This window comes from Vibrio clamense, assembly GCF_050337905.1.
Lineage (GTDB): Bacteria > Pseudomonadota > Gammaproteobacteria > Enterobacterales > Vibrionaceae > Vibrio > Vibrio cortegadensis.
Genome location: NZ_JAKJTJ010000024.1, coordinates 115,343 through 230,685 on the forward strand (window position 1 = coordinate 115,343; position 115,343 = coordinate 230,685).

Genomic DNA, 115,343 nt, shown 5'->3' on the forward strand with positions numbered 1-115,343 from the left:
TTCATATTTTCTTAGCGAATAGTATGAACTTTCTTATTCTCGTGCAACAAAGAAGGGAGGCAAAGCCTCCCTTTCTGTGCGATTGAGTCAATAATGACATAGTATTTACATAGAAATACTATATTGGACTCATTTCTAATATGGCTTAAGCGGCGAAAGCGGCTTGGATAGCATAGAAGAAGATAACCGCAAGCAAAGCCCCTGCTGGTAGCGTCACAATCCAAGATGCCACGATATTTCGTACCACACCTAAGTTAAGTGCTGCAATACCACGAGCAAAGCCTACACCCAACACCGCACCAACAAGTGTCTGTGTGGTTGAGATTGGAAGGCCAGTACCAGATGCCAAAACAACAGTACATGCAGTTGCTAGTTGAGCAGCAAAGCCACGGCTAGGTGTTAGTTCTGTAATACCAGTACCAACAGTCGCCATTACTTTATGACCCATGGTTGCAAGACCAACTACAATACCGATACCACCTAGAGGTAGAATCCACCAAGCAATGTTACTTTTAGCAGTAAGCTCGCCCATGTTTTCAACCGTAGAAACGACAGCAGATAGAGGACCGATTGCGTTTGCCACATCGTTAGAACCGTGAGCAAATGCCATAGCACATGCCGTGATAACCATTAACACGCTGAAAATACCTTCAACGCCCGAAAACCCGTGGTCTTCTTCGCGGTTAGCAAATTTGTGTTTGATGTATAAGAAACCACCAACCATGACTAGAGTGGAGAAAGCCGCAGCCCAAACCCACGCTTCAGTATTGCTTAGGTGAAGACCAACGTGTTTAAGACCTTTCTTAATCGTCACTAATGCAATCACCATCGTCGTGATGAACATGTATACAGGGACGAATCGTTTAGCATTAAACAGAGGGTTTTCAGTATCAAATATCAGTCGCTGGGCGCTGACAAAGATGACATAAGCGAAGAAACCGGAAATAACAGGAGTAATAATCCAACTTCCGACAATACCTTGAACTGAATCCCAGTCAACCGCTTCAGTACCCACTGAAACACATGCAAAACCAATGATTGCACCGATAATAGAGTGAGTCGTTGAAACAGGCCAGCCCATGTAAGAAGCGAGTAATAGCCATGTACCTGCAGCTAAAAGCGCAGACATCATGCCATAGACAAGCACATCAGGCTGATCAGCAAATAGAGATGTTTCGATAACACCTTTACGGATTGTGTCTGTAACTTCACCACCGGCAAGATAAGCGCCAGCAAATTCAAAGATCATTGCAATAATGATCGCTTGTTTAACGGTTAATGCTTTAGAGCCAACAGATGTACCCATCGCATTGGCAACATCGTTTGCACCAATACCAATAGCCATCAAGAAACCGAAAGCGGCTGCAACAATAATCAGGACAGTGCCGTAATTCGCAAGGATATCCATCGCGTAATACCTAGTTGTTTGATAACAAGCGGAACAAATTTAGACGCAAAAAAACACTCAGCGAGGAAATGACCATCGCATAAGTAAATTGGGTTAAAAAATGCTCTTCGTTATATGGTTAACTTATGATTTAAGATCGAGAAAGCATAACTTCAAGACGAGCGCCTACGCGCTGAGCTTGATCTGCAATGCCGCCGACCCATTCAAGAATTTTATACAGGAACATGATGTCGATAGGATTGTGGTCTGCTTCTATTGCCATTAATTGTTGGCGAAGAACAATCTGTATCGCGTCCGTATCATCTTCAATCACATCCAGTTGATTGATCATTTCAGCTACAAGTGTGACTTCGCGGCCTTTGAATCCTGTTTCCAATAACTCATCGAGCTCATTAATTACTTTCTGAGCTTGGTTTGCTGCGTCTAAGCAACGCTTGACGTAAGCAATGAAGTTTTCTTGCATCACTTCAGGAATGACAAGTTGACGGCCATATACACGACCAGAAATGTCTTTCGCGAGGTTGGCGAGTTTATCTTGCTGAGTTAATAGCTCCAACATATCGGTGCGATCAACGGGCATGAATAAACCACGAGGAAGTTTAAGACGAATTTCGCGCTTGAGTACGTCAGCTTCTTTCTCTAGGTGAGAAATTTGAGCGCGAATTTCTGCTGCTTTTTCCCAGTCACCTTTTGAACTGACTTCAAAAAAATTGACTAGGTGAGAGCAACATTCATTTACGCACACAACGTGGCGCTGCAAAGGCTTAAGAGGGGACTTTGCAAATAACCCCATAATTGTATTTACTGGCATGGTCATCCAACCTAATAAATAATAACCTTAAAAAAACATACACCATATTCAGGTGAAATGTTGAGCGATGGCTACAAAGTCGCGCATGTTAACCCAATCAATCACGCATTAAAACTGTTTTAGATCATCAATCGGTCGAAATTTCTGACTTGCCCACATTTCAAATAGGCAATATCCTATTCTTATCTTCATTGAAAGGCATCACTATGGAAACCGAGATAGAACTGAAGTTTTTTGTTTCTCCAGATTTTTCAGAGACTTTACAGCGTAAAATCTCTGATACCAAAGTACTTCAGCAAAGTTGTCGTAATTTAGGCAACACTTATTTTGATACTCCAGATAACTGGTTACGTAAGCATGATACGGGTTTGCGTATTCGACGTTTTGATGACGTTTTTGTGCAAACCGTAAAAACTGCGGGTCGCGTTGTTGCGGGTTTGCATCAGAGACCAGAGTATAATGCTGAGCACGATAGCAATACTCCGAAGCTCTCTCTTCACCCTCAAGATATCTGGCCAAAAGATAAAGATATCGACACATTACAATCTGAACTTTTCCCTCTCTTTTCGACCAACTTCACTCGTGAACAGTGGTTGGTGAGCATGCCTGATGGTAGCCAAGTGGAAGTGGCTTTTGATCAAGGGGAAGTCGTCGCAAACGAGAAGCAAGATCCCATTTGCGAAGTTGAACTAGAGCTTAAATCGGGGCAAACCGATGCACTCTTTACTTTAGCTCGCCTGTTTAGTGATGAAGGTGGCATGCGTTTGGGGAACTTGAGTAAAGCAGCCAAAGGCTACCGACTTGCACAAGGTTATGCAGGTGATGAAGTGAAAGCATTAACTTTGGTGAATACCGATCAAAATGACACGGTTGAATCCTGCTTTATTCAATCATTGGAACATGCCCTTTCACATTGGCATTATCACGAGCAGATTTACACTGAGCGTGAGTCTATAAAAGCACTGCATGAAATCAGCCATTCCATTAGCTTTATTCGTCAAACACTGACGATTTATGGTGGTATTGTTCCACGTAGAGCGAGTGCGATTATTCGTCAAGAGCTCAAGTGGCTTGAAGAAGAGCTGTCTTGGCTAAAAATGTACGATTATTTAGATGACTTGCTTGAAGATAAAGGGCATGTCTTACGGAAACTTGATGCTCGTAAATTTTTAGTCGCTGAACTGCAAGAGCAACAAGTTCAACTACCAGATAGAGAGAGCATACTGACGTTACTCAGTTCCGCTCGCTATACTGGTTTGTTGCTTGATCTTAGCCGTTGGATCTTAACTCGTGGCTGGCAGCCGTTTTTAGATGATAAAGCTCGTGAACAGATGTCGGGAAATATCAAGCCTTTCTCTGTACAGCAGCTTGACCGCACATGGGCTGAACTGATGGAAGCCTTTCCGCCAGAATGTACCTTAACCAGTCAAGACTATGTAGAGCAGCAATATCGTTTGATGCGTAATTTATACACAGGTGTCGGTTTTGCTAGCTTATATGATGTAGAAGAGCGCAATACCTTCCGATTACCGTGGGCTGATTTGATCCAAGGGATCGATGACCTGCTAATGCTTAAACCATTAGAGCAGTGTATTAACTTATTGCAAGATGATGAGAAAGAGCAGTTAGAGCGTTGGTTGGCAAGGCAAGAGGTTTCAATCTTGCATGCCATGGAGCAAACTCGCCAAATTAGTGTTGAAGTTGAGCCGTATTGGCAAGACTGATAAAAACCAAATTGCTTTTTTTTGCCATCCACAAAAATAGAAATAAGGAACTCCGGTTCCTTATTTTTTTTCGTCTGAATCTTTCTGCTCTATCTTTTCAAGCCGCTGCAAAATTTGTTGCTGTTGAGCAACTATTTGTTCAAGTAGCTTCTCTTTATTTTCAGAACGTTGATTTTGAGTATGGCTTGGAGAGGTGATAAGCGAAGTAATCAAACCAGAAATCATACCAAAAATCCCCACACCACAGATGATGATCCCAGAGGCTAATAACTTTCCTTCTAGCGTGATCGGGTAGTGATCGCCATATCCAACGGTTGAGATGGTAACAAAAGCCCACCACAAGGCATCACTTGCCGTTTGAATGTTTGAGTCTGGATTCTGTCCCTCTATCGCTAACATTATTCCAGAGCCAACGGTGAGCAGAATCACAAGCAAAAGGATTATTGAGGCGAGAGTGGTTTCTCTTTTATTTGCTAATAGCTGCTTGAGAACGGTTCTTCCGGAGCGAATCACTAAGATTATGCGCAAAATATGGAATAAGCGGGCGAATCGTAAAGGCTCAATCATTGGAATACTCGCGATAAAATCAATCCAGTGGTGCTTAAGATATAGCTTTCGATTATTTGAGCGGATGAGATCAATGGTGAGCTGCAAAATAAAAACACTGCAAATTATAAAATCTAAACCGATAAATATATGTCGAGTCTCGCTCTCGATTGGCATAAACAATAAGGCTGAGATCACAAATAACGCTAAGAAAGATAAAATTAGTGACAATAAGCTCATAGGCTTGGTGTCGTCTTTGGTACTATATGTTTTCATACGAAGCTCGAAATAAATCGTAAATAGATGATTAAAAATCTTTTTAACGAAAATAAATATTCAGCACATAACATTAAACTTAGCGGAGAACTGATAATGGAAAAACCGACATTCAAGCCTTGGGAAAGGTTAATTTCAGATGTTCGCTTAGTTCCTAAAATGATGATGCTAATGGTATTTAGTACTATTTTAATCATCACCAAACAGTTATGGGATGCTTCTAGTTTCTATAATGCTCTTATTGCGGCGACCAACGACATTCAAGTTGCCCAGAAACATTATGATGCCTACTTAATTGAGGTAGTGTGGCAGACAGGGATCATGATTGCTGTTTTTGTGGCTCTGCTTATGGCGGCTGCACGAGTCATGTTACGCCAAACTGAATATTTAAGCGAATCGATTAAACTGATGGCAAGTAAAGACCTGTCGGTGCCTATCGTCATGGATTGTAAAGATGAATATGGTGATGTTGCGCGAGAATTAGAGAAAACTCGTAGGCAGCTTCATGATGTGATTAAAACTCAAATCAATGCTTCAGATGAACTATTCACTTTGACCGAAGTGATGACAATTAGTATGTCTGAAACGAAAGAGTCCTCACAAGAAGAGTTTGCTGAAATTGATTTACTGGCAACCGCAATGAGTGAAATGACATCAACGGTACAAACCGTAGCAGACCACGCTCAAAACGCATCAGCATTAACGGAAGAGACGTCTGGCCAGGCTCAAACCGGGCGAGATTTTGTTCGAGATACCGTGGCTAAAATGAGTGAACTCTCTTCAGATATTGCTGCGTCTGCGGGAGCCGTTAATCAGGTAGAAGAACGAGTTGGTTCGATTGGTAGCGTAGTAGGAACCATTCAAGGCATTTCAGAGCAAACCAATCTATTGGCACTGAACGCAGCAATTGAAGCGGCGCGAGCGGGTGAAGCTGGGCGCGGATTCGCCGTTGTTGCTGATGAAGTTCGTAACCTTGCACAACGCACTCAACAAGCAACGGTTGAAATTCAAGAGATGATTTCACAACTACAAAGCAGTGCTAACTCTGCCGTTGAATTGATGGAGAAAAGTGTTGTTGAAGCGGCGGATGGCGTTGAACTGGTTGCCAATGCGGGTTCTGAGCTTGACGGCATTGTTGAGCAGGTGAATCAGATTAACGACATGAACTTCCAAATCGCAACCGCTGCGGGTCAACAAAGTAGCGTGGCGGATGAGATGAATCAGAACTTAACGAATGTGAGAGAGCTTGTCGAAGCTTCCGTTGTCGTGGTGAGTGAGTTGCTAGAGACCTCTGAAATGATGGAGAGCAATGCTCAAGACTTAGATTCGAAGATTAAGTCATTTAAAGTGTAAATGCATCGCTCGTCATTAGACGAAATCAAACGCCTATTTACCTGTCTTAACAAAACAGAGTATGTAGGCGTTTTTTATTGCGTTAAGTTTGATATAAATAGAGAACAGTTCTCGAATTGAATGAGTGCCGAGTGAACTTATACCGATGAAACTCAGCTTAAAACGGACTTTACTCGTTCGCCATATGTCGTCAAATACCATTAAATATCGCAAGGAAGATCTATGCTACTGCCTGATAGCCTTACCTCTGATTCATTATCAGCCTATTCACAATTATTAGAACAGCAAGCGGATGGATTAAGCCATTGGAGTGATGAGTCTATTGAGTCATTAAAATATGTCTTAGGTTTAAGTCAATTTGTAGCAGAAAATTTTCAACGAGATACTCAACTTTGCACTGATTTTCCAAGTATGTTGCAGTGCTCATCTCGTTCTGATTCTTATCGTCAGCGCCTCGCTGAAATGTTAGCGACATGCGATAGCGAAATGAGTGGTCATCGAATTCTGCGTCAATTCCGTAATCGTGAAATGACCTATATCGCTTGGCGAGATTTTACCTCTTCTTGGCGTTTGGAAGAGAGCTTGGCTCACCTGTCAGAACTAGCCGAAGCGATGATCTTTGAAACCTACCAATGGCAATACGATCTCTGTTGTCAGGAGTGGGGCACGCCATGCGATGAGTCTGGGGTTGCACAGCCGATGTTGATCATTGGAATGGGTAAACTCGGTGGGGGAGAACTGAACTTTTCATCAGATATCGATCTCATCTTTACCTATCCTGAAAACGGTGAAACCCAGGGAGCTAGGCGCAGTATCGCGAATGCGCAGTTCTTTACTCGTCTTGGGCAAAGGATCATTAAGGCGCTTGATCAACAAACTTTCGATGGTTTTTGTTATCGCGTCGATATGCGGCTACGTCCGTTTGGAGAGAGTGGCCCATTAGTGATGAGTTACGCCGCATTGGAAGATTACTATCAAGAGCAAGGGCGAGACTGGGAACGCTATGCCATGATCAAAGCGAGAGTCATGGGGAGTGAAATGTATCCACAATACCAAGAGCTTCGTCAAATGCTCCGCCCATTTGTGTTCCGTCGCTACATTGATTTCAGTGCCATTCAATCATTGCGCCGAATGAAATCAATGATCAGCAGTGAAGTTCGACGCCGAGGATTGAGCAATAACATTAAATTAGGCGCGGGTGGCATTCGTGAAATTGAGTTTATCGCTCAGGTTTTCCAACTGGTTAGAGGTGGCCGAGAGCCGAGCTTACGAGGTCGCGGTTTACTTGAAACATTGACAGCCGTTCAAGAGTTGGGGCTATTAGAAACTCGTGAAATAGAAGACTTACGTAGTGCATACCTTTACTTAAGATGTTTAGAGAACTTACTGCAAGCAATGGCAGACAAGCAGACTCAAACGCTACCTGAAAAAGAGAGCGATCAATTAAAATTGGCGGTTGCTATGCAGCATGCTGGTTGGGACGAATTGATGGAGCAAACTCAGCAACATATGCAGAGTGTTCATGCGGTATTCGAGAACTTGATTGGGGGGGAAGAGGAAGAAACCCTCAGCGTCGACAAGCATTTTCATGAGCTATGGGATATGGCACATAAGCCGGATGTGATTGAACATATCTTAGTGAATGATGTTGCGGTGGCTGAACCATCTGAAATGGCATCGACTATCATTCAATTTAAAGCGGACTTAGCGAAAAAAACGCTCGGCCCGCGTGGACGAGAAGTGCTCAACCGCTTGATGCCGAAAATATTTCAAGCGATTTACCATCATAAAGATGCGCAGTTTGGCTTACCACGAGTACTACACCTGCTGCACAAAATTGTCACTAGAACCACCTATTTAGAATTGTTGGATGAGCACCCTGCAGCACTGACTCAGTTAGTTCGCCTATGTACGGCGAGCCCTATGATTTCGGAGCAGTTAGGTCGCTATCCGATCTTATTGGATGAATTGATAGACCCACAACAGCTATATAACCCGATCCCTTTGTCTGCTTATAAGACAGAGCTGCGGGACTTTCTTGCCAGAATTCCAGAAGATGATATGGAGCAACAGCTAGAGGGATTACGCCAATTTAAGCAGATTTGTATTTTACGGATTGCAGCGGCTGATATTGCAGAAGTGCTGCCAGTGATGAAAGTGAGTGATCATTTAACTTACTTAGCTGAAGCGATTGTAGAAGCAGGAGTGAATCAAGCCTGGTTACAAGTGGTGGCTAAGTTTGGTGAGCCGACCCATCTCAAAGATCGAGAAGGGAAGGGATTTGGTGTTGTGGGGTATGGCAAGGTCGGAGGGTGGGAGCTTGGCTATAACTCCGATCTCGATATGGTGTTTATGCATGATTGCCCTGTAAATGTGTATACCGATGGTAAAAAAGAGATTGATGGTCGTCAGTTCTACTTGCGGTTAGCGCAGCGAATCATTCATATTTTCTCAATTAGAACGGCATCGGGGATCCTCTATGAAGTGGACATGCGATTGAGACCGTCGGGCGCATCAGGGCTATTAGTGTCACCGACCGATGCTTTTGAAGAGTACCAGTTAAAAGATGCGTGGACATGGGAGCATCAAGCATTAGTACGCGCACGTATGATTTATGGCGATGACGCCCTACAAGAAGCATTTGTTCGAACTCGACACAAAGTACTTTGTCTTGAGCGTAATGAGGACGATTTGAAAAAATCAGTCTCCGAGATGCGAGTGAAAATGCGTGATCACTTAGGCGGAAAGAAATCGGGTCGATTTATGCTTAAACAAGATCCCGGAGGGATCACTGATGTCGAGTTTTTAGCGCAGTACTTGGTGCTACGCTTTAGCCACGAAAAGCCTAAGCTAACGCGCTGGTGCGATAATGTACGCGTGTTTGAATCTATGTTGCAGCAAGGCATTATGAGCGAAGAGCAGGCTCAAGCGCTAACACACGCCTACACGAGGATCCGTGACGAGGTGCATCACCGTAATCTGTTAAACCTTGATGCGGATGTTGACGAGGGTAAATTTGCAGGGGACAGGGCACAAGTTGTCAAATTATGGGATCTGTGGCTTGACTAAGGTGGTGGCTGAATCATATTTTTGTAGACGACTGTTGTAGAAGCGTTTTGGTAGTTTAGTCGCCATAAGTGCTGTGCTAAACTCCGCTTAGATAAGAATTTTGGAGATCCATAATGAAACCTATTCTACCTGACTACAGCCAATCTGGCGTGTTGATCATTGGTGATGTGATGCTTGACCGCTACTGGTATGGGCCTACGGGGCGAATCTCACCAGAAGCGCCAGTTCCAGTAGTAAAAGTAGAAAAGAATGAAGAGCGCCCAGGTGGAGCGGCTAACGTTGCAATGAATATTGCGTCACTTGGCGGTCATGCTCATATTATTGGTTTAACAGGTAAAGATGAACCTGCTCAAGTGCTTACTGATACCTTAAATTCGTTGAAAGTAAAATGTGACTTCGTTGAATTAGCGGATTATCCGACAATTACAAAACTGCGTGTCATGAGCCGTGGCCAGCAGCTTATTCGTTTAGATTTTGAAGAAAAATTTGAAAATACCGATCCTGAACCTGTGCTCTTACGCATGGAGAAAGTGCTACCAACAGTAAAAACCGTTATTTTATCGGATTATGCGAAGGGCGCTTTAGAGCACGTACAGCAATTTATTCAAAAGGCACGCGCAGCCAATGTGTCAGTCTTTATTGATCCAAAAGGGGCGGATTTTGAACGCTACCGTGGAGCAACATTGTTAACCCCTAATATGGCTGAATTTGAACTGGTTGCAGGCAAAGTCAAATCAGAAGAAGACCTGATTGAGAAAGGTTTATCATTGATCGAAGAGTTCGACTTTGAAGCATTACTTGTGACTCGTAGTGAGCACGGAATGACACTACTACGTAAAGGCCAAGAGCCGCTTCAATTGCCAACGCTTGCAAAAGAAGTGTATGACGTGACAGGGGCCGGCGATACAGTAATCTCTGTACTTGCGGCATCTGTGGCTGCGGGCAAACCACTTGATGAAGCTTGTGCATTAGCCAATGCTGCCGCTGGTGTGGTCGTGGGTAAACTGGGTACATCAACGCTATCTATTATTGAGTTAGCGGAAGCTATTCATGGTAGCCAAGATACAGACTATGGTGTGATCACTGAATCTGCACTTGTCGAAGCGGTAAAACGCGCGCGTGCAAAAGGTGAGAAGGTTGTCATGACGAATGGTTGTTTTGATATTCTTCATGCAGGACATGTTTCTTATATGAATCATGCCGCAGAGCTTGGTGATCGTTTGATCGTTGCAGTGAATACTGATGAATCCGTGAAACGCTTAAAAGGCCCAAGTCGCCCTATCAACCCAACGGATCGCCGCATGGCGGTTTTAGCTGGGTTAGGTGCCGTTGATTGGGTGGTTCCATTCTCTGAAGATACCCCGCAACGTCTTATCTCTGAAGTGCTACCAAGTATTTTAGTGAAAGGTGGTGACTACAAACCAGAAGATATTGCTGGTGGTGAAGAGGTGATTGCCGCTGGTGGCGAAGTTAAAGTACTTAACTTTGAAGACGGCTGTTCCACCACTGAAATTATCAATGCGATTCAAGGCGGAAAAGCTTAACTCCTTTAGGCTCAAGCACTGTTTGAACAAAAGCCGATAGCGATGAATAGCTATCGGCTTTTTAGCAATTGTCATTGTGATTTTTTGGCAATTACTTTTTTAAATATAGGCTTTCTAACAATAAAAAAGCCGACATTATTATGTCGGCTTCATTTTTTACACTCTATTTTTAGCCCTGTACTGTTTTCAGTCCAGCGTTCACATCGATAATATCTTGTTCACTCAATGTACCAACAGCTTGACGAAGTTGCAGAACACTGATGATGTAATCATAGCGAGCATTAGCGAGGTTACGGTTCGCATCATACAGACGGCGAGTCGAATCTAGTACATCAACAATCGTACGAGTACCTACATCGAAACCGGCTTCAGTTGCTTCTAAAGCGGATTGAGCTGAGACAACAGACTGTTCGTAGGCGCGTAAAGCACCAATAGAAGCGCTGATGTTATTGTTAAAGGCACGAACATCTTTAACAACGCTGCGGTAAGTCGCTTCTAAATCTTCACTTGCTGCAACGTAATTGTATTCAGCTTGTTTCGTTTTAGAAGTAATGTTGCCACCAGTGTAAAGAGGCACCACTAGGTTTAGACCAACATTAAAATCGTTGTAATCACCTTTAGACGTACTATTGCTATTGCTTTCATCACCGTAGTTATACCCACCATCCAAAGTCAGTGAAGGTAGGTGCCCAGAACTCTCTAAAGAGATGTTGTCTTTTGCGATGTCTTGAGAAATGCGAGATGCAAGTAAGCTAAGGTTTTTCTGTTGGGCTTCTTCAATAAGAGCGACGGCAGAAGCCTGAGTTTTGCTTGCTGAGAAAGTTTCGGTATCTAGAATGCTAAGGTTAGTATGCTCGTTACCTGTGATTTCACGCAGCGCTTCATAGCTATTTACTAAGCTATTTTCTGCTAATACTTCATTCGCTAGTACCGTATCGTATTGAGCTTGAGCATCATGTACATCGGTAATTGCAGATAGACCCACTTCGAAACGTTGGTTCGTTTGCTCAAGTTGACGAGCTACCGCTGCTTTTTCTGCACGAACGAATTCAAGTTTATCTTGTGCGCGAAGCACTTCGAAGTAGGCTTGAGCAACGCGTAAAATAAGACCTTGTTGAACGGCCGCGAAAGAAGAGTCCGCTTGTCGTGCAGTTTTTTCTGCCGTATCTAAGGTGATCCAGCTAGAGCGTTTGTATAGCTCTTGAGATACGCTCACACCAGCCGTCAATTTATCACTTTCACGTTGGTCAATGTCACTACGGTTGATGTTGTAACCCGCTGTAAGGTTGATTTGTGGCAGTAATGCACTTCTGCTCGATGTAATCGCTTCAAATGCTGCATCGCGTTGAGCCGCTGAACGTAGCAATTGAGGATCATTTTGCTTTGCTTGATCGTATATTTCAGTCAGGGTATCGGCCCATGCTGTGGTACTCAGGCTACCTATTGCAGCACTGATAAAAAGAGGAAGCAGTTTTTTCATTTTTCCATTCCGCCTAAATCGAAAGAGGGTACTTATCAAGAGTTTAACTTAAATTGGTGGTAATTCACTCGAAACTTTGCACTTTTTTACACTTAATTGTCCGGCTGTGCAATATAAATATTGTTTTATGTAAATATAAATGCAATTTTTATAATAAAAGTTGAGCCATGCCTTGGCAGTTGTTGTCTACAATGAGTAGACTATAAGATTCACATGCGAGGTGACTAATGCAAGAGTCTGACAATCAACCACATGATTTTACTCCCCAGGATGTAAAAATTATTTCAAAAGAGCCTCTTTTTAGCGGTTTTTTTAAAATGGTGAAATACCGTTTTACTCACCGATTGTTTGAAGGTGGGTGGAGCGAACCTGTCGAACGGGAAATGTTTGAACGAGGTCATGCTGCGGCATTATTACCTTACGATCCTGTTCGTGATGAAGTGGTTATTATTGAACAGATTCGTGTCGGGGCATTGGAACATCCTAATCCATGGCAACTTGAAATCGTTGCTGGGATCATTGATACCGATGAAAGTGCAGAGGATGTCGTTCGTCGAGAGGCAATGGAAGAGGCTGGGATTGAAGTTAATCGAGTCTCGCCGATTACCTCATTTTACCCATCATCAGGTGGCTGTTCAGAAAAATTAGACGTGTTCATCGGTGAGGTGGATGCTTCTACCGCTCAAGGTGTGCATGGTTTAGAGTATGAAAATGAGGACATTCGGGTTCAAGTAATGAGTCGAAAACAGGCTTACCAGCTTGTTAAAAGTGGAAAAATCGAGAATGGTGCCTCAATTTTAGCGTTGCAATGGTTAGAGCTAAACCACTTAGAGTTAAAGTCACAATGGTTGAAAAGCTAGATGACACATGTAGCCATTGGTAAGCCGTACCATGTTGATCTTGCAGAACTTATGCGAGTGTATGAGACTAATTACGCAAAATTAAATGCTCTACTTCCATTTCAAGCCGAGGTGGGGGATGTTCGCTGCTATCAAGTGGTTAATATGACCTACCAATTGAAGGTGAATGAGGTCACAAAATACACCACTTTAATCGACATATGTCAGAGTGATGAACAACCAGTATTTCCTTTGCCTAAAATGTCTGTCAGGCTATATCACGATGCTCGAGTAGCAGAAGTATGTGCGAGCGAACAGATATCACGCGTGAAAGCTCGTTATGATTACCCAAACAAAAAAATGATGCAGAAAGATGAAAAATCCCAGTTGAATAAATTTCTTGGTGATTGGCTCACTTTTTGTTTAAAAAATGGCATTAGCCGAACGCCAATGGCATTTGAATAACAATATTGAATTATTAAAGAGAAAGTATTTAGGTTTTCCATTTTGAAATTATCATCCAGTTCAGAATCTGCTTTAGGCAGCATTAAGCTTTTACAGATCACAGATACGCATCTGTTTGCTCCGGCAGATGGAAGTTTGCTGAGCGTGAATACTTTTGATAGCTTCCAAGCGGTAGTCCGTGACATTCAAGCAAAAGCATTTAAATTTGATGCAATTTTGGCAACAGGTGATATCTCACAAGACCACAGCCAAGAGTCTTATCAGAAGTTTGAATCCGGCATTGAGTGCTTACAGAAACCTTGTTTTTGGCTGCCAGGTAATCATGACTACAAGCCTAATATGAGTAGCGTACTACCTTCGCCTCAAATTCAGTGTGTTGAGCATGTTTTGCTAGGAGAGAGATGGCAAATGATCATGCTTGATTCACAAGTTGTCGGTGTACCACACGGACGACTGAGCGATCAACAACTTGCCCTGCTTGATGAGCAATTAACACTTCATTCCGACCGCCATACATTGGTTTTACTGCATCATCATCCAATATTGGTGGGCAGTGAATGGCTTGATCAACACACCTTGAAAGACGCTGAACAGTTTTGGAATGTGGTTGACCAACACCAAAACGTACGTGGCGTATTATGCGGGCATGTGCATCAAGATATGAATCGTGATCATCATGGCGTCCAAGTGATGGCAACCCCTTCTACCTGTGTTCAATTTAAACCAAACTCAAATGATTTTGCTTTAGATTCCCAATCCCCAGGTTGGCGTGAGTTGGAGCTTCACCTCGACGGTAGCATCGAGACGCAAGTGAACCGCTTATCTGATGGTCGCTTTCTTCCAGATTTTAATTCAGATGGGTACTAAGAATGGCAGATAAACCATCGTTACTGCTTTACATTCACGGATTCAATAGTTCACCTTTATCTCATAAAGCGAATGTAATGCAGAGCTATTGTGAACAGTTTCGTCCGGATATCAAACTAGTCACTCCTCAATTACCATGTTTTCCAAAAGCAGCAAGTGAATGTTTGTTAGCCATTGTTGAGCAGTATAAAGATAGCCATCATATTGGTTTAGTCGGTAGCTCTCTTGGAGGGTATTTATCAACATGGTTAAACGATCATTATGGTTTTCGCGCGGTGCTGATTAACCCTGCTGTTAAGCCGTATGAGCTATTAGCGGACTTCTTAGGTGTTCAAATTAACCCCTATACGAACGAAACATACACACTTGAAAGTGTACATATTGACGAACTGAAAGCGCTTGAGGTAAAACCTCTCCGAAATGCTAAAGATTTTTGGTTATTGCAACAAACAGAAGATGAAGTGTTGGATTATCGACAAGCCGTAGAAAAGTACTCGGGTTCAAAACAAAATGTTGAACTTGGTGGGGATCATAGTTTCGTCGATTTTGAACGTTACCCTGAACTCATTATCTCCTTTCTTGAGCTTTAACCTCTTTCATTGAGGGAAGAGTCAAAATTTGACGCGCCACTTGATGATGTAACTTGACATCAAGTGACGGGTTCCAGACTATATTCCACCAATACTTTCGTGATTTTGATGAATCGACTTTAGTTTGTCTATTCTTGAGCTGAGCCATATTGCTCATCGCCATATCACGTTAAAGTACCCCAAATTATTTGAGTAAATTCCGTATTATGACAGAACAATATAATGCTGGAGCCATTGAGGTTCTTAATGGTTTAGAGCCAGTACGTCGCCGACCAGGGATGTATACGGATACAGCGCGCCCGAACCACTTGGGCCAAGAAGTTATCGATAACAGTGTCGATGAAGCGCTTGCCGGACATGCCTCAAAAGTACAAGTTATCCTACACGCCGATCAATCTCTTGAAGTGATTGATGATGGCCGTGGTATGCCTGTTGATATCCACCCAGAAGAGAAAGTTTCTGGCGTAGAGCTGATCTTCTGCAAACTGCATGCAGGTGGTAAGTTCTCCAACAAAAATTACCAATTCTCAGGTGGTTTGCATGGGGTAGGCATCTCGGTAGTGAATGCACTATCGAAGCGAGTGGAAGTCAACGTTCGCCGTGATGGTCAAGTGTATGAAATGGCATTTGAGCATGGTAATAAGGTTGAAGAGCTGACGGTAACAGGCACTTGTGGTCGTCGTAATAAAGGCACCAGTGTTCATTTCTGGCCTGATACAAGCTACTTTGATTCGCCAAATTTCTCTGTTACTCGTTTGATTAATAATCTGCGAGCAAAAGCGGTACTTTGCCCTGGTTTAGAAATCACCTTCACCGATAAAGTTAACGGTAACGATCACCGTTGGTATTATGAAGATGGTCTAAAAGATTACCTAGCGGAAGGCGTAAAGGGGTACACCGTACTTCCTGAAGAACCGTTTACTGGCGAGTTTTCAGCTGAAACAGAAGCGGCGAATTGGGCGTTAATCTGGCAGCCTGAAGGTGGTGAGATGATCACCGAAAGCTACGTGAACCTGATCCCGACAGCGCAAGGTGGTACTCACGTTAACGGGTTACGCCAAGGTTTGCTTGATGCGATGCGTGAGTTTTGTGAATTCCGTAACCTGCTTCCTCGCGGTGTAAAACTCACTGGCGACGATGTCTTCGACCGTTGTTCTTATGTTCTGTCAATTAAGATGCAAGACCCTCAGTTTGCTGGCCAAACTAAAGAGCGCTTGTCATCACGTCAATGCGCGGCATTTGTCTCTGGCGTAGTAAAAGACTCATTTAGCTTATGGTTAAACGAAAAGCCGCAATTGGCCGAGCTATTAGCTGAAACTTGTATTGCCAATGCTCACCGCCGTATGCGTGCCAGCAAAAAAGTGGTTCGTAAGAAGATTGCTTCAGGCCCCGCATTACCAGGTAAATTAACCGATTGTTCGGTTCAAGATTTAAGTCGCACCGAAATTTTCTTCGTGGAAGGGGATTCGGCGGGCGGTTCTGCTAAACAAGCTCGTGATCGTGAATTCCAAGCGGTGATGCCACTGCGCGGTAAAATTTTGAATACGTGGGAAGTCTCGGCAGACCAAGTATTAGCGTCTCAAGAAGTGCACGATATTTCTGTCGCTCTAGGTATTGACCCTGATAACGACAACTTAGACAGTTTGCGTTACGGTAAAATTTGTATTCTTGCCGATGCGGACTCGGATGGACTGCACATCGCCACACTATTATGTGCGTTGTTTGTTCGTCACTTTAAAGCGTTAGTTCGAGAAGGGCACGTTTATGTTGCGATGCCTCCTTTATTTAGAATCGATTGCGGCAAGGAAGTTTTTTATGCCTTGGACGAATCTGAAAAAGATGGCGTACTTGAGCGTTTGAGTAAGAAAAAAGCCAAAATCAACGTACAACGATTCAAAGGTCTGGGTGAGATGAACCCATTACAACTGCGTGAAACGACAATGGATCCAAACACTCGTCGTCTTGTTCAGTTAACCATTGATGACGATGATGCGACCAATGAAATGATGGATATGCTGCTAGGTAAGAAACGTGCGGATGATCGCCGTACATGGTTGCAAAGTAACGGCGATATGGCTGAGGTATAATTGATGTCTACTGAAATAACGTTTGATGGCGTTGAACAAATGCCAATGCGCAAGTTCACCGAAGATGCCTATCTAAATTACTCGATGTACGTAATTATGGACCGTGCATTGCCTTATATTGGCGATGGTTTAAAACCGGTTCAACGACGTATCATCTATGCAATGTCGGAGCTTGGGCTTTCGGCTGCATCTAAATATAAGAAATCTGCACGTACCGTTGGTGACGTTCTGGGTAAGTACCATCCGCATGGTGACTCTGCTTGTTATGAAGCGATGGTGTTGATGGCTCAACCCTTCTCTTACCGCTACCCTCTGGTGGATGGTCAAGGTAACTGGGGTGCACCGGATGACCCGAAATCATTCGCGGCAATGCGTTATACCGAAGCTAAATTATCTAAATTCGCCGAAGTATTGCTTGGTGAATTAGGCCAAGGCACGGTGGAATGGCAACCTAACTTTGATGGCACAATGAAAGAGCCTCAAATGTTACCTGCTCGTCTGCCGCACATTTTGCTTAATGGCATTACTGGTATTGCAGTTGGTATGGCGACCGATATTCCGCCACACAATGTACGTGAAGTTGCTGATGCTGCGATTCATCTTTTGGATAACCCGAAAGCTGAGTTAAGTGATGTGATGGGCTTTGTTCAAGGGCCTGATTACCCGACAGAAGCGGAAATTATTTCACCAAAAAGCGATATCGAAAAGATATATCGTACAGGTCGTGGCAGCATCAAAATGCGTGCGGTTTGGCATAAAGAAGGCAATGACATTGTCGTGAGTGCTTTGCCACATCAAGTTTCGGGCGCAAAATTACTTGAGCAGATTGCTGCTCAGATGCGTGCGAAAAAGCTACCGATGGTGGATGATCTACGTGATGAGTCGGATCATGAGAATCCAACGCGTATCTTGATTGTTCCGAAATCCAATCGAATTGATTGTGATCTTCTGATGAATCACCTATTCGCATCAACGGATTTAGAGAAGAGCTTCCGTGTTAACTTGAATATGATTGGTCTAGATAGTCGACCTCAAGTGAAAGGGTTAGTTAAAATTCTATCGGAATGGATTGAATTCCGCCGCTCTACCGTTCGACGTCGTTTGCAATACCGTTTAGATAAAGTATTAGCACGGTTACACATATTAGAAGGTTTACTGGCTGCTTATCTCAATATTGATGAAGTGATTGAAATCATCCGTACTGAAGATGAACCAAAACCAGTATTGATGAGCCGCTTTAATATTTCAGATATCCAGGCCGATGCAATTCTGGATATTAAACTGCGTAACTTAGCGAAACTTGAAGAGTTTAAGATTCGAGCAGAGCAAGATGAACTGGCCGCAGAGCGTGATAAGTTAGAGAAGTTACTAGGTTCTGAGCGTCGTTTAAATACGCTGATCAAAAAAGAGATCCAAGCGGACGCCGAGAAATATGGCGACGATCGTCGTTCTCCTATTGTCGAGCGTGCGGAAGCGAAAGCGTTAACAGAGCGTGATTTGGTTCCAAGTGAAGCGATTACGGTCGTGCTTTCTGATAAAGGTTGGATTCGTCATGCGAAAGGTCATGACGTCGATGCTGAAGGCTTGAACTATAAATCAGGTGATAAATACCTTGCTTGTGCACGAGGCAAGAGTAACCAACCTGCCGTATTCTTAGGCAGTGATGGTCGTAGCTATTCCCTTGAATCTCACTCATTACCTTCGGCTCGTAGCCAAGGTGAGCCAATTACTGGGCGTTTGAATGTGAGCGCGGGTACATCAATACGCCAAGTTATCATGGGTGAAGATAGCCAGTTGTGGCTTGTCGGCTCTGATGCGGGTTATGGGTTTGTGTGTAAAGGCAGTGAGTTACTGTCGAAAAACCGTAGTGGTAAAGCTCTGGTTAATTTGCCTCAAGCTTCTGAAGTGATGTTACCAAGTACAATTGGCGATCTAGAGTCTGATGAGATTCTGGCGATCACCAATCAAGGTCGAATGCTATTGTTTCCAATAAAAGATTTACCTCAATTAAGTAAAGGTAAAGGGAATAAGATCATTAATATTCCAGCAGCAAAAGCGAAAGAGCGTGAAGAGTTTGTTTCACACTTAATGGCTCTGCCTCAAGGTGTGACGATTACCTTGTACGCAGGTAAACGCAAGTTAGGTTTGAAGCCTGCCGATCTAGATAACTTCCGTGGTGAGCGAGGACGTCGTGGGGGCTTATTACCACGAGGCTTACAGCGTGTTACTCGAATCGAAGTTGAGCTGCCAAACGGCACAGAAAAGAAGGATGTTGAAGAGTAAGCGACGCCTGATATAGCGCTTACCTGCAACAGATAATAAAAATCCCAGCTAAGGCTGGGATTTTTATATTTACCGAATATTCAGTGAAAAAGGTGGCGGTCGTTTTAACGCCTAGTATCTTCCGATATGGTCACTTTCAGGGTGATTTCCTCACCTTTTCTTAATACCAATACATCTACAGTCGTTCCTGGTCTAAGATCGGTCACGATATCCATGACACTTTGACGGCCGTTAATTTTGTGATTATCGATGCTCAATATGATGTCTTGCTTTTCAAACCCAGCATCTGCCGCTGGGCCATTTGGGTCCATGCCTAGAACCACAATACCACCGACATTATCATTACCAAGAAGGCGAGAGGTCACTGCGGTAATATCTTGTCCATCAATACCAATGTAGCCACGAATCACTCGTCCATCTGCAATGATTTTTTCCATGATTTTATTGGCTAACTTGAAGGGAATGGCAAATGAAATACCATATGTTTCTAACTCTGTTGCCTGCTGGAATGAGGCGGTATTAATCCCGACGAGTTCGCCTTGCGTGTTGACTAATGCGCCACCAGAATTACCTTCATTGATGGCTGCATCCGTTTGAATAAATGCTTGTCGTCCGTCAGCACTGATCGATGAGCGGCCAGTAGCCGAAATAATACCAAAAGTCGTCGTTTGACCTAAGTTATATGGGTTACCAATGGCAAGAACAATATCACCGACTTTGGCATTGTAGTTTGGATTTTGTGGAATGACGGGAAGATTGGTGCCTTCCACTCGTAAAATAGCTATGTCAGTTCGTCTGTCTTTACCGACTAATTGGGCAGCAGCGACTCGTCCGTCTTGCAGTGCGACAATGATTTGATCCGCTTTTGCGACTACATGATAGTTGGTAATAATGTAGCCTTTTTCACTGACTATTACTCCAGAACCTAAGCCCTGAGTTGATAATTTACTGCGGTCATTTTCCACATACTGACGGCTATATATATTGACAACGGCAGGGCTTGCCTTGCGAACCGCTTGGTTGAAAGAGACTTGCAAAGTGCTGATGTCCGTTGCTGGTAGCACAATATCTTTAGGCACAATGTTTGAGCGTAATGATGGCACTGCAGCTAAAATAATGGCCGCGGCAATTAGGCCAAGAGCTATTGAACGTAAGAAAAAATTCAGCATAGACTTCTCAAGAGGTTGAATGCTTTACATTAGAAAGCGGCAAAATATCACAATTTAAAACATAAAATGGATATATATGTTTGAGAAGCATAGCACTTTAGCCAATCCCAAGAAACCTCAAGATAGTGAGCAAGTAGGAAAGGTTTTGAGTGAGCAAATAGAAAACGGAAGTGACATTTAAATCACCTCCGTTTGACTATTTATTACAACAGTTGAAAGCTATTTGAGGACTTAAATCATCTAACGACTAAGTAGATTGTTCGATCTCCTCGCTGAATGTTTAAAGCTAATACACTCGGTTTCTGTTCCAAAATAGCTCTTAGTTGGGCTATGTTTTTGACTCGTTGGCGGTTAACTCCAATAATGATGTCATCTTTTTGCAATTGGTAACCTGCTGCTGGTGACCCCTCTACTACTTGAGAGACAAGCACGCCGGATATTGCGCTGCCTTCATTGGTATTGGTTAGCTCTGCACCTTTGAGGCCTTGATGCAATGTTTCAGCCTGAGTTTTGTTATTCGCGGCTTCACCTAGAGTGACATCAAAGCTACGTTGCTCTCCGTCTCGAATAATACCGAGTGAAATAGTTTTTCCTGCGCCAAGGGTGGCTACTTTTGCTCGCAATTCGCTGAAAGTATCTATTTTTTTGTCGTTTACCGATACGATAATATCACCAGCAACGAGTCCAGCCTTATCTGCAGCACTATCAGGTAGCACTTGGCTGACAAAAGCACCTTTGCTCGATTCATAACCGAGAGCTTGTGCAAGCTCAGATGTGATTTCTCCCCCTTGAACACCCAGCATGCCACGTTTCACCTCGCCAAACTCTAGGATTTGGTCTGTGAGGTTTTTCATCATATTAGAAGGGATGGCAAATCCAATCCCAATATTGCCACCATTCGGGCCTAAGATGGCGGTGTTAATGCCGATGAGTTCACCATTAAGGTTAATTAACGCGCCTCCCGAGTTTCCGCTATTGATCGCCGCATCGGTCTGAATGAAGTTTTCGAAATTTTCTAGATTCAAGCCGCTACGACCCAATGCGGACACAATTCCGGATGTGACCGTTTGACCTAAGCCAAATGGGTTACCAATCGCGACAGTAAAGTCACCGACTCGAAGTTTGTCTGAGTCAGAGATTTTTATCTGAGTAAGGTTTTTTGCGCTCTCTAATTTGAGTAACGCAACGTCGGACATTTCATCGCCACCAATCAGTTCTGCATCGTATTCGCGGCCATCAAACAGCTTAACTCGAATTTTCTCAGCACCGTTGATGACGTGATAGTTGGTGACAATATGGCCTTGTTTCGCGTCAATAATGACACCAGAGCCTAACCCTCGAAAAGGGCGCTCTTTTAACTGCTCTGTTGGGAATTCAGGGCCGAAAAAGAATTGGAATTGTTCAGGAATACGCTGGCGTGAGACTTGTTTACCCTCCACTGCAATACTAACAACCGCAGGGGTAACCGATTCCAGCATAGGAGCAAGGCTAGGGGTTTGCACACCATCTACAACTAGCGGTAGGGCAGCGGTAACGGGCAACGCTGTGATGATTGAACTGAGGCTTAAAGTCAGTGTTGATAATACAAGCAAAGGTTTTTTCATCATATAACTCCTCTTTATTCTCGTGAGAGTTATGACTCAAAAACCTTTGCAAAGTTCACCGTTGCGATGAATTAATCAACGCTCAAATGTTACGAGGCTTTAGCAGTAACCGCTTCGGGTGCTTCAATAATCTCTTTTTCAGCATCTTTAAATAACCCTGTCGCCCCTTGAGCATAATCTTTTGGTTGCTGCTCTTGTGAGTTCTCTTTTTCATCAGAGTGCTGAGCGATGGTTTTTACAAAGGGGTTCTCTTGCTCAGGAGTATTGGGAAGTAACTCAGAAGATGTTTTCGCCATATGTTGATATAGCTTAGTGTAATCTTTTCCGAGTGTATCAAGCATCTCTGCTGATTGCGCAAAGTGATCCGCAAGCTCCTGACGTTGTTGTTCTAAAGCAAATTTTGCAGAATCGAGTTCTTTCTGCATCACTTTCTGCTTCTTATATTGAGGGGTAGTTAGTCGAGAAATCACAATTCCTAAAATTGCACCAACTAGCAAGCCAACAATGGCGTAAATCCAAGGCATAGTCGCTCCTTATTGTTGTTTTTTAACATGTATTTTACCGTTTGGTTACACATGTCCCGTTCACATGGTACTATGAGTGCTCAAGCCAATAAAGAAAAATACATGTACGCTGTGATAGCTGTTTGACCTCGACCTTATTCTGGTAGTGCTCCTATGACCCCAATACAAAAATATGAACAAGACATTCTGCAATTAGGTTTCCTGCGGGATCCTGCTCAAGAGAAAGCCGTTGAAAGCTTAGATGTGTTGTTTCATGACTTTCAGACGTATTTAAATACACCAGTGATCCAACCTAGTCGGTTTAAAAAATTACTGGGGAAATCGGCGACTGAGCCAATGCCTCCGCAAGGATTATATTTTTGGGGTGGCGTTGGGCGTGGTAAAACGTACTTAATGGATACTTTTTTTGATGCTCTGCCTACTGAGCGGAAAATGAGAGTGCACTTTCATCGATTTATGTATCGAGTTCATGATGAGTTAAAAGCATTAAGTGAGGTAGAAAACCCTTTAGATAAGGTGGCTGATGCATTTAAAAAAGAGGCTGAAATCATCTGCTTTGATGAGTTCTTTGTGAAAGATATTACTGATGCAATGATTCTGGGCACTTTGTTAAAAGCACTGTTCGAGCGTAACGTTATATTGGTCGCAACCTCTAACATCCCACCTGAAGATCTTTATCGTAATGGTTTACAGCGTGCTCGTTTCCTCCCTGCGATTGAGTTGATTCAAACGCACTGCCAGACATTAAATGTGGATAGTGGCGTTGATTACCGTTTAAGAACATTAGAACAAGCTGAAATCTATCACTACCCTTTGGATGAAAAGGCGAATAGTAATTTGTTCCATTACTATCAGCAGTTTGTAGGAGAGGGTAAAGCGAAGTTACAGCAAGTAGAAATCAATCATAGAACCATTGATGTTATCGAAGCGAGCGATGGCGTATTGCACGCTACCTTTGAGCAATTATGCCAATCGGCGCGTAGCCAAAATGATTACATTGAGTTATCGAAAATCTATCATACTGTGCTTCTTGCGGATGTTCTTCAGATGAGTACAACGATTGATGATGCAGCAAGGCGATTTATTGCGTTAGTGGATGAATTCTATGAACGTAACGTGAAACTCATTATTTCAGCCGAAGTGTCGATGGAAGCGCTTTATACCCATGGGATTTTGGAGTTTGAATTTAAACGTTGTCAGTCGCGATTAATCGAAATGCAGAGTCATGATTACTTAGCAAAAGAGCATTTAGCGTAAGATAAAGAGAAGAACTCGATCTCGCTTACCTTATAAGAAGAAAATAATTCGTGATTATGTTCAAAAAGAGATGATTTTTTCTTCGCTCTTCTCTATAATCCTGCGACCTACCGTTACTGCGGGCCTCTAGTTATGAGTCAAATCTGACTAAGCCAAGAGTCTCCAACACTCGAAGGGGTGATGACTGGGTACTCTTAGACAGTGGGGACAAATTTATTTTGTTCCTTTAAGTGTAAATTTTTTTAATAGGTAATTATTAGCATGAAAACTTTCGTTGCTAAACCAGAAACTGTAAAACGCGACTGGTATGTAGTAGACGCTGAAGGTAAAACTCTTGGCCGTCTAGCAAGTGAAATTGCATCTCGCCTTCGTGGCAAACATAAAGCTGAATACACTCCTCACGTAGACACTGGTGATTACATCATCGTTGTTAACGCTGAGAAAGTTGCTGTAACTGGTAACAAAGCTAAAGGTAAAGTGTATTACCGTCACTCTGAGTTCCCTGGTGGTCTTAAATCTATCACTTTTGAAAAGCTGATCGATAAGAAACCAGAGATGGTTCTTGAACTTGCAGTTAAAGGTATGTTACCACGTGGCCCTCTAGGCCGTGCTATGTACCGTAAGCTTAAAGTTTACGCTGGTACTGAGCATAACCATACTGCTCAACAACCAACAGTATTAGACATCTAATCGGGGATCTTGAAAATGGCAGAGAATCAATACTACGGCACTGGTCGTCGCAAAAGCTCAGCAGCTCGTGTTTTCATCAAACCGGGCAGCGGTGAGATCGTAATCAACAAGCGTAGCCTTGATGTTTACTTCGGTCGTCCAACTTCTCGTATGGTTGTTAAACAACCTCTTGAGCTAGTTGAACTAACTGAAAAACTTGACCTTTACATCACTGTTTCTGGTGGTGGTATTTCTGGTCAAGCTGGCGCAATCCGCCACGGTATCACTCGCGCTCTTATGGAGTACGATGAAACTCTACGTCCTGCTCTACGTGCAGCTGGCTATGTTACGCGTGACGCTCGTTGCGTTGAACGTAAGAAAGTTGGTCTACGTAAAGCACGTCGTAAACCTCAATTCTCTAAGCGTTAATTTTTCTTTTACAGAAAAGTTCACGCTCCAGTTTTATTACTGGAATTGTGGTTCGAAGCTCGGCTATATGCCGAGCTTTTTGTCGTTTAAGCATCTGCTAAATCCTTTTCCCCGTTCAACTTCATTTCTTATTCTTAGAATTTTGCCTCTTTTGTGACCTCATAGGCGATTTACCTTACGATTGTTACAAAAAGGTAGCTTTATCTTGTCAAAAAGTAGGGTTTTATTTATCATTTCGCATTAATAAATAGAACTAAATTTATACTTTTGTTAGCCATGCTCTGTAAGCGGAATAATAATAATCCAAAAGGAGCAAATGGGAGAATGTTTGGATGAGCAACGCGCCTTTAAATAACGGTCGTAGACGTTTCTTAACCGCAACAACAGCAGTTGTTGGTGGTTTGGGAGCTGCAGCGGTAGCCGTTCCTTTTATTAAATCATGGAACCCGAGTGCTAAAGCGAAAGCGGCAGGTGCTCCGGTGGAAGTTGATGTTAGTAAACTTGAAGCAGGTCAGATGGTTCGTGTTGAATGGCAAGGTAAGCCTGTCTGGGTGGTTCGCCGCGCAGAATCAGTGCTAAAAAACCTTGATTCAATTAATGAACAGTTACGAGACCCTTCATCAACGGAAGAACAACAGCCTGAATATGCTCAAAATGCTTACCGCTCAATTAAGCCCGAGTTTTTCATTGCCGTTGGCTTTTGTACACACCTAGGTTGTTCGCCTACTTATTTGCCTGATTCTTTTGCGGAACAAGTTCAAGGTGTCAAATCTGGATTCTTCTGTCCATGCCATGGTTCTAAGTTCGATATGGCTGGCCGAGTTTTCCAAGGAGTACCAGCACCGTTGAACCTCGTTGTGCCTAAGCATATGTATTTAAGTGATACGACGATCATGATCGGTATTGATGAGGGAGATGCGTAATGCAAGGACTACTTGATTGGGTCGAAAAACGATTACCAATGATGGATGCTTATAAAAAGCATCTATCAGAATATCCAATGCCAAAAACGTTCAACTTTTGGTACTTTTTTGGTTCATTAGCAATGCTTGTTTTGGTTAACCAAATCTTAACTGGTGTATGGCTAACAATGAACTACGTACCATCTGGTGAAGGGGCGTTTGCATCGGTTGAATATATCATGCGTGATGTTGAGTATGGTTGGTTGTTGCGTTATATGCACTCCACCGGGGCTTCAGCATTCTTTGTTGTGATTTATCTACACATGTTCCGTGGCCTTATCTATGGTTCATACCAGAAGCCTCGTGAACTCTTGTGGCTATTTGGTATGTTGATCTTCTTAGTGCTGATGGCTGAAGCTTTCATGGGTTACCTATTGCCATGGGGACAAATGTCTTACTGGGGAGCTCAAGTTATTATCTCGCTATTTGGTGCAATTCCAGTGATTGGCGACGATTTAACGCTTTGGATCCGTGGTGACTACATTATCTCTGGTGCGACACTAAACCGTTTCTTCGCCTTGCATGTAATTGCGCTGCCAATCGTTCTGTTGCTACTTATTGTATTGCATATCCTTGCGCTGCATGAGGTGGGTTCAAACAACCCAGACGGAATTGAAACCAAACTTCCTAAAGGTAGTATGGGCGACGATTACAAAACGCAATTCAAGTTCCACGAAAACTACACTAAGAAGTACGACATTATCGACTCTATTCCATTCCATCCTTATGGAACGGTTAAAGATATGGTCGGCATTGCTGGGTTCTTGTTCTTCTTCTGTTACGTTCTGTTCTTCAACCCTGAAATGGGCGGTTACTTCCTAGAAGGACCAAACTTTGAAGCTGCAAACCCGCTGAAGACTCCCGAACACATTGCTCCAGTGTGGTACTTCACGCCGTTCTACGCAATTTTGCGTGCGGTTCCAGATAAACTCATTGGTGTTATAGCAATGGGCGCATCAATTGTTGTGCTATTCCTACTACCATGGCTTGATCGTTGTAAAGTACGTTCATACCGTTACCGTAGCAAACTGCATCTAATTAACATTATTCAATTCACCATCAGCTTTATTGCGCTGGGTATTTTAGGTGCACTGCCTGCAACGCCGACATATACACTACTGGCTCAAATATTTAGCTTAGGTTATTTCATGTTCTTCGTTCTGCTTTTCGTTTACAGCAAAAATGAAGCGACGAAACCATTACCAAAGAGGGTGAAATTCAAATGAAAAAATGGATTGTAATACTATTTGCAATGCTGCCATCTTTAGCATTAGCTGCTGGTGCAGGCGTTCACTTAGATAGTGCGAATAATGATATGAGTGATAAAGCATCACTACAAAATGGTGCGAAGCTTTTTGCTAACTACTGTCTTGGTTGTCACTCAACTCAATACCAACGCTATGAACGTGTTGCGACGGACTTGGGCATTCCTGCTGATTTAATGAAAGAGAATCTGATTTTTGACCCTGAGACAAAAATCGGTAGCTTGATGGTTAATTCAATGCCACCAAAACAGGCCGCTAACTGGTTCGGTGCTCCGCCACCAGACTTGACCCTGGTTGCTCGTGTTCGTGGTACGGATTGGCTATACACTTATCTACGCTCTTTTTATGCAGATCCTTCGCGTCCATTTGGCGTGAATAACACTGTATTCCCAAGCGTTGGTATGCCACACGTTCTTGAAGAGCTTCAAGGTATCCCAAGTGCCGTGTTTGAAACGCATATGGTTGATGGTGAAGAAGTTCAGGTTATTGTCGATATCGAGACAGACGGTACTGGTGAGCTAAGTTCAGGCGAGTATGACAATGCGGTTCGTGATTTAGTGAACTTCCTTGAGTACTCGGGTGACCCTGTTCAATTAGAGCGTCATGCGTTAGGTTGGTGGGTAATGGCTTTCTTAGTATTGTTCACTATCGTAGTGGTATTACTGAAGAAAGAGTATTGGCGTGATGTGCACTAATTGTGCTATCATTTCGTGCTAATTATTAAATGTGCAATGGAGGCTTAGCCTCCATTGTTTTTTTATCTGTAACTGCCGGAGGCTCCATGGCTGTAGCTGCCAATAAACGTTCTGTGATGACTCTATTCTCAAGTGCATCTGATATGTATAGCCATCAGGTTCGTATTGTTCTAGCTGAAAAAGGCGTAAGTGTTGAAGTTGAACTTGTTGATGAAGCAAATTTACCAGCAGAGTTAATTGAACTTAACCCTTACAAATCAGTACCGACTCTGGTTGATCGCGAACTAGCGTTATACGATTCAAAGATCATCATGGAATATCTAGATGAGCGTTTCCCTCATCCACCATTGATGCCTGTATATCCAGTAGCTCGCGGCAATAGCCGTCTAATGATGTACCGAATTGAACGTAACTGGTACTCAGTTGCTGAAAAAATCGTAAAAGGCAATGCTGAAGAGTCTGAAGCGGCACGCGTTAAGCTTCGTAATGACCTTCTAACTCTTGGTCCTGTTTTCGCTGAATATGCGTACTTCATGAGTGAAGAATTTAGCTTGATCGATTGCTACCTAGCTCCTCTATTATGGCGTTTGCCTGAACTAGGTATTGAACTTATTGGTCCTGGTTCTAAAGAACTTAAGATTTACATGAACCGCGTATTTGAACGTGATTCATTCTTAGCATCTTTAACTGAAGCTGAACGTGAGATGCGTTTAACTCACTAACGGTCGAGTTCATGGATATCGCAAAAATGACACCACGTCGTCCTTATATGCTTCGAGCATTTTATGACTGGCTGGTTGATAATGAATTAACACCGCATGTTGTGGTTGAAGCCACTCTTCCTGGGGTTCGTGTTCCAGAAGAGTTTATTCAAGATGGTCAGATCATTTTGAATATTGCGCCTCGCGCGGTGGGGCAGTTAGAGCTAGGTGATGACGCCATCACCTTTAATGCTCGTTTTAGTGGTCGCCCACACGTAGTGATTGTACCTTTGTATGCTGTTCAAGCTATTTATGCTCGTGAAAATGGAGCAGGAACGATGTTTGAACCAGAAGAAGCGTACATGGAGGCATTGGAGGAAGGGATCGAAGAGTCACCTTTTGAAAATGATGAGGCTCCAACACTAAGTGTCGCAAGTTCTGAAATCGAAGAAGGTGAAGCACCTGAACCTGATTCAGAGCCACCAAGACCGAAAGGCAAGCCAAGCTTAAGAGTCATTAAGTAAATTCAGGTGAGAGTATTTACCTGGATATAAAAAAGCAGCGATAAGCTGCTTTTTTTGTGTCTGAAAAACACTGATGAATCATTATTCTGTCAGTATTATTCTATCAGCATTAGTCTGCGGTGGGTGCCGTGTCTTCTGCGTACTGAAAAGCTCTAATGACCTGTTTGACGCCTGAAATGTTACGTGCGATTTTTGTCGCAATATCCGCTTGTTGGTGAGAAACGTAACCTAACAAGAAGACTTCTTTATCTTCAGTAATGACTTTTATTTTAACACCATTGAGTTCTGAATCAGTTAACAGAGCAGATTTAACCTTAGTGGTGATCCAGCTGTCCGTACTCATTTCCGTGACGTTTAATGGCGTTTTCACTCTGACTTGGTTATGGATAACGTTCACGCCATCGATAGCTCGAGCCTTATTTTCAAAGTTATTTAGGTACTCTGCAGTGCTTGCTTGCCCCATTAAAACGACAGTACCGTGATATGAACTTGCGGTGATACGAACTTGCCCTTTAAATGGCGCTTTATTGCCAATTGCTGCGATCTCAAATTCAAGATTATTATCTTGCCAAATCTCTTGGGTGCTTCGTGTGTCGGTCACTAAATTTGCAGTTGTGGCGGCTCCTGCAATGAATAATCCCGCACAGCCTGTTAAGTTGAAGGCAATCAGGATGAGGCTAAATGTTTTTAGTAAGCGCATGATTTTTCTCTCTACTCTTCATGAGCGGGAAAAAGAACTTGATCGACAAGATCGCATAAGCAATGCAATGTGACCATATGAACTTCGTGAATTCGAGCGGTACGATGAGATGGTATTCTGATTTCAACATCGTGTTCGCCAAGTAGGCCAGCCATTTCTCCCCCATCTTTGCCTGTAAAAGCAATGATAGTCATATCTCTAGTTACAGCCGCTTCCATTGCTTTGATGATATTTTTGCTGTTACCGCTAGTTGAAATAGCGAGTAGCAAATCACCCGGTTGTCCAAAAGCTCTTACTTGCTTCGAGAAAATTTCTTCATAGTGGTAATCATTAGCGACAGCGGTAAGCGTAGTTGTGTCAGCTGTAAGCGCCATTGCAGGTAAGCTTGGACGCTCTGTTTCAAAGCGATTCAGTAGGCATGAAACGAACTGTTGTGCGTTTGAGGCTGAACCACCGTTACCACAGCAAAGCACTTTGTTACCATTGAGCAAACTTGCGACCATCGCTTGTGCTGCGTGAGTAATGGCATCGGGTAGCGCTTCTGCTGCTGCAATTTGAATTTGAATACTTTCTGTAAAGCTTTCTTTAATGCTGTCTAGCATCGATTATCCTTGGGTAATAGCGTTTTTTATCCAATCAATATTGTGGCTATTATTTTCAATAGCAACAACATCAAAACGAAAGTTAGTTGAATGAACTGAAAGGTTCTGTTGTAGCAACCATAAATGTGCTGTTTTTATCAGCTTGTGCATTTTTTTTGGTGTCACCATTTCAGCCGCATGACCATAGTGAGTGTTTTTGCGAAACTTTACTTCGACAAATATGATCGTTTGCTGATCTCGCATTATAAGATCGATTTCGCCACATTTCGCTGTGAAATTTTGTTCGACAAAAGTTAAGCCCTGGCTGCATAAATGCTTTTTTGCCAGAGCTTCATATTGGTTTCCTATCTGACGGCGGCTAAAGAGCCCCATGTTCTGCCCAGCTAATTTCGCTTTGCACAACACATTGCTCGTTAATACTCAGAACGCCTGTCTTACCTTGAATGCTGTAGTTATCGACCACTTTCATTTGTGGGAGTTCCCCCATCAATTGATACGCGTCCATTCCAAGGGCTTGAAGACGTTTTTCAGGGTTCAAGTGTTTAGGCCATAATGTGTCTAATTGAGCTTCAAGTTTACTGTCATCACTGATTAGCATTGGAATATCACTATAAATCACGCCTGTAAGATCTTCATACTGCTTTTTGCCACTGTGACTGCTTGAGTTAGAAAATAGCTTAGGTTGTTTTGTGTCAGGGTTAACCGCAACTTCAATGAAAGGCTTAATCAAGGTTAGCTCAGAACCCTTTGCCACAATATAAACAGAGTCGATATCACGACGACTGCGGGCTTGAGTCTCCATATCTATATTCAACAAAGCATCCATTTGAGCGATGCGTTGTTGGCTCTCTTGTAGACCGAAAACCGAATTGATATTTCGTTGCAGTTGGCGCTTATCACCGAAAAAGCTCACTGCGACCTTGTTTTTGCTGTATTTTTTCCACTCAGTCTCGAATGCATTAAGTACTCGATTTCCTAGCTTACCTTTAGGCGCTAAGATTAATGGATATTGATAGCCTTGAGTAAACAGGTGTTTTGCCGCTTGGGCAACCTCTTGTTCCGGTGACAAGGTTAGGTAGCAAATGTCAGTTCCATTCTCAATTTGTGAAGGAATATTTAACGCTAAAGCAGGGATCGGTTTGTCGACGTGTGATTGCGCTTCCTGCAATCGTTCGATATTACTTTTAATCAGCGGACCAACGATAAAGTCGACGTTGTTATTGACGAGAGTCGCTTTGATCTCTTGAGCTGTTTGAGTATTGGTATCAAGAACGGTCAGTGTCGCATTAGGATCTCGATTCGAATCTTCCATCATCGCCATGATAAATCCATCACGAACCAGTTGAGCTTGTTTCGCGTATTTGCCTGACAATGGCAATAGCAGTGCGGTGCTAACGGGTTGCACGATCTCTAACTCTAAAACTTCTTGAATAGCTTGCGGAGTGTAGATCGCTGAAGGGTGATCGCTATTTTCGGCTAACCAGTGTTCCAGAGTGTTTTTAAGCTGAGGAATATTTTCATTGAGTGTTTTCATGTAGATAGCAAGTTGTAGCCAGCCATCTAATACGAACTCATTTGGTTCAGCAATGAGCGATGTGATCTCATATTGCGAGTACTGGTTGAGATTACGCCAAACTTGATCTGCAATCGCCGCTTGCTGCTCTTGTGGCATAAGTTCAGAAGCCAACACTAATTCACGGCTTGCTTCAAAGTATTGAGCCATCTCTTCTAATAGCTCTGCTCTTAATTGGTGATAGTCTTTCCACTGCTCATCAGGCAGTTGCCACCACTCTTGAAAATTCAGTAGTGCATAAGCTTGAGTTGGCTGAGCATTGTTCCGCAGAAGAGTTGAACGAGAAAGTTGCCATTCCGCTTGCTGTACTTGAGAGAGATTCTGTTTGGCAAGGCGTTTTACTAAGTGCGATGCCTGTTCACTGTTTTGAGCTCGAATAGCGGCCTTTAAACCCATGATGAGCCAATCATTTTGCAAGCTGCCTTGAGTGCTATCTGCTTGCATAATGTAAGATTGTGCCGATTGCGTCGGATCTAAGGTAATATCCACGTAAGTCGGAGCAGCAGGCTTAGAAGAACAAGCTGCTAATGTAATTGCTAATGCAATTGGCGTCAGTAAGCGTGGTACACTAATTCTCTTATGGTTCATCATTGCCATGAGTTCTTTATAATTCCGTGTAAAATTGTCTCTATATTAATCGTTGAAGTGATGGTAAACAAATGACAGATAACAAAACCTTGCCAGCTGAGATCCCAACTCTCTATATTGTACCCACCCCAATTGGTAACTTGGGTGATATAACCCAACGCGCCATCGAGGTGCTATCGAGTGTTGATATCATTGCTGCGGAAGATACTCGCCACACAGGTAAGCTACTTGCACACTTCAATATTCCAACTCGAACGTTTGCTTTACATGATCACAATGAGCAGCAAAAAGCTCAATTACTCGTCAATAAGTTGCTTGAAGGACAGTCTATCGCATTAGTTTCCGATGCGGGAACCCCTTTAATCAGTGATCCAGGTTATCACTTGGTAACAAAATGTCGTCAAGCGGGTGTTAAAGTTGTGCCTTTACCCGGCGCTTGTGCAGTGATCACCGCGTTGAGTGCTTCTGGTCTACCTTCTGATCGCTTCAGCTTCGAAGGTTTTTTACCTGCGAAGAGTAAAGGGCGTCGCGATAAATTTTTAGAAATTGCAGAAGCTGAGCGCACTTGTATTTTCTACGAATCCCCACATCGTATCACGGATTCACTGCAGGATATGCTTGCGGTTTTAGGCCCAGAGCGTGAAGTCGTTCTCGCAAGAGAAATTACTAAGACCTTTGAAACCATTCATGGCGCATCATTGGGTGAATTAATTGATTGGATTGCAGAGGATGATAATCGAAAACGTGGAGAAATGGTGCTACTTATCCATGGTTTCCGCAGTACATCAGATGACACCATTCCGACAGAAGTCACTCGAACATTAACAATTTTGACCAAAGAGCTACCATTGAAAAAGGCCGCAGCGATGACCGCTGAGATATATAGCCTGAAAAAAAATGCGCTGTATAAATGGGGATTGGAGAATATAACTGATTGATCTGAGTGCCACGCTAAGTAAGGGTGGTTATGAATTGAGCGTTTGAGTTCTCCTGAGCGTCTTAGATCACATTTGTACTGGTAACTGTTACCTGAACCCGCTACAATCCGCCGCGGAGTTGACTGGATAGTCGCTGCTTCATTGATGTCCTTCGGGAGACTGATGGAGGGGAGGAAAGTCCGGGCTCCATAGAGCAGGGTGCCAGGTAACGCCTGGGGGGCGCGAGCCCACGACAAGTGCAGCAGAGAGAAAACCGCCGATGGCTTAATCTTCTTTTATTCTTTGGAGTAGGGAAGTAAGCACAGGTAAGGGTGAAAGGGTGCGGTAAGAGCGCACCGGACGTCTGGTAACAGTGCGTTGCAAGGTAAACTCCACCCGGAGCAAGACCAAATAGGCTTCCACATTGCGCTGCTCGCGTAAGGAAGCGGGTAGGTTGCTTGAGCCAGTGAGCGATTGCTGGCCTAGACGAATGGCTATCACCGTGCAAGCGGTACAGAACCCGGCTTATGATGTCAACTCCACCTATTCCGAGACCCATCATTACTTCATTAGTAATGATGGGTTTTTTGCGTTTTATTGACGTAAGAAATTTTTATTGCCTTAAACTGGCGTAATGTCACCACATATCAGGCACTAGTAGTAGCGCTTAAGCGTGAAATCAGTACACTAAAGCTTTTTCTGATAAGAAATCTGCGCCTGAAAAGTGGCTTAATCCGTTCAATGAGAAGACTATGACTGAATCATTCCAACATATTTCTGTACTACTAAACGAGTCAATTGATGGTTTGGCGATTAAGCCAGACGGAACTTACATCGATGGAACTTTCGGACGTGGTGGTCACAGTCGTACAATCTTATCTAAGCTGGGTGAGAATGGTCGATTATTCAGTATCGACCGCGATCCACAAGCGATCGCAGAAGCGCAGAAAATTGATGATCCTCGCTTTACCATTATTCACGGCCCGTTCTCTGGAATGGCAGAATATGCAGAACGTTACGACTTAGTTGGAAAAGTGGATGGCGTTTTGCTTGACCTTGGTGTCTCTTCTCCACAGTTAGATGATGCCGAGCGCGGATTTAGCTTTATGAAAGATGGTCCACTCGATATGCGTATGGATCCAACGTCTGGAATGCCAGTATCAGAATGGATTGCACAGGCTGATCTTGATGATATTACTTGGGTGATCCGTGAGTTTGGTGAAGACAAACATGCTCGCCGTATTGCTAAGGCGATTGTTGCGCACCGTGATGATGAAGAGAAAGAGCCACTGACTCGCACAGGTCAACTTGCTAAATTGATTTCAGATGCAGCACCGAAAAACTTTAAAGAGAAAAAACACCCGGCAACTCGTAGTTTCCAAGCGTTTCGAATCTATATTAACAGTGAATTAGATGAGATTGATACTGCACTAAAAGGCGCAGCGAGCATTCTTGCTCCTGAAGGCCGCCTATCAGTAATCAGTTTCCACTCTCTTGAAGATCGTATGGTGAAACGCTTTATTCGTAAAGAGAGTAAAGGGCCACAAGTACCTCATGGCATTCCAATGACAGAAGCACAAATCAAAGCCCTTGGAAGCCCAGATTTAAAACCGGTAGGCAAAGCGATCAAACCATCAGCGGATGAAGTTGATGGGAATACTCGTTCACGTAGTTCAGTGCTTCGTCTTGCTGAAAAGCTGTAACCTGATTCCGATATCACAGTGTTATGAAGCAAACATCTCCTAACTTGGCCAAAATTATCGTTCTTGACCTATTTACCGTAGGTCGAGTCCCTTTGCTGTTGTTGATGCTAATTTTTGCCAGTGCGATGGGCGTGGTGTTTGCGACTCATACTTCACGCCAAGCTATTTCAGCCAAAGATCAAGCGCTTGTTGAACGTGAGCATTTAGACAATGAATGGCGAAACCTCATGCTTGAAGAAAATGCCCTTGCTGAGCATAGCCGAGTTCAAAGAATGGCTAAGTCTGAGTTGCTGATGAAGCGGCCAGATGCGGATAAGGAAGTGGTCATTTCTCTCCAATGATATCCCCTAAAAAACCATCAGCACCTACCAAATCCAAAGCAAGCGCAAAAACCAAGCCTGAGGACTCGCCGATCCTTATTCGTTGGCGTTTTAATATTGTTCTCGCGTTTATATTCCTTATCTTTTCTGCATTGATAGGTCGTCTTGCTTTCATCCAAGTGGTTGAACCTGACAATCTTATTCGCCAAGGCGATCTTCGTTCTGTACGTGTAAAAGCCTTGCCTTCCGCTCGTGGGATCATTTCTGATCGCAACGGTGAACCTTTAGCGGTAAGTGTACCTGTTGAAGCGGTATGGGCTGATCCTGTTACTATTTATAAAGAAGACGGGTTAGCGAATAAAGATCGTTGGTTTGCTCTTGCTGATGTGCTCGGCTTAGACCGCCAAGGTTTACTCAATAAAGTTGCCTCTAATAAATCACGCCGTTTCATTTACCTGCAACGCCAAGTTAGTCCTGCGATGGCGAAGTATATTCGTGAGCTAAAGATTCCTGGTATTGGGCTGAAAGCGGAATCCCGCCGTTATTACCCGGCTGGTGAAGTGAGTGCTCACCTAATTGGTGTAACCGGAATTGATGGGCATGGACTCGAAGGTGTCGAGCGCAGTTATGATAAATGGTTAACTGGAGAAGCGGGTAAGAGAACAATCCGGAAAGATCGCTATGGTCGAGTGGTTGAGAATATCGCACTTGAAGAGCGAGAAGAGGGTAAACCACTGCAACTGACCATTGATCAGCGCCTTCAAGCGATTGCTTACCGAGCGGTCAAGCAGGGAGTTGCGGATTACCGTGCCACTTCTGCTTCGGCCATCTTATTAGATGTTAAAACCGGCGCGGTACTGGCGATGGTGAATGCGCCGTCATACAACCCGAATAATCGCTCTAATTTACAAAGCTATAAAATGCGTAACCGAGTGATCACCGATGCTTTTGAGCCCGGCTCCACGGTCAAGCCTTTTGTTGTGCTAGCGGCATTAGAAAATGGCACCGCAGACATGAATACCGTTATTGATACGGGTGAAGGGATCATGCGCATTGGTGGTAGCCGAGTCAGAGATACGTCCAAAGTGGGCAAAGCCGATCTTGCTACGATACTGAAAAAATCCAGTAACATTGGTGTGACGAAGCTGGCACTGGATATGCCTCTTGAAGCTTTGTTAGGCATGTATGCTTCTGTCGGTTTAGGAGAAGAGTCGGGTTTAAACCTTGTGGGTGAAACGTCGGGTATTTTTCCAAGCCGTCGTCGTTGGTCTAAGTTTGAAATCGCCACCCTTGCGTTCGGTTACGGTTTGTCTATTACTCCGATTCAGTTAGCGCATGCTTACGCTACGCTAGGAAATTACGGTGAGTACCAACCGATCCACATTATTGATAGTAACCAGCAAGATTTAGTACACCAAGTCGCGGATCGTGAAAACGCAAAACGGGTTTTAGAGATGCTCGAAGGGGTGACCCAGCCCGGAGGCACAGCGACCAAAGCGGCAGTACCGGGTTATCGAGTAGCTGCAAAAACAGGGACATCACGTAAAGCAATTTCAGGCGGTTATGGTGATGAATACTTTGCTTACACTGCAGGCGTGGCTCCTGTCAGTAATCCAAGAGTTTCGCTGGTGGTTATGGTGAATGAACCCCAGGGTGATCAATATTATGGTGGTTCCGTCGCTGCTCCGATATTTTCAGAAATAATGAAAAGCGCGCTACAGATTTTAAATGTAGCTCCGGATGAGAATCAATTTCAAAACTAGTCATAGTGTGACTGGTTTTACACAACATCGATATATGGAAATGGTTATGAGCTATAGCATGAGTTTGACTTCACTGATTTCACCTTGGGTTGATGTCAGCAAAACCACCGCTAATGAGGTTATCGTAACGCACTTAGAGTTAGACAGCCGTAAAGTGCAATCGGGAGATACGTTTGTTGCGATCATCGGTCACGCCGTTGATGGGCGTCAATATATAGAAAAAGCGATCGCTCAAGGTGCAAATCTTGTACTTGCCCAAGCCGATGAACAACATCCTCACGCTAGTATTGAGACTCAATCAGAGGTGATGGTTGTCTATATTGATTCACTTAATGTTCATCTCTCTCAGTTGGCTGGCCGCTTATATAACGCGTCAACATCATCATTGATTGGTGTGACGGGGACGAATGGTAAAACGACCATTACTCAGTTAATTTCCCAGTGGCTTGAGCTTTTAAGTGTTAAATCTGCGGTGATGGGAACAACGGGGAATGGCTTCCTTGATGATTTGCAGCCTGCCGCGAATACCACCGGAAATGCCATTGAGATCCAGTGTACCTTAAGTCAACTTGCTGCGCAGGGGGCGAAATATACGTCTCTAGAAATATCCTCTCATGGGTTAGTTCAAGGTCGAGTGAAAGCATTAGGTTTTTCGGCTGGGGTCTTTACTAATCTCAGCCGTGATCATCTGGATTACCATGGCACCATGCAAGAGTACGCGAAGGCTAAGTTAAGCCTCTTTACTCATCATCAGTGTCAGAACGCCATTATCAATGTCGATGACAGTGTAGGTGCTGAATGGATCGAATCGGTGCCAAATGCGATTGCTGTGTCATTAAAATCACCTTGTTCATCGCGCCCTTCTATTTGGGCGACGCACATTGAATACGCGGAGTCAGGCATTACGATCGACTTCGATGGGCATTGGGGTGAAGGGCGTTTGCATGCGCCATTGATTGGAGAATTCAATGCTTGCAACGTGATGCTAGCGCTGGCGACATTACTGTCATTGGGCTTTGATAAGCAGCACCTATTACAAACTGCTGCGGATCTAAAACCTGTACTTGGTCGTATGGAGTTATTTCAAACTCAAAACCGCGCAAAGTTAGTTGTGGATTATGCTCATACTCCTGATGCTTTAGAGAAAGCGTTATCGGCACTGCGTGTACATTGTAATGGTCAGTTGTGGGCTATTTTTGGTTGCGGAGGCGATCGTGATACAGGTAAGCGCCCAATGATGGCTGCTATTGCTGAGAAGCTCGCAGATAAAGCGATATTAACCGATGATAATCCACGCAGTGAAGACCCTAGGTTAATAGTACAAGATATGTTGGGCGGATTAGAAAAACCGGATCTGGCGATAGTGGAACATGATCGATTCAAAGCCGCTGAGTATGCCTTTACTCACGCAGGAGAGAACGACATCATTCTGCTCGCGGGTAAAGGCCACGAGGATTACCAAGTGCTAGCCCATGATACGGTTCATTATTCAGATCGTGAGACCGCTCAGTCTCTTTTAGGATTAGCGTTATGATTTCATTCTCTTTAAACCAGCTTGTCGCCGAGTTCAACGATCAATCGCTAGACGCAACTCTAGTCGGAAGTGATATCACCATCTCTTCAGTATCGACGGATACACGAAACATTGAACAAAATGCTCTGTTTGTTGCATTAGTTGGTGAACGATTTGATGCGCACGATTTTTGTCAGTCAGCGGTTAAATCAGGGGCTAAGGCCCTTTTAGTCGAGCGTGAAATCATTATTGATGATCCCGCAGTTGCCGCTCCCGCTCAAATTGTAGTGAAAGATACAAAATTGGCGCTGGGTCTACTTGGGGCTTGGATCCATCAACAAAGCAAAACGCCGACGGTTGCCATTACAGGAAGTTGCGGTAAAACCACCGTGAAAGAGATGGTTGCGAGCATTTTAATGCCTAAGGGCAATGTTCTTTTCACGGCGGGAAACTTCAATAATGATATTGGTGTTCCTCTCACCTTGCTACGCGCACAAAAAACCGATGATTACGCTGTGATTGAACTGGGTGCTAACCACATTGGTGAAATTGAATATACCACCGCTTTAGTTAACCCTGATGTCGCATTGGTGAACAATGTGGCTGAGGCGCATCTCGAAGGATTTGGTTCACTTGATGGTGTTAAGCAGGCCAAAGGTGAAATTTATCAAGGCCTAAATGCTTCGCAAACCGCGATTGTAAATTTAGACAGCAATGGTGGCGAAATCTGGGATGAGGTACTCGCAAATAAACAGGTCGTGACTTTCTCAGTAAACAATGACCAAGCGGATTTTTACGCAACGGATATCAACTTAAATGATAATGGAGAAGCGAGTTTTACTCTTCACTCTCCGTTAGGACATGCTGCCATTCAGCTCGGAATTATTGGATCTCACAATGTTTCTAATGCATTGGCTGCGGCTTGTTTGAGCGTAGAGCTTGGCGCTAACCTTGAAGAGATCCAATCAGGACTCGCCAATTTATTGAAAGTAAAAGGCCGTGTTGAAGCCGAATCACTATCGAAGAGTATTCGTCTGATTGATGATAGCTACAATGCGAGTGTGCCTGCGATGAAAGCCGCGGTTGAATTACTGGCAAGTTTCAGTGGTGAACGCTGGCTCGTTTTGGGCAATATGGCGGAATTAGGCGATGAAAGCCTTGCACTTCACCACCAAGTCGGTGAATATGCTGCCCCATTTGAATTCGAACATGTACTCACTTATGGTGAGGATACAAAGGTTATCAGTCAGGTGTGTCATGGCCTTCATTTTGATAATCATGTCAGCATGATCACATATATTAAGCAGTATCTCAGCGAACATCAGGATTCAACTCATACTCTCTTAGTTAAAGGTGCGAATAGCGCGGGTATGAGCCAAGTTGTTGCTGGACTTAAGGAGAACTTTTCATGATCATTTGGCTAGCTGAGTTACTACAGCCATATTTTTCATTTTTTCGCTTGTTTGAATATCTCTCATTTCGAGCGATTGTCAGCGTTATCACCGCCCTTAGTTTATCTTTGTGGATGGGACCAAGGCTGATCAAACGTTTACAAATGATGCAAATTGGTCAAGTGGTTCGTCACGATGGTCCAGAATCTCATTTTAGTAAACGCGGAACCCCAACAATGGGGGGCGTGATGATCTTAGCTGCTATTGTGATTACGGTTCTTCTTTGGGCTGATCTTTCTAACCCATATGTGTGGGCCGTCTTGGCGGTGTTACTGGGTTATGGCGCCGTTGGGTTTGTCGATGATTACCGTAAAGTCGTACGCAAAAATACCGATGGCTTAGTGGCTCGTTGGAAGTATTTTTGGCAGTCAGCGATAGCACTCGTCGTGGCGTTTGCGCTTTATGCTCACGGTCACGATACGGCAGCGACACAATTGGTTGTCCCATTCTTTAAAGATGTGATGCCGCAACTTGGCCTGCTGTATATCGTACTGACTTACTTTGTGATTGTCGGAACCAGTAATGCGGTGAACCTGACTGATGGGCTAGATGGCCTAGCGATCATGCCTACGGTTTTAGTTGCAGCGGGTTTTGCCTTTATTGCGTGGGCGACAGGCAATGTTAACTTCGCCGAGTATCTGCATATCCCATATATTCCATATACATCAGAGCTTGTTATCGTATGTACGGCAATGGTTGGCGCTGGTTTAGGCTTCTTATGGTTTAACACTTATCCAGCTCAAGTATTCATGGGTGATGTGGGCTCGCTTGCTTTGGGTGGTGCGTTAGGCACAATTGCTGTATTGGTTCGCCAAGAGTTAGTTCTCGTGATCATGGGCGGCGTCTTTGTAATGGAAACGCTGTCGGTGATCCTTCAAGTCGGTTCTTATAAATTGCGTGGTCAGCGTATTTTCCGCATGGCTCCAATTCACCATCATTACGAGCTTAAAGGTTGGCCAGAGCCACGCGTTATTGTGCGTTTCTGGATCATTTCAATGGTGCTTGTGCTTATTGGTTTAGCGACATTAAAAGTACGTTAATTATATGAGAAGCAATCAAGTCGATTGCTTCTCGTTTTCTTATTGGTAGAAGTGGTATCGACATGGCTCATTGGCAAGGTATTCATAATGTGGTGGTTGTAGGGCTCGGGATTACAGGGCTTTCAGTGGTTCAACATCTGAAGAAAACGCAGCCGCAATTGTCACTTCGAGTGATTGACACTCGTATGAGTCCGCCAAGTAAAGAGCAACTCCCTCAAGATGTTGAACTTCACTCTGGCAGTTGGAATACCGCTTGGTTAGCAGAAGCCGACCTCGTTGTTGCAAACCCAGGTATTGCACTCGCAACACCAGAAATTCAATCTGTATTACAGCAAGGTATACCTGTTATTGGTGATATTGAGCTGTTTGCATGGGCGGTGAAAAAGCCGGTTATTGCGATCACAGGCTCAAATGGTAAAAGCACAGTAACGGATTTGACGGGTGTTATGGCAAGTGCTTCAGGCTTAAATGTGGGCGTTGGTGGGAATATCGGCGTGCCTGCTCTCGACTTGCTAAATCAAGATGCCGATTTGTATGTCTTAGAGTTATCGAGCTTTCAATTAGAGACAACCAGTAGTCTAAAACTTACCGCGGCAGCCTTCCTCAATTTATCTGAAGATCATATGGATCGCTATGATGGCATGGGGTCGTATCGTCAAGCCAAATTGCGCATTTTCAATAACGCTGAAACCGCGATTATTAATCGTGAAGACGTTCAAACCACCGCCGATCATTTTACTGGGAACATCAAATCATTTGGTTTTGATGATCAAGATTTCGGCTTGATGGTTAAAGATGGAAAAGAGTATTTGGCAGACAACGGACAAGCACTGCTTGCGGTTGATGAGCTTACTCTTGTTGGGCGACATAATGTTGCCAATGCTTTGGTGGCTTTAGCCTTATTGAAACAGGTTGGCATCGACTTATTCAGCACGTTACCAGCATTGAAGGCATACAACGGTCTCACTCATCGTTGCCAAGTGGTGGCCAATCATCGTGGAATTAAGTGGGTCAACGACTCTAAAGCGACCAATGTTGCGAGTACATTAGCAGCGCTTTCTGGTTTGGATTGCCAAGGGACGCTGTATTTGCTGGTGGGCGGAGTGGGTAAAGGCGCTGATTTCTCTGAGTTGTCTCCAGTGTTGAAAACATTACCGGTTCAATTATGTTGTTTTGGTGAAGATGCCGATGAATTTATGCCTCTTCACACATCCGCAAAAAAATATGATTCAATGCACGATATCATTAGATCGATTGAAGATCAGTTGGTTGAAGGCGATATGGTGATGTTATCGCCTGCGTGTGCTAGCTTCGATCAGTTTAAAAACTTCATGGCGAGAGGTGATGCCTTCACTGCTCTTGCTCAACAATACGCTTAGTCAGTAGTAAGGCGATGAACTTGGTCAGTGTGAAGCAGTGTAAAGATAAGTGGCAAGATTGGTTCATGACACCAACCCCCGATGCGCTGTTTGATCGTCAATTGGTTTGGATTGCTCTTGGTCTAATGCTTACGGGGTTAGTGATGGTGACATCGGCTTCATTCCCTATTAGCTCACGACTGACGGATCAACCCTTTCACTTTATGTTTCGTCATGCTGTTTTCCTCGGTTTAGCGCTCATAACATCAAGTGTGATACTGCAGATTCCATTGAAACGTTGGATGCAGTACAGCTCCTATTTGTTAGCACTCTCGTTCTTTTTACTGGTCGTGGTATTAGTGGCGGGAAAATCCGTGAACGGAGCCTCACGCTGGATCCCTCTAGGTCTGTTCAATTTACAGCCTGCAGAGGTCGCGAAACTTTCGCTGTTTATTTTTATGGCGGGGTATTTGGTTCGTAAACAGGCAGAAGTAAGGGAAACCTTTTTTGGCGGATTTATGAAGCCGATTCTTGTTTTTGGGTTATTAGCCGCGCTTCTACTTGGGCAGCCAGACTTGGGTACCGTAGTCGTTATGCTGGTCACCCTATTTGGAATGCTGTTCATTGCCGGCGCTAAGCTCACTCAATTTATTGGACTCGTGGTGGTAGGGATCATCGCGGTCATTGGACTGATAGCCTTAGAGCCTTATCGAATTCGACGAGTGACATCATTTTTGGACCCGTGGGAAGACCCATTTGGTAGCGGTTATCAGTTGACTCAGTCATTGATGGCTTTTGGTCGAGGAGAGTGGTTTGGTCAAGGGTTAGGTAATTCCATCCAAAAATTGGAGTACTTACCAGAGGCTCATACCGACTTTGTATTTGCCGTGTTGGCGGAAGAGTTAGGCTTTATTGGCGTAACTTTAGTGTTAATCCTTATCTTTAGCCTGGTGTTAAAAGCGGTCTTTATTGGTAAGCGAGCGTTCGAAAGCAAGCAACAATTTGGTGGCTATCTCGCATTTGGTATCGGGATCTGGTTTGCCTTCCAAACATTGGTTAATGTAGGGGCCGCTGCGGGTATTGTTCCGACCAAAGGCTTAACCTTGCCACTAATCAGTTATGGTGGGTCGAGCTTGATTGTTATGTCGACGGCGGTATCCATACTCTTGAGAATAGATCACGAATGTAGGGTGCAGAAAAAAAGCACGCCTTTAGCAGATTCAGCAGAACAAGACTTTATCAGAACAGAAAACGATGAAAAAAAATAAACGTTTATTAGTTATGGCTGGTGGCACCGGTGGGCATGTTTTCCCTGGCCTTGCTGTTGCCAAAAAGCTTCAGCAACAAGGCTGGGAAATCCGCTGGTTAGGCACGGCGGATCGTATGGAAGCTGAGTTAGTTCCTAAACATGGCATAGACATTGATTTTATTAAGGTAAAAGGTCTACGTGGACAGGGCTTGGCTAAATTAGTTAAAGCGCCTTTCCAGATCATTAATGCCATTATCCAAGCGCGACGCCATATGAAGAACTGGCAACCTGATGTCGTACTTGGGATGGGTGGATACGTAAGCGGACCGGGTGGCATTGCGGCATGGTTGCTGGGTATTCCCGTTGTCTTGCATGAGCAGAATGCTGTCGCAGGGTTAACCAATCAATGGCTCTCTAAAATTGCCAAAAAAGTATTCCAAGCGTTTCCTGGCGCATTTCCACACGCAGAAGTGGTCGGCAACCCAGTTCGTCAAGATGTGGCTGAGTTACCTGATCCAGAAATTCGAATGACGTCACGCGAAGGTGACATTCGTATTTTAGTGATGGGAGGCAGCCAAGGTGCTCAAATTTTAAATAGAACAATGCCTGATGCACTGAAAGCGTTAGGTAATGGCTACACGGTTATCCACCAAGCTGGAAGAAATAACCGCGAGGAAGTCCTTAAGGCATACCCTCAAGAGATGACCGATAATGTTGAGGTGGTAGAATTTATCGATGATGTTGCTCAAGCTTATGCGTGGGCCGATTTATTGGTTTGTCGCTCGGGTGCATTGACGGTTTCTGAGGTCTCTGCGGCAGGTATTGGGGCGGTATTTATCCCATTTATGCATAAAGACCGCCAACAGGCACTTAATGCAGACCATTTAGTTGAGTGTGGTGCGGCTGAAATGATAGAGCAACCTGATCTGAGCGTTGCTAAGTTAACCAGCAATATCCAAGCTTTAACTCGAACAGAATTACTTGCAATGGCAAAACAAGCGCGTAAAGCTGCCAAGCTTGATGCTGACATGACTGTTGCCAAGGCTATTATTGCCTTAACTGAATAATGAGAATTGAAAATGACGATTGAACATACTCAAAACCTTGCTCAAATTCGTGCCATGGTGCCAGAAATGCGTCGTGTTAAGTCTATCCACTTTGTAGGGATTGGCGGGGCTGGAATGAGTGGTATTGCGGAAGTACTGTTAAATGAAGGTTATCAAATTACAGGTTCTGATCTTTCAGAAAACCCAGTCACAGAGCGATTGACTAGCAAAGGTGCAACCGTATTTTTTGGTCATCAAGCCAGTAACGTAGAAAGTGCGAGCGTGGTTGTTGTTTCAACTGCGATTAATGAAGAAAACCCTGAACTCGTTGCCGCACGTGAGTTGAGAATTCCAGTTGTTCGCCGTGCAGAAATGTTGGCTGAATTGATGCGTTTTCGACATGGTATCGCAGTTGCCGGAACTCATGGTAAAACGACAACAACAGCCTTAGTGACTCAGATCTATTCTGAAGCAGGCTTAGATCCAACATTTGTAAATGGCGGTTTAGTAAAAAGTGCAGGCACTAATGCTCGGCTAGGTTCAAGCCGCATTTTAATTGCTGAAGCGGATGAGAGCGACGCTTCGTTCTTACATTTACAGCCTATGGTCAGTATTGTCACCAACATCGAAGCGGATCATATGGAAACGTATGGCGGCGATTTTGAAGTATTGAAACAGACATTTGTCGATTTCTTGCATAACTTACCCTTTTATGGACAAGCGATTGTTTGCGTTGACGATGATGTTGTGCGTGAGTTAATTCCTCGTATTAGCCGTCAAGTGATCACTTATGGTTTCTCTGACGATGCTGATGTTCGAATTGAAAATTATCATCAAGATGGACAACAAGGTAAGTTCATTGTTGTACGCGAAGGCAAAGCTAACTTAGATATCACCTTGAATATCCCAGGCCGTCATAACGCACTCAACGCATCTGCGGCAATTGCAGTAGCAACGGAAGATGACATCTCTGATGAGGCTATTTTAGCGGCAATGGCAGGAACCCAAGGAACAGGACGTCGCTTTGACCACTTAGGTGAATTCGATACTGGTAATGGTGTTGCTATGCTTGTCGATGATTACGGACATCACCCAACAGAAGTTGATGTTACGATTCAAGCTGCACGTTCTGGCTGGAAAGAGAATCGATTGGTGATGATTTTCCAACCTCACCGTTACAGTCGTACTCGTGATTTATACGATGATTTTGCTAATGTACTTGAGCAAGTGGACGTATTAATCATGCTAGATGTTTATGCGGCGGGTGAAAAACCGATTGCAGGCGCAGATGGTCGAGCTTTGTGTCGGACCATTCGTAGCCGCGGAAAGATCGATCCTATTTTCGTTCCAGACGCTCAAACACTGCCTTCCGTGCTGGCTAATGTGCTCCAAGATGGTGATCTAGTCTTGACTCAAGGTGCGGGTGATGTTGGTAAAGTAGCAAAACAGCTGGCGGCTCTTGAGTTAAATATTAATAGAATGCAGCAAGTGTCGTGAGATCCTGCACAATGCGTGTTTGAGTCCCCAGATTGAGAAATTGATTAGATTGAGCTTGAAATTCTTACTATCAATGTTTGATAGTTTGAATAAGCTCAGTATAATCCCAAGGTTAAAGTAAGTGCTTTTACCTCTATTACGAAACGATAGGGAATAGAATTGCAAGCTAAGAAAAGGGATCGCGGACTTTGGTAGAAAGTGCTTTAAGTGAAGGCCGTTCAGTATCCAATTACCCACTAGTAAAAGAGCACGCTTTTGGCGCGACCTTTTTGCTGGTGGTTTTACTATTAATTGGCTCTCTTCTTTATTCAACATTAAGTTGGATGTGGGATGATCAACGACTCCCACTCTCAAAAATAGTATTGCAAGGTGATTTGAGTTACGTAACGGCACACGATGTACAGCGTGCTTTTGCTCAGTTGGATCATATTGGCACCTTTATGTCGCAAGATATTGATGCATTGCAATCGAGTGTTCAGGCTATTCCATGGGTGTCACAGGTATCCATTCGTAAGCAATGGCCTGACACAGTGAAAGTATTTTTAACGGAATATCACGCTTCTGCTATCTGGAATGGAAATGAACTGTTAAATGAATCTGGTGATGTATTTAATGGTGATGTTGGCCAGCTGAAAGGTGAGCGAGTTAAGCTTTATGGACCTGACGGTACAAGCCAGCAAGTATTGAATATTTGGCAAGAGAATAACCCTCGCTTTCAAAGTTTAGGGTTAGCAATTACCTCTCTTGTGTTGAATGAGCGTAGAGCGTGGCAAATTATTTTAGATAATGGCATTCGTCTTGAATTAGGCAAAGAGTCGTTATCAGAACGTATTGAGCGATTTATCTCACTTTATAATGAATTAGGCGCAAAAGCTGAACAAGTGAGCTATATCGATCTTAGGTATGATACGGGAGCTGCCGTTGGTTGGTTTCCTAAGCAAGACTTAGAACAAGAGAGTACAGATGACTAAGACCACAGATGACAACATTATTGTTGGTCTTGATATAGGCACTGCAAGTGTTTCGGCTCTAGTTGGTGAAGTCCTACCTGATGGTCAAATAAACATCATTGGTGCAGGAAGTAGTCCTTCTCGAGGGATGGATAAAGGCGGCGTTAACGATCTTGAATCCGTTGTTAAATCGGTACAAAGAGCGGTCGACCAAGCAGAGTTAATGGCAGAATGCCAAATTAGTAATGTATTTATCTCCTTGTCGGGTAAGCATATTGCAAGCCGTATCGAGAAAGGGATGGGGACCATATCTGATGAGGAAGTTTCTCAGGATGATATGGATCGCGCCATACATACTGCCAAGTCAATCAAAATTGGGGAAGAACTGCGTATCCTGCACGTTATTCCTCAAGAATTTACGATTGACTACCAAGAGGGAATTAAAAACCCGCTTGGTTTGTCTGGTGTCCGTATGGAAGTGAGTGTTCATCTTATTTCCTGCCATAATGATATGGCGCGGAACATTATTAAAGCAGTGGAACGTTGTGGACTAAAAGTTGAACAGCTAGTGTTCTCCGGTTTGGCCTCAAGTAATGCCGTTATTACCGAAGATGAGCGAGAGCTGGGTGTCTGTGTTGTCGATATTGGCGCTGGTACAATGGATGTGTCTATTTGGACTGGTGGTGCATTAAGGCATACTGAAGTTTTTTCTTACGCTGGTAATGCGGTCACAAGTGACATTGCATTTGCGTTTGGCACCCCTGTCAGTGATGCTGAAGAGATTAAAGTTAAATACGGCTGCGCATTAAGCGAATTAGTGAGTAAAGATGACACCGTTAACGTCCCAAGCGTTGGTGGGCGTCCTTCTCGTAGCTTGCAAAGACAGACATTATCAGAAGTTATTGAGCCTCGTTACACTGAGTTAATGGGCTTGGTTAATCAGACGATTGATACTGTTCAAGTTAAATTGCGCGAAGATGGTATTAAGCACCATTTAGCTGCTGGTGTCGTCTTAACGGGTGGCGCAGCACAAATTGAAGGATTGGTGGAGTGTGCAGAACGCGTATTCCGCAATCAAGTTAGAGTAGGTAAACCTCTAGAAGTTAGTGGTTTAACCGATTACGTTAAAGAGCCGTATCATTCTACGGCTGTTGGCTTACTTCATTATGCAAAAGATAGTCAGATCAATGATGATGGTGAATATAGTGAGCCAAAGCGCTCTTCTGTATCGTCAGTGTCAGGAATATTCGGCAAGTTGCGTAACTGGATACAAAATGAGTTTTAACCTGAGTTGCAGGGAAAACGGAGACAACACATGTTTGAACCGATGATGGAAATGTCAGACGATGCAGTAATCAAAGTCGTTGGAGTTGGTGGTGGCGGCGGTAATGCTGTAGAACACATGGTGCGAGAGTCTATTGAAGGCGTTGAGTTCATCAGTGTAAACACAGATGCGCAAGCACTGCGTAAAACAAGCGTAAATAGCGTTATCCAAATTGGTGGCGACATCACTAAAGGCTTAGGTGCTGGTGCAAACCCGCAAGTTGGACGTGATGCAGCTCTTGAAGACCGAGATAGAATTAAAGAAATTCTGACTGGGGCCGATATGGTATTTATAGCCGCTGGTATGGGTGGTGGTACTGGTACTGGTGCTGCTCCTGTTATTGCTGAAGTGGCAAAAGAGCTAAATATCTTAACGGTTGCCGTTGTGACTAAACCTTTCAGCTTTGAAGGCAAGAAGCGTTTAGCCTTTGCAGAGCAAGGTATTGAAGAACTGTCTAAGCATGTTGACTCTTTGATTACGATTCCAAATGAGAAGTTGCTTAAAGTTCTTGGTCGTGGCGTGACGCTACTTGAAGCATTTGCAAGTGCCAATGATGTACTTAAAAATGCGGTTCAAGGTATTGCGGAGCTTATTACGCGTCCTGGTATGATCAACGTCGATTTCGCCGATGTTCGTACAGTGATGTCGGAAATGGGCCACGCAATGATGGGTAGTGGTATTTCTCGTGGTGAAGATCGCGCAGAAGAAGCCGCAGAAACTGCAATCTCAAGCCCATTACTAGAAGATATTGATTTAGCTGGTGCTCGTGGCGTACTAGTTAACATTACCGCTGGTTTAGACATGCGTTTAGATGAATTTGAAACTGTGGGTAACACAGTGAAAGCATTTGCATCGGATAACGCAACGGTGGTTATCGGTACTTCTCTAGACCCAGATATGACAGATGAAATTCGCGTTACTGTTGTTGCAACGGGTATCGGTACAGAAAAAAAGCCTGATATCACATTAGTTGCGGGTGGAAAAGCGAAAGTGGCAGCAGTGTCACAACCGCAAGCGCCAGTACAACAAGCTGCGAAAGTAGAAGAAAAACCGGCACAACCTTTGCAAGAAAAAGTAGAGGTAAAACCACAGCCGACATCGCCAAATATGAGTCAACCTTCAGTGAGTGCGGGTCAAAGCGCAGCACCAAAGGCTGAAAAAGAGAGTGGATACTTAGATATCCCAGCATTTTTACGTCGTCAGGCTGACTAATTAGTAACCATTAATTTGACACTGTTCAAAATTATGGTAGCATTCGCGGTCGGTTAGCTAACCGATCGTGATTGTAGCACTGACAAAGAGGCAAGCAGATGATCAGACAACGTACTCTGAAAGAAATAGTGACAACAATCGGTGTGGGTCTCCATTCCGGTCGTAAAGTGACACTTACTCTTCGCCCTGCTGCTGCAAATACGGGTATCATTTATCGTCGTACTGACCTAAATCCGCCTGTTGATTTTCCAGCAGATCCGGCGTCAGTACGTGACACTATGCTATGTACAGCATTAGTTAATGATGAAGGCGTACGCATTTCCACGGTAGAGCACCTTAGTGCTGCACTTGCTGGTATGGGTATCGATAACATCATTATTGAGGTTGATGCACCTGAAATTCCAATCATGGATGGCAGTGCAAGTCCGTTTGTTTACTTGTTACAACAAGCTGGAGTTCAAACGCTCAATACTCCAAAGCGATTCATTCGAATTAAAAAGCCGGTACGTTTTGAAGACGGTGACAAATGGGCTGAATTTGTTCCATTTAATGGCTTCCGAATGGATTTTGAAATCGACTTTAATCACCCTGCGATTGAATCAGACGAACAACGCATGTTGTTTGACTTCTCTTCTCAAGGTTTTGTTAAAGAGATTTCTCGTGCTCGTACATTTGGTTTTATGCGTGATATTGAGTACTTACAATCACAGAACCTATGTTTAGGTGGCAGCTTTGATTGTGCGATTGTTCTAGATGAATATCGAATTTTGAATGAAGAAGGTCTTCGTTACGAAAATGAATTCGTTACTCATAAAGTTCTAGATGCTATCGGTGATTTATACATGTGTGGACACGCTATTATTGGTGAGTTCCGAGCTTATAAATCAGGGCATGGTTTGAATAACCAATTATTAAGAGCTGTGCTTGCTGACCAAGAAGCTTGGGAATGGGCTACTTTTGAAGAAGAAGCTGGTTCTCCAGTTGCATTTGCAGACCCTAATATGGTTTTAGCGTAAGTAGCACAAATTGAATTTAAAAAAGCCAGGTGTTGAAGCCTGGCTTTTTTGTATCTGAATCTTTATAGCGAAAATCGTTCCATGGCTATTTGTTTTTTACTGCCATTTGAGCAATTTTCTCAAGGCGAGCTTTTATTTTCGGTGGTGCCATTTCTGCGATCATTAACAGAGAACCTGCTGCCGCATCAGAAATAGGTGGGCGAGACGGTTCCTTGTTTTCATGCTTCTCCTGCATCGTTCTATAAAGTGCTGGGTTTATTTTCACTTCAAGTCCAATTAGTCTGGCAAACCCCATATTTCTCAGTTGACTTAAAATCATCAGCCGATCGTAGTTTATCTTCATCTTTATCGATGCACTCGCAACTTCGATAACAAGATTACCGCCACGTAAGTTTGCGGCCCTACATTGGTTTGCAGTTCCTTTAGGTAAAATATCACGCAAGGCATTATTGATGGTCATTATCTCGGCGGCATGCTCTTGTAATTGGTTGAATCGAGATTCTGAAATGAGCGTTTGAGTAAGGGTTGGCCGATGATCACGCATGAAATTACTCATAAATAGAAGAGATATACGTGCAGTTTAGACGAGGAAGGCTTGTTGGTACACTGTTGTTGCAATCAAAGTTTGTCTATTCATTCGTCAATCGAGCATAAAAGTACAAAGTGCTTCAAACTATTGGGTTTAGCGATGGTTGTTCAACTCAAAATTACTTACACTACTGAGTACAAAATTCAGAATGAGCCTTGAAAATCAAAGTCTGTATCACAATATCAGTGAGAGATGATTTATCTCAGTATCCTTAGTTTAAAACTGGTAGAGACTGAAGGCATTAATACTAGATCGAAGACGATCTAAGAACGAGAGATCCACAGCAAATGATTACTAAGTTACTGACAAAGGTAATTGGCAGTCGCAATGACAGAACACTGCGCCGCCTTAGAAAAATCGTAAAAGAAATTAATAACTATGAGCCAACGTTTGAAGCATTATCTGACGAAGAGCTTAAAGCGAAAACGATAGAATTCCGTGCTCGCCTAGAAAAAGGTGAGAGCTTAGATAACCTGCTTCCTGAAGCTTTCGCAACGGTGCGTGAAGCATCAAAACGTGTTTATGGCATGCGCCATTTCGACGTTCAGCTTATTGGTGGCATGGTACTAAACAATGGCCAGATTGCAGAAATGCGTACTGGTGAAGGTAAAACACTTACCGCAACATTACCTGCATATCTAAATGCACTGCCTGGGAAAGGTGTGCATATCGTTACAGTGAATGATTACCTAGCGAAGCGTGATGCGGAAACGAACCGCCCACTGTTTGAATTCTTAGGCATGACCGTTGGTGTTAACGTTCCAAATATGGCACCACCAGAAAAGAAAGAAGCGTACCTTGCTGATATTCTTTATGGAACAAACAACGAATTCGGTTTTGATTATTTGCGTGACAACATGGCTTTCCGCAATGAAGATCGAGTTCAACGTGCGCGTTTCTTCGCGGTTGTCGATGAAGTTGACTCGATTTTAATCGATGAAGCTCGTACACCATTGATCATCTCTGGTCCTGCTGAAGATAGCTCTGAGCTATACACTAAGATTAATACCCTGATCCCTCATCTTGAATTACAAGAAAAAGAGGATTCAGAAGAGTATCGTGGTGATGGTCACTACACCATGGATGAGAAATCTAAACAGGTGTACTTAACTGAAACAGGCCAAGAGTTTGTTGAAGAGTTGATGGTTAAAAATGGTTTGATGGAAGAGGGGGATACCCTCTATTCACCAACCAATATCAGCCTATTGCATCATGTTAATGCTGCGCTACGTGCTCACGTACTGTTTGAGAAAGATGTTGATTACATCATCTCTGAAGAGGGCGAAATTGTAATTGTTGATGAGCACACAGGTCGTACTATGCCTGGTCGTCGCTGGTCTGAAGGTTTACACCAAGCTGTTGAAGCAAAAGAAGGTGTGAAGATTCAGAATGAAAACCAAACATTAGCATCAATTACGTTCCAAAACTTCTTCCGTCTGTATGAAAAACTGTCAGGCATGACGGGTACTGCGGATACAGAAGCCTTTGAATTCCAATCGATCTATGGGTTAGAAACCGTTGTTATTCCAACGAACAAACCTATGGTTCGCGATGATATGCCGGATGTGGTGTACCGTACTGAAGAGGATAAGTTCAACGCAATCATTGAAGATATTAAAGATCGCGTTGAAAAAGGCCAACCAAGCTTAGTGGGTACGGTTTCGATTGAAAAATCTGAACTGCTTTCTAATGCACTGAAAAAAGCGAAAGTGAAACATAACGTACTTAACGCTAAATTCCACGAAATGGAAGCTGAGATTGTTGCACAAGCGGGTACGCCAAGCGCGGTTACTATCGCAACTAACATGGCTGGTCGTGGTACGGATATTGTACTAGGTGGTAGCTGGCAAGCTCAGGTTGAGAAGTTAGACAACCCAAGCAAAGAGCAAATCGCTGAAATTAAAACCGCATGGAAAATTGTTCACGATAAAGTTTTAGAATCTGGTGGTTTACACATCATTGGTACTGAACGTCATGAATCTCGTCGTATCGATAACCAGCTTCGTGGTCGTTCTGGTCGTCAAGGTGATGCTGGCTCTTCACGTTTCTATCTATCAATGGAAGATTCTCTGCTGCGTATTTTCACATCAGAGCGCATGGCTGGTTTGATTCAAAGCGGTATGGATGAAGGCGAAGCGATTGAAAGCCGCATGTTGTCTCGCTCTATTGAAAAAGCGCAACGTAAAGTTGAAGGCCGTAACTTTGATATTCGTAAACAGTTACTTGAGTACGATGATGTTGCCAATGACCAACGTAAAGTGGTTTATGAGCTACGTGATGAACTAATGAGTGCTGATGACATCAGCGAAATGATTGAACACAATCGCGAAGATGTCTTCACTACCGTAATCAACGAGTACATTGCCCCTCAATCTCTAGATGATATGTGGGATATAGCAGGTCTTGAAGAGCGCATGAAGAATGACTTCGATCTTGAGATGCCAATTCAGGCATGGCTAGATGAAGATGATAAACTTTATGAAGAAGCATTACGAGAGAAGATCTTAAACACGGCAGTTGAGACTTACCGTGCTAAAGAAGAGACTGTTGGCGCAACTGTTTTACGTAACTTTGAAAAATCAGTGATGCTACAAACCCTTGATACGTTGTGGAAAGAACACCTAGCGGCAATGGATCATTTACGTCAAGGTATTCACCTACGTGGTTATGCTCAGAAGAACCCAAAACAAGAGTACAAGCGTGAATCGTTTGAGTTGTTTGAGGATCTTCTTGAAGCACTAAAACTTGATGTGATCACTATCTTGAGCAAAGTTCGAGTTCAACAACAAGAAGAAGTTGAACGTATGGAAGAGCAACGTCGAGCGCAAGCAGAAGAAGCGGCACGTCGTCAGCAATTCCAACATAAAAATGCGGATAACCAGTTATCTGATGAAGAGCATACGGAAGAAGGTCACCAACCTATGGTACGTGAAGAGCGTAAAGTAGGTCGTAATGAACCATGTCCATGTGGCTCTGGTAAGAAATACAAACAGTGTCATGGTCAAATTGCATAATCCATGATCTGTTTTTAATAAATAAAAGAGTCGCTTAGGCGGCTCTTTTTGTAGGTAAAACATAGGAATGTACATGAAACGCGTCCATATCGTTGCAGCGATCATCTTTAACTCAGATAAAAGCCAAGTATTTATCACAAAGCGCCCGGATCACGTTCATAAAGGAGGCTTTTGGGAGTTCCCTGGTGGCAAAGTAGAAGAGGGGGAATCCATCGAGGATGCGATGAACCGTGAATTAAACGAAGAAATTGGTATTGAGATTGTTGAACAATCCTTATTCGAACATTTGGAGTTTGATTACCCGGATAAATCTCTAAAATTTGACTTCATCGTAGTGAGCCAATTTAAACATGAACCGTATGGCAAAGAGGGGCAACAAGGGGAGTGGGTGGCCGTCGAAAACCTAGCTAAGTATGCATTTCCTGAAGCGAATGTTCCAATTTTAGAGCGAGTTATAAAAGAATTTAGGCGGTAGTCATAGGGTTTAAAACTCTAGCACGGAGTAACGCTTTACGTTACATTGTGTTCATCATCACAAAAGGAGAACAACGCAATGGTTCGAATTGCGATTGCAGGAGCAGCAGGCCGAATGGGCCGAAACCTCGTAAAAGCAACACATCATCACTCAGGCGCTGCTGTTGGAGCTGGCTCTGAGCGTCCTGAATCTTCCCTTATTGGCGTCGATATTGGTGAACTCTGCGGTGAGGGGCATTTTAATGTTTCTCTGGTTGATAACTTAGAAAAATCAATTGAGCAGTTTGACGTCATTGTCGATTTCACCGCACCAGTAAGTACTCTAGTTAACATCGAATTATGCCGTCAGCATGGTAAAAAACTGGTGATTGGCACAACGGGTTTTTCTGAAGAAGAGAAACAAGTGATCGCTCATGCTTCGAAAGAAATTCCGATCATTATGGCACCTAACTATAGCGTGGGTGTTAACTTAGTCTTTAAGTTGTTGGAAAAAGCCGCGAAAGTGATGGGTGATTATTGTGACGTGGAAATTGTAGAGGCACACCATCGCCATAAAGTTGATGCGCCATCAGGTACTGCGATTGGCATGGGAGAAGCTATTGCAGATGCAATGGGAAATGATCTCAATGATGTGGCAGTTTGGTCTCGCGAAGGGATAACTGGCGAACGTACAAAAGATGAAATTGGTTTTGCAACGATTCGCGCAGGTGACATTATTGGAGAGCACACGGCAATGTTTGCCGATATTGGTGAACGTGTTGAGATTACTCATAAAGCGACCGATCGTATGACCTTTGCTAATGGTGCCATTAAAGCTGCGGTTTGGCTAAATGAAAAGCCTGCTGGCTTCTATACAATGACTGATGTTTTAGGCTTAAATGACCTTTAAGTAGATAATTATGCGCTGAGATCTCTCGGCGCATAGAAATTCCCTACCTTTTTCTCACCACTCTTCTTCATATTTATTCACTAAAATCTCATTATATCCAAGGTGTTTACTTATTATTTTGGGTGTTTGATGTCTATTTTTCGTTATTGTTCTTATAATTTGTATTAAATTATTTAAAGTAACGATTGCGTATTGTCTATTTGTTTTTATGATCGATTGTTAGTGTGTATTTTTATCCCAAATAATAGTTTTACTGGTTTTGAGCTGTTTATTACATCTAAATGTTCTGTTTTGGGGCTTTTAGGGTGAAAGTTCGAATTTCGCGTTAAAAGACCATATTTATTTTCGAGTGAATGTTGACACAAATCACGCTAATCAATAGAATACCGCCAATTTGTCTAATTTCCATAAAAACGCTGGTTAATCGCGTAAAGGAAGGTAGAATTGCAAATTAAATCAACTTTAATGCATTTTTATTCTGGAGGTTGCCTTGAGTAAGTCAGCACTGCTAGTCCTAGAAGATGGGACGGTATTCCACGGTGAGTCCATAGGCGCAGATGGTTCCGCTGTTGGAGAAGTCGTTTTTAACACCTCGATGACGGGGTACCAAGAAATCCTCACTGATCCTTCCTATTCCCAACAAATTGTTACCCTCACTTATCCCCATATAGGCAATACCGGAACCAATTCCGAAGATGAAGAATCCTCTTCTATCCATGCCCAAGGCCTTGTAATTCGCGATCTCCCCCTCATCGCTTCTAATTTCCGTAATGAACAATCCCTTTCTGATTATCTTAAATCACAAAATATCGTTGGTATTGCTGATATCGATACGCGCAAGTTAACTCGAATCTTGCGTGAGAAAGGCGCTCAAAACGGTTGCATCGTTGCTTGTGCATCTTTGAAAGGTAGCCATATCGATGAAGCTTTGGCTCTTGCTAAGGCAAAAGAATTTCCTGGCTTGAAGGGGATGGACCTTGCGAAAGAAGTTACAACAAAAGAAGCGTATCAATGGAAGCAGGGTTCGTGGACGCTTACGGGTGGCCTTCCTGAAGCGAAAGATGATAGCGAATTGCCATACCACGTTGTCGCTTATGACTTCGGAGCAAAGCGTAACATCTTGCGTATGCTTGTTGACCGCGGCTGCCGCCTAACGGTTGTTCCAGCTGAAACATCAGCAGAAGAAGTATTAGCACTGAATCCAGACGGCGTTTTCCTATCAAACGGCCCAGGCGACCCAGAGCCATGTACTTACGCGATTGAAGCAACCAAAGTGTTCCTAGAAAAAGGTCTACCGATTTTCGGTATCTGTTTAGGTCACCAAATTCTAGCTCTAGCGTCTGGCGCTAAAACAGTGAAGATGAAGTTTGGTCACCACGGTGCAAACCATCCGGTGAAAGATTTGGAGCGTGATGTTGTGATGATTACTTCACAAAACCACGGCTTTGCGGCTGATGAAGCGACACTTCCTGAAAACTTGCGAGCAACGCATAAGTCTTTATTTGATGGCTCTTTGCAGGGAATTCATCGTACAGACAAACCAGCCTTTAGCTTCCAAGGTCACCCAGAAGCTAGCCCTGGACCAGAAGATGCAGCACCGCTGTTCGACCACTTTATTGAATTAATTAAATTGCATACAGCGTAAATCGGAGTAGTAGACAATGCCAAAACGTACTGACATTAAAAGCGTTCTTATTCTAGGTGCTGGCCCGATTGTTATCGGTCAGGCTTGTGAATTCGATTACTCTGGTGCTCAAGCCTGTAAAGCCCTGCGCGAAGAAGGCTACCGAGTTATTCTTGTAAACTCGAACCCAGCAACCATCATGACTGATCCAGATATGGCAGATGCGACTTACATTGAACCTATTCATTGGGAAGTGGTTCGCAATATCATCGCGAAAGAGAAGCCAGATGCAGTGCTTCCTACAATGGGTGGGCAAACTGCGCTTAACTGTGCGCTAGATTTAGAAAAGTACGGAGTGCTTGAAGAGTTTGGTGTTGAGATGATTGGTGCAACGGCTGACGCGATTGATAAAGCGGAAGACCGTTCTCGTTTTGATAAAGCAATGAAGTCGATTGGTCTTGAGTGTCCAACGGCTGATACCGCTAAAACAATGGAAGAAGCTTACAAAGTTTTAGATATGGTTGGCTTCCCTTGTATTATTCGCCCTTCATTCACTATGGGTGGTACAGGCGGTGGTATCGCATACAACAAAGAAGAGTTTGAAGAGATTTGTCGCCGAGGTTTAGACCTTTCGCCAACGAATGAGCTGCTTATTGATGAATCTCTTATCGGTTGGAAAGAGTACGAGATGGAAGTGGTTCGTGATAAAAACGACAACTGCATCATCGTTTGTGCGATTGAAAACTTCGACCCGATGGGTATTCATACCGGTGACTCAATCACGGTTGCTCCGGCTCAAACACTTACGGACAAAGAATACCAACTAATGCGTAATGCTTCTCTTGCAGTATTGCGCGAGATTGGTGTTGAAACGGGTGGTTCAAACGTACAGTTTGGTATCAACCCGAAAGATGGCCGTATGGTTATCATTGAGATGAACCCACGTGTATCACGTTCATCTGCTCTTGCCTCTAAAGCGACTGGCTTCCCTATCGCGAAAATTGCCGCAAAACTGGCTATTGGCTTCACGCTAGATGAGTTAATGAATGACATCACTGGTGGGGCAACTCCAGCATCTTTCGAACCAACAATCGACTATGTTGTGACTAAGATTCCACGCTTTAACTTCGAGAAATTTGCAGGTGCAAATGACCGCTTAACGACACAAATGAAGTCGGTTGGCGAAGTGATGGCCATTGGTCGTAACCAACAAGAATCTCTGCAAAAAGCATTGCGTGGCCTAGAAGTTGGAGCGACGGGCTTTGATGAGATGGTTGATCTAGATGCACCAGACGCACTAACCACGATTCGCCATGAGCTAAAAGAAGCAGGTTCGGATCGCATTTGGTATATCGCAGATGCCTTCCGTGCCGGTATGTCGGTGGACGGCGTATTTAACCTTACCAATATTGACCGCTGGTTCTTGGTTCAAATCGAAGACATTGTGAAGCTTGAGCAAGACGTGAAAGCGAGTGGCTTTGCTGGCTTAAATAAAGAGATGTTGAATAAGCTGAAGCGCAAAGGTTTTGCCGATGCTCGCCTGTCTAAGATTCTAGGTGTTGCTGAAAGTGAAATTCGTCGTCTACGTGACCAATATGACATTCACCCAGTATATAAGCGCGTAGATACGTGTGCGGCTGAATTCTCTTCAGATACCGCGTACATGTACTCATCTTACGATGAAGAGTGTGAAGCGAATCCGACAGATAAAGAGAAAATCATGATCTTGGGCGGCGGTCCAAACCGTATCGGCCAAGGTATTGAATTTGATTACTGTTGTGTACACGCTTCTTTAGCACTACGTGAAGATGGCTATGAAACCATCATGGTTAACTGTAACCCTGAAACTGTTTCTACCGATTATGATACCTCTGACCGTTTATACTTCGAGCCTGTTACCTTGGAAGATGTATTAGCGATTGTTCGTGTTGAAAAACCAAAAGGTGTGATTGTTCAGTACGGTGGTCAAACACCACTGAAACTGGCGCGTGAACTTGAAGCGGCTGGTGTGCCAATTATTGGTACAAGCCCTGATGCCATCGACCGAGCTGAAGACCGTGAGCGTTTCCAAGTGGCTGTAGATCGTTTAGGTCTTTTACAACCAGAAAATGCTACCGTAACGACGATGGAGCAGGCTGTTGAAAAGTCACGTGAAATCGGTTTCCCGCTTGTCGTTCGCCCTTCGTATGTATTGGGTGGCCGAGCAATGGAAATTGTCTACGATGAGCAAGATTTACGTCGCTACTTTAATGAAGCAGTGAGTGTTTCAAATGAATCACCAGTACTACTTGATAGCTTCTTAGATGACGCGGTTGAAGTGGATGTGGATGCCATTTGTGATGGCGAACGTGTTGTTATTGCGGGTATTATGGAACACATAGAACAAGCGGGGGTTCACTCTGGTGACTCTGCATGTTCTCTTCCTGCTTATACTCTCAGCCAAGAAATTCAAGACGTGATGCGCGAACAAGTTGAAAAGCTTGCTTTCGAATTGGGTGTTCGTGGTCTTATGAATACTCAGTTTGCGGTTAAGAATAATCAAGTCTACCTTATTGAAGTTAACCCTCGAGCTGCGCGTACGGTTCCGTTTGTTTCTAAGGCAACCAGTGCACCTGTTGCGAAGATTGCCGCTCGTGTAATGGCTGGTCAGTCTCTAGAGTCTCAAGGCTTTACTAAAGAGATTATTCCGCCTTACTACTCTGTAAAAGAGGTGGTATTACCGTTCAATAAGTTCCCTGGTGTTGACCCACTATTAGGGCCAGAAATGCGCTCTACGGGTGAAGTGATGGGGGTTGGTGCAACATTCGCTGAAGCTTATGCGAAAGCGGAACTTGGATGTGGCAATGTTTACCCAGAAGGCGGGCGTGCGCTTCTATCTGTTCGTGAAGAAGACAAAGAGCGCGTAGTCGATTTAGCTTCTAAGCTAATTAAACTGGGTTATCAGTTGGATGCGACTCACGGCACTGCGGTTATTCTCGGCGAAGCGGGCATCAACCCTCGCTTAGTGAATAAAGTCCATGAAGGTCGTCCTCATATTCTTGACCGTATTAAGAATAATGAGTACACCTACATTGTGAATACCGCCGCTGGTCGTCAAGCGATTGAAGATTCGAAAGTACTTCGTCGCGGAGCGTTAGCTGAGAAAGTGAACTACACGACAACGCTAAATGCAGCATTTGCGGTGTGTATGGCGCACCAAGAAGATGACCGAAATACAGTCACTTCCGTTCAGGAGTTACACGCAAAAATTTAAGCAAACGGATAGAGTTTCACTTTTGCTTATTCACTAATAGACAAAGCCCGCTGACATAGCGGGCTTTTTGTTTCTTTGGTCTTACTATCGCTATTTGTTCAACGCAAACGTCGGAAGAGATAAGTGCCAGCGAATTGCGCCAAGTCGAATGAATAAGGTAACAAACACGCCTGCTAAAAATGCACTAGAGTTATCGAGGTTCATGGCAAGAGCGATAGTATGTACTGCGCCACCAGCAATACAAGCGGTCGCGTACACTTCACTACGTAAAACCATAGGGACTTCACGTGCTAAGATATCTCGGATAATACCTCCACCACAGCCAGTGATTACGCCCATGATGACGGCAACAAGTGATGAATCTTGATATATTAAAGACTTCTCTACACCAATACCAACGAACGCAGCGAGACCAATCGCATCACAAACGGGCAGTACCCACCAAGGTAGACGTTTAGGACGACGAACTAAAATCATCGTGAGTAAACAGGTGATTAAAATTACCCACAAATACGTATTATCGGTGATCCAAAATACAGGGGTAGCACCAAGGGCCATGTCGCGGATAGTACCTCCGCCAATCGCAGTTACACTTCCAAGTACAATTACGCCAAAAGGGTCCATTTTTAGGCGTCCGGCGAGAATAACACCAGATATGGCAAAGATAGCAGTGCCAAATAAATCAATGAAGTAAAGCAGCATGGAGTCCATGTTACTGATCGCTCTTGTTAAGTTTACGGGACAGGATAGGACGCGAATTGTACGAGATATTTTCTTAAAAAGTTAGCGGTTTTGACGAGTGTATTCGAAGCGAGCGCACACTTCTTTAATTGCGTTTAATGTTCTTGGGGTTGGTCTGTTGATCCAGTCTGAATTTAATGACCACATATGCTGGTTTTTCACTGCGGGGATTTCAGCTTTCCAATTTGCCCATTGGCTTTGATCTTGTATTGCATGTTCAGAAGTGAAGATAACATCGGGTTGCTTTATCACCACTTGCTCAATACTGACTTGGGGGTAAGGCGCAGAACTATTAGCAAAGATATTCTCTCCACCGCAGAAACGAAAAATTTCACTCGGCCAATTACCTTGTGCAACCGTGATGATTGGCTTTTCACTGAGTTGATAGAAGTAGCGAACTGGCTGTGATACTTCATACTGTTGCTTGAGTTTCGCTAACCCTTTTCGGTATAGCTTCGCCGCTTGTAATCCAATATTGGGGTCATCTGAAAATTGACTCATCTGCTCGATGTTTTTTGCGATATCTTCCAATGTTTTCGTTTCAGAATCGTAAATAGTAAATCCAAATTGACGAAGTTTATCTAGCTCTCTCGGCGGGTTTCCAGCAGGCCAAGCAAGGATCAAATCAGGTTGCAGAGCAATAATTCGCTCGAGTTTTATGCCTTGATAATTCGCTACTTTTTCTAACGATTTTGCCGCGTCTGGGTAATCACTATGCGCACTCACCGCGATCAGCTTATCGCCTAAACCTGCTGCATAGGCAATTTCAGTGGCATGAGGTGCTAGGCTAATGACTCGCTTGATTTTATTACCGTCAGTGGTTGGAGTCGCGGACATTGCAAAACTAGACCACAGTGCATTCGTACCTATGACAAAACAAGTTAATAGAGATGGTCGAGATAAAAGAGAAAACACGCTAGATACCTTGATAGAAAAGCAGCAATAGAGCACTTTGCACGAGGATCCAAATAAGAATTCTCCCCGCGAGTAATTTTTGCAATTGAGATAAATGCAGAGCGGATGGGGCGATACGTCCACCAAGCTTCGCTCTAATGGTTTTCTTATCGTTATAAATAGCAGGGCCGCCTAGAGATAATTCAAGCTTATGCCCTATTGCTGCCATTAACCAACCGGGGCCGGGTAATGGCCAAGTTTTTCCTTGCTCAAGCATGCCTTTAAAAGCGATGGTGGCTTTGTCACCGATGACAATCATTAAGCTGAAAAGGCGTAAGGGGATGAAATCTAGAATGGCCACACAACGAACGACAGGAATACCGAATGGCGAAAATTGATGTCTACTTGGGGACCATGCACGAGCAAGTTCTGCGGTTAGGCGATACATCAGTGCGCCAATTCCACCACCAATGGCATACCAAAATAGAACGCACACTACATTGCGACCATAGCCCATTATGATGGTTTCTGCGCCTGCTTTTCCAAGCCCTAATGTCGATAGGCTTTCTGTTTGACGGTTGACGATAGGGGCCAATAAGCGTCTTGCTAGTTTTTTATCTTCTTTAGCTAATGCTGAGACTAGTTGGTTTGCAAGCTTCTCATTATTACGCCAGTCAATGGCAATCAGTAAAAGAGCTAATTCAAAAAGTTGTGTTTGCCAAACTAACGGTTTAAGTGCCAGCATCACAGCAAGAGCGGGTAGGCACATGAGTAACCAAGCGAGGCTCCCAGATACAAGACTTTGTGAGTAGTTGTTATTGGTGTTGACTTTACTCGCTAGCAGTTCAGCGAATTTATGCCACAGCGTTGTGGGATGAGCGGAGTGCGGGATGGGTAAAATCAGGTGAAATAGCAGTGCTCCCCACATTACGAGGAGCACGCCATTTGCAAACAGTTGGTCAAATAACTCTTGCATCAATTAAGACTTACTTTAGGAGCTCAACCATTTTGAATACCATCTCTGATGAGCTTTGAGCCGCCAAAGGTAGGAATTCTTCAAAGCTCATTGGTGATTCTTTATCTGCTACATCAGAGATTGCACGTACCACAACAAATGGAACTTTGAATTGGTGACACGCTTGAGCAATAGCCGACGCTTCCATTTCAACCGCTACAACCGAAGGGAAGTGCTTACGAATGAATGCTTGACGCTCAGGAGTGCATACAAAAGCATCGCCAGTACAGATGAGGCCGCGTACTGCGTGCTTATCATCCATTTGAGCCAGCGCTTGTTCAGCAACGGCCATTAGTTTCTCGTCAGCTTTGAACGCTGCAGGTTGACCTGCCATTTGACCGATTTCGTAGCCAAATGCCGTCACGTCAGCATCATGGTGGCGCACTTCAGTTGAAACAACCACATCACCTAAGTTTAGAGATGAGTCAAAACCACCGGCAGAACCTGTGTTTAGAACAACATCTGGTTGGTATTCGCTTAGTAGGATAGAAGTACCTACCGCTGCTGCAACTTTACCAATACCTGATTGAAGCAAAACAACGTCAACACCATTTAGTTGACCAGAGAAAAAGGTACAACCGCCTTTATTGATCTCTTGTGCATTTGAAATTGCGTCTTTAAGGATGGTAACTTCTTGTTCCATCGCACCGATAATACCGACTTTCATAGTGTATCTCTTTGAAAAATGACTGATTGAATTGGGGCGAAGTGTAGCATAAATCATGTGATAAATGACTAGGGAGAGTGATAATTAGTCATGCTCTCCCTTGCTATCATTGATGAATTACTGTGCGAGATTGTCGATGGTTATTTAATAAGGTTTTTACTGAGTAGTTCCGCTCTTAATTGCTCGACTCGCTTTCGATTCACACCAAAATCAGAGTAACCTACACGGGATTCCGATCGCACGATCAGAGTTTCGCCCGTAATTCTGAGTTCTAAATCGTCTACAAATCGCATTATTTTACTGGTCGATTCAATGCGTAGGTAGTCAGTTTCTTTCGTTGCTGTTTTAGCGCCTGGAAGCGTAAGTGCCACCGCTTCGATAGCATCCATCGTTGCATTAGGAGTAAGATGGAAAGGAGCAACTGAAAATTCATCACGACTATCTTGAGTGGATACACAGTTGGGTTTATCACCACATGGGGATGAAGTTCTATCTGTCATGCTGGCTATTCCTTGGCTGCAAGCGGTAAGTGTGGCTAAGCTCAAAACAATAAAGGCTACTTTTTTCATATGATTCCCTGTTTATCACTCCAATATGATGGATAACGAAAAGGATCCAATGCGGATCCGTTTCGTACAGCTTATTCTTAAGTGGTTCAGATATCTAGATAATCTAGAATTCCTTCCGCCGCTTTGCGCCCTTCATCAATAGCAGTCACAACTAAATCGGATCCTCTTACGGCATCACCGCCAGCGAAGATTTTTTGATGACTGGTTTGATATTGAAACTCTTGTTCAGCAGGGGCCTGAATTCGTCCCCATTGATCAAGATTAACACCAAAAGGCTGTAGCCAATCCATCTTGTGTGGCTGGAAACCAAATGCCATGATCACCACATCAGCATCAATAATATGTTCGCTATCTGCAACGGGCTCAGGTCTACGTCGTCCTGCTGAATCGGCCTCACCTAGTGCGGTTTTTACCACTTTGACACCACAAACTTTCCCAGACGCATCGATCTCTATATTTAAGGGTTGAAGGTTGAATTTGAATTGAACCCCTTCCTCTTTTGCATTTTTTACTTCGCGTCTAGATCCGGGCATATTGGCCTCATCTCTACGGTAGGCACAAATGACGTTCTTCGCGTTTTGACGAATGGATGTACGAACGCAATCCATCGCGGTATCTCCTCCTCCGAGGACAACGACATTTTTACCCACCATATCGATAAAAGGATCGTCGGTGTGGAGATCCATCACTTTATAAGTATTCGAAATTAGAAATGGAAGCGCATCATAGACTCCGGGAGCGTCTTCATTTTCAAGTCCCGCACGCATGTTTTTGTATGTTCCTACTCCGAGAAAAACCGCGTCGTAGTCATCGATTAAGGTTTGGAGTTGTACATCTTTTCCGACTTCCACGTTCATTTGGAACTCGACACCCATTTCGCTGAAAATTCGACGACGATTTTGCATCACCCCTTTCTCTAATTTGAATGATGGGATCCCAAAAGTCAGTAAGCCTCCAATTTCAGGGTAACGATCAAAGACAACGGGTTTTACTCCATTTCGAATAAGAATATCAGCCGCAGCGAGCCCTGCTGGTCCAGCACCAATAATGGCGACTTTCTTATCTGTCATCTCAACATGAGACATGTCAGGTTTCCAACCCATCTCAAAGGCTTTGTCGTTAATATACTTTTCAATATTACCAATAGTGACAGCACCAAAATCATCATTTAGGGTACAAGATCCTTCGCACAGGCGATCTTGCGGGCACACTCGACCACACACTTCGGGCAAGCTATTGGTTTGATGAGAAAGTTCTGCTGCTTCAATGATTCGTCCTTCATTAGCGAGTTTCAGCCATTGAGGGATGTAGTTATGTACTGGGCATTTCCATTCGCAATAGGGGTTTCCACAGTCCAAACAGCGATCTGCCTGAGCCGTCGCTTGTTGCTTGGTGAAAGGTTCGTAAATTTCTACAAACTCGATCTTACGAATTTTTACCGGTTTCTTCGCTGGGTCGACGCGTTTGACATCAATAAATTGGTATACGTTCTGGCTCATGATAAGACTCCTTCTATTACTGGGCTTGAACGCGTAGTTCTGCAGAGCTACGGCTTTGATGTCCGAGTAGCGTGCGCAGATCAGCGGCTTGAGGTTTAACAAGGTAGAACTTTGGAATCCATTCATCAAAGTTGGCTAATATGTTTTCGGCGTGTGTTGATCCTGTCTCTTCTAAGTGTTCGGCAATTAAGCCACGTAAATGTTCTTGGTGAATATAGAGATCCGCTAGAGAGACCGCTTCCACAGATTCGTTGTTTACTCGCCCTTGGAAATCTTGGTTTTGATCCATCACATAGGCAAAACCACCGGTCATACCCGCGCCGAAGTTCACACCTGTCGCCCCTAGGATTGCGACAATCCCTCCGGTCATATATTCACATGCGTTGTCTCCTGCACCTTCTATAACAGCGATAGTGCCTGAATTACGAACACCGAATCGTTCGCCTGCGGTGCCGGCCGCAAATAGCTTTCCTCCGGTTGCGCCATATAAGCAGGTGTTGCCAATAATGGTGGCGTCATTGCAGTTAAATGCCGTGCCTAGATGGGGTTTGATAACGATTTTTCCGCCAGCCATGCCTTTACCGACGTAATCATTGGCATCGCCAGTAAGATACAGCTCTACGCCACCCGCATTCCATACACCAAATGATTGCCCTGCGGTTCCGTTAAGGTGCAGTTTAATCGGTGTTCCAGCCATGCCTTGATTACCATAACGCTGTGCGATCTCTCCTGAGATCCGAGCTCCGATGGATCTGTCGGTATTGATGACATCGTAGTAAAAATTGTTACTCTGTTTTGCTTCTATACTGGTTAACGCATCATCTAAAATGGTTTGGTTGAGCTGCGCTTTATCAAAAGGAGCGTTTGGCTCTGTCCAAAATAGTGGATGCCCTTCAGGAGATACAGGAGCTTCGAGTACTGCTGATAGGTCGAGCTTACTCTGTTTTGCGGTCATGCCTTGTACGGTTTCAAGTAAGTCGGTACGTCCAATCAAGTCTGTTAGCTTTTCGACTCCAAGCTCAGATAGGTGTTCGCGTACCTCTTCGGCCAATCCAATGAAATAATTCATCACCATTTCAGGAAGACCTTTGAAGTACTCTCTACGCAGAGTTTCATCTTGGGTTGCCACACCAGTCGCGCAGTTGTTGAGATGGCAGATCCGTAAGAACTTGCACCCCATTGCGACCATTGGCGCGGTGCCAAAACCGAAACTTTCAGCACCAAGGATTGCTGCTTTGATGACGTCTAGACCTGTTTTCAATCCACCATCGACTTGTAAGCGGATTTTGTGTCGCAGACCATTAGCGACGAGCGCTTGCTGGGTTTCAGCTAAACCTAACTCCCATGGGCTCCCCGCATATTTCACGGAGGTGAGTGGGCTTGCGGCGGTTCCGCCATCGTAGCCTGAAATCGTGATGAGGTCGGCATAGGCTTTGGCAACGCCAGTGGCGATGGTGCCAACTCCGGGTTCAGAAACGAGTTTGACGGAGATTAAGGCTTTTGGATTCACTTGTTTGAGATCGAAAATCAGCTGCGCAAGATCTTCAATGGAATAAATGTCATGATGTGGAGGAGGGGAGATTAACGTCACTCCTTGAACGGAATGACGTAATTTAGCGATTTCAGCCGTCACTTTATGCCCTGGGAGTTGACCGCCTTCTCCGGGTTTTGCGCCTTGTGCGACTTTAATTTGTAGTACATCCGCATTGACGAGGTAGTGTGGGGTTACGCCAAATCGACCGGAGGCAATCTGCTTAATGCGTGAATTTTTCTCAGTGCCAAAACGGCGAGGATCTTCACCACCTTCTCCTGAGTTAGAATAGCCACCTAAACGGTTCATGGCGGTGGCTAACGCTTCATGAGCTTCAGGGCTCAAGGCTCCAATCGACATGGCAGCAGAATCAAATCGTTTGAATAGTTCAGTGCTCGCCTCAACTTGTTCGAGTGGCAGTGTCTGTCCTGTTTTCTTTAATTGCATTAAATCTCGCAGCATCGCGACTGGGCGAGAATTCACTTGTTTGGCAAAAGCTTTGTAATCGGAAGTCTCTCCAGATTTCACAGCTTGCTGTAGTGTACCGACCACATCTGGGTTGTAAGCATGATACTCGCCGCCATGAACATACTTCAGTAAACCGCCATGTTCGATACTCTTTCTTTTTGCCCACGCTTTGCGAGATAGGTTGTGTAGGTCTTGTTGGAAATCATCAAAGGTAGCGCCTTGAATACGAGTCGTCACGCCTTTAAAGCAGAGATCTACCAACTCTTGGTGTAAGCCCACCGCTTCAAATAGTTGAGAGCAGCGGTAAGAGGCGATGGTTGAAATGCCCATTTTGGACATGATTTTGTATAACCCTTTGTTGATGCCATTTCGATAGTTCAACATGACTTGGCTATAACTTTTCGCGATCCCACCTTCGTCAATCACCTTGCCTAAGGTTTCGTAAGCTAGATATGGATAGACAGCGGTTGCACCAAATCCAAGCATAACGGCAAATTGATGTGGGTCTCGCGCAGTTGCAGTTTCTACAATGATATTGGCATCACAACGAAGGTCGGTTTCAGCTAAACGAACTTGCACAGCCCCTACCGCCATCGCTGCTGGGATCGGTAATGTTGCTTTCTCAATATTACGATCTGATAGAACGATAAGAACGGTGCCTTCGCGGACAACTCGTTCAGCTTGATCACATACATGAATGAGGGCTTGCTGAAGATCTTTTTCGTCTGGGTTGTAATTTAGATCAACAATGGTATGTCGGTAGTGTTTATCACTAAGTGCCAATAGTTGCTGCATATCGGAGTGCAGTAACACGGGGGATTCAAAGCTTACTCGGTAAGCGTGTCCATCGGTTTCGCAAAAGACATTCATTTCCTGCCCGACGCTGGTGGCAAGTGACATCACATGCTTTTCACGCAAAGGGTCTATGGGAGGGTTAGTCACTTGGGCAAACTTCTGACGAAAATAGTCTGTAACCAGTCGCTCTTTAGATGACAATACCGCCATTGGCGTATCGTCTCCCATTGAGCCTGTCGCTTCTTGTCCCATGTCTCCCAATACACGAATGACTTGATCAACCTCTTCATTGCTCATCGCAAATTGTTTTTGGTACGTTTTCAGTTGATCGTTATCGAGAGATCGCTCACCGACTTGGTCATCTTCAAGATCTGAAAATGGCGTCAGTTTATGGACATTATTTTCCATCCACTCTCGGTAAGGGTGACGATTTTTTAGATCGTTATCGATCTCACTGGATTGCCATAGCTTGCCACGACGAGTATCGACAACGAGTAATTCACCAGGCCCTACACGACCTTTTTCTGATACCTCATCAGGCGTGTAATCCCAGATCCCAACTTCAGATGCGAGAGTAATCAGGTTATCTTTTGTTATCACATAGCGAGCAGGTCGTAGCCCATTGCGGTCTAAATTACAGGCGGCATATCGCCCATCGGAAAGGACTATCCCTGCTGGGCCATCCCAAGGTTCCATATGTTTGGAGTTGAAATCATAGAAGGAACGTAGATCGGGATCCATGTCTGGGTGGTTCTGCCAAGCGGGCGGAACCAGCATCCTCATCGCGCGGAATACGTCCATGCCTCCAGATAAAAACAGATCGAGCATGTTATCTAAGCTTGAAGAGTCTGAGCCTGTTTCATTCACAAATGGGGCGGCGGTTTGTAAGTCGGGCAGCAGTGGCGATGAGAATTTATAAGCACGAGCGCGAGCCCATTGACGGTTACCTTCAATGGTATTGATTTCACCATTATGAGCGAGATAACGAAACGGTTGAGCCAGCGGCCAGCGAGGTTGGGTATTGGTTGAAAAGCGCTGGTGGAACAAACAAATTGCGGATTCCATTCGCAGATCGGCTAAGTCTAAATAGAATCTTGGTAAATCCGCAGGCATGCAGAGCCCTTTATAAACAATGACTTGAGTTGATAGGCTGCAAATATAGAATTCATCATCATTTTGGATGCTTTTTTCGATGCGGCGACGAGCAATATACAGTCGGCGTTCTATGTCTCTTTCTCGCCATCCTGCGGGGGCTGAAATAAACACTTGTTGAATGCTGGGCAGAGATTCGGTTGCGATTGGCCCTAGAACATCGGCGTTAATCGGAACTTCTCTCCAGCCTGAAACGGTTAAAGTTTCTTGAGCGAGCTCTTTATTGATGATGTCGCGAGCAAGCTCTGCTTTCACTGGATCTTGATTGAAGAAGATCATCCCGATGGCGTATTGCTTGCCAAGTTTCCAATGGTTCTCTTCTGCAATGAGTCTTAGGTAGGTATCTGGCTTTTGTAGTAACAGACCGCAACCATCACCCGTTTTTCCATCGGCGGCAATGCCCCCTCGGTGAGTCATTCGATCCAATGCTGAAATAGCGGTGCGGACTAGTTTATGGCTTGCTTGGCCTTCCATGTGCGCGATGAGGCCAAATCCACAGTTATCTTTTTCAAGATTTGGATTATATAGAGCCATTGCAATTCTCCTTTTGCTTCCTGCTTCTTTAGCAGAGAAATGACTAACTATTCTTTATTGTTGTTATTTTCTCTATAGTTATGCACTTTTATTGACTTGTTGTTTTTAACAAAAATCATCATTTTTGTTTTCGATAGTTTCACAACGTATAGCTTATTATGCAAAAGGTCAAGTTATTGGTTGTTTGTTGCGCATTTTGAGTATTAACCAAATATTACCCTATCTATGTTTAATTGAATCAAAGAGATAGATGTTGTTTTATTTACAATTAATTAACCTAAAAGCATAGAAAGGCAGGGAGTTATGAGTATAAAAAAGGCCAGCACGAATGCACTGGCCAAAAGTCTGGAAGGACTTGTCGAACGTATTGTGACGCTAGCGTAAGTGAACGGCTTATCGGCTAGCGTTATTTACTTATTCTGTTCTCTTAAGCTGAAAGCATAAGTGAGTCAGATTTTGCTTCTAGGTTTGTGCCACCCATGAGGTAATTATCAACTTCGCGAGCGGATTCACGTCCCTCATTGATACAGCGTACCACTAACGATTGACCTGTTCGCATATCACCAGCTGCAAAAACACCTTTCTGGTTGGTCGCAAAACCATTCGTCGCAACGTTACCGCGTTCGTCAAGCTTGATATCAAGTTGAGCGAGAACACCCGTTGGTTCTGGATGTAGGAAGCCCATTGCTAGGAATGCCATATCACATGGAATGACACGCTCAGAATTTGCCACTTCATCAAACCCAGGGCGTTCGCCTGGTTTTGCGTCTTGCCACACGATATCAGCGATACGAAGCCCAGTAACATTTCCGTTATCGTCAGAGATAAACTCTTTGGTCAAAATATTCCAGTGACGCTCACAGCCCTCTTCATGTGAAGTGGTTGTTTTCATAATCATTGGGTATTGAGGCCAAGGCATATTTGCAGGGCGTTTTTCAGGTGGAATTGGCATTATCTCAACTTGAGTAATACTTGCTGCGCCATGACGGTTAGATGTACCTACGCAGTCAGAGCCCGTATCACCGCCACCGATAACCACAACATGCTTGCCTTTGGCGTGGATCTCTTTGGTTTTCAAATCCATCTCATTGGCACGACGGTTATTTTGGCCTAAGAACTCCATCGCAAAGTGAACCCCATTGAGTTCACGGCCCGGGATAGGCAAGTCTCTTGGAACGGTTGAGCCGCCAGTTAATAGTACGGCATCAAACTCTTGACGAAGTTGCTGAGCATTGACATCAACACCGATATGTTGGTTCACTTTGAATTCAACGCCGGCCTCCGCCATCAGGTTGATCTTACGATCAATCACGTCCATACCCAGTTTGAAATCTGGGATACCAAAGCGCAGTAAACCGCCCACTTTTTCATCTCGTTCAAACACCGTGACTGAATGACCAGCACTGTTTAGTTGCTCTGCCGCAGCTAAGCCGGCAGGGCCAGAGCCGATGATAGCAATCATCTTTCCTGTGCGAGATCGTGGTGTTTTCGGTTTTGCGTACCCTTCACGGTACGCCGTTTCTACAATTGTTTTCTCGATATTACAGATAGTGATTGGATCTTGGTTGATACCAAGAACACATGCACTTTCACAAGGAGAAGGGCATACACGACCTGTAAATTCAGGGAAGTTGTTGGTAGAGCTTAGAATGTTCCAAGCTTCTTCCCAGCTATCACGATAAACCGCATCGTTAAATTCAGGGATGATGTTACCAATCGGACAACCGCTGTGACAGAAAGGAACACCACAGTCCATACAACGAGAGGCTTGAGTATTTATCTTGTCACCAAACTCTTCGTTAAGTACAAACTCTTTGTTATCTTCAATTCGAACCGATGGGTCGAGCTTTTTTGGAAGCTCGCGACCATGTTCTAAAAATCCAGTAGGCTTACCCATTATACTGCCTCCACTTCTTCCGTTTGTGCTTGCTCTGCTTCAGTCTTACGCTTTTGAAGAACGGCTTTGTAGTCACGTGGCATTACTTTCACCATCGTGGCTAGGCTTGCTTCAAAATTGTCTAGGAATGACTGAGCAACTTCACTTCCTGTGAGTTGAACTTGCTTGGTTAGCATCTCTTTCAGTAGTTCGCGATCTTCTGCTTCAATTGGGTCTAGGTCGACCAGTTCAGGGTTTAGCTTGGTATCAAAATCACCAGCTTTATCCCAAACGTAAGCGACACCACCACTCATACCTGCCGCAAAGTTACGACCTGTTGAGCCAAGGATCACTGCAACACCGCCAGTCATGTATTCACAACCGTGGTCACCAATGCCTTCAACAACGACTTTCGCTCCTGAGTTACGTACACAGAAACGCTCACCTGCCATGCCGCGAATGTAAGATTCACCAGACGTTGCGCCATAGAAACATACGTTACCCACTACAATGTTATCTTCAGCAACTATGGATGATTTTGCGTTAGGGTAGAGTACTAGCGTACCGCCTGATAGACCTTTACCCCAGTAGTCGTTCGCGTCACCTTCTACTTCGAACTTCACGCCTTTCGCAAGGAAAGCACCGAATGACTGACCAGCCGAGCCATTGAACTTCACGTTCATTGGTTGTGGTAGGCCTGCGTCTTTATAAATCTTAGATATTTCATTCGACAACATAGTACCCGCTGAACGGTCGGTGTTGATGATAGGGAATTCAGCGTTCACTGCTTCGCCTTTTTCAAGTGCTGGAATAGCTGCTTGAATCAACTTACGGTCTAGTACGTCTTCTAAGTTATGGTTTTGTTGTGTCTGGTTATAAACGCCATCTTCTGCACGAGGCTGTTCAATATGCAGAACAGGTGACAGATCTAGGTTCTTGTATTTCCAGTGCTGAATGTCGTCACGAACTTTAAGTTTGTGAGATTGGCCGACCATCTCATCGATAGAGCGGTAGCCAAGCTCAGCCATCACTTCACGCAGACCTTCAGCCATGTACTGGAAGAAAGTCACAACGTCTTCTACGCGACCATCGAAACGTTCACGCAGTGTCTTGTTCTGTGTTGCGATACCAACAGGGCAAGTGTTTTTGTGACACTTACGCATCATGATACAGCCTTCAACAACCAGTGCGGCTGTTGCTACGCCCCATTCTTCAGCACCAAGCAGTGTTGCGACTGCAAGGTCACGCGGAGTTTTCATCTGACCATCAGACTGAACCACGATACGATTACGTAGGCCATTTTTCAGTAGTGTTTGGTGAGTTTCCGCTAGACCCAGTTCCCAAGGCAAGCCAGTGTGACGGATAGAAGACATCGGAGATGCACCTGTACCACCATCAAAACCTGCGATGAGGACTACGTCAGCTTTCGCTTTCGCTACGCCTGATGCAATCGTACCAACACCCGCTTCCGATACTAGCTTCACGTTAACGCGACCATTACGGTTCGCGTTTTTCAGATCGTAGATCAGCTGGGCTAAATCTTCGATTGAGTAGATATCATGGTGTGGCGGTGGAGAAATCAGACCGACACCCGGAGTCGAGTGACGTGTTGCACCGATCCAGTCATCAACCTTATCACCTGGCAATTGACCACCTTCACCTGGTTTTGCGCCTTGAGCCATCTTAATCTGTAGCTCATCTGCATTAGATAGGTAGTAAGAGGTCACACCAAAACGACCTGAAGCAACTTGTTTGATGGCTGAACGTTCCCAGTCACCGTTCTCTTTGCGCTCGAAACGGGTTGGGTCTTCGCCACCTTCGCCAGAGTTCGATTTCGCGCCAATGCGGTTCATCGCAACGGCGAGTGTTGAGTGTGCTTCATGAGAGATAGAGCCAAATGACATTGCACCTGTCGCAAAACGCTTAAGGATTTTTTCAATCGGTTCAACTTCTTCAAGTGGAATAGAGCCTGCTGGGTTCTTAACAAAGTCTAATTGGCTGCGCAGTGTTGCCGCATGATCGCCTTGGTCATCAACGGCTTTCGCGTACTTCTTGAACTGACCGTAGTCTTTGTTACGTGTTGATTCTTGCAGTAGCGAAATCGTTTCAGGGTTAAACAGGTGTTTTTCACCACGTTGTTTCCACTGATAAACACCACCCACATCAAGAATCTGTACTGGGATTTCACGTGTTGGATAGCCAATGCGATGACGCACCATCACTTCTTTAGCGATGTCATCAATAGTTAGACCTTGAATACGTGAAACAGTACCAGTGAAGTATTTATCGACCACCGACTTACTTACGCCTAATGCTTCAAATATTTGAGCTCCGTGGTAAGACTGTAGCGTTGAGATACCCATCTTCGAGAAAATCTTCAGTAGACCGCCGTTGATAGAGTTACGGTAGTTTTCGAATAGATCTTTGATGTTGGTTTGTGGATCGAGCTTCTTAGTGCGCTGTAGATCCACCATAGTTTCGATAACTAAGTATGGATTGACGGCGTTTGCGCCGTAGCCGATTAGCGTTGCGAAGTGGTGTGTTTCACGAGCATCACCCGTTTCAACCACAATGTCACACTTAGCTCGTAGACCTTTACGGATCAGATGGTGGTGAACCGCGCCAACCGCAAGCATCGCTGGAATCGCAGCATGGTTCGAGTTCACTGCACGGTCAGTCAGAAGGATAATAGAGTAACCGTCAATCACTGCATCTTCTGCGTATTGGCAGATACGCTTAAGTGCGCGCTCTAGCTTACCTTCGTCTTCACTGGCTTGGAATACGATGTCTAGCGTCTTCGCTTGTAGGTGCTCGTTATCGATAGCACGTAATTTTTCAAGCTCAGAGTTTGATAGAACAGGAGATTCAAGCTCAACTTTCTGACAGTGTTCTGGTGACTCAGCAAGTAGGTTCTGATCTTTACCTAAGTAAGTATTCAGAGACATCACCATACGCTCACGGATCGGGTCGATCGGCGGGTTAGTTACCTGAGCAAACAACTGTTTAAAGTAGTTGGATAGATGTTGAGACTGGTGCGAAAGGATCGCTAGTGGCCAGTCAGCGCCCATTGCAGAAAGAGGCTCTTTGCCATCTTTCGCCATCGGCACGATGATTTCATTTACTTCTTCTGAACTTACACCGAACGCTTGCTGTTTGTGTAGTAGCTTTTCTGGTGTCGGTTGGCTGAATTCGTTTTCTGCATCAGGCAGTTTGTTGAGGTTCAGAAGATTATCTTCAACCCATTTCTCGTATGGTTGCGCGTTGGCAATGCCATCTTTCACTTCTTCATCAGAAATGATGCGACCTTGTTCTAGATCTGCAACGAAGATACGCCCTGGCTGAAGACGACCACGGAACTCAACGTTTTCCGGCTCAATTTCTACCACACCAGATTCAGACGCCATCACTAGGAAGTCATCTTTGGTTACTGTGTAGCGAGAAGGACGTAGGCCATTACGGTCTAGTGTGGCACCAACTTGAACACCATCGGTGAAACAGACAGATGCCGGGCCATCCCATGGTTCCATTACATTCGCGTGGTACTGGTAGAACGCACGACGAGTTGGATCCATATTTTTATTTTCTTGCCACGCTTCCGGGATCATCATCATCAAGGCATGTGGCAGGCTGCGACCAGAAAGAACCAGAAGCTCTAGTGCCATATCGAAGTTAGATGAATCCGAACTGCCTTCCTGACAAATAGGAAGAAGCATGTCGATTTCGGCTTTGGTGAAAAGATCAGATTCAATGATCGCTTCACGCGCTTTCATCCAGTTCAAGTTACCACGAACCGTATTGATTTCGCCGTTATGCGCGATGTAACGGAAAGGCTGAGCTAAACGCCAGCGTGGGAATGTATTGGTAGAGAAACGAGAGTGAACAAGCGCTAGGGCACTCACCATCGTTGGGTTTTGAAGATCTAAGAAATATTGAGGCACTTGCTCAGTCGTTAGCTGACCTTTGTACACCACCGTCTTGTAAGACATCGAATTGATGTAGAAGTCATCCCCAATATTTGACACGCTTTCTAGGCATACACGAACGGTGTAGTTACGTAGAACATACAGTTTACGTTCAAGCTCTTCTGGAGTGCTCCCCGGTCCGCCAGAAATAAACACGTGCTCAAATTGAGGTTCAGTGCTTAATGGATCTGCACCAATCATTGAATTGTCAGTTGGAAGTTCACGGTAACCGATAACTTCTAACTCAAGGCGTTGTGCATTGCGTTCTAAAATGTCACGACACTGCGCACGCTTATGTTCATCTTTAGGGAAAAGTACAACACCAACACCATATTTTTCAAAAGATGGTAGCTTAATCCCAAGCTTTACGGCTTCTTCTAGTAAGAATTCGTGAGGCTTTTGTAGCAGGATACCTGCACCATCTCCAGAACACGGATCGCAGCCTTGACCGCCACGGTGTTCCATACGTGCAAGCATATCGAGTGCTTGAGTTACTACATCATGAGATTTGCGATTCTTTAGATGCGCAACAAAACCGATACCACAAGCGTCATGCTCCAGTTCAGGAGTATACAGACCCTGTGAGTTCTGCTCTTGATCTACCATAGATACATCCTTCCAGTTTAATCTAGGCGCACTTTGCCTAAGCGAGTGAACCTTGTCCTTTTATATTTATGAATCTAAACCAGCCTATGTGTGTGGCTAGCTTGAGTCCTTTCTGTCTTTCGCAGGAAAAATTTTGCGAAAAAAACAATCCTTAGTGATATCCGTTTAATTGAAGCCACAAACTAGTGGTTTATATAGGTGGGAGCTAAATATCACCGACTTATCCGCATATGCACGTGTAATAAAAGTCACAAAAAATGCGAATAAGTGTAAGTATCCTACAATTTTGTTTTATTAAACTCCAACGAAAGTTGCCCTCTGTAGACCATTTTTTTCGCGCTAAAATGAATATATCGAGTAACATTTGTGCAACATTAGGTAAATAACGCTTATTTAATGCATGTTTATTGATATTTGTTAGGTTGAATTTAAATACCTGTTGCTAGTATCGCCGGATTTATTTTGCAGGGATGTAATTTACTTTCATGAATCAAACTGAGATTCATTCTTATTTGTTCAACGAGTTTAAATATGCAATTACATGAGTTAGTAAACACTTTAGGTCAAGATCTTCAGCGTCGATATGGTGAGAAAGTACATAAATTGACGTTGCACGGCGGTTTTAGCTGCCCTAATCGAGATGGGACGATTGGTAAAGGAGGGTGTACATTTTGTAATGTGGCCTCTTTTTCTGACGAACAGACTCAAGTAAAAAGCATTGTTGATCAACTGCAAGATCGTGCGGGTGAAATTCACCGTGCAAAAAAATACCTCGCGTATTTCCAAGCCTACACGAGCACTTACGCGGAAGTGCAAGTATTAAGAAATATGTACGAAGAAGCATTAAAAGCAGCGGATATTGTTGGTCTATGCGTAGGCACCCGGCCTGATTGTGTACCTGATGCGGTACTAGATTTGCTCTCTGAATACGTCAATCAAGGTTATGAAATTTGGCTAGAGCTTGGTTTACAAACAGCAAACAACGATACGTTGAAAAGAATTAACCGAGGCCATGACTTTGAATGTTATGCAGAAATAACCAAACGAGCTCGCGCATTAGGCATTAAGATTTGCACTCATTTGATTGTAGGCCTTCCTAAAGAAACCAAAAAAGACAACATTGAAACGTTGGAAAAAGTACTCGAAGTGGGCACTGATGGTATTAAGTTGCATGGTTTGCATATTGTGGAAGGAAGCACGATGGCTAAAGCATGGAAAGCGGGGCGATTGGAAGCGCCTGAGTTAGAAGAGTATGTGGATATTGCCAGTCATATGATCCGCATGACGCCTGCTGATATTGTATTTCATCGAGTCTCTTCTGCGGCTCGCCGACCAACACTGCTTTCTCCATTATGGTGTGAAAACCGTTGGTTAGCGATGACTGAAATTGGTCGAAGTCTAAATCGACAGGGAGCTCAAGGAAGCTTAACTGAAGAGGCTTTTGTCTATACCAAGCCACAGTTACTTTCGACAAAATAGCTGACGAAATAAAGATAACTGACGTATAAGCTGATATATTGTTTAATAGTTAAGAAATAATATATGGATACGTTATTTAATGGATCAATTGTGGCACTGGTTATGGCAGCCAGCCTTTGGATACGGCGCTGTCATTCTCGTCATTATAATATGCATTTTTAGCATATGGTTTACTTATAACCATTACCAGCGCCAATTGAGCATATTGATCCAAGGCTCTCCTCTTGCGCTTATGCTTGTCAGTGAAAAGACAGGTGAATTACTACTTACTAATCAACACTCTATGCAATTACTAGGCATTCGCTTAGTCGGTAATATGCACCTGATGCCAGAATCAATTCCTTCCGATTATTTCCTCTCGTTTTTTGATGGTTTAACCGAAAAAAAATTTAGAGGATTAAATAGATCATGGCCAGTATCCAGTGATGAATCGGTAAAGATCAGCTTTTCAGGTCGAAAAGTGGCTTACCAAGGAGAAAGCGTGTGGTTAATTTATGTAATTGAACGTGAAGCCACCAACGAAGAGCATAAGCAAGAGCTAGCAAAATTAAGCGTGGCCAAAACGGCACTCAATTCGTTGAGTGAGCTTATCTATATTAAAGATAGTGACGATAAATTATTAGCCACTAACCGTGCGTTCGACTCTTTTTGGCTGAATCGACTTGATGAAGGCGATGTTAAGATTGAAGAAGGCGTAAGAAATCGCACCAGCTCTAAAAGGTGGACTATTTCACCTGAAGGCCGCAGTTGCTTGCTTGAAACTAACCAAAGTGTATTGATGTCTGAAGAAGGGAAACCCTTAGGTACCCTTTGCATCAGCCATGATGTAACGGAATGGCACAATATTCAGCAGAATTTACGTGACGAAATGGAACGGCGTAAAGATACTGAAGTCGCGTTGGCACAGCGTGATACCATTCTGCAAAACATCTTAGAGTCTAGCCCTGACTCAATCGGTATCTTCAATGAGAATATGATTTATCAAGCGTGTAATGAACCATTTGTTCACGCATTGGGGATAAATCATGTCGACGATCTTATCGGTAAACGATTACAAGATGTCATTCCTGATTCAATGTATAGCCGATTATCTGAAACGGATAGGCAAGTTTTACACGAAGATAAATCACTCAGGTACATTGATAAAGTTCGATCTAGCAGAGGGGAGTTTACTTGGTATGACGTGGTTAAGTCGCCATTTTGGGATCCTGCATCAGGTACTAATGGTGTGCTAGTTATGGCTCGTGATATTTCAGAACGCTATCTTGCTGAACAGAAACTGGAAAAAGCTAACTTAGAGCTCGAACGTTTAAGTTTTATTGATAGCTTGACTCAAGTGCCTAACCGTCGCCGTTTTGATGAACAACTAAGCACATTATGGCCCCATCACTCCCGAGAAAGATTACCGATTTCTATCATGCTTTGTGATATTGATTACTTTAAAGGATACAACGATCTTTATGGGCATCAAAAGGGCGATGATGCATTAGTGCAAGTGGCGAATGTCTTTAAGCAAATTTTGAATCGCTCATCCGATTGTGTTGCAAGATATGGCGGTGAAGAGTTTGCTTTCATTCTGCCAAATACGACGCTTGAAGGAGCGAAGTTAGTCGCGCAACGGATACATGCCCAGATCGAAAGCTTACAACTCGAACATGATGACTCACTGATCTCCGACCATATTACCATCAGTATTGGCTTGATTTCGTGTGTTCCTAAGTTTGATGAACTTGCAGAAGTTGCGGTTGCGAATGCTGACAAAGCGTTATATCAAGCGAAAGCTCAAGGCCGGAATCAAACGTGTATCTATTCTGCAGGCAGTGACGAGCAGTGATAACGTTCATTTGATTTACAGTTATACCATTCCATGTGATGGGCTTAGCTTACCTGTTGAGTTTAAACAGGTTAGAATGTTCTGAGTCTTATCGCATGGAGCCGTTGATGAAACCCATGAAAAACCTCGCCCAATACTACGTTGACCTGTTGGTTAAATTGGGCATTCTCCGATTTTCTATCTTATTAGCCCTCGCGCTTGTCGCTTTAGCCGTTGTTGTCCAAGTTGGTATTACCTTAGCGTTGAAAGGTGGCGTTGGCGATATTGATATCGTTCGCTCTGTCTTCTTTGGTTTACTGATTACTCCGTGGGCCGTCTATTTCCTTTCAGTTGTGGTTGATCAGCTCGAAGAGTCTCGTCAACGTCTCTCTAAACTCGTCTCTAAATTAAAAGATATGCGTTCTCGCGATCAAGAACTTAATCTGCGTTTACAACAAAATATTGCAAAACTTAATCAGCAGATTGAGGAGCGAGAGAAAGCGGAAGAAGCTCGAGAAGAAGCAATTAAAGATCTTGAGAATGAAGTGTATCAAAGAGAGCGGACTCAAGTTGAACTTGCAGAAAGAACGGCGCTACTGCGCTCATTTATCGATGCTTCCCCTGACCTGATCTACTACCGTAATGCAGATGGGGTATTTTCTGGCTGTAACCGTGCAGTTGAAGAGTTGACGGGTAAAAAAGAGCAGCAACTGGTGGGGCTGACCCCATGGGATGTCTACAGCAAAGAGATCGCGCAACAAGTAGTAGAGACCGATGAGAAAGTCTTTAGTGATAATCAAGCTCTGACTTATGAGCAGTGGCTAGAGTATCCAGATGGGCATAAGAGCTACTTTGAACTTCGTAAAGTGCCATTTTATAACAAAGATGGACGTCACCTTGGCTTGGTTGGCTTTGGTCGAGACATTACAGAGCGTAAGGAATACCAAGAGACGCTTGAAAAAGCGAGCCGTGACAAAACCACTTTTATTTCCACTATTAGTCATGAACTCAGAACACCGTTAAATGGTATCGTTGGTTTAAGTCGGATGTTGTTAGAAACTCAACTGACTGACGAGCAACGTAAGCATATGCAAACCATCAAAGTGAGTGCGGTCACTTTAGGCCATATCTTCAATGATATTATCGATATGGATAAATTTGATCGTCGTAAACTTGAGCTTTTACCCGTGCCGCTGAATTTTGATGATTTTGTGTCAGAGATGGAGAGCATTTCCGCTCTCATGGCTGAGCAGAAAGGCTTAAGGTTTGATCTTGAAAGATTGAGTGACCTACCCACCGCAATAAAAGTAGATGCCACGCGTTTACGCCAAGTACTGTGGAACCTGATTAGTAATGCGATGAAATTCACCAAAGAAGGTGGTGTCGTCATGAACGTCAGTGCTGATATTGGTGACGAATTTGCTGATATCACCATGGAAGTGGAAGATAGTGGTATTGGGATACCGGAGCATGAAATTGATAAAATCTTTGCCATGTACTACCAAGTTAAATCAGGAAAAGACAATTTACATGCGGTGGGAACAGGGATTGGTTTAGCGGTTTCAAGACAACTGATTAATTTAATGGATGGAGACATAACCCTGACAAGTGAGGAAGGGTTTGGTAGTACATTTACCGTCAATATCCGAGTTCCTTTGGTTCAAGAAGGTACTCCTATTCGCAAGCAACCACGAGCTCAACAAAGTCTTAATATTTTTATGGTTGAAGACATTGAATTGAATGTCACCGTGGCGCGTTCGTTGCTGGAAAACTTAGGGCACCAAGTTACTGTCGCGATGACTGGTGAAGAGGCCATTGCTAATTTCCAACCTGATGCTTACGACTTGGCCTTACTGGATATTCAATTACCGGATATGACAGGTTTTGATGTCGCGAAATATTATCGAGAGCATTACCCTCAATTACCACCGCTGGTTGCTCTGACTGCTAATGTGATAAAAGACAAGCGTGAGTATTTTGAAAATGGCATGGATGAAGCGATCAGCAAGCCTTTAACTGTGAAGGCCATTCAAGATGCTATTACAGAGCTTATTGAAATAGAACAAGCGGTTGAATCAACAGAGTCAAAACCAGAGGTTCATCCACCCGTGCTAGAACAAACCAAGGCGCGTGAACCAACAGAAATTGAAATTAGACTGCTGGATCTGACCATGTTGGAATCGTATATCGATATTGTTGGCACGAAGCCTGTGTTTGATAGTATTGCTATGTTTGAAGATATGATGCCCAGCTATTTAGAGATTCTCGATTCAAATATGATAGCTAAAGATAAACCGAGTATTGTATCGGAAGCTCATAAAATCAAAGGTGCGGCTGGCTCGATTGGACTAAAGCATATCCAAAGTGTTGCTCAAAAAGCTCAAACACCGGATGCTCCAGCATGGTGGGAAAATATCTCTGATTGGGTAGAAGAAATAAAGAATGAGTATCAGCATGATATTCAAGTATTAAAAGATTGGCTAAACCAAAGGTAACGTTATGAAAAAATTAACACTCGCATGCATGCTTGTATTAGCAGGTTGTTCAACAGCACAAGTTGATTGGCAGCAAGATAGTCAGATGTTAGTTGCTCAGTCGGAAGTTAAATTAAGCAGCAATTTGTGGGTCAATAAGATGCCACAGATTGGGGAGGCACAAGAGCAGACATTAAATGGTTCTATCTATTTAAAATCTGATACTAGCTTACCTGCGACACTTGAGTTGAACAGCGTGACCTTACGCCAAGGAGAGAACCTATGGCTTTTAGATGGAGATGCGATAGAAGTGAGAACTCACAGTGAAAACTCGTGGGAAATCGCTTTTCAGTGGCAATTAGATGTACTTCCAAACCTGCCGATTGATATCGCCGTAGAAACGAAAAACGAAGACAAGGTGGAGTGGTTAGTCGAGAAAGGTGTCAATATTGACGCTATTTACTAAGACCTAAGCTCTAAACTTAAGATCTAAAACCTAAAACCTAAGCCTTACGTTTTAAGGGCTCAGATCTAAAAAAGGGATGATGCTTTCGCATTATCCCTTTTTTGATACTCTGTTTTTAGTGAAATCTATTCTTCTAGATCGCCACAGAAACGGTAACCTTCACCGTGAATCGTTGCAATGATTTCAGGAGTACCTGAAATAGATTCGAAGTGCTTACGGATACGGCGAATGGTTACATCAACAGTACGATCGTGTGGTTTTAGCTCACGGCCTGTCATTTTCTTCAGTAAGTCTGCGCGAGTTTGGATTTTTCCAGGGTTCTCACAGAAGTGCAGCAATGCACGGAATTCAGAACGAGGCAGTTTGTAGCCTTCGCCGTCAGGGCTTACTAGAGAGCGGCTATTGATATCTAGGATCCAACCGTTGAACTCATACTTCTCTACGCTACGTTTCTCTTCTTGAACTGTGTTAGCACTCATAGAGCGGTTCAATAGGTTACGCGCACGGATAGTTAATTCACGTGGGTTGAATGGTTTAGTGATGTAATCATCAGCACCAATTTCAAGACCAAGGATCTTGTCGACTTCGTTATCACGACCCGTTAAGAACATTAACGCTACATTTGCTTGTTCACGGAGTTCACGAGCGAGTAATAGACCGTTTTTGCCAGGTAAGTTGATATCCATGATAACCAAATTAATTTGATTGTCAGATAACACTTGGTGCATCTCTTCACCATCACTAGCCTCAAAAACAGCATATCCTTCTGCTTCAAAAATGCTCTTAAGAGTGTTACGAGTTACTTGCTCATCTTCAACGATAAGAATCTGCGGGGTTTGCATTGGCGGTACCTAAATTTGTGACGAAATTGTGCTAATAGAATAAATTCTAGGCAAAAATATAACATACAGGTAATGTTTTTTTGATAATAAACTAAAGTTTTCAAAAATACACTTACTTAAGCTATCCGCCATCCATGGAAAGTTGCCAAAGAACGAGGTTTCCGTTACGTCTTTCATTATTCTGCCAGTTAATGAGCGGATTCTATAATCTTAACAGCTTGCTAACAATGCTAGAATGTTAATTCCATTCACTTTGTTGATTTATATCAAGAGATGAAATGTAACAAATATTAATAGTATGCAGAAAATCCAAAACATGTATCAATATGACTGAATGATAGCTTGAGTTGCGCTCTTATTCAGAGATGAATTTAGCTTCTAATTAATGGTATAATTGTAATTAGCCTATAAAGCACTGTAATTTAATCTGTTTTTTATGTTTTAAATTATATATTACTGCCTCTATAAATTGAAAATACAGAATAAGAAACCAATATCAATAAGAAATTTTTCTGAATTTAGAGTACAGTTATTTGTCTTAGGTAACGAAACCGTAAATTTCTTAATAAGATTATAGACGTTTTAACGAGTTTTGACCTCAGTCCAATTTTTTAGTTTTCGATCTTTGCTTTGCTCTACTCTGACCGAAAACAGACTTTTTTTATCCTAGGATTGCGATAAGGAAAGACGCCAGATGTGAAAAATGATGGCGTAGTAAAATTTAAAGTTGTTATTAGTCCTATAATTTATAGGGATAATGACTTCTGAACTCATGGAGGAATGATGAAAGATATAACCCCTGATATTTGTGATCAGTATGAAGATAAGGTCACACTACTCAACTTACCACTACAAAACTTCGGCCAACGAGATGCCTTTTGGGGCGAGATTGTGACGGTAAGGTGCTATCACGATAATTCAAAAGTTCGCGATATATTAGACCAAAACGGCAAAGGGAAAGTGTTATTTGTTGACGGCAATGGTTCATGCCAAAAAGCGTTACTTGGGGATCAATTAGCGATTAAAGCGATTGAGAATCATTGGGAAGGCATCATTGTTTATGGTGCTGTAAGAGACGTAGCTATGCTCTCTCAAATGGATCTCGGGATTAAAGCGTTAGGTAGTTGCCCATTTAAAACGGAGAAGCGCGGAGCAGGTGATACGCAGGTGACGCTGACGATACAAAACCAGTTAATTCAACCGGGTGATTATATTTATTCCGACTGGAATGGAATACTCACATCAAAGGATTTACTTTCATTTTAAAAACGGAAGCATATTAAAAACGAAAGCCTAAACCGACTTCAATACCTTGCTGCCACTCTTGGTAATCGAGAGTGGCATGTAAATCTAGATTGTCAGACAAGCGCATTCGACTTGAGATCTCAGCAGCCATCACACCTTGTTTCTCATTGTTTATTTCAACGTTTGTCGAGCGTAGAGTACTTTTTACAATGATCCGCTCACTCACCTTATAACTGACACCACTAAGAAAACCATTATCGCTGCCAAGTGCGGAATTATTGACATGAGCCCCTACATACAAATCCACAGAGTTAAATAGATTGTATGAGTAACCACCATCAATGTTCCAGACATCAAATTTTTCGTTGAACTGATTTTCACTAGAAAGGAAAAACTGGTGCGGAGAGGCATTCAGCGAAGAGGGAAGTTGTGGAAGTGTGGTTGCGAAACAAGCAGGCGCAATCAAGGTTAATAGACAGATCAATAATCTCATTATCCACTCCTTGATTGATTTTGTACTAACGGCACAAATTATTATTTTTATGAGCATGCTTTCACTCTATGAATCTAATTAAAGCACAATGGAAAAGTGATTGCTGTAAAAATCATATAGCAATTAGTTATTAACTTATGTGTCTTTGACAATGCTTTGTTTGAGCTAATTAGAAGCGATAAAAAGAGCTTTCAACCGATAATTCTAGTTAAATATGAAAAAAAATCAGTTTTTAATTGACTAAAGTTTGTAAAATCGGTAAACGTAGAGTTACGCAATCGCAAAGAGTATAGAGAATTATCATATGCTTCATAACAGCCAACTAGTAATGACCACCACCATTATTATTACCGATATTATAAATGTTGGGGCAGGCTGCTAAGCGAAATTTTTCAAAAAAAGGCCTGTATCTAACGAGATACGGGCCTTTTTTTTAGGTCATTTTTACGATTTTTGGAGAAAGGGATGCGAGTTTTAAAGTTTGGAGGATCATCGTTAGCAGATGCAGATCGTTTTTTACGAGCTGCGGATATCATTGCTAATAATGCTCAACAGGAAGAGGTTGCGGTTGTTCTATCTGCACCAGGAAAAACGACCAATAAATTAGTAGCAGTGATCGATGGAGCTTTACGCAATGGCGAAGCCGAGCTGCAAATTGCGGAGCTTGAGTCATCATTTCAAGAGCTATTTATCGCCATTAAGGCTGTTCTGCCTAATATCGCAAACACGGCGTTTGATAATCAAGTTAAGACCTCATTATCGCAACTACGCCAATTTGTGCATGGTATTAACTTACTGGGTATGTGCCCAAATCATGTTAATGCACGCATTATCAGTAAAGGCGAGCGAATCTCTATTCAGCTAATGAAAGCGGTATTAGAGGCAAAAGGGCAAGCTGCCAACTTGATTGATCCCGTTCAATATCTATTTGCTAAAGGTGATCACCTTGAAGCCATGGTTGATGTTGATGTTTCTACTCAAAACTTTCGTCAGAATCCACTTCCTAGCGGCAGCGTCAGCATTATGCCTGGTTTTACCGCCGGTAATGAAAAAGGTGAATTAGTCACTTTAGGTCGTAATGGTTCTGACTACTCAGCTGCTGTATTAGCAGCATGCTTGCGTGCAGATTGCTGTGAGATCTGGACGGACGTGGATGGTGTTTATAACTGCGACCCTCGCTTGGTTGATGACGCTCGCTTGTTAAAATCACTGAGCTATCAAGAAGCGATGGAGTTATCCTATTTTGGTGCTTCAGTATTGCACCCTAAAACCATCGCACCGATTGCTCAATTCCATATTCCATGCTTAATCAAAAATAGTTTTAATCCACAAGGTGCTGGGACACTTATTGGTCAAGATACAGGTGAAGATAACCTCGCAATTAAAGGGATCACCACGCTAAGTAACCTAACAATGGTTAATGTATCGGGCCCAGGAATGAAAGGCATGGTAGGCATGGCGAGCCGTGTTTTCGGTGCGATGTCCTCTGCTGGTGTTTCTATTGTCCTGATTACGCAATCTTCATCCGAGTACAGTATCAGTTTCTGTATTGAAGAAATGGATAAACTGCGAGCACAGCAAGTTCTACGTGACGCTTTTGAATTGGAACTTAAAGATGGTCTTTTAGAGCCTGTAGAGTTTATTGATGATGTCGCCATTGTCACTCTTGTTGGGGATGGTATGCGCACTTCTCGTGGTGTGGCTTCTCAATTCTTTGCTTCTTTGGCTGAAGTGAACGTCAATATTGTCGCGATTGCTCAAGGCTCTTCAGAACGCGCGATTTCAGCGGTGATCCCAGAAGATAAGATTAAAGAAGCGATCAAAGCGTGTCATGAGAACTTATTTAACTCTAAACATTTCCTTGATGTCTTCGTTGTTGGTATTGGTGGTGTCGGTGGTGAGTTAGTCGACCAAATTCAACGTCAACAAGCAAAATTGGCGGACAAAGGCATTGTGATCCGGGTTTGTGGTTTGGCGAACAGTAAAGGTTTGCTGCTTGATAGTGAAGGGTTGCCACTTGAACACTGGCGAGACCGAATGAAGAGCGCAACGGAAGAGTTTAGCCTTGCAAGGCTCATTTCACTTGTTCAGCGCAACCATATTATCAACCCTGTATTGGTCGACTGCACATCCAGTGAAGGAATCGCCAAGCAATACGCCGATTTCCTAGGCGCAGGTTTCCACGTGGTCACACCAAACAAAAAAGCCAATACCGCAAGCATGGCTTACTATCACCAATTACGAGATGTGGCGAGAAGTTCACGCCGTAAATTGATGTATGAAACAACGGTTGGTGCAGGGCTTCCTGTTATCGAAAACTTGCAAAACCTGATTTCAGCGGGCGATGAGCTTGAGAAATTCAACGGTATTTTATCTGGCTCTCTCTCTTACATCTTCGGAAAACTTGATGAAGGTATGACATTAAGCCAAGCAACGAACATTGCAAAAGAGAATGGCTTTACTGAACCGGATCCTCGTGATGATCTCTCTGGTATGGATGTCGCGCGTAAATTGCTGATCCTCGCTCGTGAAGCGGGTATGGCTCTTGAACTGGAAGATGTTGAAGTGGATCAAGCTCTACCACCTGGTTTTGACGATTCAGGAAGTATCGAAGAGTTCATGGCGCGCTTACCTGAAGCGGATGAATACTTTAAACAGCAGTTAGCTGCGGCCGCAGAAGAGGGTAAAGTTTTACGTTATGTCGGTGAAATTAACGAAGGGAAGTGCAAAGTTCGTATCGCCGCTGTGGATAGCGACGACCCAATGTTTAAGATTAAAGATGGTGAGAACGCCTTAGCCTTCTATAGCCGCTATTATCAACCGATCCCGTTAGTATTACGTGGCTACGGTGCGGGAACCGAAGTTACCGCTGCAGGGGTTTTCTCTGATGTAATGCGTACCCTTGGCTGGAAGTTGGGAGTTTAACCATGAGTTCTACGAATAACGGTGTTGTCGTTTACGCACCAGCATCTATCGGCAACGTAAGTGTTGGCTTTGATGTACTGGGTGCCGCGGTATCGCCAATTGATGGCTCGCTGCTTGGTGACCGAGTGTTGGTACAAGATGGTGAGCAAGCCTTTAGCTTAAAAACTGCAGGTAACTTTGTCTCTAAGCTGCCTGAAAATCCACAAGATAATATTGTGTATGATTGCTGGGTTGTGTTTGCTCGCGAGTTAGATCGCAAAGGGGTAGCGCTTAAACCTCTTGAAATGACGCTTGAGAAAAACATGCCAATTGGTTCGGGGCTAGGATCGAGTGCCTGTTCGATTGTCGCTGCCCTCGATGCGCTCAATCGTTTTCATGAACAGCCACTAAATGAGACTGAACTTTTAGCCCTAATGGGAGAGATGGAAGGGAAGATCTCTGGTGGTATCCATTATGACAATGTCGCCCCTTGTTATCTTGGTGGCGTGCAACTTATGCTAGAAGAGCTCGATATCATCAGCCAAGAAGTACCATGCTTTGATGATTGGTTCTGGGTGATGGCATATCCGGGCATTAAAGTATCGACGGCGGAAGCGCGTGAAATTCTACCGTCTCAATATCGCCGCCAAGATATTATTGCACACGGACGTCACCTCGCAGGCTTTATTCATGCGTGTCACTCGAATCAACCTCAGCTTGCCGCGAAGATGATCAAAGACGTGATCGCTGAACCATATCGTGCGAAACTGCTACCGGGGTTTGCTGATGCACGTAACTATGCGACATCAGCCGGAGCGCTTGCCACAGGAATCTCAGGCAGTGGTCCAACGCTATTTAGCATTTGCGAAACACAAGATGTCGCAGAGCGCGTTGCTCTTTGGCTCGAACAAAATTACGTACAAAATAAAGAAGGATTCGTTCATGTTTGTCGTTTAGATAAGCAGGGTTCGATCGTTACAGGAAGTTCACTATGAAGCTGTACAACATCAAAGAAAATGACGAGCAAGTCTCTTTTGGCCAAGCCGTGCGCCAAGGGTTAGGTCGTAATCAAGGTCTATTTTTTCCATCAGTATTACCAAAGTTTGATGATATTGATGCACTACTTGCAGAGGATTTTATCCCTCGTAGTAGCAAAATATTATCAGCACTGATTGGTGATGAACTGTCAGCTGAGACAGTCAATGAACTGGTGGATGCTGCATTCCAATTCCCAGCACCGATTAAAAAGGTAAAAGAGGGAGTGTACGCACTGGAGCTATTTCATGGGCCGACACTAGCGTTCAAAGATTTTGGTGGTCGTTTTATGGCTCAATCTTTGGCAGCGGTATCCGATGGTGGAAAGATCACTATTCTTACTGCTACGTCAGGTGATACAGGCGCTGCGGTTGCTCATGCTTTCTATGGTATGGAAAACATTAATGTTGTGATCCTATATCCGAAAGGCAAGATCAGCCCTCTACAAGAGAAGCTTTTCTGCACGTTAGGTAAAAATATCCACACAGTAGCCATTGATGGTGACTTTGACGATTGCCAAGCATTAGTGAAGCAATCATTTGATGATGCCGAACTGCGTAAAGAGATAGGTTTAAATTCGGCGAACTCCATCAATATTAGTCGCTTAATGGCTCAGATTTGTTACTACTTCGAAGCGGCTGCTCAAATGACAAAAGAGCAGCGTGAAAATCTAGTGATCTCAGTACCAAGCGGCAACTTTGGTAACTTGACCGCTGGGTTGTTGGCAAAATCGTTAGGGCTACCTGTTAAGCGCTTTATTGCGGCAACCAACGAAAACGATACTGTGCCTCGTTATTTAGAGACTGGTCAATGGGATCCAAAACCAACGGTAGCGACAACATCAAATGCAATGGATGTAAGCCAACCGAATAACTGGCCTCGTATAGAAGAACTTTGTCAATTGAAAGGCTGGGGTTTGGATACGTTAGGTAAAGGTAAAGTATCAGACGAGCAGAGTGCGCAATCTGTACGTGACCTACAAGCTCAAGGTTACTTATGTGAGCCGCATGGCGCGATAGCTTATCGTCTGCTTGATGAGCAACTTCAGGCTGATGAAACAGGACTATTCCTTTGTACGGCTCACCCAGCTAAGTTTAAAGACGTAGTTGATGATATTTTAGGTACAGACATCGAACTGCCAGCGCCTTTAGCAAAACATGCGGCATTAGCGCTATTATCGGAAGATCTAGAAAATGATTTTGATGCTTTGAAAGTGGTATTACGTAACGCTCAAAAGTAAGCGCAAGTGACAGATAAACAAACGGCACTCAATTGAGTGCCGTTTTTCTATTTGATGCTACACCAACCTAAGGTTGAGATTGCTGAGTATCAATTATAGAGATTCAGTAAAAGTACGTGCGATTACGTCTTTTTGCTGTTCAACAGTTAAAGAGTTGAAACGTACAGCGTAGCCAGAAACACGGATTGTTAACTGTGGGTATTTTTCTGGGTGCGCAACTGCATCTTCAAGTGTTTCACGTTTTAGAACGTTAACGTTAAGGTGTTGACCACCTTCGATTAGCGGTGCGCTTTCAATTGCAACTTCACGGCTTTCGTACTCACCTAGTTCTGCTGCTGCAACAACTTGGTCAGCTTCGTAGCCTGCAGAAGCAACAACACAGCGAGCTTCATTTTTTTCGCTGTCTAGTAGCCAGATTGAGTTTAGTAGCGCGTCGTTTGCAGCTTTAGTAATTTGAATACCTTGAATCATCACTATCTCCTAGTCCACTTCTGTGGTGTTTATTGTGGTGTTAACTTTCGAATTTTATTGAGCAGGGTATTATATATCCAATATCCGACATGATAGTATTGATTTAGATCAAATTACAACTAAAAACCATTATTTTTTCAAGGTTGTTTTATTGCGCTGAATCAATAAAACCTTTAAAAACATGCTGGTTACAATTTATTTGATAATATAAAAAATAGTTAACAACTCATTTTGTTGTAAACTTACTACAAAATGAGTCTAAATTTTGAACTCAATCAAAGAATAACAACCGGTTAGAGACTAAAACTGAAAGTACAAAGTGATTAAAGAACATGAAAACTTCAAAGCAAATAACGAAATATATTGGTGCACATGTCTCGGCGGCAGGTGGTGTTGATCAAGCTCCACTGAGGGCACGAGAGTTAGGAGCAAATGCTTTTGCTCTGTTTACTAAGAACCAAAGACAGTGGGTAGCAAAACCACTTGAAGCGGCAACGATCAGCGCATTTAAAGCGAATTGCAAAATGCTGGGCTTCTCTGCAGAGCAAATTCTGCCCCATGACTCATATTTGATTAACTTGGGCGCTCCAGAAGAAGAGAAGCTTGAGAAATCGCGCGCGGCATTTATAGATGAAATGGAGCGATGCCAACAGTTGGGGCTAACACTGCTTAATTTCCATCCCGGTAGCCATTTAAAGAAAATCTCAGAGAGCGAATGTTTGTCTAAGATTGCAGAGTCAATAAATTTAGCTCATCAAGCAGTGCCTAATGTTGTCGCCGTTATCGAGAATACGGCTGGTCAAGGAACAAACCTTGGTTGGCGTTTCGAGCATCTCGCTGAAATCATTGATCAAGTAGAAGATAAATCGCGAGTTGGTGTTTGCTTAGATACCTGCCACACATTTACTGCTGGGTATGATTTACGAAGTGCAGAGGCTTGTGAAGCGACGTTTGCTGAGTTCGATAATGTTGTAGGCATGCAATATTTAAGGGCAATGCACCTAAATGACTCGAAAGTAGAATTTGCGAGCCGAGTGGATAGGCACCATTCATTGGGTAAAGGAGAAATTGGTTGGAGCTGTTTTGAATATATCATGGCTGATGCGCGTTTTGATTCTATCCCTTTGATTTTAGAAACAATAGATTCAACCATTTGGAAAGATGAAATTCAGCAGCTAAGAAAATTTCATTTGGATTCAATTCGCTAATTGACTGACGCATAAACTTGGCATCTTTTTTCATGTCTTTTATACGGCACTCTCCTGCTCAGTATTTATTAGCAGGAGGGGGCTGAATGAGTAGGATCTGATTTAGTTGAATGTAGTGGAGGATGCCATATGCAAGATTCAAACGGTTTAATAGGAATATCGAAACCGACAGTGAGACCCCTGTCCCCAACATCACGTTTGCCGATCCCTAATCGGCATATCACTGGCCCAAACCCACACCGTTGCCCAACTCGCCCTCGACCCTAAAATTAATTCTCTACTAATGTACATGCCGCAGCGTAGAATAGGGCAATGTTTATTTTTCGAGAATTACAATGAACCCTTTTAGCTGTTGGAATGATGTCATTGAGTCTGAAAAGCAGAAAGCGTATTTTCAGGCTCTGGTTGAGTTTGTCGGATCACAACGAAAGCAAGGTAAATCGATTTACCCTCCTGAATCTGATGTGTTTAATGCCTTTGAGCATACTGAGATTAGCAAGGTTAAAGTGGTTATTTTGGGGCAAGATCCATATCACGGTGCAAATCAAGCACACGGTTTATGTTTCTCAGTGCTTCCGGGAATAAAAATACCGCCATCACTACGAAATATGTACAAGGAATTGGCTGAAGATATTGATGGATTTGTAATACCAGATCATGGCTATTTGACCTCTTGGGCAGATCAAGGAGTGTTACTGCTTAATACTGTCTTCACGGTTGAAGAAGGGTTGGCTCACTCTCACTCTAAATGTGGCTGGGAAACGTTTTCTGACAAGGTCATTGAAGTACTGAATGCTCAAGGTGATGGCATTGTTTTTTTATTATGGGGAGCGCATGCCCAGAAGAAAGGTCAAATGATCGATCGTGAGCGTCACCATGTCTTGGCTGCTCCACACCCTTCACCACTTTCAGCCCGACGTGGATTTTTTGGTTGTCAGCATTTCTCTCAAACCAATCAATTACTTATTGATAGTGGAAAACAACCGATTAATTGGCATCTTCCTGTAACGTTATAGTTCATCATGTTTGATAAAGTCTGCTTAAAAAGTTAATTGGCTGTTTTTCGACCAAAATCAAAGCAGGATGAGTCCTCTTTATATACACTTACTTTTAGTGAGTATAACGGAGGCTTACAATGATGATTGAAAGGATTAGACGAGAGCATGGCTATATGGTTCGCCTGCTAGCCATTTTAAGTACTAAACTCAAGCAGTTGAATAACGATCAACCAATCAACTACAGCTTAGTAAAAGAGGTAGTCGATTACTTAGCGAATCATTCAGAAAAAATACACCACCCTAAAGAAGATGTTCTATATCACTATTACCAAGAGCATTACGGTCATCAACAAGAGATCGAAAACCTTGAATCTCAGCATGTCACGTTATCTGAAAAAACACATGAATTCTTAGGCGTCGTGGAAATGATTTTGCAAGATGCCGTTGTTCCACGTGAAGTCTTTACTAAACAACTCCAAGAATTTATTACTGACCAGCATGAGCATCTCGATTTTGAAGAGAAAAAGATCATCCCTCTGATTAATCGAGCGTTTACAACGGAAGATTGGCAACAAGTCGAAGCGTTGTGGGAACAAGAAGATAATGACCCAGTATTTGGGGAGACGATTGCAGATCGGTATTTACAGTTGGCAGAAAGAGTTCGGCTGACTGAGCGGGAATGCATTTAGTTTACACGATACTTTCAGCTAAGTGAGATGAGACTAAGCAGGTTGTCTTTAAGGAAGATTGCTTTTCAGTTCACTGTAATAGTTGATTTGGCTAAATAGAAAGAGGCGCATATGCAGCGCCTCTTTTATATTGATCGTTGGGTTGAGTTAGAGAGCAAGGGAAACCAGACTCTCTAGTTAACGGTTAAAGCTCAATATCTTCATATTTGTAATCTAGACATCCATCAAGATCCATCAGCTCTTTTTGGAGACGTTTTTTATCGTTAATCGCTTCAATTTCTCGCCATTTACGCTTGGCGGGTTTGGTTTTTGTTGAGCGAGTTGGAGGTGTAAAGCTATCCATAACATGTTCTAGTTGCAACCCTTCCATAAGCTACCTCATTTGTTTAGTTATTCTTCCTTCTCGGAAGCTGTTTATTAGCATATTTTCGAGCAGTATAACCTTGATATGTTTCTCATTTGTTTCTTTTTCATTACGTTTTCGTACTATTTTTCACTGAGCCGCACACTTTTTACAATGTGATTTGGTTAAAAATTATCCAAACGAGTCGATGTTCGTGATTAAATTTGTAGGCTCTAATTGTTAACTAATCGTGTTTAATTAGGCGTATTTGGCGTGGTGTGTGTTTTGTTTCTTATAGCCTAATTCAGAATGGATGTGGGATGGGTCAATATAATTTGAGAGATTTGGCTGACACCTTGGTTTGCCTACTTTTATTGCTCACATAAGGAATGCCATTCCCATAAGAGGGTGAACACCTATCTTGTGGTGTTTATGTGATTATTTGTGTCTGGAATTGAAAGTAAATGTTTCCTGTTGTGTTAACGGTAGGTGACGTATTGGTGAGAATTAACATACGTTATGCGCTCGATCTCTTATTGATTTTTCCCCAATCAAGCTGCATTATCCGCCCGTCAAAATACACTGATACGTAAAATGGATGCATGAAGCGACAATTTACATTCTAACTTGCAATAAAACGCAATATAACCAATGCCAAACACAACATTGACACATGGCATAAGCGAGTTAGAGGAGGGCTAGGAAGCAGGATCAGTGCAACTCTATGTGAGGTTCAAGTGACAGATTTAATCAATTTAATGAATGATCTCCTTTGGGGATCGATTTTAGTTTATCTTTTGGTTGGTGTAGGTATCTACTTCACTATCCGCCTTGGGTTTATTCAGTTTCGCCATTTTGGTCACATGTTCAGTGTCCTAAAAGACAGCCGTAAAGCGGACAGTGCTGGTATCTCTTCTTTTCAAGCGCTTTGTACCAGTTTAGCTGCTCGTGTTGGTACAGGTAACATGGCTGGTGTGGCTGTTGCTCTTACTGCTGGTGGCCCAGGTGCTATTTTTTGGATGTGGCTAATTGCGATGCTTGGTATGGCAACATCATTTGCCGAAAGCACATTGGCGCAGTTATACAAAACCAAAGATGACGATGGTAACTACCGTGGCGGCCCTGCGTACTACATGGAAAAAGGGTTAGGAATGCGTTGGATGGGGGTTCTATTCTCTATCTTCCTTATCATCGCTTTCGGTCTTGTTTTCAATGCAGTTCAAGCGAACTCAATTGCTGGCGCAATGAAAACGGCTTTTGGCATTGAAGAAATCTATGTCGGTATCGGTATCGTTCTTCTTTCCGCTGTGGTTATTTTTGGTGGCATCAAGCGTATAGCACGTACTGCAGAACTGATCGTTCCTGTAATGGCCCTCGCTTACTTAGGTATTGCACTGTTCGTGATGTTCATGAACCTTGAAAAAGTACCTGAAGTGTTAGCGCTGATTTTCAAGAGTGCGTTTGGTTTCCAAGAAGCGGCTGCGGGTGGTTTAGGCTACGCGATTGCTCAAGCTATGATCCAAGGTATTAAACGTGGTCTGTTCTCGAATGAAGCGGGTATGGGTTCTGCACCTAATGCTGCGGCGTCGGCAACACCATATCCACCACACCCAGCATCTCAAGGTTATGTTCAGATGCTAGGCGTATTTATGGACACTATTGTGATCTGTTCAGCGACGGTTGCGATTATCCTAATGTCGGGTGAATATGTTCCGCACGGCGAAATTACGGGTATTGAGCTGACTCAACGAGCATTGACGGCACAAGTGGGTCCATGGGGCGGCATTTTTGTTGCCGTTGCAATCTTCTTCTTCGCCTTTACATCGATCATTGCTAACTACTCATACGCTGAAACGAACTTGATCTTCTTAGAGCATAATCATAAAGCGGGCATTGGTATATTCCGTGTCGTGGTTCTTGCAATGGTGATGTTTGGTTCAATGGCGACCCTGCCAACGGTTTGGGCGCTTGCTGATGTATCAATGGGGCTGATGGCGATAGTGAACTTGGTGGCGATTATCTTGCTATCAGGGATCGTGATTAAGCTTGCGAAAGATTACAACCAGCAGTTGAAAGCAGGCAAACTACCCACTTTTAATGCAGATGATTTCCCTGAGCTAAAATCTCAGCTTGAAGATGGCATTTGGGATAACAACAAAAAAGACTAACTGTTTCGAATTACTGAAATAGTTAAATAAAAGCCATGTTGCAGTCAGTTAATGACGCAGCGTGGCTTTTTTTATACTCTAAGAAAAATATTACTATAAGGTACAAGTCATGCTAATCGTTGTTTCACCCGCTAAGACGTTGGATTATGAGTCTCCACTTGTCACTGAACGTTTTACTCAGCCTGAATTTATTGAACATTCGGCAGAACTGATTGAGGAGTGTCGTAAACTTACCCCTACCGATATATCAGCATTAATGAAAGTGAGTGATAAAATCGCTGGCTTGAACGTGGCGCGTTTTGAACAGTGGCGTGAAGAGTTTAGCCTTGAGAACGCCCGACAAGCTATTTTGGCTTTTAAAGGCGATGTTTATACTGGGCTCGATGCTCAAACGTTGAGTGATGGCGACTTTGACTATGCACAGTCACACTTACGTATGCTCTCGGGCCTCTATGGTTTGTTAAAGCCGTTAGATTTGATGCAGCCTTACCGCTTAGAGATGGGAACGCGGTTAGCCAACGCTCGTGGCACTAACTTGTATCAGTTCTGGGGTGATCTCATTACCGATAAGTTGAACCAAGCATTAGAAGCGCAAGGCGATAATGTGCTGATCAACTTGGCGTCGAATGAATACTTTAAAGCGGTCAAGCCAAAGAAATTGAATGGCGACGTGATTACGCCAGTATTTAAAGATTGTAAGAACGGCCAATATAAAGTGATCAGCTTTTATGCGAAGAAAGCACGAGGCTTGATGGCGCGTTACATTATTGAAAACCGTATTGAATCGGTTGAAGAGCTTGTGAAGTTTGATGTGGCGGGTTATTACTTTGTAGAACAAGAGTCAAACGCTAAAGAGTTGGTATTTAAGCGCGAAGAGCAGAACTAATTTAGTTTGTTTGGCTAAGTTCTCAGCTCAAGCGAGCCTAGTTTCAATTTAGATGAACTTAATAAAAAGGCCGATCAATTGTTATTGATCGGCCTTTTTGTCTCTTTCAATTTAGCAACGAGGTAGACGCTTGTGTCACAAGATCGATAACCTCACCTTTTCAAATCGAACTACTTTTTCTTTTTCTTCGCGCTTTTCTTTTTAGCGACGGCTTTTTTGTCGTCTTTTTTCACTTTCTTTTTCTTACTGAAAGTCGGCTTTTTATGCGTTGGTCGCATGCCTTCAATGAAACGCTCTTTAATGCTCTCTTTGGTGTAACGAGCAACACGTTCAATCATTGGTTGGTCATGGGCTTCAAGAATCGAAATCGCATTACCTTTCTTACCAGCACGAGCGGTACGGCCAATACGGTGCAGGTAGACATCGGCAGTACGAGGCATATCGTAGTTGATAACGTGGCTTACGTCCGGAAGGTCGATACCACGCGCGGCAACATCGGTTGCCAATAATACGTTGATGCTGCCATCACGGAAACGAGACATAGCACTGTTACGACGATCTTGTGGCATTTCACCTTGGATCCAAACACATGGGATCTTGGCACTTTCTAATTGAGAACGGAGTTCAGCCAAACGATCGCGGGTTTTCAAAAATACGATAGTGCGTTCCGCTTGCTCTGTGATGATGTGTTTCAGTAGCGCAAGTTTGTGATCTGGCGTATCGGCACGGTGATACCACTGAGTGATCTTCTTACGTTCACGTAGTGATGATTGTGCATCGATTTCAGCAGGGTTTTTAAGAAGATCTTCAGTAAAGCCTTCAACGCCTTTGCCTTCTAGTGTTGCTGAGAATAGCAACGTCTGTTTACGCCAGCGACATTCAGCAGCAAGGCGGTCAACAACCGGAGCAAAGCCCATATCAAGCATGCGGTCAGCTTCATCTAAGATCAGCCATTCAATGGCACGGCAATCAAAACGCTCAGCTTCAATGTACTCCATTAAGCGGCCTGGTGTTGCAACCACGATATCTTGAGTCGTGCCAAGAATATCAGCATGCTCTTGGTACATGACACCACCGGTAATGGTGAAGACATTTAAACTGGTGTATTTCGCCATTTCACGAGCTTGATCGGCAACCTGCATAGCAAGCTCACGAGTCGGAGTAAGAATCAGGACACGCGCAGGGCCGCCTTTCTTACGTGGGAAATCGAGTAAGTACTGCAAAGCGGGCAGAGCAAAAGAGGCAGTTTTACCTGTGCCTGTCGGGGCTGATGCTAAAACGTCTTTTCCATCTAACGCTTGTGGGATCGCTTCTGCTTGCACTTGTGTTGGGCGTTCGTAGCCCATTTCGTCGATTGCTTTTAGCAGATCTTGGTCAAGATCGAGTTCTGCAAAGGTTCTGATCACTGTTGTTTCTCCACAAGCAATAATGTTCTCCACAAGCCATTTCATTTACGGCATGGAGGATAAAAAAGAATAGTCGGGCATTATAGAAGCATTAGTGATTAGGATCACATGATATTTCTACATCTTGAGATAAAAATCTTTGGTTAACGCAATAAAGTCATCGCTATAACCGTTTGCGCCGTGAATCGTTAAACATTCCACCGACGTTTCTTCCGGTTGTTTACTTAATTCGAATAAGATCCGATGTTCAGGTTTTCGCTCTGAAGGCTTAACGGTACAAATTCGACTTAAAAACCAGCCCATCTCTTTCGCCATATCAATGAAAGCTTGGCCTTCCACTTTTGGCAGAATAAAACTCGCTTTTCCTTGTTCAGAAAGTAGTGCGTGGCTGCGTGCTAATAGATCGCGATGCGATAGGGTGTCGGTATGACGGGCAGTGGCTCGCTGGGTATGTTGTGACTGTTCGCCATTATTGAAGTAAGGCGGGTTACAGATGATGGCATCAAATGTGTGACTGAAATCTTGAGTAAGAATATCCCCAAGTAAACCCTTAATGCGCTGTGACCAAAGTGATGATTGGAAATTGTGTGTTGCCGCTTGAATTGCATGTTGATCAATATCGATAGCTTGGAGCTTGGCATTTGGAAAACGTTGAGCACACATGAGAGCGAGTAATCCTGTCCCTGTCCCTAAATCCAATATTGTTTGTGCTTGATGTGGCTCGAACCACGCACCGAGTAGAACGCCATCGGTACTGACGGGCATACCACTTTGCCCCCCATTGATTGAGAATTGTTTAAAATTGAAGCTCTTAGTTTTTAACGTGCTACTTTTCATGTTTATTCTGGCGCTTTGATTAATTTAAGTAATTACATCTAATGTTAAACAAATGTTTGGTTGAATGTTCTGGTTGTTATCGGTTTTAGGTCTTTTATGATCCAAATATAATACTGGATATTTTTTCAGAGCCAGTGATATTCACTGCTTTTGAGGTGAATATGTAAATTAATATGGTGTTTTTTTCTTGAGACTTGCGGATTGATGAGTGTTTGGTCATTATGCGGCTCTATTTTCTTGATGCTACCTCGCATTTTTGAGTGGTTCATTTCCGAAAGTAAACACAACATTTAATAAATTATAAGTATAAGGGTTATCTGTGAAACAGAGTTTAAAATTAACAGATATAATTGCATTGGGCTTCATGCTTTTTGCTTTTTTCTTGGGTGCTGGCAACATTATCTTTCCACCTCTAGCGGGTCAGCTAGCGGGTGAAAACCTATTGCCTGCAATGAGTGGCTTTTTATTAACAGCGGTAGGTCTTCCTTTGGTTACCATTATTGCTATTGCTGTTGCGGGTGGCACATGGGGCCATTTGACTAAAGACTTGCCAAAGCAAGCTGCGACTATCATGGCGGTTCTGATCTTTATCATTATCGGCCCTGCATTTGCAGCACCTCGTACCGGTCTTGTTGCCTACGAGATGGCAGTTAAACCATTCATTATCGATGCCGCTCAAATTGATTTAACGATCTTCTCTATCATTTTCTTTGCTATCGCGATGGGTTTCGCTTGGACGCAGGGCAAACTGATTGATGTGATTGGTAAAGTATTAACACCTGCACTTTTTGTCGGTCTTATTATTTTAGCTGTTGCCGTATTCACAAACCCTCAAGGTGCGATGATTGCCGCTCAAGGGGATTACCTGACTCAGCCGTTGACGAAAGGTTTCCTTGAAGGCTACAACACAATGGATACGTTCGGTTCATTGATGTTTGGTATGCTAATTGTTGATGCCATGCGCAGTAAAGGCGTAACAGAGCGTGCTGCAGTAACTAAATACCTGATCAGCGCAGCGTGTATTGCGGCTGCTGGTTTAGCATTTGTTTATATCTCACTGTTCTACCTTGGCGCGACAAGTGCAGCAGTAGCAAGTGGTGTAGATAACGGCGGTGTTGTGCTTAGCCTATACGTTCAAGCTCTGTTTGGACCATCTGGCCAGATTGTTCTGTCTGTCATCGTAATGCTAGCGTGTTTAACCACAGCCATTGGCCTGATCTCAGCATGTTCTGATTACTTCAGCTCATTGACGCCACTGTCTTACAAAAAATGGGTCATCATCAATGGTGTGGCTTGTGCAATAGTGGCAAACGTGGGTCTAGCTCAGCTTATTTCACTCTCTGTACCTGTGCTGTTTGCACTGTACCCAGTGGCGATTGCATTGGTTGCACTTACCTTTATCCGTAAGAAGCTACCAAACCCGCAAATGGCGTACCGTGTTGTGATTTTAGTATCTCTGATGTTCGCTATGATTGATGGCGCTAAAGTGGCTGGCGTTGATGTTTCTGCGCTAAATATGCTGCCTCTATTTGACATCGGTATGGGTTGGTTATTACCAACAGTGACCGCGATGGTTTGCATGTTCTTTGTAGGTAAATCTCAGCAAGAAGAGTTAGTAGAAGAAGTGGCATAACGTCATTCTGAATACTAAAAAAGGGGTTGATGTGTTAAGCATCAACCCCTTTTTTATTTGGCGTAGTTATTTATAGAGAGTCGTGGAACTCAACTAAAATTTGTTCACACCAATCTTCAATTCGTTGATCGCTTAGCTCATATTGAGAATCTTCATCTAACGCTAGACCAACGAAGTGAGAGTTGTCTTCTGTGAGAGCTTTTGATGCTTCAAATTCATAGCCTTCATTTGGCCAGTAACCAATAAACTGTGCGCCGCTACTTTTGAGTTCATCATGAAGTAGACCCATCGCATCAAGGTACCATTCACCATACCCTTCTTGATCGCCCAAACCAAAGAGAGCGACGCATTTATCTTTCAGTGGAACGCCACCAACCTCTTGCCAGATCGCGCTCCAATCTTCTTGAATTTCGCCAAAATCCCAAGTCGAGATGCCTAAGATTAAGAGATCATAATTGCTCATTTGGGAAATATCACAATCTTTGACATTAAAAATATCGACGAGATCTTCCCCGATAATTGCCCGAATTTTTTCGGCAGCCATTTCGGTGTAGCAAGTGGTTGAGCCGTAGAACAGTCCAATTTTCATAGCGCATCGTTGGTTTTGAGAAGTGATGGCGAATTCTACCCATATTTTGCGGATGATTGCAGTGAATATCCGCTCTAGTTCTCTTTTTTATAGTAATTACCGAAGCTCTGCCTTAATCTGAGGCGATAATGACAAAGGATTTACGGTAGTAAAAAATCTAGATGACTTCGAATAATAACAATGAAGATAAGCTTCAAAATCAGAGTGGTGATTTAGGGATAGTTGAACAGTTCTTAGATACCATGTGGATGGAGCGAGGTTTATCTGAAAACACCCTTTCTTCATATCGCACCGATTTATCGAAGTTAATTAAGTGGATGAGTGAGCACAACTATCGTTTAGGTTTCATCAGTCTATCGGGTTTACAAGAGTATCAAGCTTGGTTGGTTGATCAAGATTACAAACAGACATCACGAGCTAGAATGCAGTCGGCGATTCGGCGTCTTTTTCAGTACTTACATAGAGAAAAGCATCGAGCGGATGATCCAAGTGCACTGCTTGTTAGCCCTAAATTGCCTCAGCGTTTACCGAAAGATTTAAGCGAAGAGCAAGTTGATGATTTGCTGAATGCGCCCGATCCTAACGATCCGATTGAACTTCGAGACAAAGCGATGCTCGAACTCTTGTACGCGACAGGTTTACGTGTGACTGAACTTGTTAGCCTGACCATGGAAAACATCAGTTTGCGCCAAGGCGTAGTAAGAGTGATAGGTAAAGGGGGCAAAGAACGTTTGGTTCCTATGGGGGAAAATGCCGTTGATTGGATTGAAACCTTCATCGAGCAGGGGCGTCCATTGCTATTAGGAGAAAAAACGTCAGACGTGGTTTTCCCTAGCCGACGAGCAAGGCAAATGACGCGACAAACATTTTGGCATCGAATAAAGCATTATGCACTGATTGCTGAAATTGATACTGAGTTGTTATCTCCTCACGTATTGCGCCATGCATTCGCTACACATTTACTAAACTATGGTGCAGATCTAAGAGTGGTTCAGATGTTACTAGGACATAGTGACTTATCGACCACGCAAATTTATACTCATGTCGCGACAGAAAGACTAAAACAGATTCATCACGAGCACCATCCAAGGGCTTAACTCGACTATTTTTTAAGGTGATTTTCATGAGCGTATTACGCCGACTAACTCTTTTAACACTGCCATTTTTTGTTGCAGCTTGTAATGGTGCAGATGGCACAACGGCTGAAGCTTCGACGGCGAAAGTTGATTCTCAACAAGTGACAATGACAGCGTTTGATAAAGCCGAACTGACCGCGAGATTTTCTAAAATAGGTGTTCAGGTTTTGAATGTTGCACCTGCGGATATTAATGGTTTAGTGGAAGTTCAAACGAGCGGTGGTGTTATCTTTGCTTCTCCAAATGGAGACCATTTTTTAGCGGGTACTCTATACTCACTGGATGAAGAGGGTAACTATGTGGATGTGGTTGCTGAGCGACAAGCTCCACTCAATGCTGAAAAAATTGCGTCCTTTAAAGACAGTTCAATTGAATACAAATCTAAAAATGAAAAATATGTAGTAACGGTCTTTACCGATATTACTTGTGGGTACTGTGTGAAATTACACAGTCAAATGGACGGCTATAATAAGCTAGGCATTACGGTGCGCTACATGGCGTACCCTCGTCAAGGCCCAACAGGTCAAGTAGCGACGCAAATGGCGGGCGTTTGGTGTGCTGCGGATCCACAATCTGCGATGCACGATGCAAAAGTAAACCGTAAGTTTGGCGCGGGCGTGAATGATTTAGCTCAATGCCAACAGACGATTTCAGCGCACTACAATTTAGGTCGTGAGTTGGGTATCAGTGGTACTCCCGCTATTTTCTTGCCAAATGGCGAATTGGTTGGCGGCTACCTTCCTCCTGCAAAATTATTACAACGCTTAGAACAGATTAAATAACACCGGCTTTAAACGCTTTCATAATGAGGCTTGGTGAATACCAGGCCTCGATTGTCTTAAAGGCAAATTTCTTATTTTAGATTTACTCGTCGAGAGAGAACCACATTCATGATTGAAATCCAACGTCGTCCAGATGCTGATGTCACTTTGCTTTCCGGATCTATGCCGGATCTGTTGAAGCGAATTTACATCAACCGTGGCATTACTCATTTAGATCAGCTTCAAACGGCGGCAAAAGGACTTCACTCTTTTCAGAAGTTAGGTGGCATTAATAAAGCAGTTGAGCTTTTGTTTGAGGCCATTAGCACTCAAAAACGCATTATTATTGTGGGTGATTTTGATGCCGATGGGGCAACCAGTTCTGCGCTGTCCGTTCTCGCTTTAAGAATGTTAGGCAGTAATAACGTCGACTATTTGGTTCCAAACCGTTTTGAAGATGGTTATGGATTAAGTCCTGAAGTGGTCGATCAAGCCATTGAGCTTGGTGCGCAAATGATCATGACGGTAGATAACGGTGTCTCTTCAATTGACGGGGTGCGTTATGCCAAAGAGCAGGGGTTAACGGTTCTGGTCACGGATCACCACTTACCTGGACATGAACTACCTGCGGTTGATGCAATGGTGAACCCAAATCTTGAGAGCTGTGAGTTTCCATCAAAAGCACTTGCCGGGGTAGGTGTCGCGTTTTATTTGATGATGGCTCTGTGTGTCCACATGCGAAAACTAGGTTGGTTTACACAACAAGGCATGTCAGAACCAAAACTAATGGAGTTGATTGACTTGGTGGCGCTAGGGACTGTTGCCGATGTGGTTCCATTGGATGAGAATAATCGAATTTTAGTTCATCAAGGCTTGCAACGCATTCGTGCAGGTAAAGCTCGCCCTGGTATTCAAGCATTAATTGAAATCGCTAAGCGTGACGCAAAAAGATTAGTTGCCTCTGATTTCGGCTTCGCATTAGGGCCAAGAATTAACGCCGCAGGCCGATTAGATGACATGTCTTTTGGGGTTGAGCTCTTAATGAGTAATAACATCCATGCCGCTCGTCGAATGGCCAGTGAGTTAGATGGTCTTAACCAGACGCGCAAAGAGATCGAAGAGGGCATGAAGCAAGAAGCAATGGCTTTTTGTGAGCGACTTCAGTTTGGTGAAGGGGTTGAACTACCTTATGGTCTTGCTCTATTTCAACGTGATTGGCATCAAGGTGTTATCGGTATTTTAGCGTCACGAGTGAAAGACAAATTTCATCGTCCTGTTATCGCTTTTGCTGACGGCGGAGAAGGGATGATTAAAGGTTCATGCCGTTCGATTCAAGGTCTTCATATGCGCGATGCTCTTGATCGAATCGATACGCAAAATCCCGGCTTGATTTTAAAATTTGGTGGTCATGCGATGGCGGCTGGCTTAACCATTATGGAGAAAGACTTTGAGCGATTTAGCCAATTGTTTGATGACTCAGTTCGTCAAGAGTTAGGTGAGTCGACCTTAAAAGGGGTGATCTTATCCGATGGTGAATTAAAGCCAGAAGAGTTTTCTATGCATACTGCTCAAACCATTCGTTCTGGTGGCCCTTGGGGGCAAGCGTTCCCTGACCCAATTTTTGATGGCGAGTTTAAAGTGTTGCACCAAAAGCTGGTGGGGGAAAAGCATTTGAAATTGATGTTAGAGCCGTTATACAAAGGGCTGCCAACTAACGTCATGATTGACGGTATCGCTTTTAATGTCGATTTACGCCGTTGGCCTGATGCATCCGCAAAAACGATTCGACTTGCATATAAACTTGATATTAACGAGTTCCGCGGTAATCAATCTCTTCAATTGTTAGTGGATCACCTCGAAGCGAAATAGGAAGAGTAAAAAGTGGATTTATGCATAATTTTTCACTTTTTATTTCAAGCCCTTTAGCACAAAAAATTCTGTATCTTCGTCACATTTTTGAGTAGAATTCCTCGGTTAATTTCTACTCATAAATGATGAGAAAACATGTTTGAAATCAATCCAATTAAAAACCGTCTACAGGATGTGTCTGAACGCACAAATATCCTGAGGGGGTACCTTTGACTATGACGCTAGAAAAGAGCGTCTAGAAGAGGTAAATGCAGAACTAGAACAGCCCGATGTATGGAACGAACCTGAGCGCGCACAAGCGTTAGGTAAAGAACGTGCAGCACTTGAAGCGGTTGTTGAAACTATCGATCAATTAGATTTAGGCGTTGAAGACGTTGAAGGTCTACTTGAACTTGCTGTTGAAGAAGAAGATCAAGAAACGTTTGATGAAATTGAGCCAGAGCTTGCTGAACTAGAAGCGAAACTGGAAAAACTCGAATTTCGCCGTATGTTCTCTGGAGATCATGACGCTTCTGATTGCTATATCGACTTACAATCTGGCTCTGGTGGTACAGAAGCGCAAGATTGGACTTCAATATTGCTGCGCATGTATTTGCGTTGGGCAGAGTCGAAAGGGTTCAAAGTTGAAGTGATCGAAGTCTCTGACGGTGAAGTCGCAGGGCTAAAAGGTGCAACAGTACGTATCTCTGGTGAGTACGCTTACGGTTGGTTACGCACTGAAACGGGTGTACACCGTTTGGTTCGTAAGTCACCATTTGATTCAAGTGGCCGTCGCCATACTTCATTTGCATCTGCATTTATCTATCCTGAGATTGATGACAACATCGCAATTGATATTAATCCATCTGACTTACGTATCGATGTATATCGTGCGTCAGGCGCTGGTGGTCAGCACGTCAATACGACGGAATCTGCGGTACGTATTACCCACCTTCCGACTAACCTGGTTGTTCAGTGCCAAAACGATCGTTCTCAGCATAAGAACAAAGATCAAGCAATGAAACAGCTTCGTGCGAAACTATTTGAATACGAGCTACAAAAACAGAATGCGGAAAAACAAGCCAACGAAGATGCAAAATCTGACATTGGTTGGGGCAGCCAAATTCGTTCTTATGTACTCGACGATTCACGCATTAAAGATTTACGTACCGGCGTAGAAAACCGCAATACTCAAGCGGTTCTCGACGGAGATTTAGACAAATTTATCGAAGCCAGCCTGAAATCAGGCCTGTAAGCGAACCGACTGAAAGCAAAAGGTTAAGCAATGACTGAGCAACTACAAGACGAAAACAAATTGATTGCAGAGCGCCGTGGCAAACTGGATCATATCCGCCAAAACTGTAAAGCGAATGGCCACCCAAATGATTTCCGCCGCGAGAACCTTGCAGGTGATCTTCAAGCTGAATTCGGTGAAAAGACAAAAGAAGAGCTAGAAGAGCTGAACCACATTGTGGCAATTGCTGGTCGTGTAATGGCTAAGCGTGGTCCATTCCTAGCGATTCAAGAAACATCTGGCCGTATCCAAGCATACGCAGCAAAAGATGTTCAAAAAGTACTGAAAGAGAAGTACCAAGGCCTAGACATCGGTGACATCATCGGTGTTAAAGGTGCGCTTCATAAGTCAGGTAAAGGCGATCTTTACGTGAACATGGAAGAGTTTGAATTGCTAACCAAAGCACTTCGTCCTCTGCCAGAGAAGTTCCACGGTCTTACTGACCAAGAGATGCGTTACCGTCAGCGTTACGTTGATCTGATCGTGAACGAAGATTCTCGTAACACATTCATCGTGCGTTCTAAGCTTGTGTCTTCAATCCGTAACTTCATGAGCTCAAAAGGCTACCTAGAAGTTGAAACGCCAATGATGCACGTGATCCCAGGCGGTGCAACTGCACGTCCATTCATCACTCATCACAACGCACTAGACATCGACATGTACCTACGTGTTGCACCTGAGCTTTACCTTAAGCGTCTAGTGGTTGGTGGTTTTGACCGTGTATTCGAGATCAACCGTAACTTCCGTAACGAAGGTCTTTCTCCACGTCACAACCCAGAATTCACAATGATGGAATTCTACCAAGCGTACTCTGACTACAAAGATCTAATGGATCTAACTGAAGAGATGCTAAGCACAGCAGCGATGGACGTTCTTGGTTCGACTTCTATGCCTTACGGCGACGAAACGGTTGAGTTCGGTGGCACTTACGCTCGCATGAGCATGTTCGATGCAATCAAACACTACACACCTGAAAATGCAAACATTCAAGCTCTGACTGAAGATGATCTTCAGAACAGAGAATTGATGGTTAAAATTGCAGAAGAAGTGGGTCTGTACGTTGAGAAATTCTGGACATGTGGTCAGCTTCTTGAAGAGATCTTTGGTGAAACGGCTGAGCCTCAGCTAATTCAACCAACGTTCATCACTGGCTACCCAGCGGATATTTCTCCATTGGCTCGTCGTAGCGATAGCAACCCATTCTTCACAGACCGCTTTGAATTCTTCATCGGTGGCCGTGAAGTTGCGAATGGTTTCTCTGAGCTTAACGATGCACAAGACCAAGACGAGCGTTTTAAAGCGCAAGTTAACGCTAAAGATGCAGGTGATGACGAAGCGATGTACTACGATGCAGACTACATTACTGCACTAGAGCACGGTCTACCGCCAACTGCTGGTCAAGGTATTGGTATCGATCGCCTAGCAATGCTATTTACAAACACGCACACAATCCGTGACGTGATCTTGTTCCCGGCAATGCGTCCACAAGCGTAATACTCGCTTATGGGATGTGACAGCCCATCTAATTAAAAAAAGCCACCTTCGGGTGGTTTTTTTATACCTATTTACAAATGTTTAGTACATTTCAACCGCTCCAATTTACAGCAATAACTCACACATTATGTGAACTTGGCTGTAAACATGCAGGTGAGTACATTCTGTTATGCATTCTTCTGTGAATCCAGCCTAATGATTAGGTAGAGAATCCACTATTTCCAAACTAGTCTTAGTATTGAGACATCAAATCTAAGAAGATAGTCTCAATATATATACATCATATAGATGGCATATTTATTATAAATAATATTATAAATAATAAGGAAGAAACTAATGGGAACTCAATTCCGAATGGATTCTGTCCCTGGTTCTCTCGTCGTAGTTGGTGGGACATACGAACCTTGGTTAACCGTATTAGAACAGGTTGGTTGGCGTTGCACTCAGTGCGCAGATTTACGTAAAGCCGATGCTTTGTTTAGTGAGACTGGCCCATGTATTGGCATTGTCGATCTTAGTCACGATGAATTTAGTTTAAATGGGATGGCTAATTTAGTTAGCACTCATAAACAGGTTCGATGGATTGCATTTATCCGAGAGTCACAACTTAGCTCAGATACTATTTGTCAGTTTATCGTTAACTTTTGTATCGACTTTTTTACGGCCCCAATTCCTGATGCTCAATTGCTGAATACCATTGGTCACCAGTTGGGAATGTTAAAGTTAGAGAAAAAAGTGTGGCCAAACTATGGCTCAAAAAATGACATGGGACTGATAGGAGAATCGATCCCAATGAAGCGCCTACGCGATCAAGTGAAGCGTATCGGCCCGACCGACGTCAGTATTTTGATCTATGGCGAAAACGGTACGGGAAAAGAGACGGTAGCGAGAGCGATTCACAACACCTCATCCCGAGCAAAGAAACCATTTCTTACCATTAACTGCCGAGCACTTTCTGAAGGGCGAATGGAGAGTGAACTGTTTGGTATTGATCAAAACGATAGTGATAAGCTCTCTTTATTAGAGCAAGCGGATGGCGGCACCGTTCTTTTGAATGACATTCTTCATATGCCAAAATGCCAACAGCTAAATTTGCTGCATTTTCTTAAAGAGGGAACGATTGAGACGAAAGGTGGCTTAAAAGAAGTCGATGTGCGAATTTTATCGGCCAACTCTTCAGATGTAGAAAAAGCACTGATGGAAGGGGATTTTAGTGAAGAGCTGTATCATTACATTAATGTGTTGAGGATTAATGTCCCAAGCCTTAAAGAACGAACCGGTGATATTACTATTTTGGCTAAACACTTTTTACAGGAGTACTCGAAAGAGTTTAATGCTCAAGTTAGAAGTTTTTCTGAAGAAGCGCTTAAAGAGCTGACTCGATACCATTGGTCGGGAAATGTTCGTGAGCTAATGAACCAGATCAAGCGTGTGGTGCTGATGTCGGATACCGTTATGCTTGACGAAACTCAACTTGAACTCTCAAAGCGAAATGATAGTAAGCGGAGTTTGAAAAGTATTCGTGAGCGTTCAGAACGCGATGCGCTGCGTCTTGTTTTAGAGTCTCATTCTGGGCATGTTTCCCATGCGGCCAAAGAGCTAGGGGTGTCACGAGCGACGATGTATCGCCTATTGAACAAGCATAATTTAATCACAGAAAGTGAAGGCATCGTCTAAATAACTGAATATTTTAGCTTAAGTTTCAATTTATAAAGCCGCCCAGCAAGAGGTGGCTTTTTTATATCTGGTCATTTTTAGTGTGATTTTATTATTCTTTAGGTGAATATGTTATTCCAAATGCTTAGCTTGATGATTATCTAGTTGATTGAATTGTTTTATATTATTTAATCGCAATAGGGTTGAAGAATACTCAAGATTGCTTACAATTTAACCGTGACTTGAATAGTCACGCACACTTTTGGATTAATTAGTTACTTGGAGGCGCATCATGAAATATTTCGATTTTGTTCAGTTATTCTGTGCGTCTTTTGATCATAACCCCACTACTTTGAATATGGCTCACGCCAGCACTTCAGGTAAGTGTGACGATCAAACCATAATCATTGATAACTAATTAATCCGTATCCTTAAAGGCTGCGGAAAAATGGCAGCTTAAATAGGATACAAACTTATCTACCCTTCCTATACAGCCAATTTTTACGCCATTTTTCCCAGTGTATTCAATCTACTGGAGAATTATTATGCGTCATTCACTATATCTACAACTTGCAACTGTACTTGTTCGTGCTGATCTTCGTCGTGAAGAGAGAGTTTGGAGAGCTAAAGTTCGTCGTTCCGTTCACGCTATTCCTTGGGACAATGCGTTTTTATTGCGTGATGTTGGTTTGGATATTGATGGTCGTCCACTGGGGTTATCTGAACCTGAAGCCGTGACTGCTGAGCGTCGAGTTCGTCACCTACGACGAGTCTTAAGTTCTAGAATTACAACGTAATCGATAGGGGCTAAGCAATGAGTTTCGTTTAGCCCCGAAACCTTCCTACGGACAAGGGTTGGAGTAAGTGGTTCCAACCTCTTGTAGCTCTTGAAGCAACTCCGTACTTAACGTTACATCTAAACTGTCTATATTACTTTTTAGCTGCTCTAAATTCGTCGCACCAATGATATTCGAAGCGACAAAAGGGCGTTGATTGACAAAGGCCAATGCCATTTTCGCCGGATCTAATCCATGCTTATTGGCGATATCAACATAGGCTTGAGTCGCCTTTATTCCCTGTGGGGTAAAGTAGCGAACAAAGCGTTCAAATAGGCTACAACGAGCATCAACTGGACGAGCGCCGTTCAGATATTTTCCACTTAAACAGCCGAATGCCAGTGGAGAGTAGGCAAGTAGCTTGACCTCTTCGTGATGACTGATTTCAGAAAGGCCAACTTCAAAGCTTCGATTTAAAAGATTGTACGGATTCTGGATTGAGACAATTCTTGGTAGATTATGCTTTTCTGCCAATTTAAGTAAAGACATGACACCCCATGGTGTTTCATTGGAAACGCCGATGTACCGAACCTTGCCAGCTTGCACAAGGTCGTTGAGTGCTTCGAGTGTTTCGATCAGCGTGACTTCTTCTTGCTGGTCAGAATATTGGTAATTTAGCTGACCGAAGCAGTTGGTTTCTCTTTGAGGCCAATGTAATTGGTAGAGGTCAACATAATCTGTTTGAAGTCGTTTCAAACTGTCATCAATCGCCGTGTGAATATGACGACGGTTTAAGCTCATATTGTCGCGAATGTAGGGCACATTACGCGGTCCTGCTACTTTCGTTGCTAATACGATTTTTTCTCGTTTACCACTGCTTTTCAACCAGTTGCCAATGTAAGTTTCAGTTAAGCCTTGAGTCTCTTTCTTTGGAGGAACAGGGTACATTTCCGCAGTATCAATAAAATTAACACCACGCTCTAATGCATAATCAATTTGGTCGAATGCTTGCTGTTGAGAATTTTGCTCACCAAATGTCATTGTGCCCAAGCAAATTTTACTAATTTCTAAACTAGAGTGGGGCAGTTGAGTATATTGCATATGACGTCCTTGCCAGTTGGTTTGTCGAACATTGGTGCTGAAGTGGAGCGAGTACAGACACTAAAATATTCGTTTTAATGAGAATGATGAAATCTCAATATACTGCATTGGAATTGAATATTGGTGATTGAATTGAGAACTTTAGCATTCTTGTGAGCTTCAACTAGACTTTAATATCTAAGTGGAGGTGAGTTATGCAGGAACATCAATTGGATTTATGGATACATGGACGTCATAAAGATACATATAAGCCACCAAAGGTTTATGTCATTGGTTGTGCGGACATTTCACAGTACTTATTGGCAGTTGAGTACAAACACAAACTTGAGCCAATCAAGAAAGATAATGAGCTAATGCACTTTAAATCTCTTGAATTAGTAAAAGAGGAGTTGACTCGTTTGGGGGTAGAAAAAGCCTACTTACGCTTACATAATGCTTATGATGAATGTGGCTGCGATGATGGCGCACTCTACTGCGATATAGAACTGTCTTTAAATACGCACTAATGGATCTAATTAATAAAGTATTGTTCCAGTATTTGGGAAGTAAACTCTTTACGAAGATAAAATCCTCTCGGTAATGTCTTTATCAATTTACCACTGGCTCCATAAGCTTCGGTGAGCGCTTTGCTGTTTGCAGCTTTGGGCCTCAGTTGCAATACTTCGCCATGCCTAGCGGTGATTTGCTCTACATTTCCTAATACAATCAGCTCCATTAACTCTTCCCAGTCTGTTTTTAGTTGGCGCTCTTCTTCTTGAGAAGGTGACCAGATCAAAGGTGAGCCGACATGCCTTTGGTTTAGTGGGATTTCTCGTTCACCTTCCACCGGGATCCAAAGCACGCGAGAAAGCTTATTTCGAACATGACTGTTTTCCCAACGAAGCCCATGAACACCAATAAGGGGCGCGACGCAAACAAAGGTCGTTTCTAAAGGTTTTCCGGAGTAGCTTATTGGGATGCTTTTTAGTTCAATTCCAAGATCAACGAAATCTTGCTGGGGTTTACTGCCCGCTAACGCTCCTAAATGCCACTCTAGCAACTGCCCAACCCAACCTTTGTCACGCTTCAGATCGGGTGGAACGGCCATCTCTGCTTCATCAGCAAGTTCTTGAAAGCTAATCCCAGCAATGGCTTGCGCTCGTTGAAGAAGCTCAGATTCAGATTGTGGTTCAGGTTTCATATTATCGGTATCAAGTAAAAAAATAATTATATCAAATTCATTACCTGAGAGAGAAGCAATCTTGAGCGCGGTATAAATGATCATGCTGGGTAAAATACGATCAATTCATAGGTTATCCACAGGACGATATTAAAAAGTTATTTTGGGCTTTTTTCTGGATCAATAAACAGGGGTTGTAAGGCATAATTTTACTTGATAAAAAACACCGTAACTGGTTTATCGCTTTTACTGTGTGGATAAAGTTCAACTTGGTTGATCTTTAATCAATTTTAAAAATGAAAAGATCAATGCATTATCTTTTGAATGTTACCTTACTTGGAAGGCTACAAGTTATTGTTAATTAATAACTAAATTTAAATTTACTTAAAACCTATTATTTTACAATGCTCAAACAGTAAACGTGTTTTTCAGTTTGAATCTAATTCTGCACATACTTATTCACAGAAAAGGTGAATAAATGTGGGCTATGTCTCACTCCTGTGTTGATAACTTAAATTTGTTTAAAAGTTATCCAATTTTCAATGGATAGCAATAAATATCGGTTTAATCACATCAGTAAGTTTGCTCCTATTGGGGATATGTGGAAAAATCAGAGTAATTAGAAATTTAACTAGAGGTTGGCCAGTGATAGATGGCGATGGTTACCGCTTAAATGTCGGGATTGTAATATGTAACAACCATGGTCAGGTCTTCTGGGCTAAACGATACGGACAACACTCGTGGCAATTCCCTCAAGGTGGAATTGACGATGGAGAAACTCCGGAACAAGCAATGTACCGTGAGTTATACGAAGAGGTTGGTCTTACTCAAAAGGATGTAAAAATTGTAGCAACAAGCCGTCATTGGTTACGTTATAAACTACCAAAACGTCTTGTCCGCTGGGATTCTAAACCTGTCTGTATTGGACAAAAACAGAAATGGTTTCTTCTACGATTAGATTGTGATGAATCACATATTGATATGAATCGTGGAAGCACCCCTGAATTTGATGGTTGGCGCTGGGTCAGTTATTGGTATCCAGTTAGGCAAGTTGTCTCTTTTAAGCGTGATGTTTACCGTCGTGCAATGAAAGAGTTTGCGTCTTTAGCTATGCCTTTTAAAGAGCGAAAGATTAAGGCAAAGCGAAAACAGCGTAGAGGATAAACATGCTCACTCAGCTAAGGGACATAGTTGAACACGTATCGAGAGTCGAAGATGTCTATGTGGCATTGGAGCTTTTGGTAAAAGAGACATGCAGTGCTATGCAGTCTGAGTGTTGTACCGTTTATCTTGCAAATGATGAAATGCAGCGTCTTGAGTTGATGGCAACTCAAGGGCTGACTTTTAAAGGCAATAAAATTCATATCGGTTACGATGAAGGGCTTGTTGGATTAGTTAAGCGATGTGCAGAGCCGCTTAACCTTACCGACGTGGCTTCCCATCCTAATTTCAAATTCTTCCCGGAACTTGGGGAAGATATTTATCACTCCTTTCTTGGTACACCCATCATATACCGTAAGCAAGTACTTGGGGTTTTGGTTGTACAACAAAAACAGCCGCGTCTTTTTAGTGAGATGGAAGAGTCTTTTTTAGTCACTCTTTCTGCTCAAGTAGCGGTGATCATTGCACATGCTCAAACTCAAGGCCACTGGCTGCTGAGTCATAAACAGCAAGCGACCCAAGGTATTGGCGCGTCATCAGGTGTCGCGATTGGCCGTTTTTGGTGGGATAACACTCAGCCTGAGCTGGCCGACGTTTACCCTGCCTCGACACTGGATATTGCG

At 43.4% G+C, this 115,343-nt stretch carries 92 protein-coding genes, 1 other RNA gene and 1 other annotated feature (1 of these 94 cut by a window edge); of the genes, 63 read left to right on the top strand and 30 right to left on the bottom strand.

Going from position 1 to position 115,343, the window contains the following annotated elements:
• Positions 1-145 precede the first annotated feature (145 nt).
• Together L4C39_RS12815 and L4C39_RS12820 are read right to left on the bottom strand one after the other, a co-directional pair.
• A complete protein-coding gene (locus tag L4C39_RS12815; RefSeq protein ID WP_113799494.1) occupies positions 146-1,408 on the bottom strand; it encodes an inorganic phosphate transporter in 1,263 nt (420 codons plus the stop codon).
• A gap of 130 nt (positions 1,409-1,538) precedes the next feature.
• Positions 1,539-2,219 carry a TIGR00153 family protein gene (locus L4C39_RS12820; RefSeq protein WP_017051109.1) on the bottom strand — a complete coding sequence of 227 codons (681 nt, stop codon included), beginning with the start codon at positions 2,217-2,219 and terminating at the stop codon, positions 1,539-1,541.
• A gap of 206 nt (positions 2,220-2,425) precedes the next feature.
• Between L4C39_RS12820 and L4C39_RS12825 the strand changes: the two genes are divergently transcribed.
• A complete protein-coding gene (locus tag L4C39_RS12825) occupies positions 2,426-3,943 on the top strand; it encodes a CYTH and CHAD domain-containing protein (RefSeq protein WP_429746262.1) in 1,518 nt (505 codons plus the stop codon).
• 60 nt (positions 3,944-4,003) lie between these two features.
• On the opposite strand, the gene L4C39_RS12830 is transcribed toward L4C39_RS12825, so the two are convergent.
• Positions 4,004-4,765 (bottom strand): potassium channel family protein, encoded by a 762-nt coding sequence (locus L4C39_RS12830; protein ID WP_429746264.1) that lies wholly within the window; start codon positions 4,763-4,765, stop codon positions 4,004-4,006.
• A gap of 96 nt (positions 4,766-4,861) precedes the next feature.
• Between L4C39_RS12830 and L4C39_RS12835 the strand changes: the two genes are divergently transcribed.
• The 3 genes from L4C39_RS12835 (at position 4,862) to hldE (ending at position 10,731) form a co-directional block, all read left to right on the top strand.
• On the top strand, positions 4,862-6,118 hold the full coding sequence (locus tag L4C39_RS12835) for a methyl-accepting chemotaxis protein (RefSeq protein ID WP_171756219.1): 1,257 nt from the start codon (positions 4,862-4,864) through the stop codon (positions 6,116-6,118).
• Between the two features lie 222 nt (positions 6,119-6,340).
• Complete coding sequence (gene glnE / locus L4C39_RS12840) at positions 6,341-9,187, top strand: bifunctional [glutamate--ammonia ligase]-adenylyl-L-tyrosine phosphorylase/[glutamate--ammonia-ligase] adenylyltransferase (RefSeq protein WP_429746266.1); 2,847 nt, start codon at positions 6,341-6,343, stop codon at positions 9,185-9,187.
• 113 nt (positions 9,188-9,300) lie between these two features.
• Positions 9,301-10,731 (top strand): bifunctional D-glycero-beta-D-manno-heptose-7-phosphate kinase/D-glycero-beta-D-manno-heptose 1-phosphate adenylyltransferase HldE, encoded by a 1,431-nt coding sequence (gene hldE / locus L4C39_RS12845; protein WP_017051104.1) that lies wholly within the window; start codon positions 9,301-9,303, stop codon positions 10,729-10,731.
• Between the two features lie 169 nt (positions 10,732-10,900).
• On the opposite strand, the gene tolC is transcribed toward hldE, so the two are convergent.
• Positions 10,901-12,211 (bottom strand): outer membrane channel protein TolC, encoded by a 1,311-nt coding sequence (tolC, locus tag L4C39_RS12850; protein ID WP_171756217.1) that lies wholly within the window; start codon positions 12,209-12,211, stop codon positions 10,901-10,903.
• Positions 12,212-12,438: 227 nt separating this feature from the next.
• Here tolC and nudF point away from each other — a divergent pair, with 227 nt between their 5' ends.
• The 6 genes from nudF to parC all read left to right on the top strand — a co-directional run bounded on the left by nudF (position 12,439) and on the right by parC (position 19,342).
• On the top strand, positions 12,439-13,071 hold the full coding sequence (gene nudF, locus L4C39_RS12855) for an ADP-ribose diphosphatase (RefSeq protein ID WP_371711953.1): 633 nt from the start codon (positions 12,439-12,441) through the stop codon (positions 13,069-13,071).
• Positions 13,072-13,515 (top strand): DUF1249 family protein, encoded by a 444-nt coding sequence (locus L4C39_RS12860; protein WP_429746269.1) that lies wholly within the window; start codon positions 13,072-13,074, stop codon positions 13,513-13,515. It abuts the gene before it with no gap.
• A gap of 42 nt (positions 13,516-13,557) precedes the next feature.
• Positions 13,558-14,382 carry a 3',5'-cyclic-AMP phosphodiesterase gene (gene cpdA / locus L4C39_RS12865; RefSeq protein ID WP_017051100.1) on the top strand — a complete coding sequence of 275 codons (825 nt, stop codon included), beginning with the start codon at positions 13,558-13,560 and terminating at the stop codon, positions 14,380-14,382.
• 2 nt (positions 14,383-14,384) lie between these two features.
• Positions 14,385-14,972 carry an esterase YqiA gene (gene yqiA, locus L4C39_RS12870; RefSeq protein WP_136994173.1) on the top strand — a complete coding sequence of 196 codons (588 nt, stop codon included), beginning with the start codon at positions 14,385-14,387 and terminating at the stop codon, positions 14,970-14,972.
• Positions 14,973-15,178: 206 nt separating this feature from the next.
• Positions 15,179-17,059, top strand: a complete 1,881-nt coding sequence (gene parE / locus L4C39_RS12875; RefSeq protein ID WP_017051098.1) for a DNA topoisomerase IV subunit B — start codon at positions 15,179-15,181, stop codon at positions 17,057-17,059.
• A gap of 3 nt (positions 17,060-17,062) precedes the next feature.
• Positions 17,063-19,342 carry a DNA topoisomerase IV subunit A gene (parC, locus tag L4C39_RS12880; RefSeq protein ID WP_429746272.1) on the top strand — a complete coding sequence of 760 codons (2,280 nt, stop codon included), beginning with the start codon at positions 17,063-17,065 and terminating at the stop codon, positions 19,340-19,342.
• 104 nt (positions 19,343-19,446) lie between these two features.
• Here parC and degS read toward each other — a convergent pair whose 3' ends face one another.
• From degS to zapG, 3 genes are all read right to left on the bottom strand, one after another.
• Positions 19,447-20,511 (bottom strand): outer membrane-stress sensor serine endopeptidase DegS, encoded by a 1,065-nt coding sequence (gene degS / locus L4C39_RS12885; RefSeq protein WP_017051096.1) that lies wholly within the window; start codon positions 20,509-20,511, stop codon positions 19,447-19,449.
• Positions 20,512-20,747: 236 nt separating this feature from the next.
• Positions 20,748-22,115, bottom strand: coding sequence for a DegQ family serine endoprotease (locus L4C39_RS12890; RefSeq protein WP_261889519.1), 1,368 nt, complete (start codon positions 22,113-22,115; stop codon positions 20,748-20,750).
• A gap of 89 nt (positions 22,116-22,204) precedes the next feature.
• Positions 22,205-22,639, bottom strand: coding sequence for a Z-ring associated protein ZapG (gene zapG / locus L4C39_RS12895; protein ID WP_113799470.1), 435 nt, complete (start codon positions 22,637-22,639; stop codon positions 22,205-22,207).
• A 153-nt stretch (positions 22,640-22,792) separates the two neighbouring features.
• Here zapG and zapE point away from each other — a divergent pair, with 153 nt between their 5' ends.
• From zapE to sspB, 8 genes are all read left to right on the top strand, one after another.
• Positions 22,793-23,896 carry a cell division protein ZapE gene (zapE, locus tag L4C39_RS12900; protein ID WP_261888547.1) on the top strand — a complete coding sequence of 368 codons (1,104 nt, stop codon included), beginning with the start codon at positions 22,793-22,795 and terminating at the stop codon, positions 23,894-23,896.
• Between the two features lie 261 nt (positions 23,897-24,157).
• A complete protein-coding gene (gene rplM / locus L4C39_RS12905; protein ID WP_017051092.1) occupies positions 24,158-24,586 on the top strand; it encodes a 50S ribosomal protein L13 in 429 nt (142 codons plus the stop codon).
• A 15-nt stretch (positions 24,587-24,601) separates the two neighbouring features.
• Positions 24,602-24,994 (top strand): 30S ribosomal protein S9, encoded by a 393-nt coding sequence (gene rpsI / locus L4C39_RS12910; protein WP_004740758.1) that lies wholly within the window; start codon positions 24,602-24,604, stop codon positions 24,992-24,994.
• Between the two features lie 332 nt (positions 24,995-25,326).
• Positions 25,327-25,917 (top strand): ubiquinol-cytochrome c reductase iron-sulfur subunit, encoded by a 591-nt coding sequence (petA, locus tag L4C39_RS12915; RefSeq protein ID WP_113799466.1) that lies wholly within the window; start codon positions 25,327-25,329, stop codon positions 25,915-25,917.
• On the top strand, positions 25,917-27,182 hold the full coding sequence (locus L4C39_RS12920) for a cytochrome b (RefSeq protein ID WP_017051090.1): 1,266 nt from the start codon (positions 25,917-25,919) through the stop codon (positions 27,180-27,182). The genes petA and L4C39_RS12920 overlap by 1 nt, the downstream gene beginning before the upstream one ends.
• Positions 27,179-27,916, top strand: coding sequence for a cytochrome c1 (locus L4C39_RS12925; RefSeq protein ID WP_017051089.1), 738 nt, complete (start codon positions 27,179-27,181; stop codon positions 27,914-27,916). Before L4C39_RS12920 ends, L4C39_RS12925 begins: the two co-directional genes overlap by 4 nt.
• Positions 27,917-28,002: 86 nt before the next feature.
• Positions 28,003-28,638, top strand: a complete 636-nt coding sequence (gene sspA / locus L4C39_RS12930) for a stringent starvation protein SspA (RefSeq protein ID WP_017051088.1) — start codon at positions 28,003-28,005, stop codon at positions 28,636-28,638.
• A gap of 26 nt (positions 28,639-28,664) precedes the next feature.
• Positions 28,665-29,141, top strand: a complete 477-nt coding sequence (gene sspB, locus L4C39_RS12935) for a ClpXP protease specificity-enhancing factor (RefSeq protein WP_170961606.1) — start codon at positions 28,665-28,667, stop codon at positions 29,139-29,141.
• A 109-nt stretch (positions 29,142-29,250) separates the two neighbouring features.
• Here the strand turns inward: sspB and L4C39_RS12940 are convergent, their stop codons facing one another.
• Genes L4C39_RS12940 through L4C39_RS12955 form a run of 4 tightly spaced genes read right to left on the bottom strand, consistent with a single transcriptional unit; the run spans position 29,251 to position 32,613 of the window.
• On the bottom strand, positions 29,251-29,841 hold the full coding sequence (locus tag L4C39_RS12940) for a BON domain-containing protein (protein ID WP_429746278.1): 591 nt from the start codon (positions 29,839-29,841) through the stop codon (positions 29,251-29,253).
• 11 nt (positions 29,842-29,852) lie between these two features.
• Entirely contained in the window at positions 29,853-30,443 is a 591-nt protein-coding gene (locus tag L4C39_RS12945) for a phosphoheptose isomerase (RefSeq protein WP_017051085.1), read from the bottom strand.
• Positions 30,444-30,446: 3 nt separating this feature from the next.
• The gene (locus tag L4C39_RS12950) at positions 30,447-30,815 is read right to left on the bottom strand and encodes a YraN family protein (protein WP_261889518.1); all 369 of its coding nucleotides are present in this window, start codon (positions 30,813-30,815) and stop codon (positions 30,447-30,449) included.
• Entirely contained in the window at positions 30,802-32,613 is a 1,812-nt protein-coding gene (locus L4C39_RS12955; RefSeq protein WP_429746281.1) for a penicillin-binding protein activator, read from the bottom strand. The genes L4C39_RS12950 and L4C39_RS12955 overlap by 14 nt, the downstream gene beginning before the upstream one ends.
• Positions 32,614-32,675: 62 nt before the next feature.
• On the opposite strand from L4C39_RS12955, the gene rsmI reads away from it, so the two are divergent.
• From rsmI to lpxC, 16 genes are all read left to right on the top strand, one after another.
• Complete coding sequence (gene rsmI, locus L4C39_RS12960; protein ID WP_429746283.1) at positions 32,676-33,542, top strand: 16S rRNA (cytidine(1402)-2'-O)-methyltransferase; 867 nt, start codon at positions 32,676-32,678, stop codon at positions 33,540-33,542.
• Between the two features lie 114 nt (positions 33,543-33,656).
• An RNA gene (gene rnpB / locus L4C39_RS12965) (RNase P RNA component class A) lies at positions 33,657-34,066 on the top strand.
• A gap of 207 nt (positions 34,067-34,273) precedes the next feature.
• Positions 34,274-35,224, top strand: coding sequence for a 16S rRNA (cytosine(1402)-N(4))-methyltransferase RsmH (gene rsmH, locus L4C39_RS12970; RefSeq protein ID WP_113799456.1), 951 nt, complete (start codon positions 34,274-34,276; stop codon positions 35,222-35,224).
• 23 nt (positions 35,225-35,247) lie between these two features.
• Positions 35,248-35,565, top strand: a complete 318-nt coding sequence (gene ftsL / locus L4C39_RS12975; protein ID WP_113799454.1) for a cell division protein FtsL — start codon at positions 35,248-35,250, stop codon at positions 35,563-35,565.
• Complete coding sequence (locus L4C39_RS12980) at positions 35,562-37,307, top strand: peptidoglycan glycosyltransferase FtsI (protein ID WP_017051079.1); 1,746 nt, start codon at positions 35,562-35,564, stop codon at positions 37,305-37,307. The genes ftsL and L4C39_RS12980 overlap by 4 nt, the downstream gene beginning before the upstream one ends.
• Before the next feature lie 46 nt (positions 37,308-37,353).
• Positions 37,354-38,841 carry a UDP-N-acetylmuramoyl-L-alanyl-D-glutamate--2,6-diaminopimelate ligase gene (gene murE / locus L4C39_RS12985; protein WP_429746286.1) on the top strand — a complete coding sequence of 496 codons (1,488 nt, stop codon included), beginning with the start codon at positions 37,354-37,356 and terminating at the stop codon, positions 38,839-38,841.
• Entirely contained in the window at positions 38,838-40,232 is a 1,395-nt protein-coding gene (gene murF / locus L4C39_RS12990; protein ID WP_017051077.1) for a UDP-N-acetylmuramoyl-tripeptide--D-alanyl-D-alanine ligase, read from the top strand. Before murE ends, murF begins: the two co-directional genes overlap by 4 nt.
• On the top strand, positions 40,229-41,311 hold the full coding sequence (gene mraY / locus L4C39_RS12995) for a phospho-N-acetylmuramoyl-pentapeptide-transferase (RefSeq protein ID WP_017051076.1): 1,083 nt from the start codon (positions 40,229-40,231) through the stop codon (positions 41,309-41,311). Before murF ends, mraY begins: the two co-directional genes overlap by 4 nt.
• 62 nt (positions 41,312-41,373) lie before the next feature.
• Complete coding sequence (gene murD / locus L4C39_RS13000; protein ID WP_429746288.1) at positions 41,374-42,690, top strand: UDP-N-acetylmuramoyl-L-alanine--D-glutamate ligase; 1,317 nt, start codon at positions 41,374-41,376, stop codon at positions 42,688-42,690.
• Between the two features lie 65 nt (positions 42,691-42,755).
• Positions 42,756-43,937 (top strand): cell division protein FtsW, encoded by a 1,182-nt coding sequence (gene ftsW / locus L4C39_RS13005; RefSeq protein ID WP_429746363.1) that lies wholly within the window; start codon positions 42,756-42,758, stop codon positions 43,935-43,937.
• Positions 43,924-44,985, top strand: a complete 1,062-nt coding sequence (gene murG, locus L4C39_RS13010; RefSeq protein ID WP_136994163.1) for an undecaprenyldiphospho-muramoylpentapeptide beta-N-acetylglucosaminyltransferase — start codon at positions 43,924-43,926, stop codon at positions 44,983-44,985. Before ftsW ends, murG begins: the two co-directional genes overlap by 14 nt.
• A gap of 12 nt (positions 44,986-44,997) precedes the next feature.
• On the top strand, positions 44,998-46,461 hold the full coding sequence (gene murC, locus L4C39_RS13015; RefSeq protein WP_429746291.1) for a UDP-N-acetylmuramate--L-alanine ligase: 1,464 nt from the start codon (positions 44,998-45,000) through the stop codon (positions 46,459-46,461).
• A gap of 188 nt (positions 46,462-46,649) precedes the next feature.
• Entirely contained in the window at positions 46,650-47,432 is a 783-nt protein-coding gene (locus tag L4C39_RS13020; protein WP_017051071.1) for a cell division protein FtsQ/DivIB, read from the top strand.
• On the top strand, positions 47,425-48,696 hold the full coding sequence (gene ftsA, locus L4C39_RS13025; RefSeq protein WP_017051070.1) for a cell division protein FtsA: 1,272 nt from the start codon (positions 47,425-47,427) through the stop codon (positions 48,694-48,696). The genes L4C39_RS13020 and ftsA overlap by 8 nt, the downstream gene beginning before the upstream one ends.
• 30 nt (positions 48,697-48,726) lie before the next feature.
• A complete protein-coding gene (gene ftsZ / locus L4C39_RS13030) occupies positions 48,727-49,947 on the top strand; it encodes a cell division protein FtsZ (RefSeq protein ID WP_017051069.1) in 1,221 nt (406 codons plus the stop codon).
• Between the two features lie 98 nt (positions 49,948-50,045).
• Complete coding sequence (gene lpxC / locus L4C39_RS13035; RefSeq protein WP_017051068.1) at positions 50,046-50,963, top strand: UDP-3-O-acyl-N-acetylglucosamine deacetylase; 918 nt, start codon at positions 50,046-50,048, stop codon at positions 50,961-50,963.
• Between the two features lie 85 nt (positions 50,964-51,048).
• On the opposite strand, the gene L4C39_RS13040 is transcribed toward lpxC, so the two are convergent.
• On the bottom strand, positions 51,049-51,507 hold the full coding sequence (locus L4C39_RS13040) for a DUF721 domain-containing protein (RefSeq protein WP_429746294.1): 459 nt from the start codon (positions 51,505-51,507) through the stop codon (positions 51,049-51,051).
• A gap of 332 nt (positions 51,508-51,839) precedes the next feature.
• On the opposite strand from L4C39_RS13040, the gene secA reads away from it, so the two are divergent.
• From secA to carB, 5 genes are all read left to right on the top strand, one after another.
• Complete coding sequence (secA, locus tag L4C39_RS13045; protein ID WP_371711969.1) at positions 51,840-54,566, top strand: preprotein translocase subunit SecA; 2,727 nt, start codon at positions 51,840-51,842, stop codon at positions 54,564-54,566.
• Between the two features lie 73 nt (positions 54,567-54,639).
• Complete coding sequence (mutT, locus tag L4C39_RS13050) at positions 54,640-55,041, top strand: 8-oxo-dGTP diphosphatase MutT (protein ID WP_017051065.1); 402 nt, start codon at positions 54,640-54,642, stop codon at positions 55,039-55,041.
• A 78-nt stretch (positions 55,042-55,119) separates the two neighbouring features.
• Complete coding sequence (gene dapB / locus L4C39_RS13055; protein WP_429746297.1) at positions 55,120-55,929, top strand: 4-hydroxy-tetrahydrodipicolinate reductase; 810 nt, start codon at positions 55,120-55,122, stop codon at positions 55,927-55,929.
• A gap of 490 nt (positions 55,930-56,419) precedes the next feature.
• Positions 56,420-57,574, top strand: coding sequence for a glutamine-hydrolyzing carbamoyl-phosphate synthase small subunit (gene carA / locus L4C39_RS13060; RefSeq protein WP_017051063.1), 1,155 nt, complete (start codon positions 56,420-56,422; stop codon positions 57,572-57,574).
• A 16-nt stretch (positions 57,575-57,590) separates the two neighbouring features.
• Positions 57,591-60,806, top strand: a complete 3,216-nt coding sequence (gene carB, locus L4C39_RS13065; RefSeq protein WP_261888538.1) for a carbamoyl-phosphate synthase large subunit — start codon at positions 57,591-57,593, stop codon at positions 60,804-60,806.
• A gap of 90 nt (positions 60,807-60,896) precedes the next feature.
• On the opposite strand, the gene L4C39_RS13070 is transcribed toward carB, so the two are convergent.
• From L4C39_RS13070 to gltB (L4C39_RS13110), 9 genes are all read right to left on the bottom strand, one after another.
• Positions 60,897-61,517, bottom strand: a complete 621-nt coding sequence (locus L4C39_RS13070; RefSeq protein ID WP_113799429.1) for a TRIC cation channel family protein — start codon at positions 61,515-61,517, stop codon at positions 60,897-60,899.
• Between the two features lie 72 nt (positions 61,518-61,589).
• Positions 61,590-62,384: a vitamin B12 ABC transporter substrate-binding protein BtuF gene (gene btuF, locus L4C39_RS13075; RefSeq protein WP_240697128.1), complete on the bottom strand. Its 795-nt coding sequence runs from the start codon at positions 62,382-62,384 to the stop codon at positions 61,590-61,592.
• A 79-nt stretch (positions 62,385-62,463) separates the two neighbouring features.
• A complete protein-coding gene (locus L4C39_RS13080; protein WP_113799425.1) occupies positions 62,464-63,417 on the bottom strand; it encodes a cobalamin biosynthesis family protein in 954 nt (317 codons plus the stop codon).
• Positions 63,418-63,427: 10 nt separating this feature from the next.
• Complete coding sequence (gene mtnN / locus L4C39_RS13085; protein WP_017051058.1) at positions 63,428-64,123, bottom strand: 5'-methylthioadenosine/S-adenosylhomocysteine nucleosidase; 696 nt, start codon at positions 64,121-64,123, stop codon at positions 63,428-63,430.
• A gap of 140 nt (positions 64,124-64,263) precedes the next feature.
• On the bottom strand, positions 64,264-64,692 hold the full coding sequence (locus tag L4C39_RS13090; protein WP_429746302.1) for a DUF1499 domain-containing protein: 429 nt from the start codon (positions 64,690-64,692) through the stop codon (positions 64,264-64,266).
• A gap of 86 nt (positions 64,693-64,778) precedes the next feature.
• Positions 64,779-66,191: an FAD-dependent oxidoreductase gene (locus tag L4C39_RS13095; RefSeq protein WP_429746303.1), complete on the bottom strand. Its 1,413-nt coding sequence runs from the start codon at positions 66,189-66,191 to the stop codon at positions 64,779-64,781.
• Positions 66,192-66,207: 16 nt separating this feature from the next.
• The gene (gltB, locus tag L4C39_RS13100) at positions 66,208-70,671 is read right to left on the bottom strand and encodes a glutamate synthase large subunit (RefSeq protein WP_429746305.1); all 4,464 of its coding nucleotides are present in this window, start codon (positions 70,669-70,671) and stop codon (positions 66,208-66,210) included.
• 427 nt (positions 70,672-71,098) lie between these two features.
• Positions 71,099-72,568, bottom strand: coding sequence for a glutamate synthase subunit beta (locus tag L4C39_RS13105; RefSeq protein WP_429746307.1), 1,470 nt, complete (start codon positions 72,566-72,568; stop codon positions 71,099-71,101).
• Entirely contained in the window at positions 72,568-77,115 is a 4,548-nt protein-coding gene (gene gltB, locus L4C39_RS13110) for a glutamate synthase large subunit (protein ID WP_136994151.1), read from the bottom strand. Before gltB (L4C39_RS13110) ends, L4C39_RS13105 begins: the two co-directional genes overlap by 1 nt.
• Positions 77,116-77,646: 531 nt before the next feature.
• Here gltB (L4C39_RS13110) and mnmL point away from each other — a divergent pair.
• The 4 genes from mnmL to L4C39_RS13130 all read left to right on the top strand — a co-directional run bounded on the left by mnmL (position 77,647) and on the right by L4C39_RS13130 (position 83,347).
• The gene (gene mnmL / locus L4C39_RS13115) at positions 77,647-78,594 is read left to right on the top strand and encodes a tRNA modification radical SAM protein MnmL/YtqA (RefSeq protein WP_261888533.1); all 948 of its coding nucleotides are present in this window, start codon (positions 77,647-77,649) and stop codon (positions 78,592-78,594) included.
• A gap of 79 nt (positions 78,595-78,673) precedes the next feature.
• Positions 78,674-80,428, top strand: coding sequence for a GGDEF domain-containing protein (locus tag L4C39_RS13120; RefSeq protein WP_113799411.1), 1,755 nt, complete (start codon positions 78,674-78,676; stop codon positions 80,426-80,428).
• Positions 80,429-80,535: 107 nt separating this feature from the next.
• Positions 80,536-82,902, top strand: a complete 2,367-nt coding sequence (gene arcB / locus L4C39_RS13125; RefSeq protein WP_136994149.1) for an aerobic respiration two-component sensor histidine kinase ArcB — start codon at positions 80,536-80,538, stop codon at positions 82,900-82,902.
• 4 nt (positions 82,903-82,906) lie between these two features.
• The gene (locus L4C39_RS13130; protein ID WP_017051049.1) at positions 82,907-83,347 is read left to right on the top strand and encodes a hypothetical protein; all 441 of its coding nucleotides are present in this window, start codon (positions 82,907-82,909) and stop codon (positions 83,345-83,347) included.
• Between the two features lie 125 nt (positions 83,348-83,472).
• Here the strand turns inward: L4C39_RS13130 and arcA are convergent, their stop codons facing one another.
• Positions 83,473-84,189 carry a two-component system response regulator ArcA gene (arcA, locus tag L4C39_RS13135; protein ID WP_017051048.1) on the bottom strand — a complete coding sequence of 239 codons (717 nt, stop codon included), beginning with the start codon at positions 84,187-84,189 and terminating at the stop codon, positions 83,473-83,475.
• A 783-nt stretch (positions 84,190-84,972) separates the two neighbouring features.
• Between arcA and L4C39_RS13140 the strand changes: the two genes are divergently transcribed.
• Positions 84,973-85,455, top strand: a complete 483-nt coding sequence (locus tag L4C39_RS13140; RefSeq protein WP_017051047.1) for a putative 4-hydroxy-4-methyl-2-oxoglutarate aldolase — start codon at positions 84,973-84,975, stop codon at positions 85,453-85,455.
• A 13-nt stretch (positions 85,456-85,468) separates the two neighbouring features.
• Here the strand turns inward: L4C39_RS13140 and L4C39_RS13145 are convergent, their stop codons facing one another.
• Positions 85,469-85,942, bottom strand: coding sequence for a hypothetical protein (locus L4C39_RS13145; protein ID WP_029203204.1), 474 nt, complete (start codon positions 85,940-85,942; stop codon positions 85,469-85,471).
• Positions 85,943-86,244: 302 nt separating this feature from the next.
• Positions 86,245-86,362, top strand: a sequence feature (Thr leader region).
• Between the two features lie 30 nt (positions 86,363-86,392).
• Between L4C39_RS13145 and thrA the strand changes: the two genes are divergently transcribed.
• Genes thrA through thrC form a run of 3 tightly spaced genes read left to right on the top strand, consistent with a single transcriptional unit; the run spans position 86,393 to position 91,106 of the window.
• Positions 86,393-88,852: a bifunctional aspartate kinase/homoserine dehydrogenase I gene (gene thrA / locus L4C39_RS13150; RefSeq protein ID WP_017051045.1), complete on the top strand. Its 2,460-nt coding sequence runs from the start codon at positions 86,393-86,395 to the stop codon at positions 88,850-88,852.
• 2 nt (positions 88,853-88,854) lie between these two features.
• Positions 88,855-89,826, top strand: coding sequence for a homoserine kinase (gene thrB / locus L4C39_RS13155; RefSeq protein WP_017051044.1), 972 nt, complete (start codon positions 88,855-88,857; stop codon positions 89,824-89,826).
• The gene (thrC, locus tag L4C39_RS13160) at positions 89,823-91,106 is read left to right on the top strand and encodes a threonine synthase (protein ID WP_429746311.1); all 1,284 of its coding nucleotides are present in this window, start codon (positions 89,823-89,825) and stop codon (positions 91,104-91,106) included. Before thrB ends, thrC begins: the two co-directional genes overlap by 4 nt.
• 93 nt (positions 91,107-91,199) lie before the next feature.
• Here the strand turns inward: thrC and grcA are convergent, their stop codons facing one another.
• Positions 91,200-91,577, bottom strand: coding sequence for an autonomous glycyl radical cofactor GrcA (gene grcA, locus L4C39_RS13165; RefSeq protein ID WP_017051042.1), 378 nt, complete (start codon positions 91,575-91,577; stop codon positions 91,200-91,202).
• A gap of 332 nt (positions 91,578-91,909) precedes the next feature.
• Here grcA and nfo point away from each other — a divergent pair, with 332 nt between their 5' ends.
• The 3 genes from nfo to L4C39_RS13180 all read left to right on the top strand — a co-directional run bounded on the left by nfo (position 91,910) and on the right by L4C39_RS13180 (position 94,472).
• Positions 91,910-92,785, top strand: coding sequence for a deoxyribonuclease IV (gene nfo, locus L4C39_RS13170; protein WP_113799394.1), 876 nt, complete (start codon positions 91,910-91,912; stop codon positions 92,783-92,785).
• Between the two features lie 335 nt (positions 92,786-93,120).
• Positions 93,121-93,801, top strand: a complete 681-nt coding sequence (ung, locus tag L4C39_RS13175) for a uracil-DNA glycosylase (RefSeq protein ID WP_136994144.1) — start codon at positions 93,121-93,123, stop codon at positions 93,799-93,801.
• A gap of 119 nt (positions 93,802-93,920) precedes the next feature.
• A complete protein-coding gene (locus tag L4C39_RS13180) occupies positions 93,921-94,472 on the top strand; it encodes a hemerythrin domain-containing protein (protein ID WP_429746314.1) in 552 nt (183 codons plus the stop codon).
• A 184-nt stretch (positions 94,473-94,656) separates the two neighbouring features.
• Here the strand turns inward: L4C39_RS13180 and L4C39_RS13185 are convergent, their stop codons facing one another.
• Positions 94,657-94,842, bottom strand: a complete 186-nt coding sequence (locus L4C39_RS13185) for a DUF3545 family protein (protein ID WP_017051038.1) — start codon at positions 94,840-94,842, stop codon at positions 94,657-94,659.
• Positions 94,843-95,552: 710 nt separating this feature from the next.
• On the opposite strand from L4C39_RS13185, the gene L4C39_RS13190 reads away from it, so the two are divergent.
• A complete protein-coding gene (locus tag L4C39_RS13190) occupies positions 95,553-96,983 on the top strand; it encodes an alanine/glycine:cation symporter family protein (protein ID WP_017051037.1) in 1,431 nt (476 codons plus the stop codon).
• Positions 96,984-97,092: 109 nt separating this feature from the next.
• Positions 97,093-97,869: a peroxide stress protein YaaA gene (yaaA, locus tag L4C39_RS13195; protein ID WP_171756192.1), complete on the top strand. Its 777-nt coding sequence runs from the start codon at positions 97,093-97,095 to the stop codon at positions 97,867-97,869.
• Positions 97,870-98,039: 170 nt separating this feature from the next.
• Here yaaA and srmB read toward each other — a convergent pair whose 3' ends face one another.
• Positions 98,040-99,275: an ATP-dependent RNA helicase SrmB gene (gene srmB, locus L4C39_RS13200; protein ID WP_113799637.1), complete on the bottom strand. Its 1,236-nt coding sequence runs from the start codon at positions 99,273-99,275 to the stop codon at positions 98,040-98,042.
• Between the two features lie 117 nt (positions 99,276-99,392).
• A complete protein-coding gene (locus L4C39_RS13205) occupies positions 99,393-100,112 on the bottom strand; it encodes a tRNA1(Val) (adenine(37)-N6)-methyltransferase (protein WP_429746316.1) in 720 nt (239 codons plus the stop codon).
• A 319-nt stretch (positions 100,113-100,431) separates the two neighbouring features.
• Here L4C39_RS13205 and brnQ point away from each other — a divergent pair, with 319 nt between their 5' ends.
• Positions 100,432-101,745 (top strand): branched-chain amino acid transport system II carrier protein, encoded by a 1,314-nt coding sequence (gene brnQ / locus L4C39_RS13210; protein ID WP_113799384.1) that lies wholly within the window; start codon positions 100,432-100,434, stop codon positions 101,743-101,745.
• A 70-nt stretch (positions 101,746-101,815) separates the two neighbouring features.
• On the opposite strand, the gene fldB is transcribed toward brnQ, so the two are convergent.
• Complete coding sequence (gene fldB / locus L4C39_RS13215; protein ID WP_261888526.1) at positions 101,816-102,334, bottom strand: flavodoxin FldB; 519 nt, start codon at positions 102,332-102,334, stop codon at positions 101,816-101,818.
• Positions 102,335-102,495: 161 nt separating this feature from the next.
• Between fldB and xerD the strand changes: the two genes are divergently transcribed.
• The 7 genes from xerD to L4C39_RS13250 all read left to right on the top strand — a co-directional run bounded on the left by xerD (position 102,496) and on the right by L4C39_RS13250 (position 111,320).
• Positions 102,496-103,431, top strand: coding sequence for a site-specific tyrosine recombinase XerD (xerD, locus tag L4C39_RS13220; RefSeq protein WP_113799380.1), 936 nt, complete (start codon positions 102,496-102,498; stop codon positions 103,429-103,431).
• Positions 103,432-103,457: 26 nt separating this feature from the next.
• Positions 103,458-104,252 carry a thioredoxin fold domain-containing protein gene (locus tag L4C39_RS13225; protein WP_261888525.1) on the top strand — a complete coding sequence of 265 codons (795 nt, stop codon included), beginning with the start codon at positions 103,458-103,460 and terminating at the stop codon, positions 104,250-104,252.
• Between the two features lie 108 nt (positions 104,253-104,360).
• Complete coding sequence (recJ, locus tag L4C39_RS13230) at positions 104,361-106,100, top strand: single-stranded-DNA-specific exonuclease RecJ (RefSeq protein WP_429746319.1); 1,740 nt, start codon at positions 104,361-104,363, stop codon at positions 106,098-106,100.
• 135 nt (positions 106,101-106,235) lie between these two features.
• Positions 106,236-107,334 (top strand): peptide chain release factor 2 gene (prfB, locus tag L4C39_RS13235; protein ID WP_113799374.1). Its coding sequence is split into 2 segments (ribosomal slippage): positions 106,236-106,310 and positions 106,312-107,334, totalling 1,098 coding nucleotides; the frame shifts between segments, so codons are not numbered across the junction.
• Positions 107,335-107,364: 30 nt separating this feature from the next.
• Complete coding sequence (gene lysS / locus L4C39_RS13240; protein WP_017051027.1) at positions 107,365-108,867, top strand: lysine--tRNA ligase; 1,503 nt, start codon at positions 107,365-107,367, stop codon at positions 108,865-108,867.
• Positions 108,868-109,203: 336 nt separating this feature from the next.
• Positions 109,204-110,544, top strand: a complete 1,341-nt coding sequence (vpsR, locus tag L4C39_RS13245; RefSeq protein WP_429746321.1) for a cyclic-di-GMP-binding transcriptional regulator VpsR — start codon at positions 109,204-109,206, stop codon at positions 110,542-110,544.
• A 524-nt stretch (positions 110,545-111,068) separates the two neighbouring features.
• Complete coding sequence (locus tag L4C39_RS13250; protein WP_017053685.1) at positions 111,069-111,320, top strand: hypothetical protein; 252 nt, start codon at positions 111,069-111,071, stop codon at positions 111,318-111,320.
• Between the two features lie 45 nt (positions 111,321-111,365).
• Here L4C39_RS13250 and L4C39_RS13255 read toward each other — a convergent pair whose 3' ends face one another.
• Positions 111,366-112,400, bottom strand: a complete 1,035-nt coding sequence (locus tag L4C39_RS13255; RefSeq protein ID WP_017053684.1) for an NADP(H)-dependent aldo-keto reductase — start codon at positions 112,398-112,400, stop codon at positions 111,366-111,368.
• A 194-nt stretch (positions 112,401-112,594) separates the two neighbouring features.
• On the opposite strand from L4C39_RS13255, the gene L4C39_RS13260 reads away from it, so the two are divergent.
• Positions 112,595-112,906 (top strand): DUF6482 family protein, encoded by a 312-nt coding sequence (locus L4C39_RS13260; protein ID WP_017053683.1) that lies wholly within the window; start codon positions 112,595-112,597, stop codon positions 112,904-112,906.
• A gap of 5 nt (positions 112,907-112,911) precedes the next feature.
• Here L4C39_RS13260 and mutH read toward each other — a convergent pair whose 3' ends face one another.
• Complete coding sequence (mutH, locus tag L4C39_RS13265) at positions 112,912-113,580, bottom strand: DNA mismatch repair endonuclease MutH (RefSeq protein WP_429746324.1); 669 nt, start codon at positions 113,578-113,580, stop codon at positions 112,912-112,914.
• Between the two features lie 624 nt (positions 113,581-114,204).
• Here mutH and rppH point away from each other — a divergent pair.
• Positions 114,205-114,723 carry an RNA pyrophosphohydrolase gene (rppH, locus tag L4C39_RS13270; protein WP_017053681.1) on the top strand — a complete coding sequence of 173 codons (519 nt, stop codon included), beginning with the start codon at positions 114,205-114,207 and terminating at the stop codon, positions 114,721-114,723.
• Positions 114,724-114,725: 2 nt separating this feature from the next.
• On the top strand, positions 114,726-115,343 hold the beginning of the coding sequence (ptsP, locus tag L4C39_RS13275) for a phosphoenolpyruvate--protein phosphotransferase (protein ID WP_113799366.1). Its footprint extends 1,629 nt past the window's final position; 618 of the gene's 2,247 nt are visible here — the first part of the coding sequence; its start codon is at positions 114,726-114,728; its stop codon lies off the right edge, out of view.

Coding starts and splice junctions, on each gene's coding strand:
- mtnN (WP_017051058.1), bottom strand. CDS start 64,123: ATGAAAGTCGGTATTATCGGTGCGATGGAACAAGAAGTTACCATCCTT.
- L4C39_RS13130 (WP_017051049.1), top strand. CDS start 82,907: ATGAAAAAATTAACACTCGCATGCATGCTTGTATTAGCAGGTTGTTCA.
- murE (WP_429746286.1), top strand. CDS start 37,354: ATGAGCTATAGCATGAGTTTGACTTCACTGATTTCACCTTGGGTTGAT.
- L4C39_RS13185 (WP_017051038.1), bottom strand. CDS start 94,842: ATGGAAGGGTTGCAACTAGAACATGTTATGGATAGCTTTACACCTCCA.
- glnE (WP_429746266.1), top strand. CDS start 6,341: ATGCTACTGCCTGATAGCCTTACCTCTGATTCATTATCAGCCTATTCA.
- rsmH (WP_113799456.1), top strand. CDS start 34,274: ATGACTGAATCATTCCAACATATTTCTGTACTACTAAACGAGTCAATT.
- thrB (WP_017051044.1), top strand. CDS start 88,855: ATGAGTTCTACGAATAACGGTGTTGTCGTTTACGCACCAGCATCTATC.
- recJ (WP_429746319.1), top strand. CDS start 104,361: ATGATTGAAATCCAACGTCGTCCAGATGCTGATGTCACTTTGCTTTCC.
- yqiA (WP_136994173.1), top strand. CDS start 14,385: ATGGCAGATAAACCATCGTTACTGCTTTACATTCACGGATTCAATAGT.
- hldE (WP_017051104.1), top strand. CDS start 9,301: ATGAAACCTATTCTACCTGACTACAGCCAATCTGGCGTGTTGATCATT.
- L4C39_RS13225 (WP_261888525.1), top strand. CDS start 103,458: ATGAGCGTATTACGCCGACTAACTCTTTTAACACTGCCATTTTTTGTT.
- ftsL (WP_113799454.1), top strand. CDS start 35,248: ATGAAGCAAACATCTCCTAACTTGGCCAAAATTATCGTTCTTGACCTA.
- L4C39_RS13250 (WP_017053685.1), top strand. CDS start 111,069: ATGCGTCATTCACTATATCTACAACTTGCAACTGTACTTGTTCGTGCT.
- nudF (WP_371711953.1), top strand. CDS start 12,439: ATGCAAGAGTCTGACAATCAACCACATGATTTTACTCCCCAGGATGTA.
- L4C39_RS12980 (WP_017051079.1), top strand. CDS start 35,562: ATGATATCCCCTAAAAAACCATCAGCACCTACCAAATCCAAAGCAAGC.
- L4C39_RS13180 (WP_429746314.1), top strand. CDS start 93,921: ATGATGATTGAAAGGATTAGACGAGAGCATGGCTATATGGTTCGCCTG.
- L4C39_RS13140 (WP_017051047.1), top strand. CDS start 84,973: ATGAAAGATATAACCCCTGATATTTGTGATCAGTATGAAGATAAGGTC.
- L4C39_RS12955 (WP_429746281.1), bottom strand. CDS start 32,613: ATGGCAATGATGAACCATAAGAGAATTAGTGTACCACGCTTACTGACG.
- parE (WP_017051098.1), top strand. CDS start 15,179: ATGACAGAACAATATAATGCTGGAGCCATTGAGGTTCTTAATGGTTTA.
- yaaA (WP_171756192.1), top strand. CDS start 97,093: ATGCTAATCGTTGTTTCACCCGCTAAGACGTTGGATTATGAGTCTCCA.
- murD (WP_429746288.1), top strand. CDS start 41,374: ATGGCTCATTGGCAAGGTATTCATAATGTGGTGGTTGTAGGGCTCGGG.
- ung (WP_136994144.1), top strand. CDS start 93,121: ATGAACCCTTTTAGCTGTTGGAATGATGTCATTGAGTCTGAAAAGCAG.
- ftsA (WP_017051070.1), top strand. CDS start 47,425: ATGACTAAGACCACAGATGACAACATTATTGTTGGTCTTGATATAGGC.
- gltB (WP_429746305.1), bottom strand. CDS start 70,671: ATGGCTCTATATAATCCAAATCTTGAAAAAGATAACTGTGGATTTGGC.
- L4C39_RS12815 (WP_113799494.1), bottom strand. CDS start 1,408: ATGGATATCCTTGCGAATTACGGCACTGTCCTGATTATTGTTGCAGCC.
- L4C39_RS13040 (WP_429746294.1), bottom strand. CDS start 51,507: ATGCGTGATCATCGGCCAACCCTTACTCAAACGCTCATTTCAGAATCT.
- carB (WP_261888538.1), top strand. CDS start 57,591: ATGCCAAAACGTACTGACATTAAAAGCGTTCTTATTCTAGGTGCTGGC.
- L4C39_RS12945 (WP_017051085.1), bottom strand. CDS start 30,443: ATGCTAGACAGCATTAAAGAAAGCTTTACAGAAAGTATTCAAATTCAA.
- mraY (WP_017051076.1), top strand. CDS start 40,229: ATGATCATTTGGCTAGCTGAGTTACTACAGCCATATTTTTCATTTTTT.
- mutT (WP_017051065.1), top strand. CDS start 54,640: ATGAAACGCGTCCATATCGTTGCAGCGATCATCTTTAACTCAGATAAA.
- parC (WP_429746272.1), top strand. CDS start 17,063: ATGTCTACTGAAATAACGTTTGATGGCGTTGAACAAATGCCAATGCGC.
- fldB (WP_261888526.1), bottom strand. CDS start 102,334: ATGAAAATTGGACTGTTCTACGGCTCAACCACTTGCTACACCGAAATG.
- zapE (WP_261888547.1), top strand. CDS start 22,793: ATGACCCCAATACAAAAATATGAACAAGACATTCTGCAATTAGGTTTC.
- mnmL (WP_261888533.1), top strand. CDS start 77,647: ATGCAATTACATGAGTTAGTAAACACTTTAGGTCAAGATCTTCAGCGT.
- L4C39_RS12940 (WP_429746278.1), bottom strand. CDS start 29,841: ATGCGCTTACTAAAAACATTTAGCCTCATCCTGATTGCCTTCAACTTA.
- L4C39_RS13070 (WP_113799429.1), bottom strand. CDS start 61,517: ATGGACTCCATGCTGCTTTACTTCATTGATTTATTTGGCACTGCTATC.
- rplM (WP_017051092.1), top strand. CDS start 24,158: ATGAAAACTTTCGTTGCTAAACCAGAAACTGTAAAACGCGACTGGTAT.
- zapG (WP_113799470.1), bottom strand. CDS start 22,639: ATGCCTTGGATTTACGCCATTGTTGGCTTGCTAGTTGGTGCAATTTTA.
- L4C39_RS13095 (WP_429746303.1), bottom strand. CDS start 66,191: ATGAGCCAGAACGTATACCAATTTATTGATGTCAAACGCGTCGACCCA.
- btuF (WP_240697128.1), bottom strand. CDS start 62,384: ATGTCCGCGACTCCAACCACTGACGGTAATAAAATCAAGCGAGTCATT.
- xerD (WP_113799380.1), top strand. CDS start 102,496: ATGACTTCGAATAATAACAATGAAGATAAGCTTCAAAATCAGAGTGGT.
- nfo (WP_113799394.1), top strand. CDS start 91,910: ATGAAAACTTCAAAGCAAATAACGAAATATATTGGTGCACATGTCTCG.
- murC (WP_429746291.1), top strand. CDS start 44,998: ATGACGATTGAACATACTCAAAACCTTGCTCAAATTCGTGCCATGGTG.
- L4C39_RS13260 (WP_017053683.1), top strand. CDS start 112,595: ATGCAGGAACATCAATTGGATTTATGGATACATGGACGTCATAAAGAT.
- tolC (WP_171756217.1), bottom strand. CDS start 12,211: ATGAAAAAACTGCTTCCTCTTTTTATCAGTGCTGCAATAGGTAGCCTG.
- L4C39_RS12830 (WP_429746264.1), bottom strand. CDS start 4,765: ATGAAAACATATAGTACCAAAGACGACACCAAGCCTATGAGCTTATTG.
- L4C39_RS12835 (WP_171756219.1), top strand. CDS start 4,862: ATGGAAAAACCGACATTCAAGCCTTGGGAAAGGTTAATTTCAGATGTT.
- dapB (WP_429746297.1), top strand. CDS start 55,120: ATGGTTCGAATTGCGATTGCAGGAGCAGCAGGCCGAATGGGCCGAAAC.
- sspA (WP_017051088.1), top strand. CDS start 28,003: ATGGCTGTAGCTGCCAATAAACGTTCTGTGATGACTCTATTCTCAAGT.
- degS (WP_017051096.1), bottom strand. CDS start 20,511: ATGCTGAATTTTTTCTTACGTTCAATAGCTCTTGGCCTAATTGCCGCG.
- thrA (WP_017051045.1), top strand. CDS start 86,393: ATGCGAGTTTTAAAGTTTGGAGGATCATCGTTAGCAGATGCAGATCGT.
- secA (WP_371711969.1), top strand. CDS start 51,840: ATGATTACTAAGTTACTGACAAAGGTAATTGGCAGTCGCAATGACAGA.
- L4C39_RS13120 (WP_113799411.1), top strand. CDS start 78,674: ATGGATCAATTGTGGCACTGGTTATGGCAGCCAGCCTTTGGATACGGC.
- L4C39_RS13080 (WP_113799425.1), bottom strand. CDS start 63,417: ATGCAAGAGTTATTTGACCAACTGTTTGCAAATGGCGTGCTCCTCGTA.
- vpsR (WP_429746321.1), top strand. CDS start 109,204: ATGGGAACTCAATTCCGAATGGATTCTGTCCCTGGTTCTCTCGTCGTA.
- L4C39_RS12820 (WP_017051109.1), bottom strand. CDS start 2,219: ATGCCAGTAAATACAATTATGGGGTTATTTGCAAAGTCCCCTCTTAAG.
- L4C39_RS12950 (WP_261889518.1), bottom strand. CDS start 30,815: ATGGGGCTCTTTAGCCGCCGTCAGATAGGAAACCAATATGAAGCTCTG.
- L4C39_RS13205 (WP_429746316.1), bottom strand. CDS start 100,112: ATGAAAAGTAGCACGTTAAAAACTAAGAGCTTCAATTTTAAACAATTC.
- L4C39_RS12920 (WP_017051090.1), top strand. CDS start 25,917: ATGCAAGGACTACTTGATTGGGTCGAAAAACGATTACCAATGATGGAT.
- rpsI (WP_004740758.1), top strand. CDS start 24,602: ATGGCAGAGAATCAATACTACGGCACTGGTCGTCGCAAAAGCTCAGCA.
- L4C39_RS13255 (WP_017053684.1), bottom strand. CDS start 112,400: ATGCAATATACTCAACTGCCCCACTCTAGTTTAGAAATTAGTAAAATT.
- mutH (WP_429746324.1), bottom strand. CDS start 113,580: ATGAAACCTGAACCACAATCTGAATCTGAGCTTCTTCAACGAGCGCAA.
- rsmI (WP_429746283.1), top strand. CDS start 32,676: ATGACAGATAACAAAACCTTGCCAGCTGAGATCCCAACTCTCTATATT.
- L4C39_RS13090 (WP_429746302.1), bottom strand. CDS start 64,692: ATGAAAAAAGTAGCCTTTATTGTTTTGAGCTTAGCCACACTTACCGCT.
- lpxC (WP_017051068.1), top strand. CDS start 50,046: ATGATCAGACAACGTACTCTGAAAGAAATAGTGACAACAATCGGTGTG.
- murG (WP_136994163.1), top strand. CDS start 43,924: ATGAAAAAAAATAAACGTTTATTAGTTATGGCTGGTGGCACCGGTGGG.
- L4C39_RS12825 (WP_429746262.1), top strand. CDS start 2,426: ATGGAAACCGAGATAGAACTGAAGTTTTTTGTTTCTCCAGATTTTTCA.
- L4C39_RS12925 (WP_017051089.1), top strand. CDS start 27,179: ATGAAAAAATGGATTGTAATACTATTTGCAATGCTGCCATCTTTAGCA.
- lysS (WP_017051027.1), top strand. CDS start 107,365: ATGACTGAGCAACTACAAGACGAAAACAAATTGATTGCAGAGCGCCGT.
- arcB (WP_136994149.1), top strand. CDS start 80,536: ATGAAACCCATGAAAAACCTCGCCCAATACTACGTTGACCTGTTGGTT.
- arcA (WP_017051048.1), bottom strand. CDS start 84,189: ATGCAAACCCCGCAGATTCTTATCGTTGAAGATGAGCAAGTAACTCGT.
- L4C39_RS13105 (WP_429746307.1), bottom strand. CDS start 72,568: ATGGGTAAGCCTACTGGATTTTTAGAACATGGTCGCGAGCTTCCAAAA.
- petA (WP_113799466.1), top strand. CDS start 25,327: ATGAGCAACGCGCCTTTAAATAACGGTCGTAGACGTTTCTTAACCGCA.
- sspB (WP_170961606.1), top strand. CDS start 28,665: ATGACACCACGTCGTCCTTATATGCTTCGAGCATTTTATGACTGGCTG.
- grcA (WP_017051042.1), bottom strand. CDS start 91,577: ATGATTCAAGGTATTCAAATTACTAAAGCTGCAAACGACGCGCTACTA.
- ftsZ (WP_017051069.1), top strand. CDS start 48,727: ATGTTTGAACCGATGATGGAAATGTCAGACGATGCAGTAATCAAAGTC.
- L4C39_RS12860 (WP_429746269.1), top strand. CDS start 13,072: ATGACACATGTAGCCATTGGTAAGCCGTACCATGTTGATCTTGCAGAA.
- ftsW (WP_429746363.1), top strand. CDS start 42,756: ATGACACCAACCCCCGATGCGCTGTTTGATCGTCAATTGGTTTGGATT.
- thrC (WP_429746311.1), top strand. CDS start 89,823: ATGAAGCTGTACAACATCAAAGAAAATGACGAGCAAGTCTCTTTTGGC.
- L4C39_RS12890 (WP_261889519.1), bottom strand. CDS start 22,115: ATGAAAAAACCTTTGCTTGTATTATCAACACTGACTTTAAGCCTCAGT.
- murF (WP_017051077.1), top strand. CDS start 38,838: ATGATTTCATTCTCTTTAAACCAGCTTGTCGCCGAGTTCAACGATCAA.
- gltB (WP_136994151.1), bottom strand. CDS start 77,115: ATGGTAGATCAAGAGCAGAACTCACAGGGTCTGTATACTCCTGAACTG.